Source organism: Agrobacterium sp. CFBP2214 (assembly GCF_030209895.1).
Classification (GTDB): domain Bacteria; phylum Pseudomonadota; class Alphaproteobacteria; order Rhizobiales; family Rhizobiaceae; genus Agrobacterium; species Agrobacterium radiobacter.
Genome location: NZ_JARVRC010000001.1, coordinates 1 through 114,509 on the forward strand (window position 1 = coordinate 1; position 114,509 = coordinate 114,509).

The 114,509-nt window shown below is 59.3% G+C and carries 103 protein-coding genes, 2 tRNA genes, 1 other RNA gene and 1 riboswitch (1 of these 107 running past the window's edge); of the genes, 53 read left to right on the forward strand and 53 right to left on the reverse strand.

Annotated elements, in window-relative coordinates; genetic code table 11:
• Window positions 1–85: 85 nt before the first annotated feature.
• Together QRN60_RS00005 and recQ are read left to right on the forward strand one after the other, a co-directional pair.
• A tRNA-Met gene (locus tag QRN60_RS00005) sits at window positions 86–162 on the forward strand.
• A 222-nt stretch (window positions 163–384) separates the two neighbouring features.
• Entirely contained in the window at window positions 385–2,193 is a 1,809-nt protein-coding gene (recQ, locus tag QRN60_RS00010; RefSeq protein WP_129564670.1) for a DNA helicase RecQ, read from the forward strand.
• Window positions 2,194–2,251: 58 nt separating this feature from the next.
• On the opposite strand, the gene QRN60_RS00015 is transcribed toward recQ, so the two are convergent.
• Window positions 2,252–3,484, reverse strand: coding sequence for an ROK family transcriptional regulator (locus QRN60_RS00015; RefSeq protein WP_020812785.1), 1,233 nt, complete (start codon window positions 3,482–3,484; stop codon window positions 2,252–2,254).
• Between the two features lie 263 nt (window positions 3,485–3,747).
• On the opposite strand from QRN60_RS00015, the gene QRN60_RS00020 reads away from it, so the two are divergent.
• The 8 genes from QRN60_RS00020 (at window position 3,748) to nrdF (ending at window position 11,954) form a co-directional block, all read left to right on the forward strand.
• A complete protein-coding gene (locus QRN60_RS00020; RefSeq protein ID WP_003507133.1) occupies window positions 3,748–4,770 on the forward strand; it encodes a sugar ABC transporter substrate-binding protein in 1,023 nt (340 codons plus the stop codon).
• A 228-nt stretch (window positions 4,771–4,998) separates the two neighbouring features.
• Window positions 4,999–6,081, forward strand: coding sequence for an ABC transporter permease (locus QRN60_RS00025; protein ID WP_003507134.1), 1,083 nt, complete (start codon window positions 4,999–5,001; stop codon window positions 6,079–6,081).
• Complete coding sequence (locus QRN60_RS00030; protein WP_003507135.1) at window positions 6,081–6,863, forward strand: ATP-binding cassette domain-containing protein; 783 nt, start codon at window positions 6,081–6,083, stop codon at window positions 6,861–6,863. Before QRN60_RS00025 ends, QRN60_RS00030 begins: the two co-directional genes overlap by 1 nt.
• A complete protein-coding gene (locus QRN60_RS00035) occupies window positions 6,860–7,489 on the forward strand; it encodes a nucleoside triphosphate hydrolase (protein WP_112356784.1) in 630 nt (209 codons plus the stop codon). Before QRN60_RS00030 ends, QRN60_RS00035 begins: the two co-directional genes overlap by 4 nt.
• Before the next feature lie 133 nt (window positions 7,490–7,622).
• Window positions 7,623–7,846: riboswitch (cobalamin riboswitch) on the forward strand.
• Window positions 7,847–8,156: 310 nt separating this feature from the next.
• Window positions 8,157–8,378, forward strand: a complete 222-nt coding sequence (gene nrdH, locus QRN60_RS00040) for a glutaredoxin-like protein NrdH (RefSeq protein ID WP_003507138.1) — start codon at window positions 8,157–8,159, stop codon at window positions 8,376–8,378.
• A gap of 12 nt (window positions 8,379–8,390) precedes the next feature.
• The gene (nrdI, locus tag QRN60_RS00045; RefSeq protein ID WP_003507140.1) at window positions 8,391–8,789 is read left to right on the forward strand and encodes a class Ib ribonucleoside-diphosphate reductase assembly flavoprotein NrdI; all 399 of its coding nucleotides are present in this window, start codon (window positions 8,391–8,393) and stop codon (window positions 8,787–8,789) included.
• Window positions 8,777–10,963 carry a class 1b ribonucleoside-diphosphate reductase subunit alpha gene (nrdE, locus tag QRN60_RS00050; protein ID WP_099085772.1) on the forward strand — a complete coding sequence of 729 codons (2,187 nt, stop codon included), beginning with the start codon at window positions 8,777–8,779 and terminating at the stop codon, window positions 10,961–10,963. Before nrdI ends, nrdE begins: the two co-directional genes overlap by 13 nt.
• A gap of 16 nt (window positions 10,964–10,979) precedes the next feature.
• Window positions 10,980–11,954, forward strand: a complete 975-nt coding sequence (gene nrdF / locus QRN60_RS00055) for a class 1b ribonucleoside-diphosphate reductase subunit beta (RefSeq protein ID WP_003507143.1) — start codon at window positions 10,980–10,982, stop codon at window positions 11,952–11,954.
• A 30-nt stretch (window positions 11,955–11,984) separates the two neighbouring features.
• Here nrdF and QRN60_RS00060 read toward each other — a convergent pair whose 3' ends face one another.
• Entirely contained in the window at window positions 11,985–13,088 is a 1,104-nt protein-coding gene (locus QRN60_RS00060; RefSeq protein WP_099085770.1) for an alpha/beta hydrolase, read from the reverse strand.
• A gap of 152 nt (window positions 13,089–13,240) precedes the next feature.
• On the opposite strand from QRN60_RS00060, the gene recF reads away from it, so the two are divergent.
• Genes recF through QRN60_RS00075 form a run of 3 tightly spaced genes read left to right on the forward strand, consistent with a single transcriptional unit; the run spans window position 13,241 to window position 15,631 of the window.
• Window positions 13,241–14,368, forward strand: a complete 1,128-nt coding sequence (gene recF / locus QRN60_RS00065) for a DNA replication/repair protein RecF (RefSeq protein WP_003507147.1) — start codon at window positions 13,241–13,243, stop codon at window positions 14,366–14,368.
• Between the two features lie 22 nt (window positions 14,369–14,390).
• Window positions 14,391–15,158 carry a molybdopterin-synthase adenylyltransferase MoeB gene (locus tag QRN60_RS00070; protein WP_129564669.1) on the forward strand — a complete coding sequence of 256 codons (768 nt, stop codon included), beginning with the start codon at window positions 14,391–14,393 and terminating at the stop codon, window positions 15,156–15,158.
• A complete protein-coding gene (locus QRN60_RS00075) occupies window positions 15,155–15,631 on the forward strand; it encodes a GNAT family N-acetyltransferase (protein WP_003507152.1) in 477 nt (158 codons plus the stop codon). Before QRN60_RS00070 ends, QRN60_RS00075 begins: the two co-directional genes overlap by 4 nt.
• Before the next feature lie 65 nt (window positions 15,632–15,696).
• Here QRN60_RS00075 and QRN60_RS00080 read toward each other — a convergent pair whose 3' ends face one another.
• Both QRN60_RS00080 and QRN60_RS00085 read right to left on the reverse strand, forming a co-directional pair.
• Window positions 15,697–16,386, reverse strand: coding sequence for a hypothetical protein (locus QRN60_RS00080; RefSeq protein WP_129564668.1), 690 nt, complete (start codon window positions 16,384–16,386; stop codon window positions 15,697–15,699).
• 45 nt (window positions 16,387–16,431) lie between these two features.
• On the reverse strand, window positions 16,432–17,436 hold the full coding sequence (locus QRN60_RS00085; protein ID WP_020812792.1) for a 2-hydroxyacid dehydrogenase: 1,005 nt from the start codon (window positions 17,434–17,436) through the stop codon (window positions 16,432–16,434).
• Window positions 17,437–17,616: 180 nt separating this feature from the next.
• Here QRN60_RS00085 and QRN60_RS00090 point away from each other — a divergent pair, with 180 nt between their 5' ends.
• A complete protein-coding gene (locus QRN60_RS00090; RefSeq protein ID WP_165000551.1) occupies window positions 17,617–18,150 on the forward strand; it encodes an SH3 domain-containing protein in 534 nt (177 codons plus the stop codon).
• Here the strand turns inward: QRN60_RS00090 and QRN60_RS00095 are convergent.
• Window positions 18,143–19,135 carry an adenosine kinase gene (locus QRN60_RS00095; RefSeq protein ID WP_003507158.1) on the reverse strand — a complete coding sequence of 331 codons (993 nt, stop codon included), beginning with the start codon at window positions 19,133–19,135 and terminating at the stop codon, window positions 18,143–18,145. The two genes, QRN60_RS00090 and QRN60_RS00095, sit on opposite strands and share 8 nt — an antisense overlap.
• Window positions 19,136–19,617: 482 nt before the next feature.
• Here QRN60_RS00095 and QRN60_RS00100 point away from each other — a divergent pair, with 482 nt between their 5' ends.
• Window positions 19,618–20,562 (forward strand): AEC family transporter, encoded by a 945-nt coding sequence (locus QRN60_RS00100; RefSeq protein ID WP_003507159.1) that lies wholly within the window; start codon window positions 19,618–19,620, stop codon window positions 20,560–20,562.
• A 17-nt stretch (window positions 20,563–20,579) separates the two neighbouring features.
• Here the strand turns inward: QRN60_RS00100 and QRN60_RS00105 are convergent, their stop codons facing one another.
• The 9 genes from QRN60_RS00105 to rimP form a co-directional block, all read right to left on the reverse strand.
• Window positions 20,580–21,596 carry a class I SAM-dependent methyltransferase gene (locus tag QRN60_RS00105; protein WP_020812795.1) on the reverse strand — a complete coding sequence of 339 codons (1,017 nt, stop codon included), beginning with the start codon at window positions 21,594–21,596 and terminating at the stop codon, window positions 20,580–20,582.
• A gap of 75 nt (window positions 21,597–21,671) precedes the next feature.
• Entirely contained in the window at window positions 21,672–23,819 is a 2,148-nt protein-coding gene (gene pnp, locus QRN60_RS00110) for a polyribonucleotide nucleotidyltransferase (RefSeq protein WP_111781444.1), read from the reverse strand.
• 279 nt (window positions 23,820–24,098) lie between these two features.
• Window positions 24,099–24,368: a 30S ribosomal protein S15 gene (rpsO, locus tag QRN60_RS00115; RefSeq protein ID WP_003492949.1), complete on the reverse strand. Its 270-nt coding sequence runs from the start codon at window positions 24,366–24,368 to the stop codon at window positions 24,099–24,101.
• A 163-nt stretch (window positions 24,369–24,531) separates the two neighbouring features.
• Window positions 24,532–25,479 (reverse strand): tRNA pseudouridine(55) synthase TruB, encoded by a 948-nt coding sequence (gene truB, locus QRN60_RS00120; RefSeq protein WP_129564666.1) that lies wholly within the window; start codon window positions 25,477–25,479, stop codon window positions 24,532–24,534.
• A 3-nt stretch (window positions 25,480–25,482) separates the two neighbouring features.
• Entirely contained in the window at window positions 25,483–25,899 is a 417-nt protein-coding gene (rbfA, locus tag QRN60_RS00125; protein ID WP_129564665.1) for a 30S ribosome-binding factor RbfA, read from the reverse strand.
• Window positions 25,900–25,974: 75 nt separating this feature from the next.
• On the reverse strand, window positions 25,975–28,722 hold the full coding sequence (gene infB / locus QRN60_RS00130) for a translation initiation factor IF-2 (RefSeq protein ID WP_111791705.1): 2,748 nt from the start codon (window positions 28,720–28,722) through the stop codon (window positions 25,975–25,977).
• A 102-nt stretch (window positions 28,723–28,824) separates the two neighbouring features.
• Window positions 28,825–29,526, reverse strand: coding sequence for an RNA-binding protein (locus tag QRN60_RS00135; protein ID WP_003507171.1), 702 nt, complete (start codon window positions 29,524–29,526; stop codon window positions 28,825–28,827).
• Entirely contained in the window at window positions 29,523–31,139 is a 1,617-nt protein-coding gene (gene nusA, locus QRN60_RS00140; RefSeq protein ID WP_003507172.1) for a transcription termination factor NusA, read from the reverse strand. The genes QRN60_RS00135 and nusA overlap by 4 nt, the downstream gene beginning before the upstream one ends.
• Window positions 31,140–31,203: 64 nt before the next feature.
• A complete protein-coding gene (gene rimP / locus QRN60_RS00145) occupies window positions 31,204–31,800 on the reverse strand; it encodes a ribosome maturation factor RimP (protein WP_129564664.1) in 597 nt (198 codons plus the stop codon).
• 287 nt (window positions 31,801–32,087) lie between these two features.
• Here rimP and QRN60_RS00150 point away from each other — a divergent pair, with 287 nt between their 5' ends.
• Complete coding sequence (locus tag QRN60_RS00150) at window positions 32,088–33,716, forward strand: MFS transporter (protein ID WP_060722713.1); 1,629 nt, start codon at window positions 32,088–32,090, stop codon at window positions 33,714–33,716.
• 159 nt (window positions 33,717–33,875) lie between these two features.
• Here QRN60_RS00150 and QRN60_RS00155 read toward each other — a convergent pair whose 3' ends face one another.
• Together QRN60_RS00155 and recR are read right to left on the reverse strand one after the other, a co-directional pair.
• Window positions 33,876–35,141, reverse strand: a complete 1,266-nt coding sequence (locus tag QRN60_RS00155) for a lytic murein transglycosylase (RefSeq protein ID WP_284764862.1) — start codon at window positions 35,139–35,141, stop codon at window positions 33,876–33,878.
• A 38-nt stretch (window positions 35,142–35,179) separates the two neighbouring features.
• Window positions 35,180–35,785, reverse strand: coding sequence for a recombination mediator RecR (gene recR / locus QRN60_RS00160; RefSeq protein ID WP_003524309.1), 606 nt, complete (start codon window positions 35,783–35,785; stop codon window positions 35,180–35,182).
• Between the two features lie 37 nt (window positions 35,786–35,822).
• On the opposite strand from recR, the gene QRN60_RS00165 reads away from it, so the two are divergent.
• Window positions 35,823–36,458 (forward strand): MOSC domain-containing protein, encoded by a 636-nt coding sequence (locus QRN60_RS00165; protein WP_162690230.1) that lies wholly within the window; start codon window positions 35,823–35,825, stop codon window positions 36,456–36,458.
• 66 nt (window positions 36,459–36,524) lie between these two features.
• On the opposite strand, the gene QRN60_RS00170 is transcribed toward QRN60_RS00165, so the two are convergent.
• The 3 genes from QRN60_RS00170 to ffs all read right to left on the reverse strand — a co-directional run bounded on the left by QRN60_RS00170 (window position 36,525) and on the right by ffs (window position 38,927).
• Window positions 36,525–36,848 (reverse strand): YbaB/EbfC family nucleoid-associated protein, encoded by a 324-nt coding sequence (locus QRN60_RS00170; protein WP_003507179.1) that lies wholly within the window; start codon window positions 36,846–36,848, stop codon window positions 36,525–36,527.
• 24 nt (window positions 36,849–36,872) lie between these two features.
• Complete coding sequence (locus tag QRN60_RS00175; protein WP_003507182.1) at window positions 36,873–38,750, reverse strand: DNA polymerase III subunit gamma/tau; 1,878 nt, start codon at window positions 38,748–38,750, stop codon at window positions 36,873–36,875.
• Between the two features lie 80 nt (window positions 38,751–38,830).
• An RNA gene (gene ffs / locus QRN60_RS00180) (signal recognition particle sRNA small type) lies at window positions 38,831–38,927 on the reverse strand.
• 65 nt (window positions 38,928–38,992) lie between these two features.
• Here ffs and QRN60_RS00185 point away from each other — a divergent pair.
• Both QRN60_RS00185 and nudC read left to right on the forward strand, forming a co-directional pair.
• A complete protein-coding gene (locus tag QRN60_RS00185) occupies window positions 38,993–39,421 on the forward strand; it encodes an HIT domain-containing protein (RefSeq protein ID WP_035213077.1) in 429 nt (142 codons plus the stop codon).
• On the forward strand, window positions 39,421–40,383 hold the full coding sequence (nudC, locus tag QRN60_RS00190; RefSeq protein ID WP_284764876.1) for an NAD(+) diphosphatase: 963 nt from the start codon (window positions 39,421–39,423) through the stop codon (window positions 40,381–40,383). The genes QRN60_RS00185 and nudC overlap by 1 nt, the downstream gene beginning before the upstream one ends.
• Window positions 40,384–40,398: 15 nt before the next feature.
• Here nudC and QRN60_RS00195 read toward each other — a convergent pair whose 3' ends face one another.
• Window positions 40,399–41,262 carry a prephenate dehydratase gene (locus QRN60_RS00195; RefSeq protein ID WP_003507188.1) on the reverse strand — a complete coding sequence of 288 codons (864 nt, stop codon included), beginning with the start codon at window positions 41,260–41,262 and terminating at the stop codon, window positions 40,399–40,401.
• Between the two features lie 11 nt (window positions 41,263–41,273).
• Complete coding sequence (locus QRN60_RS00200) at window positions 41,274–42,029, reverse strand: 3-deoxy-manno-octulosonate cytidylyltransferase (protein ID WP_003507189.1); 756 nt, start codon at window positions 42,027–42,029, stop codon at window positions 41,274–41,276.
• 149 nt (window positions 42,030–42,178) lie between these two features.
• Here QRN60_RS00200 and QRN60_RS00205 point away from each other — a divergent pair, with 149 nt between their 5' ends.
• Window positions 42,179–42,754, forward strand: coding sequence for a c-type cytochrome (locus QRN60_RS00205; protein ID WP_003507191.1), 576 nt, complete (start codon window positions 42,179–42,181; stop codon window positions 42,752–42,754).
• Between the two features lie 96 nt (window positions 42,755–42,850).
• On the opposite strand, the gene QRN60_RS00210 is transcribed toward QRN60_RS00205, so the two are convergent.
• The 3 genes from QRN60_RS00210 to QRN60_RS00220 all read right to left on the reverse strand — a co-directional run bounded on the left by QRN60_RS00210 (window position 42,851) and on the right by QRN60_RS00220 (window position 46,769).
• Window positions 42,851–43,579, reverse strand: a complete 729-nt coding sequence (locus QRN60_RS00210) for a sugar transferase (RefSeq protein ID WP_003507192.1) — start codon at window positions 43,577–43,579, stop codon at window positions 42,851–42,853.
• Window positions 43,580–43,869: 290 nt separating this feature from the next.
• Window positions 43,870–46,164: a transglycosylase domain-containing protein gene (locus tag QRN60_RS00215; RefSeq protein ID WP_065694863.1), complete on the reverse strand. Its 2,295-nt coding sequence runs from the start codon at window positions 46,162–46,164 to the stop codon at window positions 43,870–43,872.
• A gap of 146 nt (window positions 46,165–46,310) precedes the next feature.
• Window positions 46,311–46,769, reverse strand: a complete 459-nt coding sequence (locus QRN60_RS00220) for a YbaK/EbsC family protein (RefSeq protein ID WP_003507196.1) — start codon at window positions 46,767–46,769, stop codon at window positions 46,311–46,313.
• Between the two features lie 477 nt (window positions 46,770–47,246).
• Here QRN60_RS00220 and QRN60_RS00225 point away from each other — a divergent pair, with 477 nt between their 5' ends.
• Window positions 47,247–47,456 (forward strand): cold-shock protein, encoded by a 210-nt coding sequence (locus tag QRN60_RS00225; protein ID WP_003492998.1) that lies wholly within the window; start codon window positions 47,247–47,249, stop codon window positions 47,454–47,456.
• A 400-nt stretch (window positions 47,457–47,856) separates the two neighbouring features.
• Here the strand turns inward: QRN60_RS00225 and QRN60_RS00230 are convergent, their stop codons facing one another.
• Both QRN60_RS00230 and QRN60_RS00235 read right to left on the reverse strand, forming a co-directional pair.
• A complete protein-coding gene (locus tag QRN60_RS00230) occupies window positions 47,857–49,248 on the reverse strand; it encodes a dipeptidase (RefSeq protein ID WP_080865688.1) in 1,392 nt (463 codons plus the stop codon).
• Window positions 49,249–49,414: 166 nt separating this feature from the next.
• Complete coding sequence (locus QRN60_RS00235) at window positions 49,415–49,849, reverse strand: MarR family winged helix-turn-helix transcriptional regulator (protein ID WP_035213110.1); 435 nt, start codon at window positions 49,847–49,849, stop codon at window positions 49,415–49,417.
• A gap of 415 nt (window positions 49,850–50,264) precedes the next feature.
• On the opposite strand from QRN60_RS00235, the gene polA reads away from it, so the two are divergent.
• From polA to QRN60_RS00280, 9 genes are all read left to right on the forward strand, one after another.
• Window positions 50,265–53,264 (forward strand): DNA polymerase I, encoded by a 3,000-nt coding sequence (gene polA / locus QRN60_RS00240; RefSeq protein ID WP_129564694.1) that lies wholly within the window; start codon window positions 50,265–50,267, stop codon window positions 53,262–53,264.
• Window positions 53,265–53,530: 266 nt separating this feature from the next.
• Complete coding sequence (gene rpmF / locus QRN60_RS00245) at window positions 53,531–53,716, forward strand: 50S ribosomal protein L32 (protein WP_003507205.1); 186 nt, start codon at window positions 53,531–53,533, stop codon at window positions 53,714–53,716.
• Window positions 53,717–53,902: 186 nt separating this feature from the next.
• Window positions 53,903–55,705 (forward strand): sensor histidine kinase, encoded by a 1,803-nt coding sequence (locus QRN60_RS00250; RefSeq protein WP_162690231.1) that lies wholly within the window; start codon window positions 53,903–53,905, stop codon window positions 55,703–55,705.
• Window positions 55,702–57,048: a sigma-54-dependent transcriptional regulator gene (locus QRN60_RS00255; RefSeq protein ID WP_003507208.1), complete on the forward strand. Its 1,347-nt coding sequence runs from the start codon at window positions 55,702–55,704 to the stop codon at window positions 57,046–57,048. Before QRN60_RS00250 ends, QRN60_RS00255 begins: the two co-directional genes overlap by 4 nt.
• Before the next feature lie 197 nt (window positions 57,049–57,245).
• The gene (locus tag QRN60_RS00260) at window positions 57,246–58,229 is read left to right on the forward strand and encodes a tripartite tricarboxylate transporter substrate-binding protein (protein ID WP_060723017.1); all 984 of its coding nucleotides are present in this window, start codon (window positions 57,246–57,248) and stop codon (window positions 58,227–58,229) included.
• A 97-nt stretch (window positions 58,230–58,326) separates the two neighbouring features.
• The gene (locus tag QRN60_RS00265) at window positions 58,327–58,788 is read left to right on the forward strand and encodes a tripartite tricarboxylate transporter TctB family protein (RefSeq protein WP_035213079.1); all 462 of its coding nucleotides are present in this window, start codon (window positions 58,327–58,329) and stop codon (window positions 58,786–58,788) included.
• 9 nt (window positions 58,789–58,797) lie between these two features.
• Complete coding sequence (locus tag QRN60_RS00270) at window positions 58,798–60,303, forward strand: tripartite tricarboxylate transporter permease (protein ID WP_003507211.1); 1,506 nt, start codon at window positions 58,798–58,800, stop codon at window positions 60,301–60,303.
• Window positions 60,304–60,451: 148 nt separating this feature from the next.
• The gene (locus QRN60_RS00275; protein WP_035213112.1) at window positions 60,452–60,664 is read left to right on the forward strand and encodes a SlyX family protein; all 213 of its coding nucleotides are present in this window, start codon (window positions 60,452–60,454) and stop codon (window positions 60,662–60,664) included.
• 13 nt (window positions 60,665–60,677) lie between these two features.
• Entirely contained in the window at window positions 60,678–61,229 is a 552-nt protein-coding gene (locus QRN60_RS00280; RefSeq protein ID WP_003507221.1) for a DUF924 family protein, read from the forward strand.
• Window positions 61,230–61,298: 69 nt separating this feature from the next.
• Here the strand turns inward: QRN60_RS00280 and dnaJ are convergent, their stop codons facing one another.
• From dnaJ to QRN60_RS00295, 3 genes are all read right to left on the reverse strand, one after another.
• A complete protein-coding gene (gene dnaJ / locus QRN60_RS00285; RefSeq protein ID WP_003507223.1) occupies window positions 61,299–62,435 on the reverse strand; it encodes a molecular chaperone DnaJ in 1,137 nt (378 codons plus the stop codon).
• Between the two features lie 89 nt (window positions 62,436–62,524).
• Window positions 62,525–64,426: a molecular chaperone DnaK gene (gene dnaK / locus QRN60_RS00290; protein ID WP_003507226.1), complete on the reverse strand. Its 1,902-nt coding sequence runs from the start codon at window positions 64,424–64,426 to the stop codon at window positions 62,525–62,527.
• A 297-nt stretch (window positions 64,427–64,723) separates the two neighbouring features.
• Window positions 64,724–64,813, reverse strand: a tRNA-Ser gene (locus tag QRN60_RS00295).
• A 219-nt stretch (window positions 64,814–65,032) separates the two neighbouring features.
• Here QRN60_RS00295 and QRN60_RS00300 point away from each other — a divergent pair.
• The 10 genes from QRN60_RS00300 to deoA all read left to right on the forward strand — a co-directional run bounded on the left by QRN60_RS00300 (window position 65,033) and on the right by deoA (window position 74,261).
• The gene (locus QRN60_RS00300) at window positions 65,033–65,350 is read left to right on the forward strand and encodes a hypothetical protein (protein ID WP_060722723.1); all 318 of its coding nucleotides are present in this window, start codon (window positions 65,033–65,035) and stop codon (window positions 65,348–65,350) included.
• 76 nt (window positions 65,351–65,426) lie between these two features.
• Window positions 65,427–66,077, forward strand: a complete 651-nt coding sequence (gene msrA / locus QRN60_RS00305; RefSeq protein ID WP_003507231.1) for a peptide-methionine (S)-S-oxide reductase MsrA — start codon at window positions 65,427–65,429, stop codon at window positions 66,075–66,077.
• A gap of 215 nt (window positions 66,078–66,292) precedes the next feature.
• A complete protein-coding gene (locus tag QRN60_RS00310; protein ID WP_003507232.1) occupies window positions 66,293–67,285 on the forward strand; it encodes a BMP family lipoprotein in 993 nt (330 codons plus the stop codon).
• An 83-nt stretch (window positions 67,286–67,368) separates the two neighbouring features.
• Complete coding sequence (locus QRN60_RS00315) at window positions 67,369–68,874, forward strand: ABC transporter ATP-binding protein (RefSeq protein ID WP_060722725.1); 1,506 nt, start codon at window positions 67,369–67,371, stop codon at window positions 68,872–68,874.
• Window positions 68,875–68,881: 7 nt separating this feature from the next.
• Window positions 68,882–69,985, forward strand: coding sequence for an ABC transporter permease (locus QRN60_RS00320; RefSeq protein ID WP_003507236.1), 1,104 nt, complete (start codon window positions 68,882–68,884; stop codon window positions 69,983–69,985).
• 6 nt (window positions 69,986–69,991) lie between these two features.
• Window positions 69,992–70,963, forward strand: a complete 972-nt coding sequence (locus QRN60_RS00325; protein ID WP_003507239.1) for an ABC transporter permease — start codon at window positions 69,992–69,994, stop codon at window positions 70,961–70,963.
• A 4-nt stretch (window positions 70,964–70,967) separates the two neighbouring features.
• On the forward strand, window positions 70,968–71,372 hold the full coding sequence (locus tag QRN60_RS00330; RefSeq protein ID WP_020011248.1) for a cytidine deaminase: 405 nt from the start codon (window positions 70,968–70,970) through the stop codon (window positions 71,370–71,372).
• Entirely contained in the window at window positions 71,372–72,172 is an 801-nt protein-coding gene (locus QRN60_RS00335; RefSeq protein ID WP_003507243.1) for a purine-nucleoside phosphorylase, read from the forward strand. Before QRN60_RS00330 ends, QRN60_RS00335 begins: the two co-directional genes overlap by 1 nt.
• A 2-nt stretch (window positions 72,173–72,174) precedes the next feature.
• Entirely contained in the window at window positions 72,175–72,948 is a 774-nt protein-coding gene (gene deoC, locus QRN60_RS00340; protein ID WP_020011246.1) for a deoxyribose-phosphate aldolase, read from the forward strand.
• Window positions 72,945–74,261, forward strand: coding sequence for a thymidine phosphorylase (gene deoA / locus QRN60_RS00345; RefSeq protein ID WP_111791714.1), 1,317 nt, complete (start codon window positions 72,945–72,947; stop codon window positions 74,259–74,261). The genes deoC and deoA overlap by 4 nt, the downstream gene beginning before the upstream one ends.
• Here the strand turns inward: deoA and QRN60_RS00350 are convergent.
• The 9 genes from QRN60_RS00350 to cyoA form a co-directional block, all read right to left on the reverse strand.
• Window positions 74,254–74,775, reverse strand: coding sequence for a TIGR02281 family clan AA aspartic protease (locus QRN60_RS00350; RefSeq protein WP_060722729.1), 522 nt, complete (start codon window positions 74,773–74,775; stop codon window positions 74,254–74,256). The genes deoA and QRN60_RS00350 overlap by 8 nt on opposite strands.
• Before the next feature lie 133 nt (window positions 74,776–74,908).
• Window positions 74,909–75,538, reverse strand: coding sequence for a uracil phosphoribosyltransferase (gene upp, locus QRN60_RS00355; RefSeq protein WP_003493096.1), 630 nt, complete (start codon window positions 75,536–75,538; stop codon window positions 74,909–74,911).
• Between the two features lie 97 nt (window positions 75,539–75,635).
• Window positions 75,636–76,613, reverse strand: coding sequence for an adenosine deaminase (locus QRN60_RS00360; protein WP_060722730.1), 978 nt, complete (start codon window positions 76,611–76,613; stop codon window positions 75,636–75,638).
• A complete protein-coding gene (locus QRN60_RS00365) occupies window positions 76,610–77,830 on the reverse strand; it encodes a phosphopentomutase (RefSeq protein WP_099085759.1) in 1,221 nt (406 codons plus the stop codon). The genes QRN60_RS00360 and QRN60_RS00365 overlap by 4 nt, the downstream gene beginning before the upstream one ends.
• Window positions 77,831–77,943: 113 nt before the next feature.
• Window positions 77,944–78,705 (reverse strand): SURF1 family protein, encoded by a 762-nt coding sequence (locus QRN60_RS00370; RefSeq protein ID WP_165000552.1) that lies wholly within the window; start codon window positions 78,703–78,705, stop codon window positions 77,944–77,946.
• A gap of 168 nt (window positions 78,706–78,873) precedes the next feature.
• Window positions 78,874–79,269: a cytochrome o ubiquinol oxidase subunit IV gene (gene cyoD / locus QRN60_RS00375; protein WP_003514416.1), complete on the reverse strand. Its 396-nt coding sequence runs from the start codon at window positions 79,267–79,269 to the stop codon at window positions 78,874–78,876.
• Complete coding sequence (gene cyoC / locus QRN60_RS00380) at window positions 79,269–79,892, reverse strand: cytochrome o ubiquinol oxidase subunit III (RefSeq protein ID WP_060727117.1); 624 nt, start codon at window positions 79,890–79,892, stop codon at window positions 79,269–79,271. Before cyoC ends, cyoD begins: the two co-directional genes overlap by 1 nt.
• A gap of 5 nt (window positions 79,893–79,897) precedes the next feature.
• Window positions 79,898–81,901 carry a cytochrome o ubiquinol oxidase subunit I gene (gene cyoB / locus QRN60_RS00385; protein WP_060722734.1) on the reverse strand — a complete coding sequence of 668 codons (2,004 nt, stop codon included), beginning with the start codon at window positions 81,899–81,901 and terminating at the stop codon, window positions 79,898–79,900.
• A 72-nt stretch (window positions 81,902–81,973) separates the two neighbouring features.
• Window positions 81,974–83,104, reverse strand: a complete 1,131-nt coding sequence (gene cyoA, locus QRN60_RS00390) for a ubiquinol oxidase subunit II (protein WP_060727116.1) — start codon at window positions 83,102–83,104, stop codon at window positions 81,974–81,976.
• 249 nt (window positions 83,105–83,353) lie between these two features.
• On the opposite strand from cyoA, the gene QRN60_RS00395 reads away from it, so the two are divergent.
• The 3 genes from QRN60_RS00395 (at window position 83,354) to QRN60_RS00405 (ending at window position 92,353) form a co-directional block, all read left to right on the forward strand.
• Window positions 83,354–84,682: an MFS transporter gene (locus QRN60_RS00395; RefSeq protein WP_003507259.1), complete on the forward strand. Its 1,329-nt coding sequence runs from the start codon at window positions 83,354–83,356 to the stop codon at window positions 84,680–84,682.
• Window positions 84,683–85,088: 406 nt separating this feature from the next.
• A complete protein-coding gene (locus QRN60_RS00400) occupies window positions 85,089–90,590 on the forward strand; it encodes a glutamate synthase-related protein (protein WP_129565479.1) in 5,502 nt (1,833 codons plus the stop codon).
• Window positions 90,587–92,353, forward strand: coding sequence for a sulfite reductase subunit alpha (locus QRN60_RS00405; RefSeq protein WP_112277496.1), 1,767 nt, complete (start codon window positions 90,587–90,589; stop codon window positions 92,351–92,353). The genes QRN60_RS00400 and QRN60_RS00405 overlap by 4 nt, the downstream gene beginning before the upstream one ends.
• Before the next feature lie 42 nt (window positions 92,354–92,395).
• On the opposite strand, the gene QRN60_RS00410 is transcribed toward QRN60_RS00405, so the two are convergent.
• The 5 genes from QRN60_RS00410 to fabA form a co-directional block, all read right to left on the reverse strand.
• On the reverse strand, window positions 92,396–92,989 hold the full coding sequence (locus tag QRN60_RS00410; protein ID WP_060727113.1) for a TadE/TadG family type IV pilus assembly protein: 594 nt from the start codon (window positions 92,987–92,989) through the stop codon (window positions 92,396–92,398).
• Window positions 92,986–93,582, reverse strand: coding sequence for a TadE/TadG family type IV pilus assembly protein (locus QRN60_RS00415; RefSeq protein WP_003507270.1), 597 nt, complete (start codon window positions 93,580–93,582; stop codon window positions 92,986–92,988). Before QRN60_RS00415 ends, QRN60_RS00410 begins: the two co-directional genes overlap by 4 nt.
• A gap of 188 nt (window positions 93,583–93,770) precedes the next feature.
• A complete protein-coding gene (gene fabI, locus QRN60_RS00420) occupies window positions 93,771–94,577 on the reverse strand; it encodes an enoyl-ACP reductase FabI (RefSeq protein WP_020011230.1) in 807 nt (268 codons plus the stop codon).
• 6 nt (window positions 94,578–94,583) lie between these two features.
• Window positions 94,584–95,807, reverse strand: a complete 1,224-nt coding sequence (fabB, locus tag QRN60_RS00425; protein ID WP_060722740.1) for a beta-ketoacyl-ACP synthase I — start codon at window positions 95,805–95,807, stop codon at window positions 94,584–94,586.
• A 75-nt stretch (window positions 95,808–95,882) separates the two neighbouring features.
• On the reverse strand, window positions 95,883–96,398 hold the full coding sequence (gene fabA, locus QRN60_RS00430; RefSeq protein WP_003507274.1) for a 3-hydroxyacyl-[acyl-carrier-protein] dehydratase FabA: 516 nt from the start codon (window positions 96,396–96,398) through the stop codon (window positions 95,883–95,885).
• A gap of 316 nt (window positions 96,399–96,714) precedes the next feature.
• Between fabA and irrA the strand changes: the two genes are divergently transcribed.
• Window positions 96,715–97,134 (forward strand): iron response transcriptional regulator IrrA, encoded by a 420-nt coding sequence (gene irrA / locus QRN60_RS00435; RefSeq protein WP_003507276.1) that lies wholly within the window; start codon window positions 96,715–96,717, stop codon window positions 97,132–97,134.
• 76 nt (window positions 97,135–97,210) lie between these two features.
• Here irrA and QRN60_RS00440 read toward each other — a convergent pair whose 3' ends face one another.
• Window positions 97,211–97,849 (reverse strand): trimeric intracellular cation channel family protein, encoded by a 639-nt coding sequence (locus tag QRN60_RS00440; RefSeq protein WP_003507278.1) that lies wholly within the window; start codon window positions 97,847–97,849, stop codon window positions 97,211–97,213.
• A 78-nt stretch (window positions 97,850–97,927) separates the two neighbouring features.
• Between QRN60_RS00440 and QRN60_RS00445 the strand changes: the two genes are divergently transcribed.
• On the forward strand, window positions 97,928–98,446 hold the full coding sequence (locus QRN60_RS00445; RefSeq protein ID WP_060722742.1) for a hypothetical protein: 519 nt from the start codon (window positions 97,928–97,930) through the stop codon (window positions 98,444–98,446).
• Window positions 98,447–98,458: 12 nt separating this feature from the next.
• On the opposite strand, the gene QRN60_RS00450 is transcribed toward QRN60_RS00445, so the two are convergent.
• The gene (locus QRN60_RS00450; protein WP_129564661.1) at window positions 98,459–99,169 is read right to left on the reverse strand and encodes a YoaK family protein; all 711 of its coding nucleotides are present in this window, start codon (window positions 99,167–99,169) and stop codon (window positions 98,459–98,461) included.
• 208 nt (window positions 99,170–99,377) lie between these two features.
• On the opposite strand from QRN60_RS00450, the gene QRN60_RS00455 reads away from it, so the two are divergent.
• The 8 genes from QRN60_RS00455 to QRN60_RS00490 all read left to right on the forward strand — a co-directional run bounded on the left by QRN60_RS00455 (window position 99,378) and on the right by QRN60_RS00490 (window position 106,780).
• Window positions 99,378–100,319: an ABC transporter substrate-binding protein gene (locus QRN60_RS00455; RefSeq protein ID WP_129564660.1), complete on the forward strand. Its 942-nt coding sequence runs from the start codon at window positions 99,378–99,380 to the stop codon at window positions 100,317–100,319.
• A 139-nt stretch (window positions 100,320–100,458) separates the two neighbouring features.
• Window positions 100,459–101,232 (forward strand): ABC transporter permease, encoded by a 774-nt coding sequence (locus tag QRN60_RS00460; protein WP_020810313.1) that lies wholly within the window; start codon window positions 100,459–100,461, stop codon window positions 101,230–101,232.
• A complete protein-coding gene (locus QRN60_RS00465; RefSeq protein WP_111791721.1) occupies window positions 101,232–102,017 on the forward strand; it encodes an ABC transporter ATP-binding protein in 786 nt (261 codons plus the stop codon). The genes QRN60_RS00460 and QRN60_RS00465 overlap by 1 nt, the downstream gene beginning before the upstream one ends.
• Window positions 102,018–102,051: 34 nt before the next feature.
• The gene (hutC, locus tag QRN60_RS00470) at window positions 102,052–102,789 is read left to right on the forward strand and encodes a histidine utilization transcriptional repressor HutC (protein WP_003507296.1); all 738 of its coding nucleotides are present in this window, start codon (window positions 102,052–102,054) and stop codon (window positions 102,787–102,789) included.
• Between the two features lie 191 nt (window positions 102,790–102,980).
• Window positions 102,981–104,201, forward strand: coding sequence for a tonB-system energizer ExbB (exbB, locus tag QRN60_RS00475; protein WP_112207316.1), 1,221 nt, complete (start codon window positions 102,981–102,983; stop codon window positions 104,199–104,201).
• Between the two features lie 6 nt (window positions 104,202–104,207).
• Window positions 104,208–104,693, forward strand: coding sequence for a TonB system transport protein ExbD (gene exbD / locus QRN60_RS00480; RefSeq protein ID WP_003507299.1), 486 nt, complete (start codon window positions 104,208–104,210; stop codon window positions 104,691–104,693).
• Window positions 104,690–105,640, forward strand: a complete 951-nt coding sequence (locus QRN60_RS00485) for an energy transducer TonB family protein (protein ID WP_129564659.1) — start codon at window positions 104,690–104,692, stop codon at window positions 105,638–105,640. Before exbD ends, QRN60_RS00485 begins: the two co-directional genes overlap by 4 nt.
• Window positions 105,641–105,790: 150 nt before the next feature.
• Window positions 105,791–106,780, forward strand: a complete 990-nt coding sequence (locus QRN60_RS00490; protein WP_111791723.1) for an Ldh family oxidoreductase — start codon at window positions 105,791–105,793, stop codon at window positions 106,778–106,780.
• 224 nt (window positions 106,781–107,004) lie between these two features.
• Here the strand turns inward: QRN60_RS00490 and QRN60_RS00495 are convergent, their stop codons facing one another.
• The 8 genes from QRN60_RS00495 to phnD all read right to left on the reverse strand — a co-directional run.
• Window positions 107,005–107,250, reverse strand: coding sequence for a helix-turn-helix domain-containing protein (locus QRN60_RS00495; protein WP_003507304.1), 246 nt, complete (start codon window positions 107,248–107,250; stop codon window positions 107,005–107,007).
• Window positions 107,251–107,618: 368 nt separating this feature from the next.
• Window positions 107,619–108,659 (reverse strand): AraC family transcriptional regulator, encoded by a 1,041-nt coding sequence (locus QRN60_RS00500; RefSeq protein ID WP_035213083.1) that lies wholly within the window; start codon window positions 108,657–108,659, stop codon window positions 107,619–107,621.
• A gap of 87 nt (window positions 108,660–108,746) precedes the next feature.
• The gene (gene phnN / locus QRN60_RS00505; RefSeq protein WP_020811012.1) at window positions 108,747–109,346 is read right to left on the reverse strand and encodes a phosphonate metabolism protein/1,5-bisphosphokinase (PRPP-forming) PhnN; all 600 of its coding nucleotides are present in this window, start codon (window positions 109,344–109,346) and stop codon (window positions 108,747–108,749) included.
• Window positions 109,343–110,479, reverse strand: coding sequence for an alpha-D-ribose 1-methylphosphonate 5-triphosphate diphosphatase (locus tag QRN60_RS00510; RefSeq protein WP_003507308.1), 1,137 nt, complete (start codon window positions 110,477–110,479; stop codon window positions 109,343–109,345). The genes phnN and QRN60_RS00510 overlap by 4 nt, the downstream gene beginning before the upstream one ends.
• Window positions 110,476–111,174 (reverse strand): DUF1045 domain-containing protein, encoded by a 699-nt coding sequence (locus QRN60_RS00515; RefSeq protein ID WP_165000553.1) that lies wholly within the window; start codon window positions 111,172–111,174, stop codon window positions 110,476–110,478. The genes QRN60_RS00510 and QRN60_RS00515 overlap by 4 nt, the downstream gene beginning before the upstream one ends.
• A 273-nt stretch (window positions 111,175–111,447) precedes the next feature.
• Window positions 111,448–112,797 carry a phosphonate ABC transporter, permease protein PhnE gene (phnE, locus tag QRN60_RS00520; protein ID WP_129564657.1) on the reverse strand — a complete coding sequence of 450 codons (1,350 nt, stop codon included), beginning with the start codon at window positions 112,795–112,797 and terminating at the stop codon, window positions 111,448–111,450.
• Window positions 112,797–113,783, reverse strand: coding sequence for a phosphonate ABC transporter, permease protein PhnE (phnE, locus tag QRN60_RS00525; RefSeq protein WP_020811010.1), 987 nt, complete (start codon window positions 113,781–113,783; stop codon window positions 112,797–112,799). Before phnE (QRN60_RS00525) ends, phnE (QRN60_RS00520) begins: the two co-directional genes overlap by 1 nt.
• A gap of 70 nt (window positions 113,784–113,853) precedes the next feature.
• Window positions 113,854–114,509: the 3' portion of a phosphonate ABC transporter substrate-binding protein gene (gene phnD, locus QRN60_RS00530; RefSeq protein WP_060722755.1), read on the reverse strand. It continues 250 nt past the right edge of the window; 656 of the gene's 906 nt are visible here — the last part of the coding sequence; its start codon lies beyond the right edge, outside the window; it ends in the stop codon at window positions 113,854–113,856.

A 114,509-nucleotide genomic window follows, 5' to 3' on the forward strand; every position in this document is an offset into this window, starting at 1 on the left:
CAAAATCTTCTCAATCACAAAAATGGGCAACAAGCCCAAATCAAAAGGCCGCCAAAAGCGGCCTTTATGCTATAATAAATCATTCCGCGGGGTGGAGCAGCCCGGTAGCTCGTCAGGCTCATAACCTGAAGGCCGCAGGTTCAAATCCTGCCCCCGCAACCAAATCTAGTCACACAATATAAAAAGGGCTCCGAGACAACTCCGAGCCCTTTTTTGCGTCCGGAATATAAAATCGGACCCGTACCGCTGCCAACGGTAAAACAGGGTTGCTGGTCATAAAATCAATCCCGCTACGCACTTCCATGACCAATTCCATCTTCGGGATTGCCATGGACCCCAAAACGGTGATGATGCGCCATCATTCCAGTTCGGATAAAAGCTGCCGTGACCGCTGATCCCTTGCATATCCTCAAGACCGTCTATGGCTACGATGTGTTTCGTGGGCGGCAGGCCGAAATCATCCAGCACGTGGTGGCGGGCAATAATGCTTTCGTTTTGATGCCGACTGGTGGTGGGAAGTCGCTTTGTTACCAGATTCCAGCGCTTGCACGCGAGGGTATGGGGCTGATCGTCTCGCCGCTCATCGCGCTGATGGTCGATCAGGTCGCTGCCCTGCGTCAGGCGGGCGTGCGTGCGGAGGCTCTTAATTCCGATCTCTCTCCTGAAGAGCGGCGCGCGCTCTGGCGGGATATGCGGGCCGGTAAAGTCGACATTCTTTATGCCGCACCGGAAACCCTTCTCAAGCCGGATGTCCTGGACGCCCTCCAGCCCATTGCCCTGTCGCTGATCGCTATCGATGAAGCCCATTGCCTTTCTCAATGGGGGCATGATTTCCGGCCACCTTACCGCCAGCTTGATACGCTGATCGAGCGTTTTCCCGACACGCCACGCATGGCGCTGACAGCCACGGCCGACGGCCCCACGCGCACCGAAATTCTCGGTCACCTCGGAATTGAAGAGGACGACGCCTTCATCGCCGGGTTCGATAGGCCCAATATCCGCTATGCGATCTTGGAAAAGGATAATCCACGCGCGCAGTTGAAGCGCTTTCTGAAGGACCGCGACGGTGAAAGCGGCATCGTCTATTGCCTTTCCAAACGAAAGGTGGATGAAACGGCCGCATGGCTGCGGGAGGAGGGGCGCGACGCGCTGCCCTATCACGCTGGCATGGACAAGGCGGCCCGCGAGGAGAACCAAACTCGTTTCCAGCACGGCGAGGCGGTCATCATTGTCGCGACCGTCGCTTTTGGGATGGGCATAGACAAGCCCGATGTGCGCTTCGTGGTTCATATCGATTTGCCCGGCAGCATCGAGGCCTATTATCAGGAAACGGGCCGAGCCGGCCGCGACGGCCTGCCGTCGGACGTACTCATGCTCTATGGCTACGAAGATATTGCCCTGCGTAATCGTTTCATCGAAGAGTCTGATGCCGCGGACCAGCGCAAATATATGGAGCGCCAGAAGCTCGATGCGCTGCTCGGCCTTGCGGAAACCGCGAGTTGCCGCAGGCAGGTTCTGCTGTCCTATTTCGGCGACCGGTGTGAGCCCTGCGGTAATTGCGATACCTGCGCCGAGCCGCCGGACCTGTTTGACGGGGCCATCGCCGCACAGAAGCTTCTGTCCTGTATTTATCGCACCGGTGAACGTTTTGGCCAAGCCTATGTCATCCGTGTGTTGCTGGGGGTCGAGGATGAGCGGATTTCCCGCTTCGGACATGATCGCATCACGACATACGGTATAGGTAAAGAACATGACAATCGCACCTGGCGCGCCATTCTGCGTCAACTGGTTGCGTTACGCATGATTGAAGTGGATCTGTCCGGGCATGGTGGTCTGTCCATTTCCGAAGATGGACGGCGGTTCCTGCGCGAAAAACCTGCGTTGATGCTGAGGATACCATCTGCTCCGCGTTCTGCCCGGCAACAGACGCCCCGCAACACGGTATCGACGATTTTGCCTGAAGCTGATCGCAGTCTTTTTGAGGCTCTGCGTGCGAAGCGCATGGAAATTGCCCGTGCGCAGAACGTTCCGCCCTATGTGATTTTCCATGACAAGACCCTGATAGAACTTGCCACGGCAAAACCGGTCTCCGCGAAGGGAATGGCTGGGATTCCCGGCGTCGGAGACACCAAGCTGGAGCGCTACGGGCCAGCCTTTCTGGCGGCGATCATGCAGCACGCCGCTGGCGAGTGACCGGCAGAAATCGAATGAAGAGCCGGGTAAGCAAAAATCGGTGGGCTCTGACAAAGGCTCAGCCGGTCGTGTCCTTGAACAGAACGTTCTGATCGATGAGGTAGCGCGAAAACAGCGGTAGGCTAGCACCGCCGATTGCCCGCGCTTGGCTACCCACCGCACCTTCGATGATGTCAGGCAGCGTCACACCCTGCAGATCGTGGTGTTTAAGGGCAAGGCGGGTGGCGGCTACGATCCTTGTTCTGACCCAATCGGGAAAACCGCCGTCGATGATGACGCTCGAAAAATCGATGATGGAGGCGGCGGCAATGACGGCCTGCGCCAGAGCTGCAGCAGTTTTTCGAATCCAGCTTTCCAGCGGCTCGCCGAAATCGATCCACTCGTCTGGAGAAAACCACAGGGGACGAGGATCGATGCCCCTTTCTCGCAGCATGTTTTCCAGAACGAAGATCGACGCGATTTTCAGAAGCTGGACGGTATTGCCGTCCTGCCCCTGCACCGGCAGGGGGCCGATAGCGCCGGCCGTTCCGGTCTTTCCGGAAAACAGCGCCGAATTCAAAACGACGCCGCCGCCGATGAAGGAGCCGATGAAGACGTAGAGAAAATCCGGATAATGCTGGCCTGTCCCGAAAACCAGTTCAGCGCCACAGGCACTGGTCGCGTCGTTTTGCAGAAAAACGGGATAGCTGACGCTTTCAGCAATTTCCGACCGGATATCGACGCCCCGCCATCGCTCCATTTCAATCTGCGGAGCGCCCACTTCCTGCGCCCAGTTCCACAATTCGAATGGCGCGGCGATGCCGACGCCGGCAATTTTCTCTCGCTCGGCCGGCGAAAGCTTCGATTCGAGCTCCGTTATGCCGTCGATTACGAATGGCAATATCCATTCCGGCAGGGGATAGGGATAGGTTCTGCGCAGCTTGAGCCTGATCCGGCCGACAAAATCCATCAGCACGAGATCGACGCTGCGCCGGCCGATCTTTACGCCAAAAGAAAAGACGGCGTCAGGATTAAGCCGCATCGGCGTCGAAGGTTGGCCGACTTTGCCGCGCAGTCTTTCACCACGAATGAGAAGCCCGTCCTTTTCAAGCGACCGCATGATGACGGAGACGGTCTGTGCCGAAAGGCCGCAAAGTCTTGATATTTCGGCTTTTGACAGTCCGCCGTGGCGACGAACGAGGGACAGCACGAGCCGCTCATTATAGGCGCGCACCCCGATCTGGTTGGCGCCGCTGCTTATATCCATGGTGGTGGGCGACGCCGGCGGCGTCGTCTCGACAGATTGTCTCATATGTCATCCTCCCGCCCGCAATATCCGTCGCGACCGATACAGCAGGCTTTATGGCAATCTTGCTATCGCAACGTTAAACGACGCGGCGATATTCCTCCCTGCCGCCTATTAGAATGCCATAGAGAATTAATAATTCAATCGGATTTATTTATTGACAGCCGTTTCCTTTGGTGGTTCCATCTGGGTCAACGATCATTGTTCTCGGAGGAGACGGGATCGTCGGGTAACCGTCACGGTGCTCAAATATCCATTGGGAGGATCTCATGAAGACCACTGTTTCCGCTCTTCTGGGCGCCCTTGCGCTTGGCGTTTCTTTCGCGTCCGTTGCGTCTGCGGCCGATACTTCGGTTTGCCTCATCACCAAAACCGATACCAATCCCTTCTTCGTCAAGATGAAAGAAGGCGCGACCGCCAAGGCCAAAGAGCTGGGCGTGACGCTGAAATCCTATGCCGGCAAGATCGACGGCGATTCCGAAAGCCAGGTTGCCGCCATCGAGACCTGCATTGCCGATGGCGCCAAGGGTATCCTGATCACCGCATCGGACACCAAGGGCATCGTTCCGGCCGTGCAGAAGGCGCGTGATGCCGGTCTTCTGGTCATCGCCCTTGATACGCCGCTCGAACCCGTTGATGCCGCCGATTCCACCTTCGCCACCGACAATCTTCTCGCCGGCGAACTGATCGGCAAATGGGCCGCCGGCAGCCTCGGCGACAAGGCCAAGGATGCGAAAATCGCCTTCCTCAACCTCACCCCCTCCCAGCCGACGGTTGATGTGCTGCGCAACCAGGGCTTCATGAAGGGCTTTGGCATCGACGTGAAGGACATCAACAAGATCGGCGACGAGAGCGATCCGCGTATCGTCGGTCACGATGTCACCAATGGTAACGAAGAAGGCGGCCGTGCAGCGATGGAAAATCTGCTGCAGAAGGACCCCACCATCAACGTCGTCCACACCATCAACGAGCCCGCAGCTGCCGGCGCTTATGAGGCGCTGAAGGCGGTCGGCCGCGAAAAGGATGTTCTGATCGTATCCGTCGACGGTGGTTGCCCGGGCGTCAAGAACGTGGCGGAAGGCGTGATCGGCGCGACCTCGCAGCAATATCCGCTGCTGATGGCGGCGCTCGGCGTCGAAGCCGTCAAGAAGTTTGCCGATACGGGCGAAAAGCCGAAGCCGACCGAAGGCAAGAACTTCGTCGATACCGGCGTGACGCTGGTAACCGACAAGCCGGTCAAGGGCCTCGACTCGATCGATACGAAGGAAGGTCTCAACAAGTGCTGGGGCTGATGCCTCACCTTTGAAACCCGCGGGGGCATTCGTGCCCCCGCCCTTGGACCAGAATGAATATCAGGCACGATCCGGGGGATCGGACAAAGGAATAAACGAGCGCGTTGCGCGCCCCTGCGGGGATGACACAGGCCGCTTCACAACACTTTGAAATCTACGCATCATTCTCTTTGGAGATAGACCCAGGTGTCAGGGCTGATGCGATAGAGCGATCGGGAGGAAAATCCAATGAGCGATCAGCCGGTGCGGGCTCAGCCGCATAATGAATTTGAAAAGGTGCTTTCGGGAAGTTCGACGCAGGTCGCCGCTTTCGATACGCACGACAAGAGTGCGCTGGAAAAATTCCAGCATTTTCTCCATTCCAGCCCGGCGGCCGTACCGCTTATCGTTCTGGTGCTGTCGCTGGTTATTTTCGGCCTGCTCCTAGGCGGCAAGTTTTTCTCCGCCTTCTCGCTGACCCTCATCCTGCAGCAGGTTGCGATCGTCGGCATCGTTGGCGCCGCGCAATCGCTTGTCATCCTGACGGCGGGCATCGACCTTTCGGTCGGCGCGATCATGGTTCTGTCCTCCGTCGTCATGGGGCAGTTTACCTTCCGTTACGGTCTTCCGGCGGAGCTTTCCATTCTCTGTGGTCTCGCCGTCGGCGCATTTTGCGGCTTCATCAACGGCGTGCTGGTTTCGCGCATGCGCCTGCCGCCCTTCATCGTCACGCTTGGCATGTGGCAGATCGTGCTTGCGACCAACTTCCTCTATTCCGCGAATGAGACGATCCGGGCCCAGGACATTGCCCAGCAGGCGCCGATCCTGCAGTTCTTCGGCGCCAATATCCGTTTCGGCAACGCGGTCTTCACCTATGGCGTCATCGCCATGGTTCTGCTGGTCGCCCTGCTCTGGTATGTGCTGAACCGCACCGCCTGGGGCCGCCATCTTTATGCCGTGGGTGACGATCCTGATGCTGCGGAACTCGCTGGTGTCAATGTCAAGCGTATGCTGACCACCGTTTATACCCTGTCCGGTCTCATCTGCGCCTTTGCCGGCTGGGCCCTCATTGGCCGTATCGGCTCGGTTTCGCCGACCGCCGGCCAGTTCGCCAACATCGAATCCATCACCGCGGTGGTTATCGGCGGCCTGTCACTGTTCGGCGGACGCGGCTCCATCATGGGCATGATTTTCGGTGCGCTGATCGTCGGCGTCTTTTCACTCGGTCTCCGGCTTATCGGCACAGACCCGCAATGGACCTATCTGTTGATCGGCGTCCTTATCATCTTGGCTGTCGCAATCGACCAGTGGATCAGAAAGGTAGCAGGCTGATGGCAAAAGAACCTATCCTCACAGCACGCAATCTCGTCAAACGCTACGGTCGTGTGACCGCCCTCGACAATGCCGATTTCGACCTTTATCCGGGCGAAATCCTTGCCGTCATCGGTGATAACGGCGCCGGCAAATCCTCTCTCATCAAGGCGATTTCCGGTGCGGTGACACCCGATGAAGGGGAGATCAGGCTGGAAGGCAAGCCGGTGCAGTTCCGCTCGCCGATCGAGGCGCGCAAGGCGGGCATCGAAACCGTCTATCAGAACCTTGCGCTGTCTCCCGCATTGTCCATAGCTGACAATATGTTTCTCGGCCGTGAAATCCGCAAGCCCGGCATTCAGGGCAGCCTGTTCCGGGCGCTCGACCGCCCGGCCATGGAAAAATTCGCCCGCGAAAAACTGTCGGAACTCGGCCTGATGACGATCCAGAACATCAATCAGGCGGTGGAAACCCTCTCCGGCGGTCAGCGCCAGGGCGTGGCGGTGGCGCGTGCGGCAGCCTTTGGCTCCAAGGTCGTCATCCTCGACGAGCCGACGGCGGCACTCGGCGTCAAGGAAAGCCGTCGCGTTCTCGAGCTTATTCTGGATGTGCGCTCCCGCGGTCTGCCGATTGTCCTGATCTCGCATAACATGCCGCATGTTTTCGAGGTTGCGGATCGCATCCATATCCACCGGCTCGGTAAGCGCCTGTGCGTCATCAATCCGAAGGACTATTCCATGTCCGACGCCGTCGCCTTCATGACCGGCGCCAAGGAAGCGCCGAAGGAAACGCTTGCCGCATGACGCTGAAGCTTGAGACGATCGTCGAAGACGTTCTTCGGCGGGCAGAGGGTCAATCCCGTTTCATCATAGCCATTGCCGGTCCCCCTGGGGCCGGCAAATCCACGCTTGCGGATGCTCTTTTTGAGGCCTTGCGGGCGCGAGGCGAAACGGCCGCCGTCCTGCCCATGGATGGCTTCCATATGGATAACGGCATTCTTGAGAAACGGGGATTGCTGCCGCGAAAAGGCGCACCTGAAACTTTCGACGTGCGCGGCTTCCTGGATATCGTCTCCGCCGTCCGCAAGGGCGGGCAGGAGGTGCTTGTTCCGGTTTTCGACCGCTCCCGGGAAATTGCCATTGCGTCCGCCCGGGCGATTGCGCCGGAAACGCGCTTTGTCCTTGCCGAAGGCAATTATCTGCTGCTGAACGAAGCGCCCTGGACAAGCCTTTCCGAGAGCTTTGACCTCACCATCTTCGTGGGTCCGTCCTTCGCCGTGCTGGAAGAGAGGCTGCGGAACAGATGGCAGGGTTATGGTCTCGATGCCGCTCAGATCCATGCCAAGCTTTTCGAAAACGATCTTCCCAACGGAAAAAGGGTGATCGAAAACGCCCGTCCAGCCGATATTCATATCGATATCTGGGAATAGATTAACGCTTTCCAGTTCTTTACCGGCAAAGCGCGTTTGCCGTTAAGCCTTTGTTGACCATGTGTTGAATCTTTTTGATCCACAGGGTGGGGCTTTTGTGTGTCTATTCATTGACGTAAAAATTTCCTCATATACTATATGTGGTGTTCAAGGTTCTTCCGATTCGCAAGGGTTGGGAGCTAAGACGGGAATTCGGTGCGTAACGCCATCATGGCGGAACAAGGCCGAAACTGCCCCCGCAACTGTAAGCGGCGAGCATCGTTCCGATTTGGGTCACTGGAGCCAAAAGCTCCGGGAAGGCCGGAATAGATGTTGTGACCCGCAAGTCAGGAGACCTGCCTTGAGCGCAAACGTCCACGGGCGGGGTGTCCGGAGGAAGGTGTTGACGCAAATGATTTGCGTGCGCCCTTTTCTGCCCCCTCCAGAACAAGCTTCGGGGTGAAGTCATGCCAGTGCATTTCTTTAAGTTGCTGCGCTCGTCAGCGTAGAGAGTGATTTTGTGCGGCTTGCAACATTTTGGGAAAACCGGAGCCCGGTTTCCATCCGAAAATGCGAAGAGTTGCCTGGGCTACGCGCCTCACCTGAATGACAGATCCACCGCCACCCGATTGCGATTGTAATCGGCAATGTTGAGCCGTGTCCGAAATCGGCTTCGAGAGAGGAAATCATGACCGTCACCGTTTACAGCAAACCCGCCTGCGTCCAGTGCACCGCCACCTATCGTGCGCTCGACCGCATCGGTGTTCCCTATGAGATCATCGATATCTCCGAAGATGCGGATGCACTCGATCACGTGCGGGGTCTCGGTTACATGCAGGTTCCCGTGGTCGTCGCCGGCGAACGCCATTGGGCGGGTTTCCGGCCGGATATGATCGGCTCGATCAGCTGAGGCGGTAAGGCGATGGGCCTGATCGTCTATTATTCCAGCCGCTCTGAAAACACCCATCGTTTCCTTCTGAAACTGGGGCGGCGTTTGTTTCGCCTGCCGCTCGGCGCTGAGGACGACGTGCCTCATGTGTCGGAACCCTATGTGCTGGTCACCCCCACCTATGGGGGCGGCGGCACCAAAGGGGCCGTGCCTAAGCCGGTCATCCGGTTTTTGAACGAGCCCTCCAACCGAAATCTCATTCGCGGCGTCATCGCGGCGGGAAACACGAATTTTGGCGCCGCTTTCGCATCCGCCGGAGATATCGTCTCGCGCAAATGCGCGGTGCCGTTTCTCTATCGCTTCGAGCTTCTCGGCACGGAAGAAGACGTCGCCAACGTCAAACATGGATTGGAACGATTTTGGACACGCTGACCTCGAGCGCGCTGCGCAAGGACGCCAAACAGCCGGCAGCCGCAAGCCAGAAACCGCTTGATGCGGGGCTGGACTATCACGCGCTGAACGCGATGCTGAACCTTTACGACGAGAACGGGAAGATCCAGCTCGACAAGGATCGGCTGGCCGCCCGGCAATATTTCCTCCAGCACGTCAACCAGAACACGGTATTTTTCCATAACCTCAGGGAAAAGCTCGATTATCTGGTGACGGAGGGATATTACGAGCAGGAGGTGCTGGACCAGTATTCCTTCAATTTTGTTCGTGACCTCTACGACGAGGCCTATGCCCGGAAATTCCGCTTCCCGACCTTTCTCGGCGCCTTCAAATATTACACCTCCTATACGCTGAAGACCTTCGACGGAAAACGTTATCTGGAGCGTTATGAGGATCGCGTCTGCATGGTGGCGCTGGCCCTTGCGCGTGGTGATGAGCAGCTTGCCCGCAATCTGGTCGATGAAATCATTTCAGGCCGCTTCCAGCCGGCCACCCCGACATTCCTCAATGCCGGCAAAAAGAGCCGCGGCGAGCTGGTCTCGTGTTTTCTGCTGCGGGTGGAAGACAATATGGAAAGCATCGGCCGCTCCATCAATTCGGCCTTGCAGCTTTCCAAGCGCGGCGGCGGCGTGGCGCTGTCCTTGACCAATATTCGCGAATTCGGAGCGCCGATCAAACAGATCGAAAACCAGTCTTCCGGCGTTATTCCCGTGATGAAGCTGCTGGAAGATTCTTTTTCCTATGCCAACCAGCTTGGCGCACGCCAGGGTGCTGGCGCGGTCTATCTACATGCCCATCACCCTGACATCATGCGCTTCCTTGATACCAAGCGCGAAAACGCCGACGAAAAAATCCGCATCAAGACGCTGTCGCTCGGCGTGGTGATCCCCGACATCACCTTCGAACTCGCCCGCAACAACGAGGACATGTATCTGTTCTCGCCCTATGATGTGGAGCGGGTCTATGGCGTGCCGTTGACCGAGATTTCGGTCAGCGAAAAATATCACGAAATGGTCGCCGACAGCCGCATCCGCAAGAAGAAGATCAAGGCGCGCGAATTCTTTCAGGTGATCGCCGAAATCCAGTTCGAGAGCGGTTACCCCTACATCATGTTCGAGGACACGGTGAACCGCGCCAATCCGATCGCCGGCCGCATCAGCATGAGCAATCTCTGCTCGGAAATCCTGCAGGTCAGCGAAGCGAGTGAATTCAATGCCGATCTGTCCTACAGCCATATGGGCAAGGATATTTCCTGCAATCTCGGTTCGCTCAACATTGCCGCTGCAATGGATTCGGCCGATTTCGGCAAGACCATCGAGACCTCCATCCGGGCGCTGACAGCAGTGTCTGATATGAGCCACATTTCCTCCGTCCCCTCGGTGGAAAAGGGCAATGATGCGAGCCACGCCATCGGGCTCGGCCAGATGAACCTGCACGGCTATCTGGCGCGCGAACGCATCTTCTACGGTTCCGAAGAGGGCGTCGATTTCACCAATATCTATTTCTACACCGTGACCTATCATGCCATCCGCGCCAGCAACCGGCTGGCGGTGGAAAGAGGCCAGAGCTTCAAGGGCTTTGAAAATTCGAAATATGCCTCGGGTGACTATTTCGACAAATATACCGACCGGGAATGGTTGCCCGCGACCGAGAAGGTGAAGGAACTGTTCGAAAAGGCCGGCATTGCCATTCCGACGCAGGAGGACTGGAAGGCGCTGAGGCAGGACGTCATGGCATCAGGTCTTTATAACCAGAACCTACAAGCCGTGCCGCCGACAGGTTCGATCTCCTATATCAACCACTCGACGTCTTCCATTCATCCAATCGTCTCGAAGATCGAAATCCGCAAGGAAGGCAAGATCGGCCGCGTTTATTACCCGGCTTCCTATCTCTCGAACGACAATCTCGAATATTATCAGGATGCCTATGAGATCGGTCCTGAGAAGATCATCGACACCTATGCGGCGGCCACCCAGCATGTCGATCAGGGCCTGTCTCTGACGCTGTTCTTCCGCGATACGGCAACGACGCGCGATATCAACCGGGCGCAGATCTACGCCTGGAAGAAGGGCATCAAGACGATCTACTACATCCGTTTGCGCCAGATGGCGCTGGAAGGCACGCAGGTTCAGGGCTGCGTTTCCTGCACGCTCTGAATTGAGGGACAAGACAATGAACATCGCCGTAAAACCCGCGTCCCGCATTCGCGCGGTCAACTGGAACCGCATCGAGGACGACAAGGATCTCGAAGTCTGGAACCGCCTGACCTCGAATTTCTGGCTTCCGGAAAAAGTGCCGCTCTCCAACGACATTCCCTCCTGGGGAACGCTGAAGCCGGAAGAACAGAAACTGACCATCCGTGTCTTCACCGGGCTGACATTGCTCGACACCATCCAGAACGGCGTCGGCGCCGTGCGGCTGATGGCGGATTCGGCCACGCCGCATGAGGAGGCCGTGCTCTCCAACATTTCCTTCATGGAGGCCGTGCACGCCCGCTCCTATTCCTCGATCTTCTCGACGCTATGCTCCACGCCTGATGTCGACGATGCCTATCGCTGGTCTGAGGAAAACGAGTTCCTGCAACGCAAATCCGCGCTGATCATGCGCGAATATGACAGCGGCGATCCGCTGAAAAAGAAGATCGCCAGCGTTTTCCTGGAAAGCTTTCTGTTCTATTCCGGCTTCTACCTGCCGATGTTCTGGTCAAGCCGCGCCAAGCTTACCAATACGGCGGATTTGATCCGCCTCATCATCCGCGACGAGGCCGTGCATGGCTATTATATCGGCTACAAGTTCCAGCGGGCGGTGGAGCGCCTCGGCGAAAAGGAGAGACAGGAGATCAAGGACTTCGCCTTCGATCTCCTGCTCGAACTTTACGATAACGAGGCGAAATATACCGAAGACCTCTATGACGGCGTTGGCCTGACCGAGGATGTCAAGCAGTTCCTGCATTACAACGCCAACAAGGCCCTTATGAATCTGGGTTACGAGGCGCTGTTTCCCGCCGAGGCCTGCCGGGTCAATCCAGCGATCCTGTCGGCACTCTCACCCAATGCCGACGAGAACCACGACTTTTTCTCCGGTTCCGGCTCGTCCTATGTCATCGGCAAGGCGGTCGCGACTGAAGATGAAGACTGGGATTTCTGAAACCCTGATGTCAGCAGGAACCCGCAAAGCCTATTGCGGGTTCACCACCTGGCTCGCAAGGCGGAAGGGGCTGGAGACCGTTGCGCCGATCGCATCGAATACGAAGGCTCCTGCACTATTGATATCACCGCCGCGCCTGCTTGCCTCCAGTTGCGGAACCATGGAGGCCAGCGCGGCATAACGGTCGTGATTGAGTGGGTCCGACGCCTCCAGATTGGAGATATCGACGAATTGCACGCCCTCTTTCAGGGCCGCTTCCTGAACCTGCGGATCGGTGACGTCAAGCGCACCGATGCGGGTGACATCGGCACCCAGTATGGAGGATGCTTTTAAGGCCCGGTCGTCCTTGGACACCAGCACGGTGAGTGGCGGATTGAGCCGGCCGACGACCTCGATCTGCTTGCGGAAGACATCGGCGTCGATATCGGGCGCAGCCAGCACCACCTGCAGCTTGGCGATGACATCGTTCCTGCCTTCGAAGCGCAATTGCCGCAACGCTTCCATCACCAGCCAGCCGCCCATGCTGTGACCGAACACGACGACGCTTTTTCGTGGTGTCTGCCGGGTGAGGTCGGTCAATAGGGCGGCCAGCGCATCACGCGAATAGGTCGCCGATTCCTTGTCGGCGACGTAGCCGGTGACATTGGCCTGCGAAGGCCAGGAAAAGACTAATGGCACGCCATTCATATTGGCATCGGCAGCCATTTGCGCCGCGCGGAAAAGGGCTTCCTGATAGCTGTAATTATAGCCATGCACAAAAAGTGCGATCTGCTTGCCAGAGCGGGCAATATCGCCGAGATCAGCGTTGAAGGCCGTCTTCGTCAACATATCGGCCTTGGTAACAACGAAGTCCTTCTTCGGGTCCGGCTTGCCGCTGGACCACTCGATTTTTCCGCTTTTATGGGTAGGAGGAATGGAAATATCGAAGCGCGCATAATTCGGCTCGGCCGCCCGTTCCGTCCCGAAGCCCTTTTTTGCGTCCTTGTTTCTCTCGCGTGTACTCGCCACATAGGCGGTTACGATTTTGGTGCCTTTGGCCCTGGTGTCCACAGCCTGCAGCACATCCGCCCCCGGTCTGCCCGCGCAGGATGAAAGAACGCTGAGGGTGAGAAGGAGCGAAAAAATCAGGCGCATGAATGGGCTACCGATGACAAGGAACGGCTGATAAATAACCGGCCGTCAAAAAAGTTGCTACTGGAGAATGAATTGCGCTGCTGCGGTGGTCTTCGATGTGGAGAGGCATTCCCCACCTTGCTATCCGGACATGTTCGTTTTAGGCCGTAAAGATGACGAACAAGGTGTCGCTTTTACGGCTGAAACTCACGGACTTCCGCAATTATGCGGCGGCTGCGCTCACGCTCGATGACCGCCATGTGGTGCTGACGGGCGACAATGGTTCCGGCAAGACCAATCTGCTTGAGGCTGTCTCCTTTCTCTCACCCGGAAGAGGCCTGCGCCGGGCCACTTTATCCGACGTAACACGGGTGGGGGCGGAGGCTGCCGGTTTCTCGATTTTTGCCGATGTCGAAGGCATGGATGGCGAAGTCGCCATCGGCACCGGGATCGAAGGTGACGGAGAGGTGGTGTCGCGTCGCCTGAGACTGAATGGCACGCCCGTCAAATCCGTCGACGAATTGACCGACCATCTGCGGGTGCTGTGGCTGACGCCCGCCATGGATGGCCTCTTTACCGGCTCATCATCGGATCGCCGGCGTTTCCTCGACCGGCTGGTGCTGTCGCTCGATCCAGCTCATGGACGGCGGGCAAGCGATTTTGAAAAGGCCATGCGCGGCCGCAACCGCCTGCTTTCGGAAGGCCGCTTTGATCCGGTCTGGCTGGACGGTATCGAAAAGCAGATGGCCGAACTCGGCATATCCATGGCCGTTGCCCGTTATGAGATGCTCGGCCTTCTGAAGAGCCTGATCGAAGGGCGGGCGGGCAATGCCGCTTTCCCGTCGGCAGCGCTCTCGCTCTCCGGTTTCATGGACGATGGGCTCAACCGCCCTGCCGTCGATCTGGAGGATGAATACAGGCTTATGTTGCGCGATGGCCGGTATCGCGACGCCGCTGCCGGCCGTACGCTGGATGGGCCGCACCGCGTCGATCTCTTCGTGCGTCATGCGGAAAAGGACATGGAGGCCGAACGCTGTTCAACCGGGGAACAGAAGGCGCTGCTGGTGGGGCTGGTGCTTGCCCATGCGCAGCTCACCGCCAATATGACCGGCCATGCGCCGGTCCTGCTGCTGGACGAGATCGCCGCCCATCTGGATGAGGGCAGGCGGGCGGCGCTGTTCGATCTCATTCACGCGCTTGGCGGCCAGAGCTTCATGACGGGAACGGATGCGGCCATGTTCTCGGCCCTTGGTGAGCGGGCGCAGTTCTTCAATGTCTCCCACGGGAGCATCACGGCGTGACGGCAGAGAGATGGAGTGCGACATGGACCCGCTGAGCCCGGAAGAAATCGAACGCTACAAGCGTCACATCCTGCTGCCGGAAATCGGCGGCGCCGGACAGCAGCGGCTGAAGGCGGCGCGCGTACTGGTGATCGGAGCGGGTGGTCTTGGTGCGCCCGTGCTTCATTATCTTGCCGCCGCCGGTGTCGGCACGCTCGGCATGATCGATGACGATGTGGTTTCCCTCTCCAACCTCCAGCGACAGGTGATCCACGATACCGGCACGATTGGGGAGCTGAAAACGGAAAGCGCCCGCAAGGCCATCGCCCGTCTCAACCCGTATGTCCGTACTCTTGTTTATGAGGAACGCTTTTCGCAGGTCTGGGCGCATGACCATCTGCAATCCTTCGATCTCCTTATCGACGGCTCGGACAATTTCGATACGCGTTATACCGCCGCCGATGCGGCGGAGGCTGCCAGGAGACCGCTGGTAACGGGTGCTGTCGGCCGTTTTGACGGCTCGGTAACGGTGCTGAAACCCTACGAGACAAATGTCGAGGGCATTCTGCTGCCCGGCTATCGTGACCTGTTTCCCGAGCCGCCTCCGCAGGGGCTTATTCCCAATTGCGCGGAAACAGGTATTGTCGGCGCGCTGACCGGGGTTATCGGCACGCTTATGGCCATGGAGGCGATCAAGGTGATCACCGGTGCCGGCGAACCGCTGATCGGCCGCCTGCTCCTCTATGAGGCCCTGTCTGCCCGTTTCGAAACCGTGCGATACAAGCGGCGGGCAACGGGAGGGAAGTCGTGACCGAGATTATCGAGATCGGAGAGGACTTCGATCGCTGGCAGGAATTGCTGGCGCTCATCATGTCGTCCTTCGCCTATATGGACGGCGTCATCGATCCACCGTCCTCGGCCCATCGCCTGACGCTGGATAATCTCTCCGAAAAGGCGAGGGCGGAAATTGCTTTCGTTGCGGTGGACGAAGGCGAACTGTTGGGCTGCCTGTTCTGCCGGCCGGAGCCACCCGCCTGTCTTTACGTCGGAAAGCTGTGCGTCTCACCCCAGGCGCAGGGAAAGGGCATAGGCAAGATGCTGCTGCAGAGGTCCGAAGCGTTGGCGCGCGAATTGGCGCTGCCGGCGCTGCGGCTGGAAACCCGCATCGAGCTGATCACCAATCACGCCAGATTCGCCGCCTGGGGTTTCGTCAAGACTGCTGAAAACGCCCATGCCGGTTACGATCGCACGACCTCGATCGAGATGACCAAGGTCCTCGGCTGAAATCGTCTTCAGCCGACCCGGCTGCGTAAAGTCCGGAATTTATCTTCCCTGGCCGATTACAGAGCCTATTGCAAAAGGCCGGATTGCACCATCTGGGAGAGAAATACCGAGGAGACGCGGTCAATGCCGGTCTGCGACTGGTTTTCTGCCGATCCGACCCGCCACACAGCTTTCCCCTGCCCGCTGAAGAGCTGGATTTCCGTGCTGACCTTGTGGGTGAGAGGAGCCGCCTTTGTCGCTTCCACCATCTGCTTCATCAGTCTTGCGGACGGCATGCGCGTTCTGTCGCCGATCTCGTCCGCATTTGCACCAGCCTTCAGCCGCTGGAAGGCCGGCGCGACATCCGGCAGAGAGCAGTTCATCTTGATCCGCGCCACAACAACACCCGTGGGCGTTTTTGCACCGATACGTGCGGGTTCCGCCTTGCAACGCACCCGCTCCGTGCTCGCCACCCAGAGCTTTGCGAATTGCTCCGATTGTTCTTTCGTTGTCCCCTTGGGTGAATGCATGCCTCTGTTTTTGCGTTGCCAGGCGACCGGGTCTGCAACCAGTTCCATATCCGTGTAGCGCGGGCTGCTACCCGAGGATCCCCATTCCTTGTTCAAACGAGACATGCTGGCGCGATCAAAATTCAGCCAGGCGCGATAATAGAGTTCCGCAGTCTCTTCAGGGGAGGGCGAAGCGGCCTGGGCCGAACCGCCGACCAGCATGAGCAGGATGGAGATCAACGTTAAGAACTTCGTCTGGATACCCATTGAACTTTCCCTCCCTATGATCGAATGACGGTGGCCTGTGCCGGCTCAGTTCCGCCCCGGCAGCACCCGGTTCGGGGGACGGTGGCCGTCGAACAGCGTGCGGATGTTGATGATGACCTTGTCGCCCATTTCGATGCGGCCTTCGATCGTCGCGGAACCCATGTGCGGAAGCAGAACGACCTTACCTTCCTTGGCGAGTTTGATGAGCTTGGGGTTCACCGCAGGCTCGTTCTCATAGACGTCAAGACCGGCGCCGGCGATCTTGCCTTCGCGCAGGCACTGGATCATCGCCGCCTCATCGATGATATCGCCGCGCGCAGTATTGACGATGTAGCTGGTCGGCTGCATCAGCGCGAGCCGCCGCGCCGAAATCAGATGATAAGTTGCAGGCGTCGAGGGGCAATTGACGGAGACGATGTCCACCCGCGCCAGCATCTGGTCAAGGCTATCCCAATAGGTCGCCTCAAGCTCCGCCTCGGTGGCCGGATTGACGCGCTTGCGGTTATGATAATGAATGGAAAGCCCGAAGGCCTTGGCGCGGCGTGCAACCGCCGTTCCGATGCGGCCCATGCCAACAATACCGATGCGCTTGCCGGAAATACGCCGCCCCAGCATCCAAGTCGGTGACCAGCCAAGCCATTCATCTGCGCCATTGGCGAGCACGCGTGTGCCTTCGATCATGCGGCGCGGCACGGCCAGTACCAGCGCCATGGTGATATCGGCGCTGTCTTCGGTTAGCACATTGGGTGTGTTGGTGACGGTGATGCCCTTGCGGGCTGCGGCATCCACATCCACATGGTCGATACCGTTGGAAAAGCTGGCGATCAGCTTCAGCTGCGGCCCCGCCTGATCGATCATCGCGGCGGTGATGCGGTCAGTGACGGTCGGCACCAGCACATCCACTCGCTGCATGGCGGCGACAAGCTCCGCTTCGCTGCGCGGCGTATCGTCGATATTCAGCTCGGCATCGAAGAGTTCGCGCATTCTGGTTTCGACGACGTCTGGCAATTTGCGGGTGATATAGACTGTCGGTCTCTTCTTGTGGGTCATCGTTTGCCGCTGCCTTGTTCAGAAGTCATTAACCAGAAAGAGCGATAATTTCTTTCAATCAGGGCGTTTCTACCAGACCCACCGGCGAAGACAAATAAAACTCGCTGAAGCTTGAGGCATGTGGAAACGAGCCTCCTTAAATATCATCCGGTTTGCAGAAGGCGGGAAACGGAAATGGGCATGCGCAGTGTGGTTTCTATCGTTTGCATTGCATTGTCTCTGGGCCTTCTCGGTGCGGCCGGCGAAGCCATGGCGCAGGGTGCCGCAAAAGGCGCAAGCGGTCTGCCGCTGCCGCGTTTTGTCAGCCTGAAATCAAAGCGCGTCAATATGCGCATCGGCCCGAGCACGGATTATGCCGTGTCATGGATGTATTTGAAATCGGGAATGCCCGTCGAAATCATCCAGGAATATGAAAACTGGCGGCGTATCCGCGATGCCGACGGCACGGAAGGCTGGGTCAATCAGGCCCTGCTGTCAGGTGAGCGCACGGCCGTTGCGGCTCCGTGGATGCGTGGCAAGGGCAAGGAAGTCTTTGTGAACATGCGCCGCGAAGCGCAGTCGGGCGCTTCCGTTGTTGCACGGCTTGAGCCGGGCGTCGTCTTCAGGATCGGCGAATGCAATGGCGACTGGTGCCGCGCCGAGGCCGGTCAGGCCTCGGGCTGGGTTTCGCAGGGCGAAATCTGGGGTGCTTACCCGGGCGAAGCCTTTAAATAAGGCCGTGTTTTTCGCCAAGCGCCTTCAACGATGACATGGGGCGCGGGCCGATCTGTTGAATGACGGCGGCAGCCGCAAGGCAGCCGAGCTTGCCGCAATCTTCGAGCGACCGGTCCTGCGTATAACCGAACAGGAATCCGGCGGCGAAAAGATCGCCCGCACCCGTCGTGTCGACCACGTCATGCACCGGATAGGCCTCTACCTTCACACGCTCCGTGCCGCGCAGAATGACGGCGCCTTCCTCGCTCATCGTCACCGCCGCGATCTTGCAGTCGGCCGCGATTTTGGTCAGCGCCAGTTCGAAATCGTCGGTTTCGTAGAGCGACAGCGCTTCCTGCTTGTTGGCGAAAACGATGTCCACCGTGCCGGAGCGCATCAGGTCGAGAAACTCTTCGCGGTAGCGGCCGACGCAGAAGCTGTCGGAAAGCGTCATGGAGACTTCGCGGCCGTTTTCATGCGCAATGCGGGCGCATTCGCGGATGGCGTCCTTGGCGCGCGGCGGGTCCCACAGGTAACCCTCGAAGTAGGTGACTTTCGTATCCGCCACCACATCATCTTCGACATCTTCCGGACCGAGATCGACGCAGGCGCCGAGATAGGTGTTCATCGAGCGCTCGCCGTCTTCGGTCACGAAGATCATGGAGCGGGCGGTCGGCGGGAAGGTGCCTTCCGGTTTCGTTTCGAAATAGACACCCTGGGCGCGGATATCGTGCTGGAAGATTTCTCCGAGCTGGTCTTCCGCCACCTTGCCGAAATAGGCGGCCTTACCGCCGAAATTCGCTACGCCTGCTGCCGTGTTGCCAGCGCTGCCGCCGGAGGCTTCAAGAGCCGGCCCCATAAGCGAATAAAGCAGTTCGGCGCGTTCCGCGTCGATGAGGTTCATCGCACCTTTGGTAATGGCATTGTCGTTGAGAAAGCGATCATCGCAGCGGGAGATAATGTCGACGATGGCATTGCCGACAGTCAGTACGTCGAATTTCGTCATAGGCCCTATCCGTTTCGCACGGGGTGTGCATATTTTTCGAAAGGTCTTAAACATTTCTCGCGGCAAGAAAAGCCCAAAGAGAAAATATGCGGTTCTCAGGACGGGGCGAAAACGCGTCATCTGCCTGTAATGTGGTTAAGCTATTCCTTCTACCAGAGCAAAAGGTGTGTGAACGCGTACCGGAATGGAAGACATGATGGTCTTCTGGCTCAACCGTTATCTCCGCCACGGATGTACTGGCGGTATATAACGGACATAAAAGGCGGGGGTGACCCCGCTTTTTCTTTTTGGAGAACGCCCGCCCATGGCACCACGTGGCCACTAAGGGCGTTTCCGCCCAAGCGCCTCACCACGTTCTTCCCCTTCACGGCATACCTCATCGGACGAAAACGCGGAGCGAAAGCGTATTCGTGATTCCATTCCCGCTGAAAAGGCTCTAAAGCGGAGTATCTCCCCGCAAAAGCCGCGAAAGCTTTCCCTCCATGTCTGCCGTTGCCGCGAATGTCGCCCCGATTTTCATTCTCATCCTGATCGGTTGGCTCACCGTCAAGGCCGGTCTGTTCAGGGCCGATGCCGGCGATATCCTCAGCGACTTTGTGTTCAAGATTGCTGTGCCGACCTTGATCTTCCGCACGCTTGCCGAAGCGAATTTTCACGGTGCTTCGCCTTTCCGACTGTGGATCACCTATTTCGCCGGCGTAGCCGTCACCTGGACGGTTGGGCATATCGTCACCCGTTATGTCTTCAAGCAGGATGTCCGCATCGCCGTCATTGCCGGCATTTCCTCGGCCTTTGCGAACAATATCTTCATCGGCCTACCGCTGGTCGGGCGGTCCGTGGGGGATGAGGGGCTGGTCGCTCTCTCCATCCTGCTCGCCATCCATCTGCCTGTGATGATGATCGCCGGCACGATCCTGATGGAAAATGCTACTCATAAGGCGGTCGGCGGTGAAAAGCGCAGCATGGCTGCGGTGTTCAAGCAGGTAGGCCGCAATCTCATTACCAATCCGCTGGTGATTGGGCTTGTCATCGGGCTTTCGACCAATGTTTCCGGTGTAGCGCTGACGCCCATTCTGAAAACCGTGGTTGATCAGATCGCGTCCATGGCGGGGCCGGCGGCGCTTATTTCGCTCGGCATGGCGCTGACCAAATACACCATCCGCGGCAATATGGGCATTGCCGTCACCATGACGGTGTTCAAGCTGCTGCTGCTGCCCGCCTGCGTTTGGGCAATGGGTCATGCGCTCGGTCTTAGCCGGGAATGGACCGCGGCGCTCGTGCTTACCTCGTCGGTGCCGACTGGGGTGAATGCCTGGCTTATCGCCAACCGCTTCGGCATCGGCCACAGCGTTGCCGCCTCCACCATCAGCATTTCCACAGCGACCGGTGTTCTTTCCGTGTCGCTATGGGCATGGCTGTTGAGCTGATTATTCTGCTGCGTTGATTACTTCTGGGCGCTCAGAATCTTGAAGCGGGCGTTGCGGCACACTTCAGTGCTGGTGCGAAACTCAGCCGCGAGCACTGGCTCGTAGGGCATGCCGCGATTGGCGACCATCAGCAGCTTGCCGCCGCTGCGTAGTGCGCCGGCGGCAGCCTTGATGAAGGCCTGACCGAGGGCAGGTTCTGCTGCCTGTCCCGCCGCATGGAAAGGCGGGTTCATGATGATAAGGTCGTATTTTTCCTTCGGCGGCTCGTTTGCCAGATCCTGCCAGAAGAAACGCGCCGTCAGTCGCGGATTGTTTTCGAGAAGATTGGTCTTTGCAAATTCCAGCGCGTTCCAGTCTGCTTCAAACAGATCGATACGGGCCGTGCGCGGCGATTTCTCGGCCAGCATGACTGAGAGATAACCCCAGCCCGCGCCGAAATCGGCGGCGTTGCCGTCAAAATCGGTCGGTAGGCGCGATGCGAGCAGTTCTGAGCCATCATCCACGCGGTCATGCGAGAACATGCCGGGCAGGGCGGTGAAACGGCCTTCCACCGTCGCCGGTTTCTGGGCGAGTTTCGACACGGCAGATGCAATATCGTCCGGACGTTTGAACCAGAGGGCGACGCCGTGATATTTCGGTGTCGATTCCGCCTCGATGCCAAGCTTCGCCAGCGTCTTGCGCAGTGTCACGATACCGTCTTCCTTCGATCCGGCCGCGACGATCAGGCCGCCGGCCTTCACGCGCGAAAGTGCTTCGGCGACGCGGTTTTCGTTTTCGCCACGGTGCTTGCCGCACAGCAAAAGCGCCGCATCGTAGTCCTCGCCCGAAACATCCGGGGTGACTTCTGCGCCCTGAGCCTGCAAGGCCCGGTAGAGCGGCCGGAGATGTTGAACCGCGACGATCTCGGCGTCGAAACCATCAAGGCGCGGACCGGCCTCAGCTCCCAGAAACAGAACGCGCTCGCCCTCTTTCGGCATAGGAAGCATTTCCGAGGCAAAGGGGTGGAAAAGGGTTTTCACAGCGTCACGGCTCATGGGAGCATCCTCAAGGTAGAATAGAAAAAAGGCGCGGGCAAAACCCGCGCCTCGATAGGGTCTGGCGGCGCTGCCTTATTCGGCAGCGGCTTCGCCGTCTTCCTTCTTCTTGTCGGCAGCGATTTCCTGGCCGGTGGCCTGGTCGACAACCTTCATGGACAGGCGAACCTTGCCACGCTCGTCGAAGCCCATCAGCTTGACCCAAACCTTATCGCCTTCCTTGACGACGTCGGAGGTCTTGGCGACACGCTCGGAAGCGAGCTGCGAGATGTGAACGAGGCCGTCACGGGCGCCGAAGAAGTTGACGAAAGCGCCGAAGTCAGCAGTCTTGACAACAGTGCCTTCGTAGATCTGGCCGACTTCCGGTTCTGCAACGATCGAGTGGATCCACTTGCGGGCCGCTTCGATTTCCTTGCCGGACGAGGAGGCGATCTTGACGGTGCCGTCGTCTTCGATGTTGATCTTCGCGCCGGTCTTTTCGACGATTTCGCGGATGACCTTGCCGCCCGAACCGATGACTTCACGGATTTTGTCGACCGGAATGTTCATCACTTCGATGCGCGGTGCGAATTCGCCGAGCTGGCCACGGCTTTCGGTGATGGCGTTGGCCATTTCGCCGAGGATGTGCTTGCGGCCACCCTGTGCCTGCTCCAGAGCGATCTTCATGATCTCTTCGGTGATACCGGCGATCTTGATGTCCATCTGCAGCGAGGTGATGCCGTCGGCGGTGCCGGCGACCTTGAAGTCCATGTCGCCGAGGTGATCTTCGTCACCCAGGATGTCGGAGAGGACCGCAAAGCGCTCGCCTTCGAGGATCAGGCCCATGGCGATACCGGCAACCGGCTTTGCCAGCGGAACGCCGGCGTCCATCAGTGCAAGCGAGGTGCCGCAGACCGTTGCCATCGACGAGGAGCCGTTGGACTCGGTAATTTCGGAAACGACGCGCAGCGTATAGGGGAACTGTTCCGCAGTCGGCAGCATCGGACGGATAGCGCGCCATGCGAGCTTGCCGTGACCGATTTCGCGACGGCCCGGGGAGCCCATGCGACCTGTTTCACCGACCGAGTAGGGCGGGAAGTTGTAATGCAGCAGGAAGCGTTCCTTGTACATGCCGGTGAGGCTATCGACATACTGTTCGTCTTCGCCGGTGCCGAGCGTCGCAACGACGATCGCCTGGGTTTCACCGCGGGTGAACAGCGCCGAACCGTGGGTACGCGGCAGCAGGCCGACTTCCGAAACGATCGGACGAACGGTCGACAGGTCGCGGCCGTCGATGCGGCTCTTGGTGTCGAGAACGTTCCAGCGAACGATCTTCGCCTGAAGGTGCTTGAAGACAGCGCCGATTTCTTCCGGCGTGTACTTGGCTTCGCCTTCTTCCGGCAGGAAGTGCGCCTTGACCTTCGCCTTCACGGCGTCGACGGCGGCGTAACGCGCAGCCTTTTCAGTGATCTTGTAGGCGTCGCGCAGTTCGGCTTCGGCGAGCGCCAGCATTTCGTTTTCGAGCGCGGAGAAGTCTTCCGGTTCGAATTCGCGTGGTTCCTTGGCGGCAACTTCGGCGAGCTTGATGATCGCGTCGATAACCGGCTGGAAGCCGCGATGACCGAACATGACGGCGCCGAGCATGATTTCTTCGTTGAGTTCCTTGGCCTCGGACTCAACCATCAAAACAGCGTCCTGCGTACCGGCAACGACGAGGTCGAGAACAGACTCGTCCATTTCGTCCAGATGCGGGTTAAGAACATACTCACCGTTGATGTAGCCAACGCGCGCGCCGCCAACCGGGCCCATGAAGGGAACGCCAGAGAGCGTAAGCGCTGCGGAAGCCGCAACCATCGACAGAACGTCCGGGTTGTTTTCCAGATCATGCTGGATAACCGTGACGACGACCTGCGTGTCGTTCTTGTAGCCTTCCGGGAAGAGCGGGCGAATCGGACGGTCGATCAGGCGGGAAACGAGAGTTTCGTTTTCGCTCGGACGGCCTTCGCGCTTGAAGTAGCCGCCGGGGATCTTGCCGGCCGCGTAGGTCTTTTCCTGGTAGTTGACGGTCAGCGGAAAGAAGTCCTGGCCGGGCTTCGGAGACTTTGCGGAAACCACTGTCGCGAGAACCATCGTCTCGCCGTAGGTTGCGATGACGGCGCCGTCGGCCTGACGGGCAACCTTGCCGGTCTCGAGCTTCAGCGGGCGGCCTGCCCATTCGATTTCCACGGAGTGTTGATTGAACATATCTTGTCCTTGGTTGTGGTTGCCGCTCCAGCATCGTGCCGGCGGTGGCAACGCGGTGACTCAATCACGGGCAAGACAGCGGGAGGCTTTCGACAAGCAAGCATCCGGCAATCCTGCCCCATGACAGGTCTGCGGTTGAAAAGGCGACACCGGCCCATCCGGGTCTACCTTATCGTCCGGGGGCCACATCTGCGGCAAACGCCCGGAAATTCATATAGCCTTTGAAAGGCCGGATATAAAAACCGGCGGGCATCGTTGCGAAACCCGCCGGAGAAGTTATTAGCGGCGAATGCCGAGAGCACCGATCAGCTTGCTGTAACGGGCTTCGTCCTTCTTCTTCAGATAGTCGAGAAGCGAACGACGGCTCGAAACCAGCGTCAGAAGGCCACGACGGGAGTGGTTGTCCTTCTTGTGGTCCTTGAAGTGACCGGTCAGGTTGTTGATCCGCTCGGTCAGGATAGCGACCTGAACTTCCGGAGAACCGGTGTCGCCTTCCTTCGTGGCATATTCCTTGATGAGGGCGGCTTTGCGCTCTGCAGTAATCGACATCGGACGATCCTTTCTGTTTTAAGGAAAAATGGGACGCCTTGAGCCGGGATGTCGTCCAGCTCAGGCCATTCAGCAGCATAGGCAAAGCCCAAGCTGGCGCTGCCTATAAACTATTCCGGGTGCGATGGAAAGAGGCGATTGATTCCTGCCCGCGCTGCCCGGCTCAGCCGAAAACCCGCTTCGGCCGGAACTCGCCTTCACCGATCTCGCCGATAGCGACAAGCTTGCCATGCGCGGTGGCATAGGCTTCCGGGTGGTTGGCCGGTGCATCACGCCCGCGAAGCAGGATGGGGTTGCCCATCTTCAGCCGGTGCGCCTGGTCGTCGTTGATGATGAGGCGGGGAAGGGCGGAAAGCGCCTCGGCCGTATCGATCAGGAAGGCGTCCAGCGCCTCCAGCCGTTCGTCGCGGTCCTCCACGGCCTCCAGTGCCGTCAGGGTTCCGAGCGGCACCATCATGTCTTCGCCGAAGGGAGCAACCATGGTGCGGCGCAGTTCCGAAATATGGCCGAAACAACCGAGATCGCGGCCCATATCGCGCGCCAGCGCCCGCACATAGGTGCCCTTGCCGCATTCCACTTCGAAATGGGCCGTATTGGCGTCCGGGCAGGCAAGCAGCGTCAGGCGATGGATTTCGACCTCGCGTGCGGGGATTTCCACCGTCTCGCCTTCGCGCGCCAGATCATAGGCGCGCTCGCCAGCGATCTTGATGGCCGAAAATTGCGGCGGCGTCTGCAGGATCACCCCGGTATAGTTGGGCAGAATATCGCGGATCGCCTGTTCGTCCGGGCGCTGCTCGGAGGAATCGAGCACCTCGCCTTCCAGATCGTCGGTCGTGCGCTGCTCACCCCAGGTGACGGTAAATTCGTAGATCTTCCGACCGTCCATGACGTAAGGCACGGTTTTGGTGGCGTCGCCGAGCGCGATCGGCAGCATGCCGGAGGCCAACGGATCGAGCGTGCCGGCATGGCCCGCCTTCTGGGCATTGAACAGCCACTTGATCTTGGAAACGGCCTCGGTGGAGCCAAAATCGAGCGGTTTGTCGAGGATGAGCCAACCGGAAATCGGGCGGCCCTTGGGTTTGCGGTTCTGCTGTTTGCGTGGTTTGGACATGCTTCAGTTCTGTTCGTCGTCTTTTTCGTTTGAAGGTCCAAGATCGCGCTGCACTTCGGGCGAGCGCAGAAGGGCGTCGATCTTCTGGTAATTGTCGAAACTCGTATCGTCGCGGAAACGCAGTTCCGGCATGTATTTCATCTGCCGCAGCTGCGGGCCGAGGCGGCCGCGCATGAACTTGGCATGGCGGTTGAGCGCCGTGATGATGTCGGTGTGATCGGCAACGCCAATTGGCGTCACATAGGCGGTCGCGATCTTCAGATCGGGAGACATGCGCACTTCCGAAATGGAAATGACGGTGCCTTCGATCAGATCGTCGCGGACTTCACCGCGCTGGAGAATCTGGGTCAGGGCGGCGCGCACCTGTTCGCCAACACGCAGCATGCGTTGCGAAGGGGCCGATGATGTAGCTTTTGCCATTGGTTATGCCTCAAACGGAGCGAGCGCCGGTAAGCCGGCGCCCGACAGTAAATTCCTGTTTTGCGGCGAGAACGCTTAGAGCGTTCTCGTGATGTGTTCGACGCGGAAGCACTCGATGGTGTCGCCGGCGCGGATGTCTTCGTAGTTTTCGAATGCCATACCGCACTCCTGACCAACAGGCACTTCGTTGACTTCGTCCTTGAAGCGCTTGAGGGTCTTGAGCTTGCCTTCGTGGATAACGACGTTGTCGCGCACCAGACGCACACCCGCACCACGTTCCACCTTGCCCTCGACGACGCGGCAACCCGCGACCTTGCCGACCTTGGTGATGTTGAACACCTCGAGAATTTCGGCATTGCCGAGGAAGGTCTCGCGACGTTCCGGCGAAAGCAGACCCGACATCGCCGCCTTCACGTCATCCACCAGATCGTAGATGATGTTGTAGTAACGGATTTCGATACCGGCGCGTTCGGACGCCGTACGTGCCTGTGCGTTGGCGCGAACGTTGAAGCCGATGATCGCGGCGTTCGATGCCTCGGCAAGCGAGATATCCGATTCCGTGATGGCACCAGCACCAGAGTGAACGACACGAGCGCGGACTTCGTCTGTGCCGAGCTTGTCGAGCGAAGCGATAATGGCTTCGACCGAACCCTGCACGTCCGCCTTGATGACCAGCGGGAATTCCTTCAATCCCGAAGTCTGCAACTGGCTCATCATCTGTTCCAGCGAACCGCGCTGGCCGGTCTGACGGGCGACAGCCTTGTCGCGGGCCAGACGCTGGCGGTACTCGGAAATCTCTCTCGCGCGGCTTTCGTTTTCGACGACCGCAAAACGGTCACCGGCCGAAGGCGTGCCGGAAAGGCCGAGAATCTCGACCGGCATTGCCGGACCGGCTTCCTTGACGTGTTCGCCCTTGTCGTTGACGAGTGCGCGCACGCGGCCCCACTGGTCGCCGGCAACGATGATCTGGCCGGGCTTCAACGTACCCTTCTGCACGAGAACCGTGGCGACGGCGCCGCGTCCACGGTCCAGCTCGGCTTCGATGACCGTGCCTTCTGCGGTGCGGCTTGGATCTGCCTTCAGATCGAGGATTTCCGCCTGAAGCAGGATCGCTTCGAGCAGCTTGTCGAGATTGAGCTTGTTCTTGGCCGACACTTCGACGTCAAGAACTTCACCACCCATCGATTCCACGAAAACTTCGTGCTGCAGCAGCTGCTGGCGCACCTTTTCAGGGTTTGCCTCGTGCTTGTCGATCTTGTTGATCGCAACGACGATCGGAACACCGGCAGCCTTGGCATGGTTGATCGACTCGATCGTCTGCGGCATCACGCTGTCGTCAGCGGCGACAACCAGAACGGCGATGTCGGTTGCCTGCGCGCCACGGGCACGCATGGCCGTAAAGGCGGCGTGGCCGGGGGTATCGATGAAGGTGATCTTCTGGCCGTTCTTTTCGACCTGATAGGCGCCGATATGCTGCGTGATGCCACCGGCTTCGCCAGCGACAACATTTGCCTGACGAATGGCGTCAAGCAGCGAGGTCTTGCCGTGGTCGACGTGACCCATGATCGTCACGACCGGCGGACGGGAAACCATCTCGCCTGCGTCGTCGGCCTGGTTGAAGATGCCTTCTTCAACGTCGGATTCGGAAACGCGCTTGACGGTATGGCCGAATTCGACCGCGATCAGTTCCGCCAGATCGGCGTCGATCACGTCGCCCGGCTTCATCATCTGGCCTTCCTTCATCAGGAACTTGATGACGTCGACGGCGCGTTCGGACATGCGCTGCGACAGTTCCTGAATGGTAATGGTCTCAGGCAGGATCACTTCGCGCATGACCTTTTCACGGGTTTCCTGCATCTGGCTGCGGCGGAATTTTTCCTGGCGGCGGCGCATGGATGCCATGGAGCGGCCACGCGGCGTTCCGTCTTCATCCAGATTGGACGAGGTAACGGTCAGCTTGCCGCGACGGCGTTCTTCTTCCGTCTTCAGGCGCGCAGCGGGCTTGGCCGGAACCGGAGCCGCGACCTTGCCGCGAGCCGGAAGGCTGCTACCGCGGCGCGCACTACGATCGTCCTCGTCGTCACCACCGGTACGACGTCCGCGCGGAGCGACGGCGTCAGGCGTGGCAGGAGCAGAACGGGGAGCGGCGGCTGCAGGCTGAGGACGGGCGTCGGCTCGTGGCGCAGGTGCTGCGGCCGCAGCCGGCGTTTCATCGGCCGGTTCGGATTTTGCTTCAGTGGCAGGCTGGCTTGCGGCCACCTTTGCAGCCGCTGCCTCTTCGACGGCGCGGCGTGCCGCCTCTTCCTTTTCGGCTGCGATGCGCTGTTCTTCCTCGACCTTGCGGCGCGCTTCATCTTCCGCGCGCTGCTTGGCTTCCACCACGTCACGAGCCTGCGCTTCCATCAGCGCGCGGCGACGGGCTTCCATCTCGCCTGCTGAAAGGTCGTGCAGAACATTGCCGCGCGGTCGGTCAGGCTGGCGCTGCTGGGGTGCGGACGAGCCTGGACGCTGCTGCGACTGGGAAGAGCCCGGACGCTGCTGCTGGCCGCTTGGCTGGTGAATACGTTGCTGGGGAGCCTGCGGACGCGGTGCCGAAGGCGCAGGGGCTGCTACCACCGGCCTTGGTGCTGCCGCAACAGGCTGAACCGGCTTCTCGTCTTCGGGACGCAGGGGGCGGCGCTTGCGTGTTTCCACGACAACCGCGTTTGTGCGACCTCGACCCATGTCCTGCCGCACGGTGCCCTGATTCATCCCGCCCGGTTTCAGGGTAAGAGTCTTCTTGGCCGGCGCATTGAGTGTCTTGTCGTCGTTGTTGTCGGTCATTCCGTTCCCGTTCCTTCGGACGAGAACCGGATGACGTTCATCAGGTCTCGTCGTTCAATTGCTGCATCGGAACGCGGCGACCGTTCATGTCGGGCAACCGCGTCATTGTTCTGTCCGGGCAGCGTCGCGTTCCGCCTGAGATCGACCGCCAAGGCGGTACTGCTCAAGCATCGTTGCGCGCTTCACTACACCTTCACCCGCCTGCCCTGCAAGCGCGCAGGCATGGATAAAAGCATTCTGGCCCATCAACTCGTCCATTTCGGCTTCGCTAAAGAGCCGGAAGGACGGAATTTCATTGCCGGCATCGCTGCCGAGCGCCCAGGCCTTGCGGGCCTGGTCCAGTTTTCTCACGCCATCGGCCGCAGCATCGGTCGCGTGGAATACGGCGATCGCGTTCCCGGATCGGACGGCGGCATCGACCTTCGTCGCGCCACTGATGAACTGGCCCGCCTTGCGCGCCATGTTCATCATACCAGCCACATGCTGCGCCATCAGCCGGTCGAGAATAGCAAGAAGCTCGGGTCCGGCCTTGACGTCACGTTTGAGCGCCCGCGCGAAGAGCTTCTTCGCGATGGCCTTCTCGATCAGGGCGCGCTCGGGTGTTACCCAGCAACCGCGCCCCGGCAATTGGCGTTTCAGATCCGGCACGACGCTGCCGTCCGGGCCTGCGACGAAGCGGATCAGCTCATCCGGCGATCCGCTTTGCCGTGTCACAATGCACATACGTCCATTGACGTCGCCTTTGAGCCGCCCGTCGTCATCCGTTTCGGGCAGCTCGTCCGGCTCATGCGCCTGCGATGTCATTCCTGTTCGGCGGTATCCGCCTCCTCGGCAGCTTCCGCATCGGCTTCCTCTTCAGAAGCGAGCTCTTCGGCGGTGATCCAGCCTGCCAGAAGGCGGGCCTGCACCACCATGTTCTCGGCTTCGACGCGCGAAACGTCGAGCTTGGAGAAGATGCCTTCGAACTTCTTCGTCTCGCCGTCCTTGCGCTCGCTCCAGCCGACCAGGTCGTCTGCGGCACAGCCGGCAAAGTCCTCGATGGTCTTGATGCCTTCTTCACCGAGGGCGACCATCATCTGCGAGGTCAGGCCGTCGATCTGGCGCAACTCGTCGGAAACGCCGAGTTCCTTGCGCTTGGCGTCCATTTCGGCTTCCAGGCGCTCCAGATATTCGCGGGCGCGGGTCTGGATTTCATCGGCGGTGTCTTCGTCGAAGCCGTCGATCGACGAAATTTCGTCGAGATCGACATAGGCCAGTTCTTCAACCTGCGCGAAGCCTTCCGAAGCCAGAACCTGACCGACCATTTCGTCGACATCCAGCGCTTCCATGAAGAGGGCCGTACGCTCGTTGAATTCCTTCTGACGGCGCTCGGATTCTTCCTGCTCGGTCATGATGTCGATATCCCAGCCGGTCAGCTGCGATGCCAGACGCACGTTCTGGCCACGGCGGCCGATGGCGAGCGACAGCTGCTCATCCGGAACAACCACTTCGATGCGCTCGGACTCTTCATCCAGAACGACCTTGGCGACTTCTGCCGGCTGCAGGGCGTTGACGATGAAGGATGCCGGCTCCTGGCTCCACGGAATGATGTCGATCTTTTCGCCCTGGAGTTCGCCGACGACGGCCTGAACGCGCGAACCGCGCATACCGACGCAGGCGCCGACCGGATCGATAGACGAGTCGTTCGAGATAACCGCGATCTTGGCGCGCGAACCCGGGTCACGGGCAACCGACTTGATCTGGATGATGCCGTCGTAGATCTCAGGAACTTCCATGGTGAACAGCTTCACCATGAACTGCGGATGGGTACGCGACAGGAAAATCTGCGGGCCGCGCTGTTCGCGGCGAACGTCGTAGACGTAAGCGCGCACGCGATCGCCGTAACGCATGTTTTCACGCGGGATCATCTCGTCACGACGGATGATGCCTTCGCCACGGCCGAGATCGACGATGACATTGCCATATTCGACGCGCTTGACGGTGCCGTTGACGATTTCGCCGATACGGTCCTTGAATTCGTCATACTGGCGGTCACGCTCGGCTTCGCGCACCTTCTGCACAATCACCTGCTTGGCGGACTGGGCGGCGATACGGCCAAAATCCATCGGCGGCAGCGGGTCGGCGATGAAGTCGCCGAGCTTGGCGTCCGGGTTGCGGTCGCGGGCCAACTCAAGCGGGATCTGGGTCGAATAGTCCTCGGCCGCTTCGACAACTTCGAGAAGACGCTGCAGGCGAATTTCGCCGGTCTTGGAGTTGATGTCGGCGCGGATGTTGGTTTCCGAACCATAGCGCGAGCGGGCGGCTTTCTGGATAGCGTCGGCCATTGCGGCAAGCACGATTTCGCGGTCGATGACCTTTTCGCGCGCCACAGCATCGGCGATCTGCAGAAGCTCAAGCCGGTTAGCACTCACTGCCATTTTTCTATCTCCGTAAGTCGCATAATTGCGTTGATCGCCCGTTTTTTCGGGCTTTACGTTGGAATTACTCTTCGTCTGCTTCGTTTTCGTCGTTCTGGTTTGCGGCGGCGGCCTTGGCGGCCTTGTCTGCCCGCAGCGCATCACGAATAAGGTCGTCCGTCAGAATGAGCTTCGCATCGGAAAGCGCGCTGAACGGAATGATGACTGTCGGCTCTTCGCCGTAGGCGATCTGGTCGCGTTCCAGCTTGAAGCCGTCAGCATTAACCTCAACGATCTTGCCGCGAAACCGCTTGCGGTTCTCGACCAGAATGGAGGTCTCGACCTTCACCAGATGGCCCTGCCAGCGGGTGAAATCCGATTTGCGAACCATCGGCCGGTCGATGCCGGGCGAGGAAACTTCGAGATGATACGCTTTATCGACCGGATCTTCCACATCAAGAACCGGTGAAATCGCCATCGAAATGGCTTCGCAGTCCTGAACGGTCATGGTTCCGTCTTCGCGCTCGGCCATCACCTGCAGCGTCATGCCGTTCTGGTTGGAGAGCCGCACGCGCACCAGAAGATAGCCCATGCCCGTCAGAACAGGCTCGATGATCTCGGCAATGCGCTGGTCGATGCCTGTTTCGGTAATCAGTCGCGGTTCTTGTGCGGTGTCTGCCATCTGGCCTTCCGGTCTTTGATTTTCACCGGGCTTTCTGCCCGTGGTTTCCGGTTCGCCTAACGAAAAAGAGCGGAGCCTTGCGGCCCCACTCTTCATCAAGCGATCAAGAATTTCAGGGGTCATATAGACCCATCGGGGCGGGATTGCAAGGTTTTAGCGGGCTCCTCCGCTTCGGTCACTGCCTTCGCCACATTTTCACCCTTACCTTGTCGGAAAGGCTGGCATGATTACCGGCACTGTCTATAGTTGCCGTTTGACAAATCGCAGTTGCATCAAGTGGACAGAGCGTGCCTGACCGTAAATCGCCACTCGCGCCTTTAAGGCATTTGACTTACAGACGAATCTGGGTCGCGAGCCTTGCCTCGAATTTCGGCGGCCTGATCCAGGCGGTGGGCGCCGCATGGATGATGACGTCGCTCTCAAGTTCGGAAAACATGATCGCTCTGGTGCAGGCCTCCACCTCTTTGCCGATCATGCTGTTCTCGCTGATTTCAGGCGCGCTGGCCGATAGTTTCGACCGCCGCCGCATCATGATTTCGGCGCAGCTGCTGATGCTGACGGCCTCCGTGCTGCTCACGGTTTTTGCCTGGTCCGGCTGGCTCACGCCCTGGCTTCTGCTCTTCTTCACCTTCATGATCGGCTGCGGCACGGCGCTCAACAATCCGTCCTGGCAGGCATCGGTCGGCGAAATGGTGCCGCGCGAGGATTTACCCGCCGCCGTGACGCTGAACAGCGTCGGCTTCAACATCACCCGCAGCGTCGGCCCGGCCATCGGTGGTATCATCGTCGCCGCCGCCGGTGCTGCCGCTGCGTTTTTCGTGAATGCGCTGAGCTATTTCACCCTGATCTACGCCCTGTTTCGCTGGCAGCCGCCCAAATATGCCTCGACATTGCCGCGCGAGCAGCTTCTGGCCGCCATTTCGGCCGGCATGCGTTATGTGGCGATGTCGCCCAATATCGGCAAGGTGTTGGTGCGCGGTTTCCTCTTCGGCCTTTCCGCCAGCGCCATCCTGGCGCTGATGCCCATCGTCGCCCGCGATCTGGTCGAGGGCGGTCCGCTGACCTACGGCGTCATGCTCGGCGCATTCGGTGTCGGCGCGATAGCCGGCGCGCTGGTCAGTGCGAGACTGCGTGAGGTCCTGTCCAGCGAATGGATCGTGCGCGTCGCCTTTTTAGGCTTCGCTTTCAGCTCCGGCGTGACGGCGGTGAGCACGAGCGCGATCATCACCTCGCTTGTCCTGACGGTTGCTGGCGCCTGCTGGGTTCTGGCGCTGTCGCTCTTCAACACCATCGTCCAGCTTTCCACGCCGCGCTGGGTGGTGGGTCGGGCACTGTCGCTTTACCAGACGCTGACCTTCGGCGGCATTGCGGTCGGCAGCTGGCTGTGGGGTGAGTTGGCGGAAGACTACGGCATTTCCTATTCGCTTCTCTGTTCCTGCGTGCTGATGCTGCTCGGCGTCGTCGTCGGCCTCAAACTCGCAATGCCGGCCTTCGCCTCGCTCAATCTCGATCCGCTCAACCGTTTCGTGGAACCGCCGCTGAGACTGGACATCAAGCCGCGCAGCGGCCCCATCGCCATTCTCATCGATTATGAAATCCATGACGAGGACCTCGGCGAATTCCTGCCGCTGATGGCCGAGCGCCGCCGTATCCGCCTGCGCGACGGCGCGCGCAACTGGAACCTGATGCGCGATCTCGAAAACCCCGACATCTGGACGGAAAGCTACCATGTGCCGACATGGGTGGAATATGTCCGCCACAACCACCGCCGCACCCAGGCGGATGCGGAAGCCTGGGACCGGCTGCTTGAGCTTCACCGGGGCAAGACGCGGCCGCGGGTACACCGGATGATCGAGCGGCAGACCATCCCGCCGACCGACGATATCTTTCACAAGCCGCATACCGATCAGCACTGAAAGACGATGCGCTGGGAGAGTGGTGGCGGCTTTTACCCCCCACGTGCCGTCATCCTCGGGCCTGTCCCGAGGATACGTATCGTCAAATCAATCAGTTGCAGATGCTCGGGAAAGGCCCGAGCATGACGGAGGAGAGGTTTGTGCTTCGCCAGCAACCTGCTATTTCAGCTTCGCCTTCAGCGTCGCATCGGGAAAGCAGGTCGGAGCGAGCCCGTTCTTCGCCTGCCAGTCGCCGAGCGAGCGGCGCGTCTTGAAGCCCGCCAGCCCATCGGCCTTGCCGACATCATAACCCTTGGTGACCAGCGCCTTTTGCATGGCGAGAACGTCGGAGCGCAGCATCGACCCGACATTGCCCCATTCACCCTTGAACGGTCCTGCTCCATGGGTGATGCGGTCGGCGAGATTGCCGATGAAGAGCGCGTAGAGATCGGAATTGTTATATTCCTTGATGACGTAAAAATTCGGCGTCACCACAAATTCCGGTCCGTGCCGCCCGGCCGGCACCAGCATCATGCCGTCGGCGGATAGGTCATTGGCCGGAAAGGCTTTTCCGGAAATGCGGGTAATGCCCATCTTCGCCCAGTCGGCCACCGGCCGGGCAAGATCAGGACCTTCCTGCGCGCAGGAGACATTGGCGGGGATAGAGACTTCAAAACCCCAGTCACGATTGCGCTGCCAGCCGCGCTGGGAAAGATAGTTTGCTATGGATGCCAGCGCATCCGGCACGGAGTTCCAGATATCGCGGTGGCCGTCGCCATCGAAATCCACGGCATATTTGAGATAGCTCGACGGCATGAATTGCGGCTGGCCGAGGGCGCCGGCCCAGGAACCCATCATGCGCGAGGCCGCGATATCGCCGCTTTCGACGATCTTCAGCGCATCGATCAGCTCGGCGCGGAACATCTCCTTGCGGGTCGACATATAGGCTTTTGTGGCGAGTACATCGACCACGGAATGCGGCAGTTTTGCCCGGCCAAAACCGGATTCGCGACCCCAGATCGCAACGACGATATCACCCGGCACACCGTATTTCGCCTCGATCCTGCGCAGCGTCGCCGCATGGGTGGCTGCAAGCGAACGGCCGGTGCTGGCCAGCCCCTGCAGCCGCTTTTCGGAGAAATAAGCGCCGGGTGAGGAAAATTCCGCCTGGCTCTGGCTCTGCTCCTTCGGCGGCTTCTGGCCGGGAATGACGAGATCGGGCAGGTCCCAGCTGATGGAGAGACCACTGAGCATAGCTTCAAGCGTCTTTTGCGAAATGCCGCCCTTGCGGGCTTCCGGCCAGATTTCCTTTTTCAGCCAGGCATTAAATTCGGCGTCATATCGGGCTGCCGCTGCTCCTGTCGGTGCCGATTGCGCTAGAGCTGTCGTTGCTGAAAAAACGGAAAGAAGTGCAGCCAGTGCCTTCGGGGCAAAATGGATTCGCATTCGGTCTCCTCTTTGAATGACGGGGAGGGAGGGGGACTTCAGATCGTCGTGCGCGCCCGAAGCGCCGCCGTCAATGTGCCCTCGTCGAGATAATCGAGCTCACCGCCCACCGGTACGCCATGCGCAAGACGGGTGATCTTGATGTCGAGACCGGATAGGCGGTCGGTGATGTAATGGGCGGTTGCCTGTCCCTCCACCGTCGCATTGACGGCGATGATAAGCTCGCGAATGCCGCCCGCGCTGACACGGTCGATCAGGCCCTTGATATTCAGGTCCTCTGGCCCGACGCCATCGAGTGGCGAAAGCGTGCCGCCGAGAACGTGGTAGGCGGTGTTCATCGCGCCCGTCCGCTCCAGCGCCCAGAGATCCGACACGTCTTCCACCACGATGATGACCGACTGGTCGCGCCGATCGTCGGTGCAGACGGTGCAGGGATCGATGGTATCGACATTGCCGCAGCAGGAGCAGATCTTCACCTTGTCATAGGCCTCGCCCATGGCATGGCCCAGCGGTCCGAGAAGTTGCTCCTTCTTCTTGATGAGATGCAACGCTGCCCGCCGCGCCGAGCGGGGCCCAAGCCCCGGCACTTTTGCCAGAAGCTGGATGAGTTTTTCAATTTCGGGACCGGTGACTCGTTTTGCCATGAGCGCTTTCTACTGCATAAATCGGGAAACGGGAATCATGAAGCACGAAGGGCAGGCCATGAAAATACAGGCGGTATGCCGGGGCGAGGCAAAAAGCCTGCCGGGAAAGACGACGAAGACGGGCATCTTCAAGCATCCCGTGAAGGGGCCGGTCATGGTGGATGCCGAAGGTATCGTCAGCGATGCCGTCTGCAATCGCAAACATCACGGCGGGCCGGATCAGGCAATTTACGTGATGGGCTCCGTTGATCTCGACTTCTGGTCCCGCGCTCTGGGTTTCGTGGTCGAACCCGGATTTTTCGGCGAGAACCTCGTGCTTGATGGTGTCGACAGCGCGAAACTCCATGTGGGTGACAGGTTCTCGGCAAGCGAAGTCTTGCTGGAGGTGACCGCTGCCCGCATTCCCTGCGCCACGCTGTCGGCCCGGATCGGCGATCCCGATTTCGCACCGCGCTTCCGGCAGGCAGGCCATCCGGGTTTTTATTGCCGGGTGTTGAAGGGCGGAATGCTCGCTGCCGGGGAGGATATCGCCTTTGAAGCCTATCAGGGAACGAAGCTGCCGATACCAACTATTCTGCAGCGCTTCCGCCCCATGCAGCTCGACGCAGCCGAACGCAGGACCTATCTCGAAACACCGCTTGCAAGCCGGTTCCGTGCGATGCTGGAAGCCTGAATCTCGCCTCGAGACAGGGACGGCGACCACGCCATGCGTGTCGCCATCCTCTTCGGGTTGATTATATCAGAACGGGAATTTCATGCCGGGCGGCAGCGGCAGACCCGCGGTCAGGCCGGCCATCTTTTCCTGTGCCTGCGCTTCGCCTTTTTCCTTGGCGTCCTTATGGGCAGCCACGATCAGGTCCTCGAGGATTTCCACCTCGTCTTCCTTGAACAGCGAAGGATCGATTTTCAGGCCGCGCATTTCGCCCTTGCCGTTGAGAATGACGGTCACCAGACCGCCGCCGGCCCTGCCTTCGACTTCGAGGGCGGCGATTTCTTCCTGCACCTTCTCCATCTTGGACTGCATTTCCTTGACCTTGCCCATCATGCCCATGATGTCACGCATGTGCCAATCTCCTGTTCTTTTTGTTTAAAACTCGATGTCGTCGCCGGGAAGGATGTCACCTTCGCTCGATTCGGCAACCGATGGCGGCGCGATATCCTCCGCCTCATCCTGTGCGGCGGCACGGATGCGCACGTCGGTGATTTTTGCGCCGGGAAACTGCGCCAGAATGGCGGCAACGTCAGGATCCTGACGCGCATCGACAAGGCGGGCATCCCGGGCATTGCCTTCAGCTTCGACGAGGGTAGGTTCCCCCTGTTCCTTGCTGAGGCTTATGATCCAGTGGATACCGGTCCATTCCTTGAGCTTGACGCCAAGCTCGCCGGGCAGAGAGCCGGGCGCGCCTTCGCCGAGGCGCATATCAAGCCGGCCGGGCTCCAGCCGCACCAGCCGCACAAAGTTTCGCACCTTCGCCCGCATGACGGGATCGCGGTTCTTCTGGCAGAGATCGGCAATATCCTGCACCGAATTGACGGGAACCTTCGGCTCCGGCCGCTCCTCGGTTTTGGGTGCTACGACCTGCATCTCCTGCGGGCGGCTGTCTGGAACGGCGCGCAGCATGGCGGAGGTCTGCGGCGTCGTCTGGCGCTGGGCGGGAAGATCGACAGGTCTTCCCGCGGCCACGGTCTGTCCTGACGAATAGGCGCGCGCACCGCCGCCATTGCCGCCGCCCGAAGGTCCGCCATTGGCGTAACCGCCGCCGTCGCCGCTCGAAAGCTCGAGCAGGCGCCGCGCGGCATCTTCAGGTGCGGGCAGATTGGCGGCGTGCGAAAGCCGGATCAGAACCATTTCGGCAGCACCGGCAGGCCGCGAGGCGTTTTCCGTTTCTGGAATGCCCTTCAGCAGCATCTGCCAGATACGTGACAGTGCGGTTACCGCAATCGTCTCGGCAAATTCCGCACCACGCACGCGTTCTATTTCCGAAAGCGAGGGGTCTTCCGCCGCATCAGGCACATATTTCATGCGGGTGACGAGATGGGTGAAATCGGCAAGGTCGTTCAATACGACGACAGGGTTCGCGCCTGCCTCATATTGCCCGTTGAACTCCGAAAGGGCTGCCGCGACATCGCCTTTGACGACGTGCTGGAAGAGATCGACGATGCGCGCACGGTCGGCAAGGCCGAGCATGCCGCGCACCGCTTCGGCCTCCACGCGGCCGCCACCATGGGCAATCGCCTGGTCGAGCAGGGAAAGGCCGTCACGGGCGGAACCCTCTGCAGCGCGGGCGATCATCGACAGCGCCTGCGGATCGGCCTCGAAACCTTCCTTGCCGGCAATGGCGGTGAACAGGCCGACGAGATCGGCGGCGCTGATGCGGCGCAGGTCGAAGCGCTGGCAGCGCGACAGAACGGTAATTGGAACCTTGCGGATTTCGGTGGTCGCGAAGATGAATTTCACATGTTCCGGCGGCTCTTCCAGCGTCTTCAGAAGACCGTTAAACGCCTGCGTCGACAGCATGTGCACTTCGTCGATGATATAGACCTTGTAGCGCGCCGAAACCGGGCGGTAACGCACCTGCTCGATGATCTCGCGAATATCGTCGATACCCGTATGGGAGGCGGCGTCCATCTCGATCACGTCGACATGCCGGCCTTCCATGATCGCCTGGCAATGTTCGCCGGGGATCCGAAGGTCGATGGTCGGCTTGTCGATGGTGTCGGTCTTGTAATTCAGCGCGCGGGCGAGAATGCGTGCCGTGGTCGTTTTGCCCACGCCGCGAACGCCGGTCAGCATATAGGCCTGGGCAATGCGGCCGGTCTCAAACGCGTTGGTCAGCGTGCGGACCATCGGCTCCTGGCCGACCATCAGATCAGAAAAATCTTTCGGGCGATATTTGCGTGCCAGTACCCGGTAGCCGGTCCCGACCTGGGATTCGCTTGTTGTGGTGGGTACGGTATCGCTCATTGCCTCGCCAGTTTGTTTTGCCAGTTTGTCTCGGGGCGCTGAACTGGCCCGGCGAAAGCTGAGCACGTCTTTTAAAAAAGGTGGGAGGCTGGCACGGCGACCCGTGCCGGGCTCGTTAGGGCTGCTTCCTTCCGGACCTGACCCGGTTGGCGAGTGGCTCGTCCACCACCAACCTCCCGGGGCCACATATCGGCAATATCGACAGCAAATGCAAGCCAAGCCTTCAAAAAACTGCTATCACGATGAAAACAAACATGGAGGACACCTTGGAGACATTCCGGCTGGACGACAGGCTGGCGCGCGACAGTGTGCTTGTGACGCGTTTGGGGCTATGTGAACTGCGTTTGCAAAACGACAGTCGCTGGCCTTGGCTGGTGCTGGTGCCGCAGCGAGACGGCGTCAGCGAATTGTTCGATCTCACCCCGCTTGATCAGGCCGTGCTGACATTCGAGACCAATCTCGTCGCGTCCGCCTTGAAGGAGATCACGGGGGCCACCAAGATAAATGTCGGTGCTTTGGGCAATATCGTCCGGCAATTGCATGTCCATATTATCGCCCGCAATGAAGGCGACACCTGCTGGCCCGGCCCCATCTGGGGTTACGGAACGGCGGTGCCCTATGCTGCGGGCGAAAAGGAAACTTTGATGAAAAAAATCTCCGGCGCGCTCTGATGATTTCCATGAAAATTTTTGAAACCACTGCCCCCCATCCTGAAGCAAGCCTGCTGACGGCCTTTTCCAAAAATGCCCTCGACCGTTTCGCCGAAAAGCGGACGGAGGAGTGTGTTGCCGATGCACTGAAAGTCGATGGCACCCATATTTTTGCCTTCTCGGGCAACCGGCTGGTCCTGAAACATGATGAGCAGGTCATCGATCCCCTGTTTTCCGCCTATGAGCTGGCCGAATTGCAGCCGGATTTCGACAATGCCGTGCTGCTCGGATACCGCGAAACCGGCGAGCCGAGAATTGCGGTGCCGGTCGCCGTGGCCGAGGATCAGCTGGCGAGCCATTACAAGCTGGCCGATGCCGGCACGCTTTATCGCGATCATCTTCTCGACGAGGAACTGCTGAGCGAGGTTGCGCAGGCAGTCAGCCTGACGCACTGGAATGGTGACAATCGCTTTTGCGGTAAGTGCGGCGGAACCATGGAGCTGCGAATCGGCGGCTACAAGCGCATCTGCGGCGCCTGCAGCCACACTATTTTTCCGCGCACCGATCCCGTTGTCATCATGATGACCATCGATATCGAGCGTGATCTCTGCCTGCTTGGCCGCGGTGCGCATTTTGCGCCGGGCATGTATTCCTGCCTTGCCGGCTTCGTGGAGCCGGGCGAAACCATCGAACAGGCCGTCCGCCGCGAAACGCATGAGGAATCCGGCGTTGAAATCGGTCGTGTGCGGTATCACGCCTCCCAGCCCTGGCCGATGCCGCATACGCTGATGATAGGCTGTTATGCCGAGGCGCTCTCTTTTGAGATCGCGCGTGACGAGATCGAGCTTGAGGATTGCCGCTGGTTCACGCGGGAAGAGGTAGCAAAGATGCTGGAGGCCCCGACGGGTGAAGGTTTTTCCGCGCCGCCAATGGGAGCCATCGCGCATCGGCTGATGCGCGACTGGGTGGAATGGCTAAAATAATGGGCTGCGGCAGGCTCAGCTTTGGTTGAGCTTGCCGCGCATCGCGTGACCGTTGTAGACGCCGAGAATGCGGACTTTTTCCGAGAAGAAACGCAACTCGTCCAGCGCATGCCGCACCGGCTCGTCATCGGGGTGGCCTTCAATATCGGCATAAAACTGCGTCGCCACGAATTTGCCGCCGAGCTGGTAGCTTTCGAGCTTCGTCATGTTGATGCCGTTCGTCGCAAAGCCGCCCATGGCCTTGTAAAGTGCTGCCGGAATATTGCGAACGTTGAAAACGAAGGTCGTGACGACGATTTCGTCACTCGACTGGCGCTTGGCCCAGTTTTCATCGCGGGAAAGCACCACGAAGCGCGTGACGTTGTTTTCCGAATCCTCGACATTTTCAGCGAGAATATCGAGACCGTAGAGGCTGGCGGCAAGACGTGGCGCAAGGGCCGCCATGCTGCGGTCGCCCTGTTCGGACACGAGCCTTGCGGAGCCTGCCGTATCGCCGGCGATGACGGGCTTCCAGCCGTTGGAACGGATGATCTTGCGGCATTGGCCAAGCGCGTGGATGTGGCTGTGGACGGTGCGAATCTCATCCTTCTTCACGCCGGGCATCACCATCAGCTGGAAGCGGATCGGCATGAAGTATTCGCCGATGATGTGCAGGCGCGATTCCGGCAGCAGGTGATGAATATCCGCAACGCGGCCGGCCAGTGTATTTTCAATCGGGATCATGCCGAGATCAGCTTCGCCGTTTTCAATGGCGTTGAAGGCATCCTCGAAGGTCGGGCAGGGCAAAGGCTCCATATCCGGGAACATGTCGCGGCAGGCCATGTCGGAATTCGCGCCGAATTCGCCCTGGAAGGCAATACGATTTGTGCTCAAGGTCATGGGACTGTCCGTTAGAGGGTTCTGCTTGCGAGAATTTTGCGGGCTTTTTCCAGATCGTGCGGCGTGTCGACGCCGAGCGGCACGGAACGGACGATTTCAGCGTCGATGCGCATCCCCGCTTCCAGTGCGCGCAGCTGTTCCAGCCGTTCGCGTTTTTCAAGCGGCGAGGGCGGCAGGCTCACGAATGTCTCGAGCGCAGAGCGGCGATAGGTATAAAGCCCGATGTGATGATAAAGCGGGCCATCGCCATAGGGTGCGGTGGTGCGGGTAAAATAAAGCGCGCGCAATCGCGTCTCGGAAAGCGGGCTGCCCACCACTTTCACCACGTTCGGATTGGTTTTTTCTTCCTCGTCGGTGATTTCGACCGTCAGTGTCGCAATATCGACCTCTGTATTTTCCAGTGGGCGCAGCGAAGCGCGGATCGTTTCCGCCTCAATGGTCGGCAGGTCGCCCTGAACATTGATGACATATTCCGCCTTTCCATAGGGGTCGGCCTTTTGCAGCGCTTCGAAAATGCGGTCCGAGCCGGACTGGTGGTCGTCGCGGGTCATCATCACGTCGAAACCGGCATTTTGCACGGCCGAAAACACCTGTTCGTCATCAACGGCAACAACGATTCGTTCCGCACCGGCCTCGCGTGCCCGCAGCGCAACCTGCACGATCATCGGCTTGCCGCCTATGTCGGCGAGCGGCTTGCCTGGCAGGCGTGTGGATGCCATCCGCGCCGGTATGAGGACGACAGCTTTCTCGAATTCCCGATTCTTCATCCGACACCCTTCAAATCCCGCCCGAAAAGTGTCAAAACGTCACGGTGTGGGGAGCATTATTCAAGTTGCGCAGGCTGTGCAAAAGCCATAGCTTTCGAGCAATTTCAAGATGCCCGTTATATCAAGCGGATGCGAGGGAGCGCATATAGATGAATTCTTATGTAAATATGGGCGTTGGGGCGTTGCTTGGCACGGTTTTCGTCCTGATGTCGGTGTCGATTGCGTCTGAGGGCATTTTCCATGCGCCTGCGCCCGAAAAGGAAGGTTTCGCCATTGCTGCGGCAGAGAGCGGCGGCGAAGCGGGTGGCGGTGAAGCCGCTGCCGCGGCGACGCCGATCGCGCAATTGCTTGCCAGCGCCGATGCCGCCAAGGGCGAAACAGTCTTCAAGAAGTGTACGAGCTGTCATACCGGAGAGAGTGGTGGTGCAAACAAGGTCGGCCCCAATCTCTTCGATATCGTCAACCGGCCGATCGCCAGCCATGAAGGTTTCAGCTATTCCGCCGGGATGAAGGATTTCTCCAAGGGCGGTTCCGTGCATTGGGACTACGATCATCTCAGCTACTTCCTCGAATCCCCCAAGAAACACGTTCCCGGCACGGCCATGGGTTTTGCGGGTGTGAAGAAGGAGACGGAACGCGCCGATCTCATCGCTTATCTGCGCACGCTTTCGGCAAACCCGGCACCGCTTCCGGATCCGGCAGCGGCTCCCGCGCCGACAAACTGATTGTCATGATGATTTCATGATAAAAGCCCGGCATCGCTGCCGGGCTTTTGTTTTTATAACGGATGGACTGCAGCTGCGGGAATGGCGTCTGAAAAATCAGAAACCCTTGCCGCCGCGCAATTCGGAAATCACCGTTCCGACCATGATCCTGATATCAAGCCAGATCGAAAAATTGTCGACGTAATAAAGATCGGAGACGATTCGGGCGCGCGCCTTGTCGCTGCGATCCGTCGGGCCGCGTAATCCCCGCATCTGTGCGAGGCCGGTAATGCCCGGCCGCACCCGGTGCCGCATATGGTAGTGCGGCACCAGTTCCTCATAAAGACGGCCGGCCGCCAGCATGCCGATGGCATGGCAGCGGGGCCCGACCAGCGACATATCGCCTTTCAGCACATTCAGAAGCTGCGGCAGTTCGTCGATATTCGTGCGGCGAAGAATCGCGCCGATCCGGGTTATTCTGGGATCGTTCTTCACCGTTTGCGCCACACCGGTGGCATCGCAAAGGTCGGTTCTCATGGAGCGGAATTTATAGACACGGATTTTCCGCCCGTTCATACCCCAGCGGACCTGCGAAAACAGGACCGGCCCTTTGCTATCGAGTTTGACCAGAGCCGCTACGGTGAGCAACACCGGCGCGAGCGCGACAAGGGCGATGGACGCCCCTGCAATATCCATCGTTCTTTTGAGCGCGAACTGGCCGCGCAAAAATGCGGAGACGGTTTTTTCCGAAGAGGAAGGTTGCGTTTCCGACGATTCGAAAGTTGTGGCTGCGGAATAGGAGGCACCGTAAAAAACGGCATGCGATGAGCCTTTAGTACCCAGCATAATATAGAGCCCTGAAAAGTTATTTTGATAGAAGAAAATTAATTTATATGAACGATTAATAATTCATTTACCGTAAAAAGTCATCCGAAATGTAACCGCTCCGGAGCAAATGGCAATCTACGGTTAATGCGACTGCACGCGGATGTTGCAGGGCGAGCATCCTCTCCGCTCGTAGCTGCCGAGACGACCAGTCTCCATGGAGCCAAATCCTGCTAAATCGGGAATTTAGCGCGACAATGACGTCATCGTCACCGGCCGTGAGATCAGCGCCTGCCGGCCACGCTATGCCGTCAGTTTCCCATCAGAATATCGAGCAGGGTCGTCTGCTTTGGTCCGGATGGCGCCTGACCGCCGATATCGGCGGGTGGTACAGGCCCGTTGCCGGCTGAATAGCCGGGCTCGATATCGCGGGAAGGGATATTTGCCGGCGGCATCGGCACATCCGGCTGATTCGGGTTCGGCGCAATGGGGGCTTGGGGATAGGCGCGCGTATCCGGCGTCCCGCCCCCGAGCGCATTGGAAATGATATCGCCGATGGAGGAGGGCGGGTTTTCCGGTGCCGGCTGCTGCATTTCCCCAAGCGGCGGCACGCCGCCTGCGCCAAGCCCGAAGAGCGGCGAGGGTGAAAGCCCCGAATGGGCGGCGGTCATGAAATCTTTCCACGCCTTTGCCGGAAGCCCGCCGCCGGTGACCTTTTTCATTGATGTGCCGTCGTCATTGCCGAACCAGACACCGGTGGTCAGGTTGCTTGTGTAGCCGACAAAAAGTGCATCGCGGAAGGACTGCGTCGTGCCGGATTTTCCAGCCGCCTGCCAGCCCTGCAGCCTTGCCGCCTTGCCGGTACCTTCGGTGATGACGCGCGACAGCATGCTGTTCATGGTCGCGGCGATCTCTTCGCTCAGAACGCGGGGCGGATTGTCGTATTTGTTTTCGTAAAGCACTTTGCCATCGGCGTCGGTGATGCGTTTGACGATATGCGGCGTCGCCTTGTAGCCGCCATTCATGAAGGGGGCGTAGGAGGCCGTCAGCTCCATCAGCGACACTTCCGAGGTGCCGAGCGCGATGGAGGCATTGTTCTGCAGCTCGGATTCGATGCCCATGCGATGCGCCACCTGGGTCACACGATCAGGACCCACTTCCATCACCAGCTGCGCGGCAATGGTGTTCAGCGAATTGGCGAGCGCGGTGGCGAGTGTCACTTCGCCTCGATATTTCTTCTCGTAATTTTCCGGGGTCCAGTTGCCGATACGAACAGGCGCGTCATTACGGATGGTATAGGGGGTAAGCCCGGATTCGAGCGCGGCGACGTAAACGAAGGGCTTGAATGCGGAGCCGGGTTGCCGTTTTGCCTTGGCGGCGCGGTTGAACTGGCTTTCGGCATAATCAGCCCCGCCTACCACGGCCCGGATTGCACCCGTGCCATCAATGGAAACAAGGGCCGCTTGCGAGGCGCCCTGTTTCTTGCCGTCGCCCTGCAGCACGTGGGTCAGCGCCTTTTCGGCATCGCGCTCGAGATTGGGATCGATCGTCGTGTCGACGACGATATCCTGCTTCACCTCGCCAACCAGGTTGCGCACCTCCTCCAGCACCATGTCGGCGGCGTAATGTTCGGCGCCGGACCAGAAACGTTTCGCCTTGGTTGGCGGCTGCGACATGGCGGTCTTGATTTCGTCGTCCGTGATGAAGCCGACATCGCGCATGGATTGCAGCACGACCTGCGCCCGCTCTTCCGCCGCCTGCGGATCGCGCGCCGGCGAAAGGCGCGAGGGCGCTTTAAGAAGCCCGGCCAGCATTGCCGCTTCGCCCAGATTGACGTCGCGCGCGGATTTGTTGAAGTAGCGCCGCGAGGCCGCCTCGACGCCATAGGCATTGGAGCCGAAATAGACGCGATTGAGATACATCGCGAGAATCTGGTCCTTGGTGAATTCATGCTCCAGCCAGAAAGACAGCAGCACTTCCTGAACCTTGCGCTCCAGCGTGCGATCCGGCGAGAGGAACAGGTTTTTTGCCAGCTGCTGTGTCAGCGTCGAGCCGCCCTGCACCGTTCGCCCCGTCAGGACATTCGTTACGATAGCGCGTCCAAGACCCAGCGGATCGACGCCGAAATGCGAATAGAACCGCCGGTCCTCGATCGCCATCACGGCCTGCGGAATATAGGGTGACATGTCCTCCAGCGCGAGCGCCTCGCCGCCGGTGGTGCCGCGATTGGCAAGCACGCTGCCATTCACCGAAACGATCTTCACATTCGGCGGGCGTTCGGGAATGGACCAGCTGCTGGCGCTCGGCATGCGCGCGCCATAATAGAGGACAAGACCGGCAACGCCGATGCCGCCCCAGATGCCGAGTACGATACACCAATAAACGAGGGAGCGGAGGAAGCCCGTCGCGCCACGGCCGGAACTGCGGGTGCGCTTTTCTTTTTTGCTGGATTTGGTGCGGCCGGATGCCGGCTTCGGTTTCCTGGCCTGCTGCTTTGTGGTTCCGCTGATGCGCTCGCTGGCGTCAAGGCGCAGGTCGTCACCGGACTCATGGAAATCCCCGAAGGAAGGTTCTACCCGTTCGCGTGATTTACCCTTGCCTGCCATCCAGCCGAAGTCGCTCCTATTCGCGAAACCGCGCGCATCCCATTCGGGTTTCAGGCTTCTATGCCTGCGCGATCCTTAATCCAGGATGAAGAGTTTAAATGCGGCAATTTAAGGCGGGGTTAAGTCCCGGCCGCATCAAATCAGCGTCATTGGCAGACGTCGACCCACTCCGCGTCCGTCAGTTCGGCCATCACATCGGGTGAAATCTTCACCGCCGCATTGGTGGCGCCGGCCGCGGGAACTACCTCACGATAGTTTTTCAGTGATATGTCGCAAAACACCGGGAGGGTCGAGGGCAGGCCGAAAGGGCACACCCCGCCGATGGGATGGCTGGTCACCGCAACCACCTCATCCGGTCCAAGCATGCGCGGCTTTGCTCCGAAATGATCGCGGAATTTCCGGTTGTCGAGGCGTTTCGTGCCGGCGGCGACGACGAGAAGAATGGTGTCGCCCGCCTTCAGGCAGATCGTTTTCGCAATCTGGTCGGGGTCGACGCCGTGTGCTTCGGCGGCCAGCGCCACCGTCGCTGAACTCGCTTCCGTTTCAATCACGGTCACTTCGGGCGACTTTTCGGTGAAGAAGGCTCTGACGGATTCGATAGACATGCGTATTTATTAGGCGTTACGCGGAGAAGCTTCAAGTCACCCTGAAGTAGCTATGCATTATGCGCAATGCTGCGCTGCGATGAAACGTCTGTTTTTTAAGCTGATATCCTGTATCTTCAAACCATCGAAGCGACGCACTCCTCCTCCCAGCGTCGCCCGATTGGACTGACAATACTCCTCCTCCCAATTGTCAGTCAGTTTCAAGAACCCGGCGCACCTCCTCCCGCGCCGGGTTTTTGCTGTTTAGGGCCTTGTTTCCAACGGATTTGGGTGGCCGGCGGCTCACAAAGATCGCCGCGTTTTTCAAAGAAACTTGACTTTTCGCCCCTGCCAACCTAGGTGTTCGGCCATCGATATTTGTTTGACGACCAGAGCTTCGGCGCCTTTTTGGGTGCACACGACGATCTTTCCTTCAAATTCGACCTAAGTCCGCACTGCTCGCAGTGCAAATACAATTGCCAACGGAAGGAAATCGTTATGGCGACTGGTACAGTAAAGTGGTTCAACGCAACCAAGGGCTACGGCTTCATTCAGCCTGACGACGGTTCGCAGGACGTATTCGTTCACATCTCCGCTGTTGAGCGCGCTGGTCTGACCGCCCTCAACGACGGCCAGAAGCTCTCCTACGAGCTGATGCAGGATCGTCGCTCGGGCAAGATGTCCGCAGGCAACCTCGTTGCTGCCTGATAAGCGCTTTGGCCCGAAAGGGTCATTCGCATGAATGGAAAGGCCGGATTTTTCCGGCCTTTTTCTTTTGCAGGAAGGGACTGGGCCGGCCACTCTTGAAAGAGCCGGACGACATACCAATATAGGGTTCAACAGTGCTCCGGATCGGAACTGCCGGGAATGGCGCTTTTAAAAGTGCCGCTGCTGTTGCGTTAACCAAAGATTAACCAAAGCAGCCGATCCTGAGCCGGAAAGCAGCGTCGATATCTTTGGCGCGCTCTGGAGCATCAGACCGTTTGAACGCTTTGACCACGGATGTACTGGCATTGACGAAAAACGGATGGAAAGGTCGGGCTTGCCCGGCCTTTTTGTTTATGTACCGAGGAGGTGCCGAATATTCGGCGCCTCCTCTTTTTTCGGATTATTTTGCCGCGAGTGCGTCGAGAATGCGGACCCAGGAGCGGATGCCCTTGTGGAACGACTGCAGGTCGTATTTTTCATTCGGCGAATGAATGCGGTCATCGGTAAGTCCGAAGCCCACAAGCAGCGAATCCATTCCCAGCATCTTCTGGAAATCGCCGACGATCGGGATCGAGCCTCCCATGCCGATGACGACGGCGGGCTTTGGCCACTCTTCCGAAAGCGCATTTTTGGCTTTGGTCAGTACGGGCGAGTCGTAGGACAGCTGGATGGCGGGTGAACCGCCATGTTCGTGGAACTCCACGGAGCAGTCGGCGGGTATTTTCGAGCGCACATAGCCCCGGAAGCTTTCGCGAATGGCCGCAGGGTCCTGCTCACCGACGAGACGGAAAGACACCTTGGCGGAGGCTTTCGCGGCGATCACGGTCTTGAAACCATCGCCGGTATAGCCGCCGATAATGCCGTTGACTTCCGCCGTTGGCCGCGCCCAGGTCTGCTCCAGCACGGAGCGACCCTTTTCGCCCGAGGGAACCGAAAGGCCGACTTCGCCGAGAAAGGCTTCGGCCGTGCGGCCCAGCGTTTCCCAGGAGGCCTTGATGTTGGCTGGGGTTTCTTCCACGCCGTCATAAAAGCCTGAAAGAGTTACCCGGCCGGTCTCGTCATGCAGGCCGGCGAGAATATCGGTGAGGATGTGGATGGGGTTTGCCGCCGCCCCACCGAACAGACCGGAATGCAGATCGCGGTCGGCTGCTGTGATGACGACTTCTTCGCCGACCAGGCCGCGAAGGGCCGCAGCAATGGCTGGCGTATCCCGGTCCCACATGCCGGTATCGCAGACCAGCGCATAATCGGCCTTCAGTTCTTCCGCATTGGCTTCGAGGAAAGGCTTCAGCGACGGCGAGCCGGATTCCTCTTCGCCTTCAAAAAGAATGGTGACACGCACCGGCAGGCCGCCATTCACTGCCTTATAGGCGCGGCAGGCTTCGACGAAGGTCATCAGCTGGCCCTTGTCGTCTGCCGTACCACGTCCCGTGATCACCTGGCGGCCGGCGCCGATATCCTTGACGGCGGGTTCGAACGGATCGTTTTCCCAGAGCTCGAGCGGATCAACCGGCTGTACGTCATAATGGCCGTAAAAAAGCACATGCGGCGCGTCCTTGGTGGCCGCATCATGATGCGCCACCACCATGGGGTGGCCGGCCGTATCGCGCACGGAGGCCGTAAAGCCGAGCGCTGAAAGCGTCCTGACCAGCCACTCCGCCGCCTTGCGGCATTCCGCCTTGTAGGCGGGGTCCGTCGAAATCGACGGAATGCGTACGAGCTCGAACAGTCGCTCAAGGCTGGAGGTGAGATTGTCGTCGGCGGTGGAAAGAATGGGGGAAACGTCTGTCATCGCTGATCCTGTCATGTCTGTCGTGACCCGGCGATAAGACGAAACATCCGGGCATCGCGCATCGCGGGAAACAAGGGGGCCGGCGCGTCGTGAATCGGCAAACGTGCGGCCGCCGGAACGATAGAGCAGTTCAGGGAAAGTGCGAAGTGGTTTCGGGCTGTAAATGCTATTTCGCTTTTTTGGCGCTTTCGATCGCCCGGCGCATATATTCCAGCAAAAGCTGTCTCTCGAAACGCCGGAAATCCTTGAGCAGTGCATCTTCGGTGGCTTCGGAAGCTGCAATGGCATTGGCTTCCAGATCCCTGCCGCGCTGTGTCAGCTCGATGATCTGGGCACGGCGGTCGCTTGGATGGGATTTGCGGATGATCAGCCCGTCGCGTTCCATGCGTGAGAGCGTATTGGCGAGCGTCGCCTGTTCGACATCGATTCTATCAAGCAATTGTCGCTGCGTCAGGCCGTCCTCATGCCAAAGTTCGATGAGAATGGGGAATTGTCCGGGCGAGAAACCCAGGGCGGCGGCTCTTTTCTGCAGCGCCATGGTGAATTCCCGCGCCATTTTCGAGGCGAGATAGATCGCCGATTCGTCCCGGGAAAAACCCATTTTTCCGCCCATAAAACATCACGGCCGGCTTAGCCCGGCAATTCAATAGCGCAATATATATCGCATGATATGTTTAGGCCAGCCCGAAACGGCGCATAAAATAAAACCGCCATGGCCGGGAGGGGTCGGCCATGGCGGTCATATTGGAGGACAAAGGCCCGGAGAGGGGGAAAGGCCTTTGTCCGGTCTGACGCGGCGGGGGACGAGCCAGCTATCAGACTACGGCGTGATCAGGCGCCGTCCCTTATGAAATGTGTCTGCAAATGCGGCTTTTCAAGGGAAGAGCGGATTACAAATCGGTAACGTTCCGGTGAATTTTGCGGGCCTGTGCTGACGCCTCGTTCCCCGCGCTTTACGGTGCGTTGTGCGAAGTTTCGGTAGACGTCAAAACGGCCCCGCGCTATCCATGCTACCCATGAAAAAAGGCGATCATCTCTTCCTCGTTGACGGTTCCGGTTTCATTTTCCGGGCCTTCCATGCAATCCCGCCGCTGAACCGCAAGTCGGACGGGCTGCCGGTCAACGCCGTTTCCGGTTTCTGCAACATGTTGTGGAAGCTCTTGAGGGATGCGCGCAATACCGATGTCGGCGTGACGCCTACCCATTTCGCGGTGATTTTCGACCATTCATCGAAGACCTTCCGCAACGAGCTTTATGATCTCTACAAGGCCAACCGCACCGCGCCGCCGGAAGATCTGGTTCCGCAATTCGGCCTGATCCGCGAGGCGACGCGCGCCTTCAACCTTCCCTGCATCGAGACGGAAGGCTTCGAGGCTGATGATATCATCGCCACTTATGCCCGGCAGGCCGAAGCGATCGGCGCCGATGTCACCATCATCTCCTCCGACAAGGATCTGATGCAGCTCGTCACGGCCAATGTACACATGTACGACGCCATGAAGGACAAGCAGATCGGCATTCCTGATGTCATCGAGAAGTGGGGCGTAGGCCCTGAAAAGATGATCGACCTGCAGGCGATGACCGGCGATTCTACCGACAATGTGCCCGGCATTCCCGGCATCGGCCCGAAGACGGCGGCGCAGTTGCTGGAGGAATATGGCGATCTCGATACCCTCCTGACCCGTGCTGGCGAAATCAAGCAGCAGAAGCGGCGGGAGAATATCATCGCCAATGCGGAACTTGCCCGCCTTTCCAGACAGCTTGTGGCGCTCAGGACTGATGTGCCGCTGGAGCAGTCGCTTGAAGCGCTGGTGCTCGAACCGCAGAACGGGCCGAAACTGATCGCCTTCCTGAAGGCGATGGAGTTCACGACGCTGACACGCCGGGTGGCCGAAGCGACCGAAACCGACGCTTCTGCCATCGACCCTGCCAATGTGCCGGTGCAATGGGGTGCCGATGCCCATGGTCCCGATCTTGATGCGCCAGCCCCTGCCGTTCAGGCTGGTGAAGTGGCCACTAACACCGCTGGCGCCGCGGCTTCGCCCGCCGCTCCGGCAAGAAAAGTAACGGGGGAGGGCAGCGCGCCCGCCGATCTGGCCGCAGCGCGACAGGCGCTTTTTTCCGCCGCCAAGATCGATACGACAGCCTATCTAACGATCAGGGATCTTCCGACGCTCGACCGCTGGATTGCGGCGGCCCGGGAGACGGGCGTTGTCGCCTTCGATACGGAAACGACCTCGCTCGATCCGATGCAGGCCGAACTTGTCGGTTTCTCTCTGGCGATTGCCGATAACGGCAAGGATGCCACGGGCACCGATATCCGGGCCGCTTATGTTCCTTTGACGCACAAGACCGGCTCCGGCGGCGATCTCTTCAGCGATGGCATCAGAATGGCGGAGGGGCAGGTGCCCTTTGCCGAGGCGCTGGCGCGCCTGAAGGACCTGCTCGAAGATGAAGCTGTCCTGAAAGTCGCCCAGAACCTCAAATATGATTATCTGCTGATGAAACGCCACGGCGTCGTCATGCAGAGCTTCGACGACACGATGCTGATTTCCTATGTTCTCGAGGCCGGCAAGGCCACGCACGGCATGGATTCGCTGTCCGAACGCTGGCTTGGCCACACGCCGATCGCCTATAAGGACGTGGCGGGATCGGGCAAGTCGAGCGTCACCTTCGATTTTGTCGATATCGACAAGGCGACAGCCTACGCGGCGGAAGACGCGGATGTCACCTTAAGGCTATGGATGGCGCTGAAGCCGAGGCTTGTGTCGGAACGGCTGACCAAGGTCTATGAGCGGCTGGAGCGCCCCCTCGTGCCGGTTCTGGCGCATATGGAAGAGCGCGGCATCACCATCGACCGGCAGATTCTCTCGCGCCTTTCCGGCGAACTCGCGCAGAAGGCTGCGTCCTTCGAAGAGGAAATCTACGAGCTGGCAGGCGAGCGTTTCAATATCGGATCGCCAAAGCAGCTCGGCGATATCCTTTTTGGCAAGATGGGTCTGCCGGGTGGTTCCAAGACCAAGACCGGTCAATGGTCGACATCGGCACAGGTTCTGGAAGATCTCGCGGCGGAAGGTATCGAACTGCCGCGCAAGATCGTCGACTGGCGGCAGCTGACGAAGCTGAAATCGACCTATACGGATGCGCTGCCGGGATATATCCATCCCGAAACGAAGCGGGTGCACACATCCTATGCGCTCGCCTCCACCACCACGGGACGCCTGTCCTCCTCGGAACCGAACCTTCAGAACATCCCGGTCCGCACTGCCGAAGGGCGCAAGATCCGCACGGCTTTCATCTCCACGCCGGGTCACAAGCTTCTGTCGGCCGATTACAGCCAGATCGAACTGCGTGTGCTGGCTCATGTCGCCGATATTCCGCAGCTTCGCAACGCCTTCGAAAACGGCATCGACATTCACGCGATGACGGCATCGGAAATGTTCGGCGTGCCTGTCGAAGGCATGCCGTCGGAAGTGCGCCGCCGCGCCAAGGCCATCAACTTCGGCATCATCTACGGCATTTCCGCTTTTGGCCTTGCCAATCAGCTCAGCATCGCCCGCTCCGAAGCAGGCGACTATATCAAGAAATATTTCGAGCGTTTTCCCGGTATTCGCGACTACATGGAGGCGACCAAGGCCTTCGCCCGCGAAAACGGTTATGTCGAAACGATTTTCGGCCGCCGCGCGCATTATCCGGAAATTCGCTCTTCCAATCCTTCGGTAAAAGCATTCAACGAGCGCGCGGCCATCAACGCGCCGATCCAGGGCTCGGCTGCCGATATCATCCGCCGTGCCATGGTCCGCATCGAGCCCGCGCTGGAGGCGGAAAAACTTTCCGCCCGCATGCTGTTGCAGGTGCATGACGAACTCATCTTCGAAGTCGAGGAAGCGGAGATCGAAAAGACCTTGCCCGTCGTCGTCTCTGTCATGGAAAACGCGGCCATGCCGGCGATTTCGATGAAGGTGCCGCTGAAAGTGGATGCTCGCGCGGCCGACAATTGGGATGAGGCGCACTGATCGGCGAACCGGCTTTCTGTGAATTCCGGGACATGAACCACTTCAAGGAGCGCGTCATTTTCGATAAGACGTGAGCCATGATTTGCGATGCCTGACGATCGCTTGTTGCGCTTATTCCGCTGAATCGGAAAAAATGCGCGTCAGGGCTGGTCAAAGCCCGTTTGGGCATGTATAAGCGCGCCAAATTTCCGATATCGAGACATCCGACATTCGGCCTTTGGTTCTGGCCGGTTCCGTTGTTTCGCCGCTTAAGTGGAGTAACAAAAATGGCTGTACCAAAAAGAAAAACAAGCCCGTCCAAGCGTGGCATGCGCCGCTCGGCTGACGGTCTCAAGTCTGCGACCTACGTTGAAGACAAGAACTCCGGCGAACTGCGCCGTCCGCACCATATCGATCTGAAGACCGGTATGTATCGCGGTCGTCAGGTTCTGACGCCGAAGGAAAGCGCATAAGCTTTTCTGAAATCATCTTTGCAAAAAACCGGTCCTCGTGGCCGGTTTTTTGTTTTTTGGACTGTCTGGCTGCCTTTTCCGCTCACTTGGAAAATTCGGCCGCTCCACCTACACTCTTTTAGGGAGAGCAGGTTTGATGCCTGCAACAGGAGGGGAGCTTCGGTGAAATATCGCTGGATTTTGTTGATGCTTCTCAGCTTCGGTCTCGGTTATGGCGCCGTGACGAGAGGCGGCGGCATCATTGCGGAAAGCTATTTCGGCGAAATGTCCGAGCAGGGCCGCACGACCCTCCGGTTGGCTGTCTCCGCTCTCGGCGGGCTTTTGAACCGTTACGAACCGCTGCCCGCCTTGATCGCCGATCACGACGACATTGAGGAACTGGTCGCACATCCCAAGGATGCCGAGCTGCGCCAGCGCGCCAATGTCTACCTCAAATCTATTAACACCCTGCTGGAATCCTCCGATATCTACATCATCACGCTCGACGGGGAGACCATCGCCGCCAGCAACTATGATGGTCCGACGAGTTTCGTTGGTGAGAATTTCAGCTACCGCCCTTATTTTCAGGATGCCGCGAAGGGCTTGCAGTCGCGGTTCTTCGCGCTTGGCACCACCTCCCATAAGCGCGGCTATTATTTTTCCGCGCCCATCCTCTTCAATGAGGAAATCAAGGGCGTCATCGTCTTCAAGGTCGATATTGAAGGCATCGAGGCCTCATTCGGCGATGGTGAGAACCGAATTCTGGTCTCGGACCCTGAGGGCATCATCTTCATGACTGGAACGCCGCAATGGCTTTATTCCGGTCTGATGCCGCTGACGCCCGAACGGCTGGCACGAACGGAGGCTTCCCGCCGGTATGCCAATGCCACCCTCAAGGAACTGCCGCTGAAAAACGGCAATTTCGGTTCGCATCAGCTGATGACGATCGTCCAGGACGACGGCGAGAGGGAATATATGCTCCTGTCACAGCCCATGCCCGATGCCGGTTGGACGGTCAGCGTGCTGATGGATACAGGTTCGCTCAGGACGCAGGTCAAGACCGCGATGATCGCGATAATCCTGTGCCTGTGTCTGGCCGCCGCCGTGATTGCGGCCATGCTGCAAAGACGGCGGCGTCTGCGCGAACGGCTGATCCATCAGGCAGAGGCGCAGGCGGAACTGGAACGCCGGGTGGAGGAGCGCACTGCCGATCTGGCGCGGGTGAACCAGGAGATCGAACACGAAATCGCCGAACGCCGCCAGACGGAAAAACAGCTGCGCAAGATGCAGAACGATCTGGTGCAGGCCGGTAAGCTTGCAGCCCTCGGGCAGATGTCGGCGGCGCTGTCGCATGAGTTCAATCAGCCGCTTGCCGCGGCCAAGAACTATGCCGAAAATGCTTCGCTTCTCGTGGAGCGCGAGCGGCTGGAAGAGGTGACGGAAAACCTCAGGCGTATTTCAGGCCTTATCGACCGCATGGCGTCGATCAGCAAGCATCTCAGGAATTTCGCCCGCAAGCCCAACGAAAAAATGGCAGCGGTGGGTCTGGAGGCGGTGCTTCGGGATACGCTCGAAATTGTCGGTGCGCGGTTGAAGGCCGCCGATGCGGTGCTGGATGTTGATCTCGGGCCGGTGCAGCTTGCGGTGAAAGCCGGCCCGGTGAGATTGCAGCAGGTGCTCGTCAACATCATCTCCAACGCGGCCGATGCTGTGGAAGGGCGCGAGGATCGCCATATTGCGCTGCAAGCCGTCCAGCATGGCCAGATGGTATCGATTTTTATCCGCGATCGTGGTCCCGGCGTGCCGGCGGCGATTTCGGAGCGCATTTTTGATCCCTTCTTCACCACCAAGGGTGTGGGACGCGGCCTCGGTCTGGGCCTGTCCATCTCCTATAATATCATCAAGGATTTTGGCGGCCAGTTGCGGGTGAGAAACCATGAAGAGGGTGGGGCGGAGTTCGAGATCGAATTGCCAGCCGCCGCCTGGCGTGTGGAGGCGGCTGCGGAATGACCATGTCGCGGGTCCTGTTGATTGATGACGAGGAGGAGCTGCGCTTTTCCACCGCGCAGGCGCTGGAGCTTTCCGGCTTTGCCGTCACCATGCTCGCGAGTGCCGAGCATGCGCTCGAACTCATCGGTTACAGCTTTGATGGCGTCGTGGTCAGCGATATCAGGATGCCCGGCATGGATGGCATGACGTTGCTGCAGAAGGTGCGCGAGCTCGATCCGGAAATACCTGTCATCCTGATGACGGGCCATGGTGATGTGCAGCTTGCGGTCAACGCCATGCGCAACGGCGCCTATGATTTCATCGAAAAGCCGTTCACGCCGCAATATCTCGCCGGCATCATCAAAAGGGCGAATGACCGGCGGGCGCTGGTGCTGGAAAACCGCCGCCTCAAGGCGGTGGCGGGCAAGCACGACGATCTCGAAACACGTCTGCCCGGCAGAACCCAGATCATGGTCGATCTGCGATACCGCATCCGCGCGATTGGCGCGACGGACGCCGATACGCTGATCGTTGGCGATACCGGCGCGGGCAAGGAGGTCGTGGCGCGCGCGCTTCACGATATCAGTGCCAGAAGCAACCGGCCCTTCGTTGCGATCAATTGCGCCGCCCTCCCGCAGACGTTGATCGAAAGCGAATTGTTCGGTCATGAGGCGGGTGCGTTTCCCGGCGCGCTTCGCCCGCGCTACGGCAAGTTCGAACATGCCCGCGGCGGCACCATCCTGCTGGACGAGATCGGCTCCATGCCCTTCGAATTGCAGGGCCGTTTCCTTCGTGTCCTGCAGGAACGGGTGATTACCCGTCTGGGCTCGAATGAAACGGTCGAACTCGATGTTCGCTTCATTGCCACAAGCAAGGTGGATCTGGAACAGGAAGTCGCGGCTGGCCGGTTCCGTGCCGATCTTCTTTATCGGCTCAACGTGGCTACACTTCTCGTGCCATCTCTCTCGCAGCGCAGTGCCGATATACCGCTCCTCTTCCTGCATCTCGTGCGGGAAGCTGCTGCGCGCTACGGGCGGGAAGACATGGAGGTGCCGCAAAATCTGCTCTCGGCCGTCTCCCTTCGTGAGTGGCCGGGCAACGTGCGTGAATTGCGCAATGCCGCGGACCGTTTCGTTCTCGGCCTGGAAAGCGATGTTTCCGAAGGGTCGTTGCCGTTTCAGGCTGACGGAAAAGCGGCTCTTGCTGCAAGGGTTGCGGCTTATGAAAAAAGCCTGATCGCACATGCAATTGCCGCCCACGGCGGAAATCTGAAATCCGTCTATGAGGCGCTCGGCATTTCGCGCAAAACGCTCTATGAAAAAATGCAGAAATACGGGCTGCACCGGCACATGACCGAGGTGTAGTGGGTGGATTTCCACCCATGAATAGGTGCTTATGGGTCGAAATCCACCCATTGCCTCTCGCGATAGCGATAAAAGCGCATCCTACTGCAAGACCGCCATTGCTGAACGGCAATCCCGGATCGCAAATATGTCACCCCGGTCGCCATGGAGGAGCATGCGCGGCTGAAGTGGCGAACATTTTCATCCGGGAGGAATCGATGAAAATACTGAAGACAGTCACCGGCCTTGCTGCCGCCGCTGCCGTTTCCCTTTTTGCGCTGTCCGCATCCGCTCAGAACTATCCAGAGCGCAACATCACCATGGTCGTGCCCTTTGCCGCCGGCGGCCCGACGGATACGGTCGCGCGTCTTGTCGCAGAATCCATGTCGAAGGATCTCGGTCAGCAGATCATCGTCGAAAATGTCGGCGGCGCAGGCGGCACGCTGGGTGCTGGTCGTGTGGCATCGTCCGATCCGGACGGTTACACCGTCCTTCTCCACCATATCGGCATGGCCACCAGCGCCACGCTCTACCGCAAGCTCGCCTATGACACGCTGAACGCCTTCGAATATGTTGGTCTCGTCACCGAAGTGCCGATGACGATCCTGTCGCGCAAGACCCTTGAGACGAAGGATCTGAAGGGTCTGATCGAATACGCCAAGGCGAACAAGGACAAGGTCACGGTTGCCAATGCCGGCATTGGCGCTGCCTCGCATCTCTGCGGCATGCTGTTCATGAGCGCCATCGAGACGCCACTGGTCACCGTTCCCTATAAGGGAACCGGGCCGGCCATGACCGATCTGCTCGGCGGCCAGGTCGACATCATGTGCGACCAGACCACCAACACCACCAAGCAGATTCAGGGCGGAACCGTGAAAGCCTATGCCGTAACCACGGCCAAGCGGCTGGACGTGCTGCCTGACGTGCCGACGGTCGTCGAGGCGGGCCTGCCGAAGCTTGAGGTTGGCATCTGGCACGGCATCTATACGCCCAAGGGCACGCCGGCTGAAATCAACGAAAAGCTCTCCAAGTCGCTGCAGGTCGCGCTGAAGGACAAGAATGTCGCGGCTCGTTTTGCAGAACTGGGCACCACGCCCTCTTCGGAAAGCGATGCGACGCCGGCGGCACTCAAGGCCAAGCTCGAAAGCGAAATCGCCCGCTGGAAGCCGGTGATCGAAGCTGCCGGCCAATATGCCGACTGATGAACGCGGAAGGACCGGCGGCATCGCCGCCGGTCGACCGTGATCATTTTAACAGGCGGACCGGTGTGATGCCGGCCGCGGTGGAGGGGCATCTTTCATGAAGTCATTATTTAATGACCCTGCCGAGGCAGTCTGCGGGGCAATTTTTATGGGACTTGGCGTCTTTTTCGCCTTGCAGTCCTATGGGCTGGAGATCGGAACCGCCTTTCGTATGGGGCCGGGCTATTTCCCGCTCGTTCTGGCAATTATCCTCATTCTGCTCGGTGGCATCATATTCCTCCGCTCAGCCCGCCCGGCCGGGGAAGGGATCGGAGCGATCGCATGGCGTGGCATATTCTTCATCCTGCCTGCGCCGATCTTCTTCGGTTTTACTGTCCGGGGTCTTGGTTTCGTGCCGGCGCTGTTTTTTAGCGCGCTCATCGCCTCGTTTGCCTCGCACAAGATGAGTCCGATCATGGCGATTATTCTTTCCGCAGCCATCACGGCCTTCTCCGTCGCTGTTTTCAATTACGGTCTCGGCCTGCCGTTCCAGCGCTTCGGCCCCTGGCTTAAATTTTGAGGTGCTGCGATGGATTTGCTTGATAATCTTGCTCTCGGTTTCGTCACCGCCTCATCGCTGGCAAACCTGTTCTTCTGCCTGATCGGCGTGTTGCTCGGCACCCTGATCGGCGTGTTGCCCGGCATCGGCGCGACGGCGACCATTGCCATGCTGCTGCCCATCACCTTTCAGCTCGAGCCCGTCTCGTCGCTGATCATGCTCGCCGGCATTTATTATGGCGCGCAATATGGCGGTTCCACCACGGCCATCCTGATCAACATGCCCGGCGAATCCTCCTCTGCCGTCACCGCCATCGATGGTTATCAGATGGCGCGCAAGGGCAAGGCAGGGGCTGCTCTCGCCATTGCCGCCATCGGTTCGTTCTTTGCCGGCACGGTTTCCACCTTCCTCGTCGCGATCTTTGCGCCGCCTCTGACCGCAATTGCGCTGGAGTTTGGTGCGGCGGAATATTTCTCACTGATGGTCGTCGGCCTCGTTTCGTCCATCGCCCTTGCCCATGGCTCCATCGTCAAGGCGCTGGCCATGGTCGTGCTTGGTCTGCTGCTCGGTCTGGTCGGCACGGATATCTACAGCGGCACGCCGCGCTTCACCCTTGGCATCCGCGAATATGCCGATGGTCTGAACTTCGTCGCCGTGGCTGTGGGTGTCTTCGGTATCGCCGAAATCCTGCGCAACCTCGAAAACGAGCGCACCCGTTCGGTGCTGATCGCCAAGGTCAGCGGGCTGATGCCCACGCGGGAGGATTTCAGGAAAATGGTCGGCCCGGTGCTACGCGGCACGGCCATCGGTTCCGCGCTCGGCATCCTGCCGGGCGGCGGCGCCATCCTCGCGGCCTTTGCGTCCTACACGGTGGAAAAACGCGTCTCCAAGAACCCGGAGGAATTCGGGCATGGCGCGGTGGCCGGTGTGGCCGGTCCGGAATCGGCCAATAATGCCGGCGCCCAGACCTCCTTCATCCCGCTGCTCACGCTCGGCATCCCCGCCAATCCGGTGATGGCGCTGATGATTGGGGCGATGATCATTCAGGGGATCGTGCCGGGTCCAAACGTTGCGATCGAGCAGCCGGCGCTGTTCTGGGGCATCATTGCCTCCATGTGGATCGGCAACTTGATGCTCGTCGTCCTGAACCTACCGCTGATCGGGCTGTGGGTTAAGCTATTGACGGTGCCCTATTATGTGCTGTTCCCCATCATCATGGCTTTCTGCGCCATCGGGGTTTATAGCGTCAATTCCAACGTCTTTGATCTCTATGCCGTCGCCTTCTTCGGCTTCATCGGCTACGTGCTGGTGAAATTGCGCTGCGAGCCGGCGCCGCTGCTCCTCGGTTTCGTGCTTGGCCCGCTCCTGGAGGAAAACCTGCGTCGCGCGATGATCCTGTCCCGCGGTGATCCAACCACCTTCGTCACCCGGCCGATCAGCGCCACACTGCTTTTCATCGCTTTGGCCGTGCTGATCGTCGTCTTCCTGCCAAGCGTGAAGAAGAAACGAGAAGAGGTTTTCGTAGAAGAAGACTAAGCAATATCAAACTTCCCGACGCCGGCGATGGAAACATCGCCGGCTTTTTCCGTTTCCGGATCACCATGACGAATTCGCTTCACGAAAGCGACATATGGTTGACTCGCAAGCTTTTAGGCCCAAGGAAGGGCTGGAAAGAGAGGTCGATATGACGTCGGAAACCGAAAAACGGATCATCGCGCTCGAGGAGACGGTCGCGCATCAGGTGAAGGTGATAGAGGAACTGTCCGACCAGCTGGCGGAACAGTGGAAGGTGGTGGAGCAGACCCGCGCCAAGCTCGACCGCTTGACGGAGAGGTTCCTTAGCCTTGAGGAGCAATCTCTGGACGCGCCTGCGATCACCCGGCCGCCGCATTATTGACAGGGAAGAGCAGATGAAAAACGACACAGCCGCGCTTGCCGCCGATATCGTCGATTTCTGGAAGAAGGCCGGGCCGGACAAGTGGTTCGACAAGGATGCCGCCTTCGACAGTCATTTCCACGACCGTTTCCGCGATACCCATTTCGCGGCAGCACGGCGCGAACTGGATGACTGGCTGGAGGGTGCGGAAAGCAGCCTTGCGCTGATGCTTCTGCTGGATCAGTTTCCGCGCAATTGTTTTCGTGGCACCGCCCACATGTATGCCACAGACCCCCTGGTGCGGCTTTTCGCCGACGAGGCCATTCGCCGTGGCCATGATCAGGCCGTGAGCGAGGATTTGCGCGTCTTCTTCTACCTGCCCTTTTCCCATGCGGAGGATATCGCCGCCCAGCGGCGTGCCTGCGACCTGAACCAGCCGCTTGGCGGGCTTTATCTTCATCATGCCGAAGAGCATCGGGATATCGTCGAACGTTTCGGCCGCTTTCCGCATCGCAACGACATATTGCTGCGGGAAACGACGCCGGAGGAACGGCAATATCTGGAAGAAGGCGGCTTTTCCGGCTGAGCCCAAAAACGAAAACGCCGCCAGTCCCAAGGGAATGGCGGCGTTCTAAAAGCTTGGGACCGGCGGCAATCAGCCGTCGAAGAATTCCTTCATCCTGGCAAAGAAGCCCGTCGATTCCGGATTGTTCTCCTTCGACGAGAGCTGCTCGAACTCCTGCAACAACTCGCGCTGGCGCTTGCTGAGCTTCTGCGGGGTTTCGATCTGAATCTGGATATAGAGATCGCCCGTCTGCGCAGAACGCAATACCGGCATGCCCTTACCCTTCAGACGGAACTGCTTGCCCGGCTGGGTGCCTTCCGGAACCGTGACGCGTGACTTGGTGCCGTCGAGTGTCGTGACATCGAAGGTGCCGCCAAGCGCTGCCGTCGTCATGGAGATCGGTACGGTGCAATAAAGATCGGCACCGTCGCGCTGGAAGAACTCATGCGGACGCACGGACAGGAAGATATAGAGATCGCCCGCCGGACCGCCGCGCATGCCGGCCTCGCCTTCGCCCTGCAGGCGAATGCGGGTGCCGTCTTCGATACCCGAGGGAATGTTGACCGAGAGCGAGCGCTCTTCCGTTACACGGCCCTGACCATGGCACTTGCCGCACGGATCGGAGATCGTCTGCCCGCGGCCATGGCAGGTGGGGCAGGTGCGTTCCACCGAGAAGAAGCCCTGTGCTGCGCGCACGCGGCCGGAACCCTGACAGGTAGCGCAGGTCTTCGGCTGTGTACCTGGTTTGGCGCCAGAGCCCGAACAGACATCACAGGTGATCGAGGTAGGAACCCTGATCTGCGCCGTCTTGCCGGTGAAGGCTTCTTCCAGCGTGATTTCCATGTTGTAGCGAAGATCGGCGCCGCGTTCGCGCCCGCCGGAAGAGCGGCGCGCACGGCCACCACCCATCATCTCGCCGAAGATGTCCTCGAAGATGTCGGAGAAGCCGCCATTGGCGAAACCGCCGCCGCCAAAGCCGCCACCGCCGCCCATGCCGCCATTTTCAAATGCGGCGTGGCCGAAACGGTCATAGGCCGCGCGCTTCTGCGGGTCCTTCAGCGTTTCGTAGGCTTCGTTGATTTCCTTGAATTTCTGCTCGGATTCGGCGTTATCCGGGTTCTTGTCCGGATGGTATTTCATCGCGAGTTTGCGGAAGGCGCTTTTCAGCTCTTTTTCGTCCGCGGTCTTGCTGACGCCGAGTGTTTCGTAAAAGTCTGCTTTCGCCATTAAGTTAACAAGCCCCGCAAATGGATTTCCGGCTGCACTCGGCAGCCGGATGTCTTGCATATGTTGTCAGGAGACGGGAAGCCGCGCGATTAAGCGGACTTCTTGTCGTCCTTGATTTCTTCATAGTCGGCGTCGACGACGTCGTCCTTGCCGCCTTCAGAAGCATCACCGGCCTCGGCCTGCTGCGCTTCGTAAATGGCCTGACCAAGCTTCATGGAAACTTCCATGAGGGTCTGGGTCTTCGCCTGAATGTCGTCTGCGTCCGGCTCAGCGGCTTCGACAGCGGTCTTCAGGGCGGCTATGGCGTCTTCGATTGCCTTGCGGTCGGTCTCGGAAACCTTGTCACCATATTCCTTCACCGACTTTTCGGTGGAGTGAATGAGGCTTTCGGCCTGGTTTTTGGCTTCCACACCTGCACGACGCTTCTTGTCGGCTTCCGCATTGGCTTCGGCGTCCTTGACCATCTTTTCGATGTCGGCGTCGGAAAGACCGCCGGAGGCCTGGATGCGGATCTGCTGTTCCTTGCCGGTGCCCTTGTCTTTCGCCGAAACCTGCACGATGCCGTTGGCGTCGATATCGAAGGTGACTTCGATCTGCGGAACGCCGCGCGGCGACGGTGGCAGGCCGACGAGGTCGAACTGGCCGAGCAGCTTGTTGTCCTGGGCCATTTCACGCTCGCCCTGCGAAACGCGGATGGTCACGGCCGACTGGTTGTCTTCGGCGGTCGAGAAGGTCTGGCTCTTCTTCGTCGGGATCGTCGTGTTGCGATCGATCAGACGGGTGAAGACGCCACCCAGCGTTTCGATGCCGAGCGACAGCGGCGTCACGTCGAGCAGCAGAACGTCCTTGACGTCGCCCTGCAGAACGCCGGCCTGGATGGCGGCGCCCATGGCAACCACTTCATCCGGGTTCACGCCTTTGTGCGGCTCCTTGCCGAACAGCTGCTTGACGACTTCCTGCACCTTCGGCATGCGGCTCATGCCACCGACGAGAACGACTTCATCGATCTCGGAAGCGGAAACGCCGGCATCCTTGAGCGCTGCCTTGCAAGGCGCAACGGTGCGCTGCACGAGGTCATCGACCAGGCTTTCGAACTTGGCGCGGGTCAGCTTCAGCGTCAGGTGCTTCGGACCGGAAGCATCAGCCGTGATGAACGGCAGGTTGATTTCGGTCTGCTGCGAGGACGACAGTTCGATCTTCGCCTTTTCGGCAGCTTCCTTGAGGCGCTGAAGGGCGAGCTTATCGTTCTTCAGGTCGATGCCCTGATCCTTCTTGAACTCGCCGGCCAGATATTCAACCAGACGCATGTCGAAGTCTTCACCACCAAGGAAGGTATCACCATTGGTGGACTTCACTTCGAAAACGCCGTCGCCGATTTCCAGAACGGAAATATCGAAGGTGCCGCCGCCAAGGTCGTAAACGGCGATCGTCTTGCCGTCCTTCTTGTCGAGGCCGTAGGCGAGCGCTGCCGCGGTCGGCTCGTTGATGATGCGCAGGACGTCCAGACCGGCGATACGGCCGGCATCTTTGGTAGCCTGGCGCTGGGCGTCGTTGAAGTAGGCCGGAACGGTAATGACGGCCTTCTCGACCTTTTCACCGAGATAGGATTCAGCCGTTTCCTTCATCTTCTGAAGGATCATCGCGGAAATCTGCGACGGGGAATAATTTTTGTCCTGAGCCTTCACCCATGCGTCGCCATTGTCGCCCTTGACGATTTCAAAGGGAACGAGGGCCTTGTCCTTTTCGACGGTCGGGTCTTCGTAACGGCGGCCGATAAGGCGTTTCACCGCAAACAGGGTATTGGTCGGGTTGGTGACCGCCTGGCGCTTGGCCGGCTGGCCGACAAGGCGTTCGCCATCGTCGGAAAATGCCACCATGGACGGCGTGGTGCGCGCGCCTTCCGCATTTTCAATTACTTTCGTGTCCTTGCCGTCCATCACTGCGACGCAGGAATTGGTCGTGCCAAGGTCGATACCGATTACTTTTGCCATGCTCTTCTCTCCTTGAAGCGAGCCGTCGGAACCCCGTGAGGCATTCCATTGACAACTCCTTGACTTGGATTTGCAGTATTCGCTGCAGTTATGCGGCGTATATAAGGAGCGATTTTTCCTGCTGCAAGGCGCAAGAGAGGGGGAAGCGCAGCAAAAAAGCGCAAGAAACCCCTGTCTGTGCAGAAGCATCGCCATCAACGCATGCGGAAGCGGAAAAACGCGACTTTGACGCTACGTCCTTGCAACACGGTCGGCAACACCAAGGTTCATATGTAAGTCGGTGAAGATGAGGTGAAATGGCGGACAGGGTGGGATTCGAACCCACGGTACGCTTTCACGCACACACGCGTTCCAGGCGTGCGCCTTAAACCACTCGGCCACCTGTCCTTTTTCAAGTCTGCATGTCATGAAGAATGCAAATCACTGGAACGGCGCGATATATACCGATGAATTCGCAGGGATCAACACGAATCTGACAGTTTTTTGAAATGTCGGCAATTTCCTGTGTTCCGACGCGATTGCAAACCGGTTTTCCCACCTTTATCGATGCATTATAGGTTTCAAAAAGTGGCTGTCCGACGGGCAGATCGTGAGCGAGGTATACCAATGAAAGCTTTTTTGCGGTTTTTGAGCTTTCTTTTCCTCGTTGCGGCGGTTTTTCTGGGCGTGCTCGATTCGATCCGCTCGGTTTCCACATCCTCGGTCGACATCACCGGTATCCTGTCCGTCTGGAACTATCTTCTTCCTGCCTCCCGCACCATGGTGGAAGCGGCCTTGGCTCACTATATTCACCCTGAAGCGTGGCGCTTCATTGAAAATGCCCTGACGGCGGTGCCCGCATTTGCCGTTTCCCTGGCGCTTTCCCTGCTCTGCTGGATGGCGGGGTACAGGAAACACAGGCCGATGAGGCGTTTGTCAGCCTGACTTGTGTCAGCCGAATTGCGCGCGCCCGCAGATGTGAACCATGAAAAGCGGCGGAGCTGGCCGCATGGAGGACCGAATGTTCCTGTTCGATACGCTTTCAAAAAAGACGACGATGCCGACGCAAGAAACCGCCTTGCCTGGCCGTGAAGCGGCGCTTGCGGTGCCGGAGGCCCATTTCGTCAATGGCCGGCCTTTGAAGGGGCCTTATCCCGACGGCCTTGAAACCATCTATCTCGGCATGGGCTGCTTCTGGGGCGCGGAACGGCTGTTCTGGAAAACGCCGGGTGTGTGGGTGACGGCGGTGGGGTATGCCGGCGGTTTCACCCGCAATCCCACCTATCAGGAGACGACGACAGGTCAGACGGGCCACGCGGAAGTGGTCAAGGTTGTCTACGATCCGGCCGTGATCTCGCTCTCGGGCCTCTTGAAGATATTTTTTGAGGAGCACGATCCGACGCAGGGCATGCGACAGGGCAACGATGTCGGCACGACCTATCGTTCCGCCATCTACGCGACGACGGAAGGCCAGTTGCAGCAGGCGCAGAAGGCCCGCGATGCTTTTCAACAGGCTTTGGAGGAGGCTGGCCATGGCAGTGCCATCACCACCGAGATCGGGCCGCTTGAAAAGTTTTATTACGCTGAAGACTATCATCAGCAATATCTTGCCAAGAACCCGGGTGGCTACTGCGGCCTCAGGGGAACGGGCGTAAGCTGCAATATCGACTAGATTTTTTGCAGGTCGCCCCGGTGGAAAGACCAAAAAAGCGCCAGAATAAAGTTTTTCCACCGGGTCAAAAAAACCGGATGAATTTTTCATTGAGCCATGCAAGGATATGAGCCAAGCACAGCCGGGAAACACGGCTGGCGGTTCCGCAGACATTCCCGGTCAACGGGTTTGCGGGAGGACCCTTAAAATATCAATTGCAACAACAGGGCTGCACAATGAAAAAATCCCTTCTGACGCTTTTTGCGCTTGCCGCAATGTCGGCTTCCGCGCTCGCCGCCGATATCAAGCCGGCACTGGTCTATGGCACGGGCGGCAAGTTCGACAAGTCGTTCAACGAAGCCGCTGCGGCCGGCGCTGAAAAGTTCAAGGCGGAAACGGGCATCGACTACCGCGACTTCGAACCGACCAGCGACACGCAGGGTGAACAGGCTATCCGCAACTTCGCGAGCAAGGGCTTCAACCCGGTTGTTGCTGTCTCCTTCGCCTGGACCTCGGCCATGGAAAAGGTCGCAGCCGAATTCCCCGATACCAAGTTCGTCATCGTCGATTCCGTCGTCGAGCTGCCGAATGTACGCTCCGTTGTCTACAAGGAGCACGAAGGCTCCTATCTCGTTGGTCTGCTGGCTGGCATGGCCTCCAAGACCGGTAAGGTCGGCTTCATCGGCGGCATGGATATTCCGCTGATCCGCAAGTTTGCCTGTGGTTATGCGCAGGGCGCCAAGGCCGCGAACGACAAGATCGAAGTCTTCCAGAACATGACCGGCACCACGGGTGCTGCCTGGAACGATCCGGTGCGCGGTGGTGAACTCACCAAGAACCAGATCGACCAGGGTGCTGACGTGATCTACGCGGCAGCTGGTGCGACCGGTATCGGCGTGTTGCAGACCGCCGCCGACAACAAGAAGTTCTCGATCGGCGTCGATTCCAACCAGAACCATCTGCATCCCGGTTCGGTTCTGACCTCGATGGTCAAGCGCGTCGATCTGGCTGTCTACAATGCCTACAAGGATGCCAAGGACGACAAGTTCACCCCCGGCATCGTTGCGCTGGGCGTCAAGGAAGACGGCGTCGCTTACGCTGTTGACGACAACAACAAGGCCCTGATCACACCGGAAATGACCGCCGCCGTGGACAAGGCAAAGGCCGACATCATTGCCGGCAACGTCAAGGTTCATGACTATATGGCGGACAATTCCTGCCCGAAATGATATGATATGTGACTGGGGCGCATGATGATTTTTCATCTTGCGCCCTTTTCATATCCAGCCTTCGGAGAGGTTTCGGTTTGAGTATGGACCCAGCAATCGAACTCGTGGGCATCGACAAGAAATTCGGTGCCGTTCACGCCAACAAGAATATCAATCTGACCGTTGCCAAGGGCACGATCCACGGCATCATCGGGGAAAACGGCGCCGGAAAATCGACCCTGATGTCGATCCTCTACGGTTTTTATCAGGCCGATGCCGGCGAAATCCGGGTGAATGGTGCGCCGGTCTCGATCCGCGACAGTCAGGCCGCGATCAGTTCGGGCATCGGTATGGTGCATCAGCACTTCATGCTGGTGGAAAATTTCACCGTGCTTGAAAACGTCATGCTGGGCGCGGAAGGCGGAGCATCGCTCGCCAAGGGTCGGGCAGCCGCGCGCAAGGAGCTGCAGCGCCTCGAGGACGATTACGGGCTGGAAGTCGATCCCGATGCGGTGATCGAGGAATTGCCCGTTGGCCTGCAGCAACGTGTCGAAATCCTCAAAGCCATGTATCGTGGCGCGGAAATCCTGATCCTCGATGAGCCGACCGGTGTTCTGACTCCGGCTGAAGCCGATCACCTTTTCAAGATCCTCGGCGTCCTGCGCGAGCAGGGCAAGACTGTCATCCTTATCACCCACAAGCTGCGCGAGATCATGGCGATAACGGATTCCGTCTCCGTCATGCGCCGCGGCGAAATGGTGGCGACCCGCAAGACCTCCGAAACCAGCGTCGAGGAACTGGCCGAACTGATGGTCGGCCGCCGGGTGCTGCTCAGGGTGGAAAAGGGTGAGACGACGCCGGGCGAGGTTTTGCTTTCCATCCGCAATCTCACTGTCAAGGACAGCCGCGGCGTCACCATGGTGGATGATGTCTCGCTCGATGTCCGTGCCGGTGAAATCGTCGGCATCGCCGGTGTGGCGGGTAATGGCCAGTCCGAACTTCTCGAGGCGATCGCGGGAATCCGCAAGCCCCATTCGGGTGAGATATGGGTGGCCGGACAGAAGGTCGACCGTCCCGATCCGGCCATTTTGCGCGAGCTCGGTCTCGCGCATATTCCGGAAGACCGACACCATATGGGGCTGGTGCTGAAATTCGAGGAATATGAAAACTCCATCCTCGGCTATCACCACGATGAGCGCTACGGCAAGGGACCGTTCCTCAACCCCGAAGCCATCCGCAAGGATGCGGTCGAAAAAATCGAGAAATACGATATCCGTCCGCCGAACCCGCAGCTGAAGACCGCCAATTTTTCCGGCGGCAACCAGCAGAAGATCGTCGTCGCCCGCGAAATCGAACGTGACCCCAAGATGCTGATCATCGGCCAGCCGACCCGCGGCGTGGATATCGGCGCCATCGAATTCATCCATCGCCGCATCATTGAAATGCGCGATGCCGGAAAGGCTATCCTGCTTGTTTCGGTCGAACTCGATGAAATCCGTTCCCTTTCGGACCGGATCATGGTCATGTTCGCCGGGCGTGTCGTTGGAGAAAAAACGGCGGAAGCCGAAGAACAGACGCTGGGCCTGATGATGGCCGGCATCGCCGCATGAGGCATGAATGAGCACCGCTTCCACCCCCCTGCCAAACTGGATCAGCTACGGCCTGCTGCCGCTGCTGAACGTCGTCACCGCCTTTCTGATTTCCGGCCTCGTCGTCTGGTCCATCGGTGAAAATCCGCTGGCGGCACTTCGCCTGCTCGTCGAAGGCGCCCTCGGTCGTGGCGACGCCATCGGCTTCACGCTGTTTTACACGACGAGCTTCATCTTCACCGGCCTCTCCGTTGCGGTCGCTTTCCATGCCGGCCTGTTCAATATCGGCTCCGAAGGTCAGGCCTATATTGGCGGGCTGGGTGCCGCACTGGTGGCGCTTGCGCTCGACCGTTATGTGCCCTGGTATGTGACGATGCCCTTCGCCGTCATCGGTGCTGCACTTTTCGGCGCGGCCTGGGCTTTCATTCCGGCATGGCTGCAGGCAAAACGCGGCAGCCACGTCGTCATCACCACCATCATGTTCAACTTCATCGCCGCGGCCTTGATGGTCTATCTGCTGGTGAATGTGCTGATCGTGCCAGGCAAGATGGCCCCGGAAACGCGCACCTTCTTGGCCGGTGGCCAATTGCCGAAGCTGGACTGGCTGATGGCGCTGTTCGGCCTCAAGCTCGGGCCGGCGCCGTTCAACGTCTCCTTCATCATCGCGCTGGTCATGTGTTTCCTCGTCTGGGTGCTGATCTGGCGCACCAAGCTCGGATACGAGATGCGCACGCTCGGCGTCAGCCCTTCAGCGGCCGTTTATGCCGGCATTCCCTATGCGCGCACCGTCATCATCGCCATGCTCATTTCTGGTGGTCTGGCGGGAATGATGGCGCTGAACCCTGTCATGGGCGCTTCCGCCCGCCTGCAGGTGGAATTCGTCGGTGGCGCAGGTTTCGTCGGCATCGCCGTGTCGCTGATGGGGCGAAGCCACCCGCTCGGCATCATCTTCGCGGCATTGCTGTTCGGCATTCTCTATCAGGGCGGCGCGGATCTTTCCTTCGAAATGCCTAACATTACCCGCGAAATGATCGTGGTCATTCAGGGTCTGGTGATCCTCTTCGCTGGCGCGCTGGAATATATGTACCGGCCGGCGATCGTCCACATCTACCAGCGCTTGGCAAAGGGGTGAGCTGATATGGATTTCTTCGATATGATGGTCAGCATCCTCGGCTCGACCGTCCGTCTCACCATCCCGCTGCTCTTCACCGCGCTTGCCGGGCTTTTTTCCGAACGCGCCGGCGTGTTCGATATCGGCCTTGAAGGCAAGATGCTGGCGGCGGCCTTCGCGTCCGCCTGTGTTGCCTATATCACCGCAAATCCCTGGGCCGGTCTGCTGGCCGGCATTGCCGTCTCCATCCTGTTCTCGCTGATCCATGGTTTCGCTGTCATCACCAATCGCGGCAACCAGATCGTATCGGGCGTGGCGTTGAACTTCATTGCTGCCGGTCTGACCGTGGTTCTGGGGCAGGCCTGGTTCGGGCAGGGCGGCCGCACGCCGCAATTGCCGGGTGAGGGCCGTTTTGCCCCGATCATCTTGCCCGGTGCGGATACGATGCGGGAGGTGCCTTTCATCGGCCCGCTCTACGCTAACGTAATCTCCGGCAATAACATCCTCACCTATCTCGCCTTTCTGGCGGTGCCGCTGTCCTGGTGGGTGCTTTATCGCACCCGTTTCGGCCTGCGTCTGCGCGCTGTCGGTGAAAATCCGGGTGCCGTCGATACGGCAGGCATTTCGGTGACGTGGATGCGCTACCGCGCCGTTATCGTTGCCGGTTTCCTTTGTGGTTTTTCGGGCGCCTATCTCGCCGTTGCGCAATCGGCGGCCTTCATTGCCAACATGTCGGCGGGCAAGGGCTATATCGCGCTGGCGGCGCTGATCTTTGCAAAATGGAAGCCGGTGCCGGTCATGTTCGCCTGCCTGCTGTTCGGTTTTCTGGATGCCTTTGCCAACTTCATGCAGGGCAAATCCGTGCCCGGCATCGGCGAGGTGCCGGTGCAGATATTCCAGGCCATGCCCTATATTCTGACCTGCATCCTGCTTGCCGGTTTCATCGGCGTCGCCAAGCCACCAAAGGCCGGTGGCGTTGCCTATGCGAAGGAGCGTTAAGCTTATGTCCTCCGATACCCAATCCCATGCCCTGTTCGAGGCAGCGGTGGAGGCAATGGCCTTTGCCCACGCGCCCTATTCGAAATTCCCGGTCGGTGCAGCGATCCGCGCCGAAGACGGCAAGATCTACAAGGGCGCCAATATCGAGAACCTCTCCTTCCCTCAAGGGTGGTGCGCGGAGCCTTCCGCCATCAGCGCCATGATCATGGGTGGGGCAAAGAAGATCAGCGAGATTGCCGTCATCGCCGAAAAGCTTGCTCTTTGCCCTCCCTGCGGCGGATGCCGGCAGAAGATCGCCGAATTCGCCACGCCGGAAACGCGAGTCTATCTGTGTGACGAAACCGGCGTCCAGAAGGTCATGACCATGGAAGAGCTTTTGCCCTTCAGCTTCAAGACAGAGCTGCCCTGATGCCGGATATGCTGATCGACATTCTGGTGGAGCGCCTGAACGGCCTGATGCCGCGCGTGGCCATCGTCCTCGGCTCGGGTTTGGGTTCTCTGGTGGAAGAGGTCAGCGATCCGATCCGCGTACCCTATGCCGAACTTCCGGGTTTTCCCGCAAGCGGCGTCTCTGGCCATGCGGGTGAGCTGGTGGCCGGTTATCTCGGTGGTGAACCTGTCATGATGCTCTCCGGCCGGGTGCATTATTACGAAAAGGGCGACCCCTCCGCCATGCGCGCGATCATCGGGGCTCTGGCCGGTCTCGGCGTGCAGTCGCTCATCCTCACCAATTCGGCGGGTTCGGTCAGGCAGGATATGCCGCCCGGCTCGGTCATGCAGATCACCGATCACATCAATTATTCCGGCATGAACCCGCTGATCGGCGAGGAAAGCGACCGCCGCTTCGTCGGCATGACGACGGCTTATGACCCTGACCTCATGCTTGCCATGCGCAATGCCGCGATCCGCGCGACGGTGCCCCTGTTTGGCGGCGTCTACATGTGGTTTTCCGGCCCGAGCTTCGAAACACCGGCGGAAATCCGCATGGCGCGGCTGCTGGGGGCGGATGCCGTCGGCATGTCCACCGTGCCGGAAGTCATCCTCGCCCGCTTTTTCGGGATGCGCGTTGCCGCCGCATCGGTTATTACCAACTACGGTGCCGGCATGACCGGCGCGGAACTGAGCCATGAAGAAACCAAGGATATGGCTCCCGTAGGTGGCAAGAGGCTTGCCGCCATTCTGAAGGAAATGATCGCAGGAGGAGCGTGACCATGGAACTCCAGCGTCCGCGCGAAGCGGCTGCCCTGACACTGTCCTTGCTGGACCTGACGAACCTCAAGGAAGATTGCACGCCTGAGCAGATTGCCGCTTTGTGCCAGAGAGCGCATACGGAATATGGCAATACGGCCGCGATCTGCATCTGGCCGCGCTTCGTGGCGCAGGCGCGTGCGGCGTTCGGAAAGGACCACGCGATCCGCATCGCCACGGTCGTCAATTTTCCTTCGGGCGATCTCGATGTCGCAACCGTAGTTGCGGAAACCGAAACGGCAATCCGCGACGGCGCCGACGAAATCGATCTCGTCATTCCCTATCGCAAATTCATGGCAGGCGATGAATCGGCAGTTTCCACCATGGTGGCCGCCGTGCGCAAGGCCTGCGCAGCGCCCGTGCTTCTCAAGGTCATTCTTGAAACCGGTGAGCTGAAAGACAAGGTCCTCATTCGTCGCGCCTCCGAACTCGCCATTGCCGAAGGGGCGGATTTCATCAAGACCTCGACCGGCAAGGTCGCCGTCAACGCAACGCTGGAAGCCGCCGACATCATGTTGCAGGCGATCCGCGACAGCAGGCAGAAGGTTGGCTTCAAGCCCGCCGGCGGCATCGGCACGGTGGAAGACGCCACGCTTTACCTGCGATTGGCGGAAACCATCATGGCGCCTAACTGGGCCATGCCGTCCACCTTCCGTTTCGGCGCTTCCGGCGTCCTCGACGACGTATTGAACGTGCTGGCTGGCGGTGAGCCGGCCAAGGCTGCCAGCGGGTATTGAGCTTGATCCCGCAGGAAATCATCCGCCGCAAACGCGATGGCCTGTCTCTGGAACCGCAGGAGATCGCCGCTTTCATAAGCGCGCTTTCGAAAGACGGCATATCGGAAGGCCAGGCGGCGGCCTTTGCCATGGCGGTGTTTTTCCGCGGCATGAACCGGGACGAGATGGTGGCGCTGACGCTCGCCATGCGCGACAGCGGCGATGTTCTGTCCTGGAGCGATATCGGCAGGCCGGTGGCGGACAAGCACTCGACCGGCGGTGTCGGCGACAATGTCTCCCTGATGCTTGCTCCCATCGTTGCCGCCTGCGGTCTCGCCGTGCCTATGATCTCCGGCAGGGGTCTCGGCCATACCGGCGGCACGCTGGACAAGCTGGAGGCGATCCCCGGTTATAACGTCATGCCGGACGAGGCGCTGTTTCGCCAGACGGTGAAAACGGTCGGCTGCGCCATCATCGGCCAGACGGGCGATCTGGCCCCCGCCGACAAGCGCCTCTATGCCATCCGCGACGTGACCGCGACGGTGGATTCCATACCGCTGATCACCGCCTCCATCCTGTCGAAGAAGCTTGCAGCCGGGCTGCAAACGCTGGTTCTGGATGTGAAGGTCGGCAACGGCGCTTTCATGCAGAGCGTGGAGGATGCCCGCAATCTCGCCCGCGCGCTGGTCGATGTGGCGAATGGTGCGGGCTTGCCGACGACGGCCCTGATAACCGACATGAACCAGCCGCTTGGCGATGCCGCAGGCAATGCGGTCGAAATCGTCAATTGCCTGGATTTTCTGGCTGGTCGCAAGGCGGGAACCCGTCTCGAAAAGGTCGTACTCGCTTTCGCTGCAGAAATGCTGGTGCAGGCCGGAAGCGCGACTACGCTGGATGAAGGCGAGGCGCTCGCTGTGGCCGCTCTTTCGTCCGGCCGGGCGATGGAGGTCTTTGCGCGGATGGTTTCAGCACTCGGCGGACCTTCGGATTTCGTTGAGCGCGCGTCTCATTACCTGCCGTCCGCTCCGGTCATTCTCCCTGTTCCGGCTCCGCACAGCGGCTGGCTCTCATCCTGCGCGACGCGCGATCTCGGTATGGTCGTCGTGGAGCTTGGAGGCGGCAGAAGAAAACCGTCGGATACCATCGACGCTGCGGTCGGTATTTCGGACATCCTGCCGCTCGGCACAAAACTAGAAAAGGGCGAACCTATCGCCCTCGTCCACGCGGCTTCGAAAGAAGAAGCGGAACGCGCCGCCGAAAGGATTGCGGCCTGTTACGGGATTGGGGACTCTGTGACAGAGACCGGCAACGTGGTTCTTGAGCGGATTATCTGACCAGCCGCATTTCGCCGTTCGACACCTTGAATGACGACAATTGCTTCAAAAAGCTCATGCCGATCAGCATGTTGCTCAGCGCATTGTCTTTGAGCACCATGGCATCGACATTCTGGACACGGATCGTGCCGATTTCCACGCGGTCGAGCTTCACATAGGCCGCCATGGTCTGGCCGTTGGCGGTTGAGATCGCATATTTAAAGTCGAGGCTGTTGACGCCGAAACCGAGCCGCCGGGCGATCGTCTCGTTGATGGCGACCGTGGAGGCGCCTGTGTCGACAAGCCCGTCGAAAGATTTGCCGTTGATACGGAAGGTGGCATTGAAATGACCGCGCGCATCCGCCTTCAGACTGACGCTGCCCAGCGACACCGGCTGCGGTTTGGCAAGTTCGGCGGTGGCATCGGATTTTGCCGCGCCGGTTTCCGGGCGTGGCTGAAATTTTTCCATCAGCGCCGGGATCTGCGTGGCGCTGACCGAAAGACCGACAAGCAGAAAAATCGCACGCGCCAGCAAGTGATTGCTCCTAATCGCAAGGTTTATCCACATGCAGCATAGGCGCAAAACATGCTGAAATCTTAAAAGAAAAAGCCATCCGCCGCGTTGCGTGCGGCGAATGGCTCAAGCGGTTAAGCAATGATGAACGGTATTACTTGGTGCCGTACATGCGGTCGCCGGCATCGCCGAGGCCAGGAACGATGTAACCCTTTTCGTTCAGCTGCTTGTCGATTGCGGCGGTGTAGATCGGCACATCGGGATGCGCTTCACGGAAATTCTTGATGCCCTCGGGGGCGGCCAGCAGACACAGGAAGCGAATGTTCTTCGCACCACGTTCCTTCAGCTTTTCCACGGCGGCAATCGAGGAGTTTCCGGTTGCCAGCATCGGATCGACAACGATGATAAGGCGCGCATCGAGACTTTCGGGGGCCTTGAAGTAATATTCGACGGCCTCCAGCGTATCGTGATCGCGATACACACCGATATGGGCAACACGCGCCGAAGGCACGAGTTCCAGCATGCCTTCCAGCAGGCCGTTGCCGGCGCGCAGGATGGAGGCGAAAACCAGCTTCTTGCCCTCCAGCACCGGAGCCTCGATGGTTTCGAGCGGCGTATCGATGGTTTCCATCGTCATTTCAAGGTCGCGCGTCACTTCATAGCAGAGCAGCGTCGAGATTTCCCTGAGCAGGCGGCGGAAGCCGGCCGTCGAGGTTTCTTTCTTGCGCATGATGGTAAGTTTGTGCCGCACCAGCGGATGTTCGATGACTGTGACGCCGTCCATGAAACTGGCCTTCCTTTTTTATCTTGTGTCCTTGTCATTCACCGAAAGTGCGCTTTTCGCAAGCCTTCTTCGCGGTTTTACCCCGCGAACCGCAGCGTCACGCAAAATCGAGTTTTGCGAGCAGCTGGTTGCGCGTTTCCTCGTCCACGAAGGCGCATTCCAGCGCGGTTCGGGTCATGCGGTTGATCTCGGCATCGCTGAAACCGAACTCGTCCGCGGCCAGCGCGTATTCCCGTGCAAGCGAGGTGAAGAAAAATGGCGGATCGTCGGAACTGATGCAGACGCGCACCCCCGCGTCGTGCAACGCCTTGAGTGGATGGCTGCCGAAATCGGGATAAACGTCGAGTGCGATGTTCGATCCGGGGCAGACCTCCAGAACCGTTCCCGTCTCGACCAGCCGGGCGATGAGGCCGGCATCTTCGATGGCGCGCACGCCATGGCCGATGCGGGCTGGTTTGACGAGATCGAGCGCATCGGCAACGCTTTCAGGGCCGCAAACCTCGCCCGCGTGAATGGTCAGCCCGAGACCCGCATCGCGGGCGATATCGAAGGCGCGCGCATAATCGGCGACCCGACCCATGCGCTCCTCGCCCGCCATGTTGAAGCCGGTCACCAGTGGATGCCGGGCGCGTGCTGCATATTCCGCCGCTGCGATCACCCGTTCAGGACCGAAGTGGCGCTCGCCGGTGACGATGATGCGGGTCTCGATGCCGGTCTTTTCTTTGGCGATCCTGATGCCCTCGGCAATGCCGGCGAGATAGGCGTCTGCACCGAGCCCGATGCGGTCACCATGGTCGGGCGAGACGATCAGTTCACTATAGATCGTGTTGGCCTCGGCAAGTTCAGTCAGATAGGTTTCCGTCAGAACCGCGTAGTCTTCGTCCGTCTTGAACACCTGCGCCACCGCATCGTAGCACTGGATAAATTCGGCGAAATCCGACCAGACATATTGGCCATCGCGCAAAAAGCCGCTGGTGTCTATGCCGTATTTCTCCGCCTGTCGTGCGACAAGCGCGGGCGATGCCGCCCCTTCAAGATGGCAGTGGATTTCCGCTTTCAGCAAATGGGATGTCAAATGAAGCTCCTGCCGTGTGAACCGGCCTCGATGCCAAGATGGTGGGCGATGCTTTCGCCGATATCGGCGTAGCTTGAACGGATGCCGACATCACGGGAACGGATACCCGGTCCGAATGCCATGATCGGCACCCTTTCCCGCGTATGGTCGGTGCCCCGCCATGTGGGGTCGCAGCCGTGATCAGCGGTGAGAAGGGCGATATCGCCAGGCGCCATCTTGCGATGGATTTCGGGGATGCGCGCATCGAAGGCCTCAAGCGCCGCCGCATAACCTGCAACGTCGCGACGATGGCCGTAAAGCATGTCGAAATCGACGAAATTGGTGAAGACGAGATCGCCGTTTTCAGCTTCGTCGATGGCCTGCAACGTTGCGTCCATCAGGGCGCTGTTGCCATTTGCCTTGATGACGCGCGAGATACCCTGATGGGCATAGATATCGCCGATCTTGCCGATCGCGTGCACCTTGCGGCCGGCCTCCACAAGCCTGTCGAGCAGGGTCGGTTCCGGTGGCAGAACGGAAAAATCGCGGCGGTTGCCGGTGCGTTCGAAGGTTGCGACCGTTTCGCCGATGAAGGGGCGGGCGATGACGCGGCCGATATTCAGCGGATCTAGCAGCTTGCGCACCGTCTCGCAGAGCGCGATGAGCCGCTGCAACCCGAAATGTGTTTCATGCGCGGCTATCTGGAATACGGAATCGGAAGAGGTGTAGCAGATCGGCTTGCCGCTCCTGATATGCTCCTCGCCGAGCTTCGCGATGATCTCTGTGCCGGAAGCATGACAATTGCCGAGAATGCCGGGAATATCGGCTTGCCCGCAAATGGCCTCCACCAGATCGGGAGAAAAGGCGTCGCCCTCCGTCGGGAAATATCCCCAATCGAACGTTACCGGCGTGCCGGCGATCTCCCAATGGCCGGAAGGCGTATCCTTGCCTTTGGAGATTTCACTGGCGGAACCGTGAAGACCGAAAATACGCTCAGGCGGTTCCATGCCCGCGGGAATGTCGCCGCTTGCCTGTTTCGCGATCTCCAGCAGGCCGAGCGAACACATGTTCGGCAGTTTCAGCGGACCGGAGCGAAGCCCGGCTTTGTCGGCAGCGCCTGCGGCACAGAATTCCGCGATATGGCCAAGCGTGTTCGCGCCAAGATCGCCATAGTGTTCCGCATCGGGTGCACCGCCGACACCGAAGGAATCCAGAACGAGAAGAAATGCTCTTGCCATAACTCACCGAAACAAAATGCGCCGACGGGCAATGTCAGGCCGAACTGTCGTTATAGATCAGCAAAACGTGAAGAAGGAAGTGCTTTTATGAACCATCCGGTAAAACCGGCCGTTCAATCCTCGCCCCGTTTCGGTTTGGGAGCGTTGAGATTGCGCAGGACATACCAGCCCGCGGCCACCACCATGGCCGCCAGAATATACCACGTAACGGCATAGGAGAGGTGGTTGTTGGGGAAGGTGAGCATGGTCTTGCCGCCGACCGGCAGGCCGTCCGGATTGGGTGTTGCGTCGGCGTCGACATAGAACGGCGCGACATCGGAAAGGCCGGATGCCTGCGAGATCTGAGGAATATTGCGGGAATACCAGCGGCCATTTGCCGGATTGTTGGTGCGCAGGAAAAGCCCGCCGGTTTCGGGCGCGCGCATCAGCCCGGTGATCTCGACGTTGCCGGCTGGTTCGCCTTCCCGGCGGGAGGACGGGTCACGCCTGTCGGACGGCACGAAGCCTCGATTGACGATGATGCTGGAGCCATCGTCGCGCTTGAGCGGCGTCATCACCCAATAGCCGGGACCGAGGTCTGTGACCGTATAGACCTGAACCTCCCTGTCATTGAGGAAGGTGCCGGACAGTTTCACACGGCGATATTCGTATCCCGCGGGGTCGTTGAGTGCTGGCCATTCGCCGGCGGCAGGGGCATCGACGGGGTCGGCATCGGCGCGGGCTTCGACGCGCTCGATAAGATCGAGCTTCCAGGAAAGGCGTTTGATCTGCCATGTGCCGAGCACCAGCAGCAGACCCGTCAGGACAACGGTCAGAAACAGAACGATGATCGCGGCGGGGCGGATACGCCGGTTGTGGGGTGTGGTGTCACTCATGTCACGGTCCTTGCGAAGCGCGGCTGGCGGGAAAGGCCATCTGCTTTGGCGTCCACCGGGGGCTTCCTCCAGCAAATAACCCCATAAATCGCACCGGGATTCATGGGGTTATGTGTTGGCGCGGAACGCGGCCCGCCGGAAAACCGGCAGGCCGCTGATATCTGCTGCTCAGGGCAGGTTCTTCACATCCTCGATGTGCAGCGGCATCATGTTCTTGTTCATGTTGTACATGACCCAGAGCGAGCCGGAGAGCGTGATCAGCAGCACCACGACGGTGAAGATCAGCGCCATGAAGGTCCAGCCGCCTTCGGACTTGGTGTCCATGTGCAGGAAGTAGATCATATGCACGAAGATCTGGATGACGCCGAGACCCATGATCGCGATGACCAGCAGCGTCTTGTTTTCAAGAACGTCGCCCATGACCAGCCAGAACGGGATCGCCGTGAGGATGACCGACAGGACGAAGCCGATCATATAGCTTTTGAACGTGCCGTGGCTGGCGCCATCATGGTGATGATGGTCGTCGCCATGCGCGTCGTGGTGTGCGTGTGCTTCGGAACTCATCAAAGAACTCCCATGAGATAAACGAAGGAGAAGACGCCGATCCAGATGACGTCAAGGAAGTGCCAGAACATCGACAGGCACATCAGGCGGCGTTTGTTTGCCGCGATCAGGCCATGCTTGGTAACCTGAACCATCAACGTGACGAGCCAGATGATGCCGAAGGTGACGTGCAGTCCGTGCGTACCGACCAGCGCGAAGAAGGCTGACAGGAACGCCGAGCGCTGCGGGCCGGCGCCTTCCGCGATCAGGTGGTGGAATTCGTAGAGTTCCACGGCAAGGAAGGCGAGGCCGAAGAGACCGGTGACGCCGAGCCAGACCAGCGTGGCCTTCACCTTCTGCTTTTCCATTTCCAGCATGGCGAAGCCATAGGTGATGGAGGAGAAAAGCAGGAAGCCGGTATTGATCGCCACCAGCTTCAGATCGAAAAGGTCGGCGCCCGAAGGACCGGCCGCATAGTTGCGGCCGACAACGGCATAGGTGGCAAACAGCGTTGCGAAGATGAGGCAGTCGCTCATCAGATAGAGCCAGAAGCCCAGCGAGGTGCCGTTCTCCGGGTGGTGGTCTTCCTTCAGGTAGAAGACCGGTTCAGCGCCGTCGACGCTTTGTGCAGGTGTATGAGCCATATTCGTTACGCCTGTTCAGCAAGCAGCTTCGTACGTTCCGCCTCGACCGTCGAAACGTCGGAGGCAGGAATGTAGTAATCGCGATTGTAGTTGAAGGTATGGGCGATGGAGACCGCGATGATGGCGAGCATGGACAGAGCCGCAAGCCACCAGATGTGCCACACCAACGCAAAGCCGAGAACCACGCTGATGGCGCTGATAATAATGCCTGCGCCGGTGTTCTTCGGCATATGGATCGGGATGAAGCCTTCCTTGGGACGGTTGTAACCGCGCTTCTTCATGTCCGCCCAGGCGTCGACGTCATGCACAACCGGCGTGAAGGCGAAGTTGTAGGCCGGCGGCGGCGACGAGGTCGACCATTCCAGCGTACGGCCGTTGTAGGGGTCGCCGGTCACGTCGCGCAGCTTTTCGCGATTGAGGAAGCTGACGATGAGCTGGATGACGAAGGAGGCGATGCCGAGCGCGATCAGGAAGGCGCCGAAGGCGGCGATGAGGAACCAGATCTGCAGGGAATTATCCTCGAACTGGCTGATACGGCGGGTAATGCCCATCAGGCCGAGAATATAGAGCGGCATGAAGGCGAAATAGAAGCCGATGAACCAGAACCAGAAGGACAGCTTGCCCCAGAACGGATCGAGCCGATAACCGAAGGCCTTCGGGAACCAGTAGACGATGCCCGCAAGCACACCGAACACCACGCCACCGATGATGGTGTTGTGGAAGTGGGCGATGAGGAACAGCGAGTTGTGGAGCACGAAGTCCGCAGGCGGAACGGCGAGAAGAACGCCGGTCATGCCGCCGATGACGAAGGTGATCATGAAGCCGATCGTCCACAGCATCGGAACATCGAACTTGATGCGGCCCTTATACATGGTGAAGAGCCAGTTGAAGATCTTCGCACCCGTCGGGATCGAGATGATCATCGTGGTGATGCCGAAGAAAGCGTTGACGCTTGCGCCGGAACCCATGGTGAAGAAGTGGTGCAGCCACACGATATAAGCGAGGATGGTGATGACGCCCGTGGCGTAAACCATCGAGGCATAACCAAAGAGACGCTTGTTGGAGAAGGTCGAAACGATTTCCGAGAAGACGCCGAAAGCCGGCAGCACCAGGATGTAAACTTCGGGATGGCCCCAGATCCAGATGAGGTTAACATACATCATCGGATTGCCGCCGAGATCGTTGGTGAAGAAATTGGTGCCAACGTAACGGTCAAGGGTCAGAAGGGCGAGCGTGCCGGTCAGGATCGGGAACGAAGCCACGATCAGGATGTTCGAACACAGAGACGTCCAGACGAAGATCGGCAGGCGCATCATGGTCATGCCAGGGGCGCGCATCTTGATGATCGTCACGATCAGGTTGATGCCCGATAGCGTCGTTCCCACACCGGCGATCTGCAGACCCCAGATGTAATAGTCCACACCCACACCCGGACTGCCGTCGATACCGGAAAGCGGCGGATAGGCGAGCCAGCCGGTCTGCGCATATTCACCGATGAACAACGAGATCATGGTGATGACCGCGCCGGCCGTGGTCATCCAGAAGGAGAAATTGTTGAGGAAGGGGAACGAAACGTCGCGGGCGCCGATCTGCAGCGGCACGACGAAGTTCATGAGACCCGTGATCATCGGCATGGCCATGAAGAAGATCATGATGACGCCATGGGCCGTGAAAATCTGGTCGTAATGGTGCGGCGGAAGGTAACCTTCCGATCCGCCCGACGCGATCGCCTGCTGAACGCGCATCATGATCGCGTCGGCGAAACCGCGCAACAGCATGACCAGCGCCAGAATGATGTACATGATACCGATCTTCTTGTGATCGATGCTCGTGAACCATTCGTTCCAGAGATAGCCCCACAGGCGGAAATAGGTAAGGGCGCCGACGACGGCGATGCCGCCCAGAGCCACGGCCGCGAAGGTCGCGACAAGAATGGGCTCGTGAAGCGGGATGGACTCCCATGTCAGCTTCCCGAACAGGAACGACGTTTGATCGGAATTGACGATCATTTTAGCCTCTTGCGATTCGAAAACGTAAATTCGGCGCGGACAGGCCGCGCCGCAGAATGCCGGGACGTATCGTCAGCCAGCGACTTGTTTCTTTTCCGGCAGCGCCGCAGGCTCGAAAGTCTGACCTTCGATCGCAGCCGGAGTGGATTGGGGGCCGCTGGCGACGCCGTAAGGCGCAAGCGGTGTGCAGACGACGGAGTTCAGCGCCTTGGCGATGTCGATGCCTTCCTTGCCGCCGCCGCCATTGGCGTCGATATGCATCATGTCGCGCATGCAGAGCTTGTTTGGCTCAACGCAGCGGTTGAGAATGGCGCTGTAGAGCTCCGGATCGACCGAAGCGAAATATTGCACCGGCTCACGCTCGGAAGGCTTGGCGAATTCCAGATATTCCTGCCGGCCAAAGCCCTTGCCGCCTTCCTTCGCCCTGGCAACCCACTGGTCGAAGCCCTGCTGGCTCAGACCATGGAACTTGAATCGCATGTGGGAGAAGCCCGGGCCGGAGAAGTTGGCCGAGAAGCCGTCATAGACGCCTTCCTTGTTGATGACCGCGTGCAGCTTGGTCTGCATGCCGCCCATGGCATAGATCTGGCCCGCAAGCGCTGGAACGAAGAAGGAGTTCATCGCGGTCGTGCCGGTGATCTTGAAATTGATCGGAACATCAACCGGAGCGGCGAATTCATTGACGCTGCCAATGCCGAGTTCGGGATAGAAGAACAGCCACTTCCAGTCCATGGCCACCACTTCGACCGTGATTGGCTTGGTCTCGGCGGTCACCTGGCGGTTCTCATCGATACGCTCCAGCGGGCGATAGGGGTCGAGACGGTGGGTGGAAATCCAGGTCACGGTGCCGAGCATCAGGATGATGGCGACCGGAGCCGACCAGATAACCATTTCAAGGCGAGTGGAGTGGTGCCACTCGGGATCATAATCCTCGGCTTTCCCCGATTCGCGATACTTCCATGCGAAGAACAGTGTCAGGGCAATGACCGGGACGATGATGAGCAGCATCAGAACCGTGGACGTGATGATAAGGTCGCGCTGCTGGATGGCGACGTCGCCCGAAGGGTTCATCACCACGAGGTTACAGCCGCTGAGCAGCAGCAGAGCCGGGATTGCCAGAAGGGCGGATAGGATTTTTTTGATCGTGCGCACGTTCTTTGAACTCGTACAGTTTGGATTATGCCGCGAATAATTGCCGAACATCATTTTTCAAATGAGGTATATTGTCGCGGTGCAGCGAAACCTTCGCGATGCACCATGTCTCGGGCAGAGCTGCGTTTGAAGACGGAGCGCGTGCATTATCGCATGGTCGACCGACTGGGCAACCCTTTATTGCCAAACTTCAATTGACGTTACGTAGGGTGCGTGTGACAATCCGTCGCATCGTAACGCAACGGAAGAGGAGCCGGGGCGTTACAGGAAATGGTTCGTCCATGACGCAGGAGGGATATTATGAGTTATACGAATGCTGCTCCATCCTTTGGGCAGGCGCCGGAAGCGAACGGACATGGGGCCGGGCCCGTCAAGGTCGATCCGGATCGCATCACGATTGCAGTCATTCTCGCGAGAATGACGGAATTTTTCGACTTTTTCATCTATGCCATCGCCTCCGCGCTCGTTTTCCCGCATGTCTTCTTTTCTTTCGTCGATCCGCTGACGGCCACGCTTTATTCCTTTGCGGTTTTCTCATTGGCCTTTATCGCAAGGCCGATCGGCTCGCTGATCTTCCTCCAGATCGACCGAAAATTCGGCCGCGCCGTGAAGCTGATGGCCGCCCTCTTCACGCTCTGTGGTTCCACCATGGCGATCAGCTTTCTTCCGTCCTATGCGGAAGCAGGCGTGCTTGCCCCCTGTCTTCTGGCGGTATTCCGCATCGGCCAGGGTCTTGGCCTTGGCGGCGCTTGGGACGGTCTAGTCTCGCTGCTCGCCATGAATGCGCCGCCGAAGCAGCGCGGCTGGTACGCCATGATGCCGCAGATCGGTGCGGCCATGGGCTTTGGCCTCGCCAGCGCCTTCTTCATCGTCTTCGTCACGCAGCTTTCCAATGCGGAATTCCTTGCCTGGGGCTGGCGTTTCCCCTTCTTCGTGGCGCTGGCGCTCAATGTTCTCGCACTGTTTGCCCGTCTTCGCATGATCGTGACGCCGGAATTCCAGGCCATGCTGGAGCAGCATGAGCTGGAACCACGCCCGATGTTCAAGATGCTGCGTTCGCAGTTTCCGGTGGTCGCCACCGGTGCCTTCGTGCCGCTGGCGAGCTTTGCGCTCTTCCATCTCGTCACGGTCTTTCCGCTGAGCTGGGTTTCGCTCAACACCAGCCAGCGTGTCTCGGACTTCCTGTTCGTGCAATTCGTCAGCGCCATCATCGCTGGCGGCATGATCGTGGTTTCAGGCATACTGGCCGACAGGATCGGCCGGCGGAAGCTTCTGGCTGTCGCGGCGGTGCTGATCGGCCTCTTCAGCCTCGTGGCCCCCGTTCTCCTGAGTTCGGGCGATATCGGTCGCTATCTGTTCGTGCTGATCGGCTTCTCGCTGCTTGGCCTGTCCTTCGGTCAGGCGGGCGGCGCACTCGCCTCCCGCTTCAGTCGGGAATACCGTTATACCGGCGCATCGCTCACCTCGGATATTTCCTGGCTGATCGGGGCCGGTTTCGCACCGCTGGTCGCACTCGGATTTTCGTCCAAATTCGGCCTTTTCGCGGTTGGCATCTATCTGATGTCGGGCGCTCTTTGTACCCTGATTGCCCTCTGGTTCAGCCGTACGCTGGACATGCCGTCTGAGTGATCTCGGCAATTTAAAAATTCCTGCAGCCATCGACCCGCGGAATCCTGTCGGATTTCGCGGCGTTTTTGTTTTTTTATTGCGCAAGGCCGATTTTAATCTTGACTCGGTCGATCATGAAATATTATGTAAGTACTACTGACGTAATTCAGTGTATCTCACCGCCGGAAAGCCGGCCATCAGGGAACGCGATGCGAACGATGACGATCATTATTTGCGAGAAAGCGGCCATCGCCGCCACGCCGTTTGCCGGCCGCAAAACGACCGTTCGCGCCATTAAACGCCGATAAGCAGAAGAAGAGGAGCAGCCAGGTCGCCTGCGGCTCCGCCCGCAGAGTGCCGGTTGCCGCGCCGAATTTCGGGAAAAGAGGGTGATGCCGCGCGAAATGCGCAACGAGAGGAGAGTGCCTTGAGTGTGACGGAGCAAAAATTCGGCCTTTACGATGCCGCTTTTGAAAAAAGCAGCTGTGGCGTCGGTTTCATCACCCGCAAGGATGGCGCGCAGACACATGATGTATTGAAGCGCGGCCACGAGGCGCTCTGTGCTGTGCCGCATCGCGGCGGCATGTCGGCGGAAGGTGTCGGTGACGGTGCCGGCGTGTCGCTCGACATCTCGCTCTCCTTTTTCCAGAAGCTGACGGGCAACGATACCTTGCAGGCCGGCCGGTTTGGCGTCGGCAATTTTTTCCTGCCGCAGAACCCAGCTTTCCATGAACAGGCGGTTGGCATTATCGGCAGCGCGCTGCAGCAGCAGGGGTTTTCGATCCTCATCGTCCGCGACGTGCCGGTGAATGACGCGGCCATCCGCCCGGCTGCCATCCCTTACCAGTTGCCGATCCGGCAATGGGTTTTTTCGGCTCCAGTGGAATGCGCAACTCTCGTCGAATTCGACTGGCGCATCCACAAGGCGCTGCTTGCCATTGAAGCGCTTGCCTATACGGTGCCGGAACTCACCGGTTTTTATCCGCTATCGCTCAGTGCGCGGACGCAGGTGCTCAAAGGGCGTCTGAACTCGCACGAGGTCATGCCCTATTTCTGCGACCTCACCGATCCGCGCCATGAAGTGCATACGATGTATTTCCACACGCGGTTTTCAACCAATACCGATCCACACCCCTCCATGGCGCAGCCTTTCCGCCTGATGGCGCATAATGGTGAGCTCAACACCGACAAGAAGAACCGGTTGTCGGAAGCGGCCGTGGCGCTGGCGAAGAATGCCAGCATCGTCAGGCCCAAGGGCCAGTCGGACAGCTGCCGGCTGGACCAGACCTTGCAGGCGCGGGTGATGGAGGATGGTCTCGACCTCGTCACCGCCGTGGTCTCGATGATGCCGCCGGCATGGGAAAACGATGATACCCTGTCGCCGGGCGTCAAAGCGATGCTGGAATATTTCTCGCTCTATGAGGAGAAGAATGACGGTCCGGCCGCGCTGATCTTCGGCGATGGCACCATCATCGGTGCCCGTCTCGATCGTCTCGGCCTGCGCCCGCTGCGCACCGTCGAGACGGAGGATTATCTCTGCGTCATGTCGGAGGCGGGGCAGATCGCCTTTCCGGCAGAAAGCGTCATCCGCCGCGGCCGCATCGAGGCGGGTGGCATGCTCTATTACGACCACGCCGAACGTCGCGCCTTTTCCACCGTCGAGGCGCTGGAGCTTCTGGCAGCGCGGAGGGACTATCCGTCGCTGCTGTCCGAATCCCGGGTAATGCTTGATGACTTACCGGAAGTGCCGGCGGAAAAGCAGGGCTCGCCGCTTCGTTACAATGGCGATCTGGAACGCCACCAGCGTTACGTCGCCTATTCGCACAATCAGGAAAGCTTCAAGTTCCTGATGGACCCGATGTTAGCCTCCGGCGCGGAAAAAATTTCGGCCATGGGTTACGGCAACGCCATCAACGCGCTTTCCGATCAGGAAGGCGGGGTTGCCAAGTATTTCTCGCAGCGCTTCGCGCAGGTCACCAACCCGCCGCTCGACAGCATTCGTGAGGCCGATGGCATGACGCTGCGCGTGGCTCTCGGCGCAAAGCCGAACAGCGGTGCAAAGAAGGCCCGCCAGATCGTCGTGCGCTCGCCGATCCTGACCCACCTCGACATGCTGCGCATTCGCGAGCAGCCGGAGACGCCCGTTCGCCGTTTCGAAATGCTCTATTCGCCGGTCTTCGACGTTGCGCACGCCAATGAAACGGCCCTGCGGCAGGCAATCGACGGCCTCTGCGGTGAGGTTGTGGCTTTTGCGGCTGAGGAAGGCGGCGTTGCCATCATCACCGACCGGCATGTCTCGGCAGGCCGTGCGGCTTTGCCGATGATCATGGTCGTCTCCGCCATCAATCAGCGGCTGATCGAGGAAGGCCTGCGGCTGCGCGTTTCGCTGATCGTTGAAAGCGGGCAGTTTTCCTCTTCGCATCACATTGCGGCGAGCCTCGGCTTCGGCGCTTCGGCCGTCTATCCGCTCGGCGTGCAATTCCGCGCCGAGGAGAAATTCGGTGCTGATGCCGACAAGGCCTTCAAGCGCTTCGCCAAGGCGGCCGAAAAGTCGCTGATGAAGACCATGGGCAAGGTCGGGCTGTGTACGGCGGAAAGCTATATTGGCGGCGAGTTCTTCGAGCCGAACTTCCTCGATACCGACGACGTGGTGCTGAAGCGTTATTTCCCGAATGTGAAGACGCCGGTCGGCGGCGTCAATTTCGCCGTCATTGCGCAGGCGGTGGCTGACTGGCACCGGAAGGCGCTGTCCGTGAAGGGTGAAAATGACATTCCCCTGCTCGGTCTTTTCAAGGAGCGCGCCGAAGGGGCCGGCCATTCCTATGGCACGACGGCCGTGCGCGGCTTCGTGGACATGACGGAGGAAAAGATCGGTTTCGACAAGGGAACCGATAATGAAGAGGCGCTACGCCTCCTGCCGCTCAACCGGCTGGAGGATGCCTTCGGTCTCAACGATGCGGCCTATTATCACAACAGCTTTGACCGGCTGACCCCGGAGGCGATCGACGCCTTCGAGGTAACGCCCGGCTATCGCGCCTTCGCCCGCATGATGGCGGAAGAAAGGTCGCGCCGTCCTGCCGCCCTACGCGATGTTCTGGAGTTGCCGGCCGATGTGACATTCGCCGGTTCGGCAGAAGAGTTCCGCCGGGAAATGGGTCGCTTTTCCCGGCATGGCAATAACAGCTTCATGGTGCGCGGATTGCTTTGCGAGAGCGCGGGAGACGGTGCGTTCCGGCTACAATTGACCGGCCCGCAGGGTCATGAACTTGCCCGGCTTGCCGCACTCGGCCAGTCATTGCTCGACCGCTTCGGAACGGATATCCCCGGCCATTGGCTGGAAGGCGGCGCGCTGCTGGTTCAGGCAAAGGGCGAGGCATTCACCTACCTGTCTCTCATCCGTACCGCGCCGGCAGGCATTCCGCTTGATGCCGTGCAGAAGGCCAGCGAGATCACCAAGACCCTAGCATCGGGCGCCATGAGCCATGGCGCGCTGGTCGCGGCTGCCCATGAGGCGGTGGCGCATGGCACCAATATGGTCGGCGGCATGTCCAATTCGGGTGAGGGCGGCGAGCATATTTCCCGTTACGGCACCATCCGCGCCTCCCGCATCAAGCAGTTCGCCTCCGGCCGTTTCGGCGTCTGGGCCGGTTATCTTGCCGATCCGATGCTGGAGGAAATCGAGATCAAGATCGGCCAGGGTGCAAAGCCGGGCGAGGGCGGGCAATTACCGTCTCCCAAGGTGACGGTCGAAATTGCCGCCGCGCGCGGCGGCACGCCGGGCGTCGAGCTTGTCTCGCCGCCACCGCATCACGACACTTATTCGATCGAGGATCTGGCCCAGCTCATCCATGACGCCAAGGCGGCGCGTGTGCGCGTCATCGTCAAGCTCGTCTCGTCGGAAGGTATCGGCACGATCGCGGTCGGCGTCGCCAAGGCTGGGGCGGATGTCATTAACGTTGCCGGCAATACCGGCGGCACGGGTGCAGCCGCCGTGACCAGCCTCAAATATACCGGCCGTGCGGCGGAAATCGGCATTGCCGAGGTGCATCAGGCGCTTTGCGCCACCGGCCTGCGCGCCAAGGTGCTGCTGCGTTGCTCCGGCGCGCACCAGACGGCGAGCGACGTGGTGAAATCAGCACTTCTCGGCGGTGACAGTTTCGAGTTCGGCACCACGGCGCTGATGATGCTGAAATGCGTGATGGCGAAGAACTGCAACATCAAGTGCCCAGCGGGTCTCACTACCAATCAGGAAGCTTTCAACGGTGATCCGCGCGCGCTGGCGCAATATCTCATGAACATCGCCCATGAGACCCGCGAGATCCTGGCCGCACTCGGGCTGCGCTCGCTGCGCGAAGCACGGGGCCGTTCCGATCTTCTTCACCTTCTCGATCATTCGGCCAGCGTCGGCCAGCTTGACCTCCGGGCGATGCTTGCCGTGGTCGAGGAAGTGAAGATCGACAACCCCGTCTATATGGAAAAGGACTTCGCGCTGGACGATGCCTTCATCGAACTCGTCCGCTCGGCACTGATCGACAGCAGACGGGAAAACATCGAGCTTGGCGGCAATCGTTTCCTCAACAATTGCAACAAGAGCGTCGGCGGCCAGCTCGCCGTCGATATCGAGCGCATGCTGAACCACGAGCTTTCCGACGAAGAGGCGGATGCGCTGCCGGCAGTGAAGCAGGACAGCCGTGGCCGCCGGTTCCTCGAGGCTGGGTCGGTGCGCATCGATACTTCAGGGTCGGCCGGGCAGTCCTTCGGCGCTTTCTGCAATGACGGCATGGTCATGGTCCATACCGGCACCTGCAATGACGGCGTTGGCAAAAGCGCCTGCGGGGGCACCATCGTCGTACGCTCTCCGGGCGGCGGTTCGCAAGAGGCTGGCGGCAATGTGCTGGTCGGCAATTTCGCGCTGTTCGGCGCCACTGGCGGCCGCACTTTCGTCGAGGGTCAGGCGGGCGACCGTTTCGCGGTGCGTAACTCCGGCGCGACCGCCGTGGTCGAAGGCGTGGGCGATTTCGCCTGCGAATACATGACCAACGGTGCCGTTCTCAACCTTGGCAGTTTCGGCAAGGGTTTCGGCAACGGCATGAGCGGCGGTTTCGTCTATCAGTATGATCCCTATGGCGATCTGCCGAAGAAGGTCAGCCACGATTCCATCCTGCTCGGTTCGATCACCGGTGAGGACGAACAGGCCGCGATCCACAATCAGGCCGTCCACCAGCTTTTGACCTGGCATGTCGCGGAGACCGGCTCGGCCAAGGCCGCATGGCTTCTGGAAAACTGGGAGAGCGAACAGCACAATTTCGTCTATGGCATGCCGCGCGCCCTGCTGCTTTATCAGGACAGCGATGAAATTCTGAAGGCGAAGCCCCGCAAGGAGCTGCTGGAGGAACTGGCATCTGCGCTTGCCGCCCATCAGGTGCGGAAGTTCAAGCTCGCTTACCGCGACCGTAAGGCCGTTTTGAACGGAACCGTACCGGGTTATGGCGAGACGGACACGGAGGACATGTATGCGCTTCTCAACAACTACACGGTGTTGAGCATGGCGCAGGCAATCGCCCTGCAGCGGCTGCCGATGGCGGCGGGCCCTTCCGATCCCGCAATCGAAAAAGCCGTACGCAATCTCATCCTCACGGAAGACTACGCATTGATGCAGCGTTTGCTGAAATACGCCCGCGAGGCGCTCTCCGATCATAGCGATGAACAGCTTGCGGTGATGATCGCCGCCAAGCGTCTCGACGACTACAAGCAGGCGCTGGCGCGCCGCAACATCTGGTCGGTGGACAGCCCCGGCACCTATGGCTGGATCATTCAGCAGAACCGGAAAAACATCGAGAGGATCGGCCGTCTGCCGGGCTTCGAGGAGCTTTTCGCGGTGCGTGCCATTCCAGATCTCGCCACCGCATCCAGCCACAGGGCAGCATGATGAAGATACCTTATATTCCCGAAGACGCGCCCTTCAATGGTGATCAGCGCGCATGGCTTTCCGGTTTTCTGGCCGGGCTCCATTCCCGCGCCGCCATAGGTATGGAGACTTCTGTTGCCGCCGCCGCCCCAAAGGCGGCGGCCAGCCTGCTGAATATTCTCTTCGGCACCCAGACCGGCAATGCCGAGGCGCTGGCGATGGATATCGCCGCCGCAGCGCGTGCGCAGGGCATGCGGCCGGTGGTGGCTGCGCTGGATGATGTCTCGATGGACGGTCTCGGTGCCATGAAGCGGGTCATCGTCGTCACCTCGACTTACGGCGAAGGTGAAATGCCTGACAATGCCCAGCTTTTCTGGGAAGCGCTTGCCGCGGATACCGCCCCGCGTCTGGACGAGATGAATTTCGCCGTCCTTGCGCTTGGCGATACCGGTTATGATGGCTTCTGCCAGGCGGGCAAGCTCATCGATACGCGGTTCGAGCAACTTGGCGGCAAGCGGATGAAGACGCGTATCGACTGCGATATCGACTTCGAGGATGCGGCCGCCGCATGGATCGGCGAGACCCTGCCGCTTGCGCTTGCTGTCGACGGCGGCAATGCGGCAGCTGTCATGCCCGATGTCGCCGAACCTACTGTGCCGACAAAGCAGGGCTGGAACCGCAAGAATCCCTATTCGGCTGAGGTGAGCGTCAATCGCCGCCTGTCCGGTCCCGGATCGTCCAAGGAGATTCGTCACTACGAATTCGGTCTCGGCGAAAGCGGGCTCGACTATGAGGCGGGTGATGCTCTTGGCGTCGTGCCCCTGAACGATCCGAGACTGGCGGGCGCGCTGCTGGAACACTTCGGAGCGGCCGCGGACAGCCAAATCAGCGGGCTGGACCGGCCCGTTGGTGATGCGCTTCTCAACATGTTCGAGATATCGACTCCCTCGCGCGAACTCGTCGCCGAAATCGGCAAGCGTGCGGGGCATGAGGAACTCAGCCACATCATCGCAAACGGAGACAGGGAGCAGATGGCCGCCTTTCTCTGGGGCAAGGATATTCTCGACCTCATCAATCTCGGCGGAAAGCCGCTATTTGATGTCGCTGAATTCGTGACATTGCTGAAGCCGCTGCAGCACCGGGCCTATTCCATCTCCTCCAGCCCTCTGGTTGCGAAAAACAGCGTGCATCTGACGATTGCCAGCGTTCGTTATCGCGCCGAGGGCCGTGAGCGTGGCGGCGTGTGCTCCACCTATCTCGCCGACCGGGTGGAGGCTGGGCGGAATGCCAGAATTTTCGTCTCGCCGAACAAGTCATTCCGTGTGCCGCAGGACAATGATGCGCCTGTTATCATGGTGGGACCGGGCACGGGCATCGCGCCCTTCCGGGCATTTCTGCAGGAACGACAGGCGCGCGGCGCCAAGGGCAAGAACTGGCTGTTTTTCGGTGATCAGCACCGGCAGTCGGACTTCATCTATGAAAACGAACTTGCCGACATGAGCCGCGACGGCGTGCTGACCCGTCTCGACCTGGCCTTTTCACGGGATCAGGTGGAGAAGATCTATGTCCAGACACGTATGCGGCAGAACGGCAAGGCGCTCTATCAATGGCTTGAAGAGGGCGGTTATTTCTACGTCTGCGGTGATGCGACCCGGATGGCGAAAGATGTCGATGATGCCCTGCATAGTATCGTCAGCGATGAGGCCGGCATTTCTGCCGAAGCGGCAAGCGATTATGTGAACCGGCTGAAGCGCGAAAAACGCTATCTGCGCGATGTCTACTAGAGATTTCCCTGGATGAAAGATTACCGTCTGCGCCCAACTGCGTCAGCAATTGGTGCAGGCGGTCTCTGTATCGCGCTGCTTGAAAAAATAATCACGGCCGATGGTGATCGACTTTACCCCGGATGAGGAAATATCTGTCATGAACATCAGCAATTCATGCGGGATGGAAAGCTCGACATGGATGAGGAAGCTGTTTTCCGCGAGCAGCCGTGTCGGAACCGCGACCGCTGATCCTACCGCGTAGGGTCTCTGGTTTTTCTCATTCCAGGACCAGACAATTTTGGCCTGCTTCTGCGCGTCGATCTTGATGCCGCTGATCTTCAGTTGCAGACCCTTTGTGCTGTAGGGCGCAAAGACGGCGGATGCGACATCTTGCATGCCCGCAAGATAGGTTTTGTCGACGGAACCCGTCTTCGATATCAGGTCGTTGATAGTGGCGGCGGCACTGCTTGCGCGTTTGTAGGTATTATAGCCGATCGTCAACTCGAAAGAGGTCACATAAAGCGCGAGCAATATAGGGAAGAGGATCGCAAACTCCACCGCGCCCACGCCGCGCTTGTCTTTTGCAAAGCTTGAGGCGAGCGCCATCAGGCGTCGTTTGCACTTCGTCGCGACGGACACCATCCCTGCCATCATGAGCCCCCGCTTGTGATGTATTTCTCGTTCATGAAAGCACCGGTCGCGACAATGAGGAAATGCGAGGGCATCGACCCGTCGGCCGGTCGGATCTTGGTCAGATACGGCCGGATGATATCGGCGATCACACGCCAGCGATAATAGACGCGCAACATGTTGATGGTTTCCGGTCCACCCGGCTTGAAGCCGAATTGGGCCGTATCAAGATCGTAATATTCGCCAAAGGCTTTGAGCGGTATCTTGGTCGGAATATCCTTGAAGGCGGTGAAGGAGCGAAGATCGATATAGAGTTTCTGTTCCTTTTTGATCTCATCCGCCGAGCAGGTAATCATCACTGAAACTTCATTACAGAAACTCTTGCGAAAATCCTCTTTCGAAATCGAACTGCTTATCTGCCCGGTCCTCAGACGCCGGGCCATGTTTTCAGTGGCATTGACGACCACCTGTTCTGCCATCATGGCGATGAAGGTTTCGATGATCGCAAAAACAACAAGGAAATAGGGAATGGCGAGGATCGCAAATTCGATGGCTGCGGTCCCGTCGCGTGAGACTCCGAATTTTTCCAGCAATGGCTTCAGTCTGGCCAGTCGCATGAGGTGGTGTCTATCTCTAAGAATATGCGGCAAGCGCAACCGTTGAATTTGTTGCGGACCATAACCACCCGATGTTTAAATTCAGTTACTCCAATGAATTATACTTTAGTGAATTCCGAAATTGATACGACCCGCAATATAAAAGCCCGGCACATGGCCGGGCTTTTGTCGAAATTGAAAACGGGCGATTATTCCGCATCCGCTCTGGAGAGAACCTCCAGCGTCGGCGTGGAGGTGATGTTATAACCGCAGTCCACATAGTGGCACTCGCCGGTAACACCACGCGAGAGACTGGACAGCAGGTAAAGTGCCGATCCGCCGATATCATCGATATCCGCCGTCCGCCGAAGCGGCGCGTTTTTCTGGTTCCATGCGTAGATCGCCCGCGCATCCGAGATGCCGGCGCCCGCCAGCGTGCGGACCGGACCGGCCGAGATGGCGTTGACGCGGATATCGCGTGGGCCGTAGTCGGCGGCGAGATAACGAACCGATGCCTCAAGAGCCGCCTTGGCGACGCCCATGACATTGTAGTTCGGAATGACGCGCTGTGAACCATTATAGGTCAGCGTCAGCATGGAGCCGCCGTTCGTCATCAGTTCGGCGGCGCGCTTGGCGATTTCCGTGAAGGAGAAACAGGAAATGACCATGGTGCGGCTGAAGTTCTCCCGCGTCGTATCCGCGTAGAGACCCTTCAGCTCATTCTTGTCGGAAAAGCCGATAGCGTGGACGATAAAATCCAGCGAGCCCCATTTTTCGCGGATCGTTGCAAACAGGGCGTCGACCGAGGCGATATCCTCGACATCGCATGGTACGATGAAATCGGATCCGAGTTCGGAGGCGAGCGGTTTCACACGCTTGCCGAGTGCTTCGCCCTGATAGGTGAAGGCGAGTTCCGCGCCCTGCGCCGCAAGCGCCTTGGAGATACCCCAGGCGATCGAGTGATTGTTTGCGACGCCCATGATGAGGCCGCGTTTACCCTGCATGATGCCGTTCATTGGCAATTATCCGTTATGACGCTGGAAGACGAGCGTGGCGTTGGTGCCGCCGAAGCCGAAGGAATTGGAAAGGATGGTGTCGATCTTGGCGTTGTCGATGCGGCTGCGAACGATCGGGACGCCTGCAAATTCCGGATCGAGCTCGGAAATATGCGCGCTTTCGCCGATGAAGCGTTCCTGCATCATCAACAGGCCGTAGATCGATTCCTGAACGCCGGCGGCACCCAGCGAATGGCCGGTGAGCGACTTGGTCGACTGGATATGCGGGATCCTGTCGCCGAAGACTTCCCGGATCGCGCCGATTTCCTTGCTGTCGCCAACCGGCGTCGAGGTGCCGTGGGTATTGATGTAGTCGATATCGCCCTTGACGGTGGAAAGCGCCTGCCGCATGCAGCGGATCGCGCCTTCGCCTGAGGGAGCCACCATGTCGTAACCGTCGGAGGTCGCGCCGTAACCGACGATTTCGGCATAAATCTTGGCGCCGCGCGCCTTTGCATGTTCCAGCTCTTCGAGAACCAGCACGCCAGCACCGCCGGCAATCACGAAACCGTCGCGATTGACGTCATAGGCGCGCGAGGCAACGTCCGGCGTATCGTTATATTTGGACGACATGGCACCCATGGCGTCGAAAAGGTTGGACATGGACCAGTCGAGATCCTCATGGCCGCCTGCGAACATCACGTCCTGTTTGCCCCACTGGATCATTTCAGCCGCGTTGCCGATACAATGCGCCGAGGTGGAGCAGGCCGACGAGATGGAATAGTTGACGCCGTGGATCTTGAACCAGGTGGCGAGCGTGGCCGAAGCGGTGGAGGACATGGCCTTCGGCACGGCGAAGGGGCCGATGCGCTTCGGGCTGTTGTTCTTCAGCGTGATATCGGCGGCTTCGACGATGGTACGGGTGGAAGGACCGCCCGAACCCATGATGATGCCGGTACGCTCATTACCGCTGATATCGCTCTCTTCGAGACCGGAATCGGCGATCGCCTGCTTCATGGCCACATGGTTCCACGCGCCGCCCTGCGACAGGAAGCGCATGGCGCGGCGGTCTACCAGATCGGTCGGGTCGAGAGAGGGCTTGCCCCAGACCTGGCATTTGAAACCGTGTTCGGCAAAATCCGGCGAAAATGAAATGCCGGATTTGGCATTGCGCAGGGATGCGGTGACTTCAGCGGCATCACCGCCGATGGAAGAAACAATACCGAGGCCGGTGACAACAACTCGTCTCATGAAAGGGACCTTTTCTTAAGATTTCGGCTGGACGACCGAAGCCGCCCGGCGTTTGTCAGGACTATTCCGTCTGCCTCAGGCAGCCTTTTCCTTCGACAGGCCTACGCGCAGGTCCGTCGCCTGATAAATGGTTTCGCCGTCCGCCTTCAGCCAGCCGTCGGCGGTGCCGAGCACCAGACGACCGCGCATCACGCGCTTGAAATCAATACCATATTGAAGGAGCTTCGTGTGAGGGCGAACCATGCCCTTGAATTTCACTTCGCCGGTGGAAAGCGCCATGCCGCGGCCTTCTTCGCCCAGCCAGCCAAGGAAGAAACCCGTCAGCTGCCACATGCCGTCAAGGCCGAGGCACCCCGGCATGATCGGGTTGCCCTGGAAGTGGCAGGGGAAATACCAGTCGTCGGGGCTGACATCATATTCGGCACGGATGAAACCCTTGTCGAAGGCGCCGCCGGTTTCGGAAATTTCGGTAATGCGATGGACCATGAGCATGGGGGGCAATGGGAGCTGTGCATTTCCCGGGCCGAACAATTCGCCGCGACCGCAGGACAGGATCTCCTCATAATTGTAACTTGATTGCCTCGTTGCCATACCGCTTTCACTTCCCCAGTTACTGGTGTTGATCGACTTCACTAGAGCAAGTTAGGTTCAAAATGAAGCGCTGCAAGGGCAGAGGCCGCTCGGGCGTCATTCTTTGTCTTCGAACCTTCTTTGCAGAAGTCATTACCTCAATATGCCGTCCGCATACAGGAACCATCCGGCTGGAACCAGAGGAAATTTGCAAGAATGGCCGGTTTGCCGCCATTTGCCGCGCCTGACGGCGCTGAAACTATTGAAAGCGCTCGCTGCAAAAGATATATGCTAATGCAATTGATGAGTTTTACTCCTGTGCTCGGAATGGGATTGCATGGCATTTGACGCCACATTGGATATCGGAACGAGGCTGCGGCGCTCGGGGCTGCGCCCCACGCGACAGCGTGTGGCTTTGGGCGATCTTCTCTTCGCAAAGGGCGATCGCCACCTGACGGTCGAGGAACTGCATGACGAGGCGGTCACAGCCGGCGTGCCCGTTTCTCTCGCCACGGTCTACAATACGCTGCACCAGTTCACCGAGGCCGGTCTTATCCGCGTTCTCGCTGTGGAAGGCGCCCGCACCTATTTCGACACCAACGTTTCGGATCACCACCACTTCTTCGTGGAGGGCGAGAACGAGGTTCTCGATATTCCCGTCAATAACCTCCAGATCGACAATCTGCCGGAAGCGCCCGAAGGCATGGAAATCGCCCATGTGGACGTGGTCATCCGCCTTCGCCGCAAGCGTGGCTGAAGCTCTTTGTCCGATAACGGATGTGAAAATGGCGCCCATGGGCGCCATTTCTGTTTTCATCGGTCGTTTTTATATGTCACTTCATGACATCTTCTGGCCGCCTGCCTGGCTTGGCCTTGTAGGGCGGGAAAGTCCAGCCGAAGATCAGCGCGCCGGACCGGATGCCAAATGCCGTCAGGAAACCCGCCGCTGATGCGGCATAAAGCGGCGCGCCGAAAAAATAGACGACAATGAAGGTGGAGGAGCCCAAAAGCGCGCAGGTGATATAGATTTCCGGCCGCAGGAGCACGGAAGGTTCCCCGGCGAGAATATCGCGCAGTACACCACCGAATGTCGCCGTCAAAACGCCGGTGACGATGGCGACTGTTGCAGAACCGCTGGCGGCAAGACCCTTGGCTGCTCCCATGACGCAATAGGCGGAAAGGCCGAGCGCATCGAGCCAGATCAGCACCCGGTAACGGGATTCGAAGAGATGCGCGGTGAAGAACAGCAGCACCGCGACCGAGACGCAGACGAGAATATAGGTGGGGTTTATCACCCAGAACACCGGCGTCCTGCCCAGCACGAGATCACGCACCGTGCCGCCGCCAATGCCGGTCGCGGCTGCGAAAAACAGGAAGCCGATCAGGTCGAGCTGCTTGCGCGAGGCGGCGAGCGCGCCGGTTGCGGCAAAGACGGCGACCCCGGCATAATCGAGAAAACCTAGAAGCGTCATGAAAAGGTTCCCCCCGGAAACACGGGCTGCGAACACGTCAGTGTCGCGCAAGCACTAAACTCTAGGCTGGCCGCCCGGATGATCGCAACATCCATAACCGAAACGGATGCAAAGGAAAATGCCGTGCGAATCGCTCTCGTTGCCGCTCTTCAGGCGCTGGTTCTCTTGATGTTTCCGGTGACACTCTCGGCGCAGCAGCAGCTGGTAAGTGACCCCGAGATTTATGAAAAGGACCATTTCCGCAACGAGTGCAAGGTGGCGGCCTTCGGCGACGATTTCGTCACGCGGCTGGATATCAACAATGACGGGCTGATGGATGCCGTCGTCAATCATGGCGTTCTCGATTGCGATGGCGAAAAAGGCCGTGCCTGCGACGAAGAGGGATGCCCCTATAATTTTTACGTCCAGGTGAAAGAGGGCGGTTATCTGATGATCGCGACGGCCCGGATTTACGGTTATGATTTCATCAAGCGTTTCGGCAACATGGTTTTCGTGCTGAAGATGCACCCGCGTTATTGCGAGCGGACCGACAAGGAGCCCTGCCTGATGACGGTGCGGGTGCGCGGCACGAAATTCGTCACCATCTCGCGAAAGTGACGGCGACGATTGTCATGGCGTAATCCGCCGTATTTTGACCCTTTGATTGTAGCGCTGCCGAAGCGAGCGCGGAATGATGAAGGTGGCGATGGCGACGGCGAAAACCGTGGCCGCAACCACCCACAGGGCATTGGACTGCAGCGTGGCGCCCAGAATGGCGCCGCAGATCGCGCCGCTGATCATCCCGAGCCAGGGCACGATCTGAATGCCCCAGTCTAGGCTCCGTTCGCCCAGAAGAAAACGGCCAATGCCGCGGCCGAAGCGGGAAAGAGCGCCTGTCACATAGGTAAGCCCGATCGGTAGTCCCTCTATATGTTCGACGGCGGCGTTGACCATTCCCATGGCGAAAACGACGCAATAAAATTGCGCGAGAGCGGAGGCCTCGTCGCCGAGCAGCGCGGCAATGATCACCAGCGATCCCACCGCCATCAGGACGGCAAAGATGCGCCGGTCGAACTTATGCGCCACCACGATGCCGCCGGCATTGCCCGCCACGAAGGCGATGATCGCGAAAAGCAGTTTTGCGGCATGGGAATAGAGGCCGGCCTCCACCGAAACGGCGGCGCGCGTGGTGTTGCCGGTCATGAAGGACACGAAGTCGCCTGAAATATGCAAGCCCACGGCATCCGTCATGCCGGCGATGAAGGAAATGGCGGCAACCAGCGCAATTCCAGTTCCGGTCCGCCTTGCTCTGATGATACTGCGACGTCTTTGTCTGGTCATGGTAAGAGCTCGATATGGAAAAACAGCATGCCCGTGCAGAGGGCCGTGTTATCCTATGTCTAGAATGCCGGGCGGTGCGTTTGCAATCGTTCTGGAGGCGCTCGGAAGCTTCTATTTTGTCTAGACAAATATAAAATCCCTGCCTACCATGCCTCAAATAAAGCGAAAAACAACATCGCACAAAAATAAATCAAAAGGGGTTCAGATCATGAGAAAAACGTGGGTTCTCGCCACCATTGCAGCGCTCGTCTCATCCGCTTCAGCCTATGCCGAGACGTCGGTAACGATCGGCATGTCCGGCTGGACTGGTTTTGCGCCGCTGACGCTTGCCAAGCAGGCCGGCATTTTCGAAAAGAATGGCCTGAAGGTCGATATCAAGAAGATACCGCAGGCCAGCCGGCATCTGGCCCTTGCTTCTGGTGATATCCAGTGTGCCGCCACCACGGTGGAGACATGGATCGCGTGGAATGCCAATGGTGTGAAATCCACGCAGATTTTCCAGATGGACAAGTCTCACGGCGCCGATGGCATTGCGGTGCGCAGCGATGTCTCGAAGATCACGGATCTCAAGGGCAAGACGGTTGCAGCGTCTGCGCCGGGCACGTCCCCTTATTTCTTCCTTGCCTGGATTCTCAAGGAGAATGGTCTGACGCTCAAAGACGTTAAAGTCGTCAACCTTGAGCCGGGACCGGCCGCGCAGGCATTTGTCGCCGGTCAGAACGATGCAGCCATGACCTATGAGCCCTATCTCTCCACAGTGCGCGCCGCGCCCGACAAGGGCAAAATCCTTGCGACGACGCTGGATTACCCCGCCGTCATGGATACGTTCGGCTGCACGCCGGATTTCCTGAAGGCCAATCCGCAGGCGGCGAAAGCCCTGGCGGACAGCTATTTCCAGGCTCTCGACCTCATCAAGTCCGACCCCGAAAAGTCCTATGAGACGATGGGAGCGGATGTGAAGCAGGCGGGCGAGGCTTTTGCCGCTTCGGCAAAGTTCCTCGAATGGCAGAACAAGGCCGCCAACCAGAAGTTTTTCGAGGGTGAATTCAAGACCTTCTCTGAAAAATCGGCCGATCTGCTGCTGGAAATCGGCGTGATAAAGTCGAAACCCGATCTTTCGACACTCGCGGATACCTCCTTCATCAAGTGACAGAAAAAGGCGGCCGCATTCCCTGCGGGGAATATTGCGGCCAAAAATAAGTGAGAGCGTCGATTGTGTGTCACGAAAGGCGCAGGGCGTTCTGATGGCGCGGCGAAAGTGCCGCGCCGGTTTTCCGGACAGGCGACAGATGCAACCTCTTCAACCCATCAGGAACAGCACGAGAATTGCTCTCGGCATTCTGTTCTTCGTGCTGTTTTTCTCCGCCTGGGGCTTTGCCACGCTGGGCGGTTTCGTGTCGCCGACCTTTCTGGCCGACCCCATCACCATGCTGAAGGACGGCATCTATCTCCTGACCGATCAGGGTTTTGCCAGCGATATCGGCATGACGATCTGGCGCGTGGTGGGCGGTTTCGTACTGGCATCGGTCGTTGCCGTGCCTGTTGGCATCGCCATGGGAGCTTATAAGCCCATCGAGGCGCTGCTTGAGCCCTTCGTCTCCTTCGCGCGCTATCTGCCCGCTTCCGCCTTCGTGCCGCTGCTCATTCTCTGGGCCGGCATCGGCGAGATGCAGAAGCTGCTGGTTATCTTCATAGGTGCGGTGTTCCAGATCATCCTGATGGTGGCCGTAGCGGTTGCCGGCACGCGCCGGGATCTGGTGGAGGCAGCCTATACGCTGGGCGCGAAGGACCGGGGCGTGGTGCGCCGTGTCCTCATTCCCGCCAATGCGCCCGATATTGCCGAAATCCTCCGCCTTGTCCTTGGCTGGGCCTGGACCTATGTCATCGTGGCGGAACTGATCGGCGCTTCCTCGGGGATTGGCTATATGATCATCAACAGCCAGGCGCTGATGGCGACCGGCCAGATCATCTTCGGCATCATCGTCATCGGCATTATCGGCCTCATTTCCGATTTCGCGTTCAAATCGCTGAACCGGAAGCTTTTCGCCTGGAGGCTTGCCTGATGAGCGAACTCGTTATCAAGGGCGTCAGCCGCATCTTTCCCGGCGTTCAGGGTGGGCAGCCGACGCTGGCCTTGCAGCCGACGAATCTGGAAATCCCCCGCAATGATTTCGTCACCATCCTCGGCCCGTCGGGATGCGGGAAATCAACCCTGCTGCGCATCATCGCCGGTCTCGACCGCCCGACGACGGGTGAGGTCCTTCTCTCCGGCAAGGCGGTGACGGGCCCGGGGGCGGATCGCGGCATGGTGTTCCAGTCCTATACGCTGTTTCCCTGGCTGACGATCCGCGAAAACGTCGCCTTCGGCCTGCGCGAACGCGGCGCGGCCGAGAAGGAAAAATGGGAGATTGTCGATAGCTATATCGACAAAGTCGGCCTGCGCGGCTTCGAAAACCATTGGCCGAAACAATTGTCCGGCGGCATGCAGCAGAGAACGGCCATTGCCCGCGCTCTGGCGAACGGCCCGAAAATCCTGCTGCTCGATGAGCCTTTCGGCGCTCTCGACAACCAGACGCGTGGGCTGATGCAGGAATTGCTGCTCGGTATCTGGGAGCGGGAGCAGAAGACGGTCATTTTCGTCACCCATGATATCGAGGAGGCGGTCTTCATGGCGTCGCGTGTGGTGACCATGTCCGCAAGGCCGGGCCGTATCAAGTCGATCACACCGGTCGACCTGCCGCATCCGCGCCACTACACCGTCAAGGCCAGCCCGGAATTTTCGCAGCTGCGCGCCAAGCTTACGGAGGAAATACGCAGCGAGGCGATTGCCGCCGCTGCCCATGGATAGTCGATCCGGCAAAAAGGAGGATGGAAGCATCGGGATGAGGAGCACAGACGCCGATCTTCAGGAGAAATCGCTACACGAGCGCATCCGCAATGATGTCGAGCGCCACATCATGTCGGGCGAATGGCCGCCGGGTTATCGTATTCCCTTCGAACACGAGATGACCCGGCAATATGCCTGTTCGCGCATGACGGTGAACAAGGCTCTCGGCGAACTGGTGCAGCGGGGCCTGATTGAAAGACGCCGGCGTCTCGGCACTTTCGTTCGCCAGCCCCATGCGCAATCGGCCGTGCTGGAGATCCATGACATTGAACGGGAGGTGCAGGCGCTCGGTCTCGTTTACGGTTATCGTCTCGACAAGCGACATCTGCGCCCTGCAGGGGAAAAAGACGGCGCAGCCATGGCCCTTGCGGCCGATGCCCCGGTTCTGGAACTCACCTGCACGCATTTTGCCGGCGGCGTTCCCTTTTGCCTTGAAGAACGCATCATCAATGCCACCGCCGTTCCTGACGCCGAATTTGCGGATTTTTCGCAGGTTGGGCCAGGAACGTGGCTGCTGAAGATGGTGCCCTGGAGCGCTGCCGAACATCGGATCAGCGCCGTTTCCGCCGACCGTAAAAATGCGATGGCGCTGGGTATCGCTTCCGGTGCGGCCTGTCTGGTCATTGATCGGCGGACCTGGCATGGGGCGGATCATATTACCCGCGTCCGGGTCACCTATCCCGGCGATCGACATGCGCTCATTGCGCAGTTTTCACCCTCACAGAACAGCTGAATACCGTCGATCGGTCAATTTTTTGTAAAGAAGAGTTTACGGGTTGTCTTTTGGCAATATAATAGTTGTCAAAAGAACTCAGGTTTATTATCGGAACGTCAAGCTTTCACGACGGCATCCGTTGATGGCCCCGGTTTAAAATCCGGTCAATCTGCGGATGAGTTCATCGACGGAAATCCGGGATAAAAATTATGTCAGCTGAGACCTCAACTTCCTCCGCATCTTTCAACAGGGCAAATACAACACGGCATCTCTCCCTTGCCATGGCTGTCACCTTGCTGGCCGGCTTAAGCGCCGGCGCGGTTTTCGCTCAGACGGCATCGGAAACCCAGATACAGCCGGCACCGCAAACGGAAGCGGCTCAGCACGCCCAACCGGCGGCTCCTGCAGCGCCGAGTGCTCCGGCCACCGCGCCCGTTCAGCCTTCTGCGACAGCGCCGGAACAGCCGGCCGCCACCGCGCCCTCGCAGCCCCAGTCAGCTCAGCCTCAGTCAGCTCAGCCCGCACCGGCCCAGCCTGCTCCCGCTCAATCCGCAACTGATCCCGCGCCGGTGTCCGAAGGTGCCGCGCCGCAGCCGACGCAGACCGAACAGCCCGCGCAGACGAACCAGACGGTCGCGCCGAGTGAAACCTCCACCCCGCTGGAGCCTGTGAGCGCCGAGCCCGCGAGCGCCGAACATCGTGCTGATATCCCGCACAACCTGTCCCCCTGGGGCATGTTCATGGCGGCGGACTGGGTCGTGAAGGGTGTGATGATCGGGCTTGCCTTCGCATCGCTCGTTACCTGGACGGTCTGGGTGGCGAAGTCCATCGAGCTTGCGGGTGCACGGGTGCGGGCCGGTGCGACGCTCAAGGTCATTCGCAGGGCAAAAACCTTGAACGAGGCCACCGAGGCAGTTGAAAAGAGGGGCGGTCCGGCAGCCTTGATGCTGCGCATGGCAACCCACGAAATGCAGCTTTCCGATGCGGTGGTCGAACATACCGACGGCGGCGGCATCAAGGAGCGTGTGTCCTCGGCGCTGTCGCGTATCGAAACCCATGCCGGTCGCCGCATGTCGCGCGGAACGGGTGTTCTGGCGACCATCGGTTCCACCGCTCCCTTTGTCGGCCTGTTCGGCACCGTCTGGGGCATCATGAACTCCTTCATCAGTATTTCGGAATCGCAGACCACCAATCTCGCCGTCGTCGCGCCTGGTATTGCCGAGGCGCTTTTGGCCACCGCCATCGGCCTCGTCGCCGCTATTCCGGCCGTGGTGATCTACAACGTCTTCGCCCGTTCCATTACCGGATACCGGCATCTGCTGGCGGATGCGGCAGCCGGCGTGGAACGCCTCGTCAGCCGCGACCTCGATTTCCGCCGCATTCCGCCGGGCAGTGCGAGCAAGCCCGCCGTGTCGCTGGTTGGACGGTGATTGGTCATGGCTGGCGGCATTCGCGAAAATAGCGGAGACGATCTCTCCGAAAACCACGAGATCAACGTCACGCCCTTCATCGACGTGATGCTTGTTCTGCTCATCATCTTCATGGTGGCCGCACCGCTCGCCACCGTTGATGTGAATGTCGATCTGCCGGCATCCACCGCCAAACCGGCGGAGCGCCCGGAAGAGCCGCTCTATCTGACTGTCAAGGACGATCTGTCGCTCAATCTCGGCAATGATGCGGTTGCCCGCGAAGCATTGGCGGCAGCTATCGACCGGCAGACGGGTGGCAAGAAGGATACGCGCATCTTCCTGCGCGCCGATAAAGCGGTTGATTATGGTCACTTCATGGAAATCATGAACCTGCTGAGAGATGCCGGCTATCTGAAGATCGCCCTTGTAGGGCTGGAAAACGCGGCTGCCGCATCGCAGCCCGCTGCCGCTGGCCAACCAGCAGCGCCGGCGGGGCAGGGAACCGCGCCATGAGTGAAAACGGCTATCCGCAGGCCCGGCATTCCCGTCTCGGGGAAGTGACGCTGTGGTCCGCCGCGGCGGTGCTCATGCTGAGCGTTCATGCCGGGTTTGCCTATTATCTGATGCAGGAGCCGGAGGAGCTGGATGCTGGCGGGCCGCCGCCTGCCGCGATCATGATCGAAATGGCGGCGATACCGGAAGCCGTCAACACCGAAGAAACGACGCAGGCGCAGGATGTCGAAGACGCCGAAGAGGTAAAGAGCGACAGCAGCGAACCGGTGGAGGAAGCAGCCCCCGAAGAGCCGCCGCCACCGGAGCCGGTGGCGGAAACGCCGCCGCCAGAGCCGGTGGCGGAAACGCCGCCGCCAGAGCCCGTGCAGCCACCGGAACCGCCGGTCGAGGAGATCGTCGAACCGCAGGAAATTCCCGAGCCGGTGGAGCCGATCGATCCCGTTCAGGAACAGATGATGGCGGAACTCGAAAATGTCGAGGTTCCCTTGCCCGTCATACGGCCTCCGCCGCCACCTGTCGAAAAGAAGGTGGAAAAGAAAGAGCCGGAAGAGAAAAAGAAGGTCGAGCGCCAGCGTCCCAAACCGCAACAGGCCTCAGACTTTCGGGAAACGGCCAAGATAGAGGCTCAGCAGTCCGACCGAACGGCGGCATCGCGCAGTAATGCCGGCTCCTTCTCGTCCTCGTCCGTGTCAAATGCTGCCTGGGATGCGAAAGTGCGCTCGGCGATGCGACGGCGACTGGCCCGTTCCGCTGGAAATTCGGGAATGGCCATTACGGTTTCATTCAAGATAGACAGCGGTGGTTCCGTCGGCGGTGCGAGGATTATTTCATCTACCGGTGACTCGGCAATGGACCAGAAGCTTCTGGCCGTCATACAAAAAGCGTCCGTCTCGCCGCCGCCTCCAGGGGCAAATACGAGTTTTACGCTGCCGATTCTTTTCAAGTAAGGTGAAACAGCCCGACTGCAAAAGGGCATCCCGACTCGGGAGAGGATGGGATGCCCGGTTTATTTTCCATGTTGATTTGCAGCGACCGTATACCGCAGAGTAGGACCAATCCGTCCCATCGCATGCAAGCCAACAGGAATCACGAAAATCATGAAATTCTCAATCGCAGAGGCGGAGGATCTCGTATCCTCTATCTTTGAGCGCAACGGCGTTCTGCCGCAAAACGCCCGTTCGGTGGCGAAGGCGCTTGTCGCCTCCGAGGCGGCTGGCCAGGGTGGCCACGGTTTTCGTCGCATCCCCGTCTATGTCCGCCAGGCGCGGGTTGGAAAGGTTGATGGCAAGGCGCGTCCGGTGGCGACGCGCGTGAAGCCGGGTGTGCTCTCCATCGACGCCAATCACGGTTATGCCTATCCGGCGATCGATTGCGCCCTTGGGGAGTTGCCTGAAATGGCCCGGCAGCAGGGCATCGCGCTCGCCGCGATCCACCGCTCCCATCATGCCGGTGTTATGGCGCTGACCGTCGAGCGGCTCGCCGAAATGGGTCTTGTAGCGCTCATGTTCGCCAACGCGCCCGCATCCATGGCGCCCTGGGGCGGCAGCAAACCGCTTTATGGAACCAATCCAATCGCCTTCGCCACCCCCGTCGGCGGCGCCGATCCGCTGGTCATCGATCTCGCGCTCTCCAAGGTCGCGCGCGGGAAGATCATGGCCGCCCGCCAGAAGGGTGAAACGATCCCCGGCGACTGGGCGCTCGACAGAAACGGCCGGCCGACGACCGATCCCGAAGAGGCCATAGAGGGTACTATGGTGCCCGCAGGTGAGGCCAAGGGTGCTGCGCTGGCGTTGATGGTAGAGATCATGGCCGCCGCGATTACCGGCGGGAACTTCGCATTCCAGGCTTCTTCGCTTCTGGACGACAAGGGCGCTCCGCCCTCCCTCGGCCACACGATCATCGCCATTGACCCGGTATCGTCGGGCGGCGCGGCCTTTACCGAGCGGCTGGCGCTTATCGCCGGCGAGATCGAAAAACAGGAAAATGTGCGTCTGCCCGGTCGTCGTAGTCAGGGTATTCGCAAACAGGCGCTGGAAAGCGGCATCGTGATCGAAAGCGATATTCTGGCCGAAATTCAATCGCTCTAAAGTCCCCACAATAATAAACCCGGCGGGTCGAATAGGACCCGCCGGGCAAACCGTAAATGGCTGCTTTGCATCTGCGTCGATAGGGCGGGACATCATGTCCAGCCCACCTTTGGTCCGCCATCCCGCCATTGATATGGAAGGATTTTGACGCAGAAAGCCGCTCATTCGGTTTTCAGCTTACGGGAGGGGACGTTCGCGTAAGCTTGGACTTGAGCAGGTGGTGACTACGCTTCCTGTTCGATCAGGCCGCGCAGCAGTGCGATGCTGACGGCATTCAGCAGATTGGCCGCGCCCAGCCTTTGGCGCACGCGTTCAAGAGTATCCTTCACGTCTGCTTCGTCCGCACCTGTAATCAAGGCGACGTGGGAGGGATGCTTGCCTCTCGCCACCAGCCCGAGATATTGCCGCTCACGCTCCGAAAGGATGATTTCGCGTGTCTGGCGATGTTCATGCGGCGTATTTGAAGACATTTCTTTCAGCCTCAAAAGAGATTGACCTTCCCGGGGCACGATCAGGCAATGGTTCATTCCCCGAAACCAGCTCGCTAACCGCTCTGTCTAGACGCGAACAGAAACGTTAGTTTCGCCAATAGGTTTCATCTGGCATCGGGAATTATGCAGTAAAAGGCCGCGGCGCGGAGCTTCCAAGCTCTGGAATGTTTTTGGCCACACCCTAGGGATATGCGGCGCTCTAATAGGCGATGTACTACGCCGATAGAATAACATCTCGCGCCAAGTTTTTCGTTTTATTGTTATGTTTCGGCACATATTGCGATGAGGGGCGACATATTTCTCAAATTAAATGCGTCATTCCGAAATATTGATACCGTAAACATGTATCATCCGGTGGAATGATGCGCGTGTTTCTTGCGAATGTCCGTCGGTGTTGCCCCGAACCAGCGGGAAACGGAACGCGAAAACGCACCTGGCGTCGAATAGCCAAGCCTGTAACTGATGTCGGATACCGGAAGATCGCTTTCCACGAGGAGTTTAAAACCGGCGTTTTTGCGAATGGCATCCTTTATCTCGTTGAGATTGGTGCCGAGCTCAGCGAGCCGCCGTTGAAAACTCCGTTCCGACAGGTTGAAATAGGGAGCGATCTCGCTGAGCGAAAGCTCGGCATCCGAGAGCCGCATCTGCATATACCGCTTCACCTGGTCGATGAAATGGGTCGCATCCGCCGATGTCTCCGGTCGCAACATGCGGCATTGCAGATTCATCAGTTCGAACAGCCGCTCATCCGTATTCGGATTGACCACATCGAGAAGCGATACCGGAAGACGCATGGTATGGATCGGCTGGGAAAAACTGACGCGCCGGGTCATTTTTTCTTTAAATAGCTGAATATTATTCGGTTTCGGCCGCTCCAGACCGATCTCGATCTGGTTGATACGATCTCCGAGAATATCACGGAGGCGCTGTACCAGGACGGCGAGCGATAAATCCACATATTGATCGCGTTTGGCAATCACCGGTGCGAAGGACCATGACAGGGTTACCTGCGTGGCATCCGTTACCATGGTGAAATTGCTGTTGTTGGTGGCGTAATAGACATGGTCCTGAAGAAAGCGCAGGAAGGCCCGTACCGTCGGCGCGCTGATCAGGCCATATCCGAACGCGCCGGATGCGCCCGCTGGAAAGGCGGAGGCGCATTGCAGGCCAAAGGCGTCGTCACCGGAAATCAGTGCGCAGGTTTCGAGCAGACGGGAAAATCTATCGAGGCTGATGCGTTCCGTCAGGCTGCTGAATGTGGCGGGATCAATATCAAGAGCCTTGCAGATGGGAGTGATATCGATGCCCCGTGAACGGGCATAATTGCTGACGCCGGCAGCCAGACCGGCCACCACACTTATCTCGTCACTGACCCTTTTTTCAGGCATCCCTCGCCTTGGCGTACCATGTTTGGAAATTGTCGCCTGATGGTAAGCCCTGAGACAGCGTTTGTCGAGCAGCCCGGCTGCGGGATTCTAAGTACGGCTGGAGCCGACACTCTGCTGCAATAGCCGCAGGATGGTTCTGCCGGCGTCTTCGATTGCGCCGCTATTATCGACGGTCGTCACGTCGAAGTCCCCGACGACCGTCAGGGAACTGCGTTCCAGCCGTCGGAGAATATCTTCCCGGCTTTCCCGTCCGCGCTGCTCCAGCCGCCTTGCCAGCACGTCCGGCTGTGCGACGATGTTCACGACCTTGAGACGGGAAAAGGCGGTGCCGAAATGGGGCAGGGCGGAACGTGACCCGTTGGCGATGACCACGTCTCCCGCGTCGAGATGATGATAGACGGCAGCTGGAATGCCGTATTTCAACCCATGTGCCTCCCAGGAAACCGCGAAGGCGCCTGCATCTTTCAGGCGATTGAATTCGTGCATCGAAACGGCATCGTGATTTTCACCGCCCGCGTCGCCGCTGCGGGTAATGACGCGACGCGTGAAGTGGAAACCCGGCCGGCCGGAAAGCTGGGTCGCCGCATAATCCATCAGCGTGTCCTTGCCGGCCCCGCTCGGCCCGACAACCACGATCATCGTACCGGGCGATTGTTCGCGCCGGTTATCCTGCCCATCGTCGGTCATGCCACGCGCTTGCCCTGACGCCAGACGGAACGGGCGACCGGCACGCCATCCTCGCGGTGAACCCGGACCAGATCGGCCCGCAATCCCGTCGCAATACGACCGCGATCAAGTAGGCCAACCGTCCGGGCGGGCGTGGCGGTGACCATGCGCAGCGCTTCCGGCAGGGTGATGGCTTCCACCTGGTCGGCAAGCAGGAACGGTGCGAAGAGCAGGCTGAACGGCACGTAGTCGGAAGAAAGAACATCCAGCACGCCGATCTCGGCGAGATCGCGGGCGGCGATATTGCCGGAATGGGACTTGCCGCGAACGATGTTCGGCGCACCCATCAGTACGCTCATGCCGGCGCTGTGTGAGGCTTTTGCGGCTTCGACGCTGGTCGGGAATTCCGCCAGCTTCACGCCGTGGCCGATCGCTTCGCCTACATGTGCTTCGGTGGCGTCGTCATGGCTCGCAACGGTGATGCCGCGTTCGGCGCAGCGGGCGGCCAGATAATCGCGGTGCTTGGTGGAATATTCCGCTGACGCGGCCTGCCGGCGCCGCACGAATTCGGCGAAGGCCTCGTCGCTCAATCCGCGCTTCTTCTGATAATAGAAGATATACTGATCCATGGACTGGAACTGGCGCTGACCCGGGGAGTGGTCCATCAGCGAAATCAGCCGTACGCGCGGATCCGTTTCGAAGTCTTCGAAATGGTCCAGCACATCGGCGGACGCCACTTCGCAGCGCAGATGCAGCAGGTGGTCCGCGCGCAGGCGGTTCTGATCCGCTGCCGCCTCGATGGCGTCAGCCATCTCCCGCATTTCGCCCTTCTCGAAGCCGCCATCCTCATCCGAACCAAGCCGCAGGCAGTCGAACACGGTGGTGATGCCGGAGGCGGCCACCTGCGCGTCATGCGCCTGAATGGCGGCAATCTTGTCCCAGATCACGCCGGGACGCGGCGAATAATGCTGTTCCAGATGGTCGGTATGCAGTTCCACCAGACCGGGGATCAGAAAGTCACCTTCAAGGTCTTCGCCGGTTTTGGAAGCGCCCTCGCTGATATCGGCAATCTTGCCGTCACGGATCAGGACGGATCCCAGAATAATATCGTCTTCCAGAACGATACGGGCATTGGAAAGGGCGTGCTCGGTCATGGGTTCGCATCTTTCTTTGGTGGCTGGCCAAGGGGGTGCCAGCTATGAACGGTAAAGGGTGCGCCGCGCATTTCTTCAATGAACAAGGCGAGGCCGGAAATGGTGAGAGGCTTGTCAACGAATTCGGAAAATCGCGCCGAAAGCACCTCTTGCATGGCGGGCTGTTCGGTTTCATCGATGCGGCCGGTCAGCGTCATGTGAAAACGGAAATCGTCCATGACATGCGGATAACCCCAGAGCGACAGATTTTGCCGCTGGCTTTCCGTCAGCATCTGTGGCCGCCGACGGGCAATATCGGTCTCCGAGAGGGGTGCACGAAACCGGTCGAAATGGTCGACGATCTCGGCGGCAAAATCCTGCAGCGGCTGATAGATGCGGTCGGGAACCAGTGCGTAAAAAGGCCCTAGCGCACCAACAACGACGCGCGGAATTTCGAAGGCGGACTGGCTGGCTGCGAAATCTTCGAAGGCCGAGAGCAGCTCCGCTTCGCTGTATTTTTCGGCAAGTTCGAAAGGAGCCTTCAGCGTCGCGTGGAAACCGTAACGGCGAGGCTCCTCCGTCAGGTCGGCATAGTCGTCGTGGTCGTCATGCAATGTGCCGGAAAATGCATTGCGGCCCAGCCATCGTGACGCTGCCTCGGTCAACGGATGATCTTTAGCCGGAGAAAAATAGATGGCGTAGCGCACGGCAAGCACTCTTCAGTGTCATGGGAAACCAGGGATGAGAAGCTATTTGGCGTGACTCGCCCGCTTCCCGCAAGGTCAGGAGTGCGAGGTAATCGGTTTCCGTGACAGAATGATGATGCGGAGGAAAAAAAGAGCATTCGAAATGCGGCAAATCTTCAGAACATGCCGAGGACTCAGAAGGACATGATGAGGCGGTGCGGCTGGCAGAAATAAGGACTGCGCGAGTGTCCTGATGGGATGACGACCGTCGTTGCGACTTTCGTCATCCCATCCCATCAAAGCTCAGTGCTGTGTTTTTCCGATCAGGCGCGAACGCAGTGAATTGGAGATATGGTCGAACAGGAAAACGACCAGGAGGATAAGCAGAACCATATAGGCGACCTTGTCCCAGTCGGCATTGGTGCCCATCGCTTCCAGTAGTTTAAGACCAATGCCGCCCGCACCCACCGCACCGATGATGGTGGCGGAGCGCGTGTTGCTTTCCCAGAAATAAAGCGATTGCGAAATGAAGACCGGCAGAACCTGCGGCAGCACACCGAAACGATTGACGGCAATCGGGGATGCGCCGACCGATTTGACGCCCTCGCGCTGCTTGTCATCGACATTCTCCAGCGCCTCAGCATAGACCTTGCCCAACGCTCCTGTATCGGTGAAGAAAATCGCGGCAATGCCGGGGATCGGTCCGGGGCCGAAACTACGAGTGAAGAACAGCGCCCAGATCAGCATGTCGATCGAGCGAAGGAAGTCGAACAGGCGCTTCATGCCCCAGTTGGCGGCCTTGTTGGCGGTGATGTTGCGTGCGGCGATAAAGGCGAGCGGCAGGGCGACGACTGTGCCGAACAGGGTGCCGACGAAGGCCATGACCAGCGTCTGCATCAGCTTGGAAAGAATATCGGCATGTTGCCAGACGCTGTTGTCGAGGAAATCATCGACCATGTGGCCGATATTGGAGCGCTCGGGATCGAGCCTCTCTCCCCACAGGGCGAGAGCGGCGAGTTCGCCATAACCCTTGCCCCAGAATTCCGATTTGGTGTCGAACAGGAAGTTCGCCCATCCGAGGAAGCGGCGCTGCACATAGACCTGGCTGGCGCGGATTTCCGCCTGACCAGCAAAGCCGTAATGCACGAGGACCTTCTTGCCGTCCTGCTGGATTTCGTCGGGCAGGCCCTGTGGTGCGACCGCTGCATCGTCGTTGATGACAACAGGGTAGCTCTTGCCGTCGACATAAACATCCACCCGTGTCGGCGTCACGTCGAGGCGGTTGTCCGAGCCCGCATAAACGACGCTATAGCCGCCATCCGGCAAAGGCTGCAGCCAGTCGATCTTTGCATTTGTCGGATATTGACCGCGGCTCGACCATTGCGGCTGAACCTTGCCGTCTTCGAAACGAAGGCGTGGCTGCGCGCGCCAGGAGTACCAGTCCTGAATATAGCTCGAGGCGCGATCCCAGCGGCCCTGCATGAAAGCCGGACCGACATTGAAAAAGAAAAAACAGCCGATGAGATAGACGGTGACGGCGAGAAGGCCGACGAGCAGACCATATCGCTGAATGAAACTGCGGTTGAACACTTGCGGATGTGCAGCCGTCAGTCTTTCGCGGTCGGCGGTGTTGAGAATGAAGCTGGACGACATCAGGCCGCTCCCCGTCCGAATTCAAAGGATTGTTGGCCGATCAGCCTACGGCGCAGCCAGCTGGAGAACTGGTCGACGGCGATGATGGTGATCAGCAGGAGGATGATGATGGCATAGGTCTTCGACGCATGGTCGTTTCCGATCGACAGCCGGAAGACCTCACCGATGCCGCCGCCGCCGACCGCACCGATGATGGTGGAGGCGCGTACGTTGATTTCGGCGCGCAGCAAGGCGTAGGAAACGAAATTGGGCAGAACCTGCGGCACGATGGCGAAACGCACCCGCTCCAGCCAGTTGGCGCCGGCGGCGCGCAGACCTTCATCCGGCTTCATGTCGGCATTTTCCACCACTTCGAAGAAGAGCTTGCCTAGCGCACCGATCGTGTGGACCGAAATCGCGATGATCGCCGCGATCGGACCGATCGACAGGATGGCGGTGAGCAGCCCGGCAACGACGATTTCCGGAAAGGCGCGCAGCACTTCCATCACCCGGCGCACCACCCAGCGCACGAGGCCGGCGCCGACGAGATTGGTGGAGGCGAAGAAGCAGAGCACGAAGGCAAAACCCGTGCCGATGATTGTCGAGACCAGTGCAATATTGAGGGTGATGATCAGCTGGTAGATGAAGTGGGGGATGTAGAAACCATCGGTGATGTAAACGCGGTCCGCGACATAGTTGTATTTCAGCGAACCATCCGCATAGGGCGACGGCAGGTCGAACATCGCACGGAAGATTTCCAGCGGACTATCGGGCACGAAGGTCTTCATGAAATCGAAGAAATAGGGCAGGCGCTCGAAGAACTTGCCTGAATTGGCCGCATTGGCGAAATTCAGCGAGGCGGCTAGGATGGCGAGAAAGATCACGAGCGAAATGACGGTATAGATCCGCCGTGTCGCAAGCTGCTGTTGATAGTGGCGCATGACCGTCTGGGACGATGCGCTCAACCTCTCGGGCGAGAGGGTGCCATGGTGCAGTGTGGTCGCCATGCCGCTTTTCCTTTATTGGCAAAAGCGGCGGTGCCGCTGGGCACCGCCGCTTCCGGATATGATCTGAGGATCAGCCGCCGATAACGGACTTACGGGCGTCGATGATCGTCTGGTAGAAGGACGGGTCGACCTTGATGTAGGCGGTGTTCTTGCCCTGGGTGAAACCCTGGAAGCAGGCGAGGTCCTTCTTCGGCAGTTCCATGAAGAAGTTTTCGACCTTCTGCTTCATCGCGTCGCCGAGCTTGTTGGTGACCATGAGCGGGCCGTTCGGGATCAGCGGCGACTTCCAGACTTCGACGATATCGTCCATGTCGAGGTTGCCCTTCTTGACCATCTGGTAGAGGTTGCCGGCCGTGTAGCCTTCTTCCCACTTGCCGACGCCCGAACCGAAGGTGGTGCCGACGTCGAACTTCTTGTCGAGAACGGCGAGAACGAGGTTCTCATGGCCGCCGCCGAAACCGGTTTCGGAGAAGTATTCCTTGACCGGAACGCCGGTTTCCTTCGGAATAGCCACGTTCGGAACGAGGAAGCCGGAGGTGGAGTCAGGGTCGGCGAAGCCGATCTTCTTGCCCTTGGCGTCTGCCAGCGTCTTGATGCCGCTGTCCTTGCGGGCAACCATGATCGTGTAATAACCGGTCGAACCGTCAGCGCCAGCCGTGGTCAGGATCGGGTCGACGGCCTTCGGATCGGCCAGAGCGATCTTGGCGTAGGAGGAAGCGCCCATGG

Excerpts from the sequence above, each read along its gene's own strand:
- QRN60_RS00015 (WP_020812785.1), bottom strand. The coding sequence starts at position 3,484 with ATGAGACAATCTGTCGAGACGACGCCGCCGGCGTCGCCCACCACCATG.
- QRN60_RS00020 (WP_003507133.1), top strand. The coding sequence starts at position 3,748 with ATGAAGACCACTGTTTCCGCTCTTCTGGGCGCCCTTGCGCTTGGCGTT.
- QRN60_RS00025 (WP_003507134.1), top strand. The coding sequence starts at position 4,999 with ATGAGCGATCAGCCGGTGCGGGCTCAGCCGCATAATGAATTTGAAAAG.
- QRN60_RS00030 (WP_003507135.1), top strand. The coding sequence starts at position 6,081 with ATGGCAAAAGAACCTATCCTCACAGCACGCAATCTCGTCAAACGCTAC.
- QRN60_RS00035 (WP_112356784.1), top strand. The coding sequence starts at position 6,860 with ATGACGCTGAAGCTTGAGACGATCGTCGAAGACGTTCTTCGGCGGGCA.
- nrdH (WP_003507138.1), top strand. The coding sequence starts at position 8,157 with ATGACCGTCACCGTTTACAGCAAACCCGCCTGCGTCCAGTGCACCGCC.
- nrdI (WP_003507140.1), top strand. The coding sequence starts at position 8,391 with ATGGGCCTGATCGTCTATTATTCCAGCCGCTCTGAAAACACCCATCGT.
- nrdF (WP_003507143.1), top strand. The coding sequence starts at position 10,980 with ATGAACATCGCCGTAAAACCCGCGTCCCGCATTCGCGCGGTCAACTGG.
- QRN60_RS00060 (WP_099085770.1), bottom strand. The coding sequence starts at position 13,088 with ATGCGCCTGATTTTTTCGCTCCTTCTCACCCTCAGCGTTCTTTCATCC.
- recF (WP_003507147.1), top strand. The coding sequence starts at position 13,241 with ATGACGAACAAGGTGTCGCTTTTACGGCTGAAACTCACGGACTTCCGC.
- QRN60_RS00070 (WP_129564669.1), top strand. The coding sequence starts at position 14,391 with ATGGACCCGCTGAGCCCGGAAGAAATCGAACGCTACAAGCGTCACATC.
- QRN60_RS00080 (WP_129564668.1), bottom strand. The coding sequence starts at position 16,386 with ATGGGTATCCAGACGAAGTTCTTAACGTTGATCTCCATCCTGCTCATG.
- QRN60_RS00085 (WP_020812792.1), bottom strand. The coding sequence starts at position 17,436 with ATGACCCACAAGAAGAGACCGACAGTCTATATCACCCGCAAATTGCCA.
- QRN60_RS00090 (WP_165000551.1), top strand. The coding sequence starts at position 17,617 with ATGCGCAGTGTGGTTTCTATCGTTTGCATTGCATTGTCTCTGGGCCTT.
- QRN60_RS00095 (WP_003507158.1), bottom strand. The coding sequence starts at position 19,135 with ATGACGAAATTCGACGTACTGACTGTCGGCAATGCCATCGTCGACATT.
- QRN60_RS00100 (WP_003507159.1), top strand. The coding sequence starts at position 19,618 with ATGTCTGCCGTTGCCGCGAATGTCGCCCCGATTTTCATTCTCATCCTG.
- QRN60_RS00105 (WP_020812795.1), bottom strand. The coding sequence starts at position 21,596 with ATGAGCCGTGACGCTGTGAAAACCCTTTTCCACCCCTTTGCCTCGGAA.
- pnp (WP_111781444.1), bottom strand. The coding sequence starts at position 23,819 with ATGTTCAATCAACACTCCGTGGAAATCGAATGGGCAGGCCGCCCGCTG.
- rpsO (WP_003492949.1), bottom strand. The coding sequence starts at position 24,368 with ATGTCGATTACTGCAGAGCGCAAAGCCGCCCTCATCAAGGAATATGCC.
- truB (WP_129564666.1), bottom strand. The coding sequence starts at position 25,479 with ATGTCCAAACCACGCAAACAGCAGAACCGCAAACCCAAGGGCCGCCCG.
- rbfA (WP_129564665.1), bottom strand. The coding sequence starts at position 25,899 with ATGGCAAAAGCTACATCATCGGCCCCTTCGCAACGCATGCTGCGTGTT.
- infB (WP_111791705.1), bottom strand. The coding sequence starts at position 28,722 with ATGACCGACAACAACGACGACAAGACACTCAATGCGCCGGCCAAGAAG.
- QRN60_RS00135 (WP_003507171.1), bottom strand. The coding sequence starts at position 29,526 with ATGACATCGCAGGCGCATGAGCCGGACGAGCTGCCCGAAACGGATGAC.
- nusA (WP_003507172.1), bottom strand. The coding sequence starts at position 31,139 with ATGGCAGTGAGTGCTAACCGGCTTGAGCTTCTGCAGATCGCCGATGCT.
- rimP (WP_129564664.1), bottom strand. The coding sequence starts at position 31,800 with ATGGCAGACACCGCACAAGAACCGCGACTGATTACCGAAACAGGCATC.
- QRN60_RS00155 (WP_284764862.1), bottom strand. The coding sequence starts at position 35,141 with ATGCGAATCCATTTTGCCCCGAAGGCACTGGCTGCACTTCTTTCCGTT.
- recR (WP_003524309.1), bottom strand. The coding sequence starts at position 35,785 with ATGGCAAAACGAGTCACCGGTCCCGAAATTGAAAAACTCATCCAGCTT.
- QRN60_RS00165 (WP_162690230.1), top strand. The coding sequence starts at position 35,823 with ATGAAGCACGAAGGGCAGGCCATGAAAATACAGGCGGTATGCCGGGGC.
- QRN60_RS00170 (WP_003507179.1), bottom strand. The coding sequence starts at position 36,848 with ATGCGTGACATCATGGGCATGATGGGCAAGGTCAAGGAAATGCAGTCC.
- QRN60_RS00175 (WP_003507182.1), bottom strand. The coding sequence starts at position 38,750 with ATGAGCGATACCGTACCCACCACAACAAGCGAATCCCAGGTCGGGACC.
- QRN60_RS00185 (WP_035213077.1), top strand. The coding sequence starts at position 38,993 with ATGAAAACAAACATGGAGGACACCTTGGAGACATTCCGGCTGGACGAC.
- nudC (WP_284764876.1), top strand. The coding sequence starts at position 39,421 with ATGATTTCCATGAAAATTTTTGAAACCACTGCCCCCCATCCTGAAGCA.
- QRN60_RS00195 (WP_003507188.1), bottom strand. The coding sequence starts at position 41,262 with ATGACCTTGAGCACAAATCGTATTGCCTTCCAGGGCGAATTCGGCGCG.
- QRN60_RS00200 (WP_003507189.1), bottom strand. The coding sequence starts at position 42,029 with ATGAAGAATCGGGAATTCGAGAAAGCTGTCGTCCTCATACCGGCGCGG.
- QRN60_RS00205 (WP_003507191.1), top strand. The coding sequence starts at position 42,179 with ATGAATTCTTATGTAAATATGGGCGTTGGGGCGTTGCTTGGCACGGTT.
- QRN60_RS00210 (WP_003507192.1), bottom strand. The coding sequence starts at position 43,579 with ATGCTGGGTACTAAAGGCTCATCGCATGCCGTTTTTTACGGTGCCTCC.
- QRN60_RS00215 (WP_065694863.1), bottom strand. The coding sequence starts at position 46,164 with ATGGCAGGCAAGGGTAAATCACGCGAACGGGTAGAACCTTCCTTCGGG.
- QRN60_RS00220 (WP_003507196.1), bottom strand. The coding sequence starts at position 46,769 with ATGTCTATCGAATCCGTCAGAGCCTTCTTCACCGAAAAGTCGCCCGAA.
- QRN60_RS00225 (WP_003492998.1), top strand. The coding sequence starts at position 47,247 with ATGGCGACTGGTACAGTAAAGTGGTTCAACGCAACCAAGGGCTACGGC.
- QRN60_RS00230 (WP_080865688.1), bottom strand. The coding sequence starts at position 49,248 with ATGACAGACGTTTCCCCCATTCTTTCCACCGCCGACGACAATCTCACC.
- QRN60_RS00235 (WP_035213110.1), bottom strand. The coding sequence starts at position 49,849 with ATGGGTTTTTCCCGGGACGAATCGGCGATCTATCTCGCCTCGAAAATG.
- polA (WP_129564694.1), top strand. The coding sequence starts at position 50,265 with ATGAAAAAAGGCGATCATCTCTTCCTCGTTGACGGTTCCGGTTTCATT.
- rpmF (WP_003507205.1), top strand. The coding sequence starts at position 53,531 with ATGGCTGTACCAAAAAGAAAAACAAGCCCGTCCAAGCGTGGCATGCGC.
- QRN60_RS00250 (WP_162690231.1), top strand. The coding sequence starts at position 53,903 with ATGCTTCTCAGCTTCGGTCTCGGTTATGGCGCCGTGACGAGAGGCGGC.
- QRN60_RS00255 (WP_003507208.1), top strand. The coding sequence starts at position 55,702 with ATGACCATGTCGCGGGTCCTGTTGATTGATGACGAGGAGGAGCTGCGC.
- QRN60_RS00260 (WP_060723017.1), top strand. The coding sequence starts at position 57,246 with ATGAAAATACTGAAGACAGTCACCGGCCTTGCTGCCGCCGCTGCCGTT.
- QRN60_RS00265 (WP_035213079.1), top strand. The coding sequence starts at position 58,327 with ATGAAGTCATTATTTAATGACCCTGCCGAGGCAGTCTGCGGGGCAATT.
- QRN60_RS00270 (WP_003507211.1), top strand. The coding sequence starts at position 58,798 with ATGGATTTGCTTGATAATCTTGCTCTCGGTTTCGTCACCGCCTCATCG.
- QRN60_RS00275 (WP_035213112.1), top strand. The coding sequence starts at position 60,452 with ATGACGTCGGAAACCGAAAAACGGATCATCGCGCTCGAGGAGACGGTC.
- QRN60_RS00280 (WP_003507221.1), top strand. The coding sequence starts at position 60,678 with ATGAAAAACGACACAGCCGCGCTTGCCGCCGATATCGTCGATTTCTGG.
- dnaJ (WP_003507223.1), bottom strand. The coding sequence starts at position 62,435 with ATGGCGAAAGCAGACTTTTACGAAACACTCGGCGTCAGCAAGACCGCG.
- dnaK (WP_003507226.1), bottom strand. The coding sequence starts at position 64,426 with ATGGCAAAAGTAATCGGTATCGACCTTGGCACGACCAATTCCTGCGTC.
- QRN60_RS00300 (WP_060722723.1), top strand. The coding sequence starts at position 65,033 with ATGAAAGCTTTTTTGCGGTTTTTGAGCTTTCTTTTCCTCGTTGCGGCG.
- msrA (WP_003507231.1), top strand. The coding sequence starts at position 65,427 with ATGTTCCTGTTCGATACGCTTTCAAAAAAGACGACGATGCCGACGCAA.
- QRN60_RS00310 (WP_003507232.1), top strand. The coding sequence starts at position 66,293 with ATGAAAAAATCCCTTCTGACGCTTTTTGCGCTTGCCGCAATGTCGGCT.
- QRN60_RS00315 (WP_060722725.1), top strand. The coding sequence starts at position 67,369 with ATGGACCCAGCAATCGAACTCGTGGGCATCGACAAGAAATTCGGTGCC.
- QRN60_RS00320 (WP_003507236.1), top strand. The coding sequence starts at position 68,882 with ATGAGCACCGCTTCCACCCCCCTGCCAAACTGGATCAGCTACGGCCTG.
- QRN60_RS00325 (WP_003507239.1), top strand. The coding sequence starts at position 69,992 with ATGGATTTCTTCGATATGATGGTCAGCATCCTCGGCTCGACCGTCCGT.
- QRN60_RS00330 (WP_020011248.1), top strand. The coding sequence starts at position 70,968 with ATGTCCTCCGATACCCAATCCCATGCCCTGTTCGAGGCAGCGGTGGAG.
- QRN60_RS00335 (WP_003507243.1), top strand. The coding sequence starts at position 71,372 with ATGCCGGATATGCTGATCGACATTCTGGTGGAGCGCCTGAACGGCCTG.
- deoC (WP_020011246.1), top strand. The coding sequence starts at position 72,175 with ATGGAACTCCAGCGTCCGCGCGAAGCGGCTGCCCTGACACTGTCCTTG.
- upp (WP_003493096.1), bottom strand. The coding sequence starts at position 75,538 with ATGGACGGCGTCACAGTCATCGAACATCCGCTGGTGCGGCACAAACTT.
- QRN60_RS00365 (WP_099085759.1), bottom strand. The coding sequence starts at position 77,830 with ATGGCAAGAGCATTTCTTCTCGTTCTGGATTCCTTCGGTGTCGGCGGT.
- QRN60_RS00370 (WP_165000552.1), bottom strand. The coding sequence starts at position 78,705 with ATGAGTGACACCACACCCCACAACCGGCGTATCCGCCCCGCCGCGATC.
- cyoD (WP_003514416.1), bottom strand. The coding sequence starts at position 79,269 with ATGAGTTCCGAAGCACACGCACACCACGACGCGCATGGCGACGACCAT.
- cyoC (WP_060727117.1), bottom strand. The coding sequence starts at position 79,892 with ATGGCTCATACACCTGCACAAAGCGTCGACGGCGCTGAACCGGTCTTC.
- cyoB (WP_060722734.1), bottom strand. The coding sequence starts at position 81,901 with ATGATCGTCAATTCCGATCAAACGTCGTTCCTGTTCGGGAAGCTGACA.
- cyoA (WP_060727116.1), bottom strand. The coding sequence starts at position 83,104 with ATGTTCGGCAATTATTCGCGGCATAATCCAAACTGTACGAGTTCAAAG.
- QRN60_RS00395 (WP_003507259.1), top strand. The coding sequence starts at position 83,354 with ATGAGTTATACGAATGCTGCTCCATCCTTTGGGCAGGCGCCGGAAGCG.
- QRN60_RS00405 (WP_112277496.1), top strand. The coding sequence starts at position 90,587 with ATGATGAAGATACCTTATATTCCCGAAGACGCGCCCTTCAATGGTGAT.
- QRN60_RS00410 (WP_060727113.1), bottom strand. The coding sequence starts at position 92,989 with ATGATGGCAGGGATGGTGTCCGTCGCGACGAAGTGCAAACGACGCCTG.
- QRN60_RS00415 (WP_003507270.1), bottom strand. The coding sequence starts at position 93,582 with ATGCGACTGGCCAGACTGAAGCCATTGCTGGAAAAATTCGGAGTCTCA.
- fabI (WP_020011230.1), bottom strand. The coding sequence starts at position 94,577 with ATGAACGGCATCATGCAGGGTAAACGCGGCCTCATCATGGGCGTCGCA.
- fabB (WP_060722740.1), bottom strand. The coding sequence starts at position 95,807 with ATGAGACGAGTTGTTGTCACCGGCCTCGGTATTGTTTCTTCCATCGGC.
- fabA (WP_003507274.1), bottom strand. The coding sequence starts at position 96,398 with ATGGCAACGAGGCAATCAAGTTACAATTATGAGGAGATCCTGTCCTGC.
- irrA (WP_003507276.1), top strand. The coding sequence starts at position 96,715 with ATGGCATTTGACGCCACATTGGATATCGGAACGAGGCTGCGGCGCTCG.
- QRN60_RS00440 (WP_003507278.1), bottom strand. The coding sequence starts at position 97,849 with ATGACGCTTCTAGGTTTTCTCGATTATGCCGGGGTCGCCGTCTTTGCC.
- QRN60_RS00445 (WP_060722742.1), top strand. The coding sequence starts at position 97,928 with ATGATCGCAACATCCATAACCGAAACGGATGCAAAGGAAAATGCCGTG.
- QRN60_RS00450 (WP_129564661.1), bottom strand. The coding sequence starts at position 99,169 with ATGACCAGACAAAGACGTCGCAGTATCATCAGAGCAAGGCGGACCGGA.
- QRN60_RS00455 (WP_129564660.1), top strand. The coding sequence starts at position 99,378 with ATGAGAAAAACGTGGGTTCTCGCCACCATTGCAGCGCTCGTCTCATCC.
- QRN60_RS00460 (WP_020810313.1), top strand. The coding sequence starts at position 100,459 with ATGCAACCTCTTCAACCCATCAGGAACAGCACGAGAATTGCTCTCGGC.
- QRN60_RS00465 (WP_111791721.1), top strand. The coding sequence starts at position 101,232 with ATGAGCGAACTCGTTATCAAGGGCGTCAGCCGCATCTTTCCCGGCGTT.
- hutC (WP_003507296.1), top strand. The coding sequence starts at position 102,052 with ATGAGGAGCACAGACGCCGATCTTCAGGAGAAATCGCTACACGAGCGC.
- exbB (WP_112207316.1), top strand. The coding sequence starts at position 102,981 with ATGTCAGCTGAGACCTCAACTTCCTCCGCATCTTTCAACAGGGCAAAT.
- exbD (WP_003507299.1), top strand. The coding sequence starts at position 104,208 with ATGGCTGGCGGCATTCGCGAAAATAGCGGAGACGATCTCTCCGAAAAC.
- QRN60_RS00485 (WP_129564659.1), top strand. The coding sequence starts at position 104,690 with ATGAGTGAAAACGGCTATCCGCAGGCCCGGCATTCCCGTCTCGGGGAA.
- QRN60_RS00490 (WP_111791723.1), top strand. The coding sequence starts at position 105,791 with ATGAAATTCTCAATCGCAGAGGCGGAGGATCTCGTATCCTCTATCTTT.
- QRN60_RS00495 (WP_003507304.1), bottom strand. The coding sequence starts at position 107,250 with ATGTCTTCAAATACGCCGCATGAACATCGCCAGACACGCGAAATCATC.
- QRN60_RS00500 (WP_035213083.1), bottom strand. The coding sequence starts at position 108,659 with ATGCCTGAAAAAAGGGTCAGTGACGAGATAAGTGTGGTGGCCGGTCTG.
- phnN (WP_020811012.1), bottom strand. The coding sequence starts at position 109,346 with ATGACCGACGATGGGCAGGATAACCGGCGCGAACAATCGCCCGGTACG.
- QRN60_RS00510 (WP_003507308.1), bottom strand. The coding sequence starts at position 110,479 with ATGACCGAGCACGCCCTTTCCAATGCCCGTATCGTTCTGGAAGACGAT.
- phnE (WP_129564657.1), bottom strand. The coding sequence starts at position 112,797 with ATGTCGTCCAGCTTCATTCTCAACACCGCCGACCGCGAAAGACTGACG.
- phnE (WP_020811010.1), bottom strand. The coding sequence starts at position 113,783 with ATGGCGACCACACTGCACCATGGCACCCTCTCGCCCGAGAGGTTGAGC.